74 protein-coding genes and 2 tRNA genes (1 of these 76 running past the window's edge) are annotated in these 115,343 nt (G+C 58.9%); 36 read left to right on the top strand and 40 right to left on the bottom strand.

What is annotated here, in order from left to right; translation table 11 throughout:
• Positions 1–79, bottom strand: partial view of a DUF456 domain-containing protein gene (locus tag Poly24_RS25755; RefSeq protein WP_145102340.1) — the 5' end (the start) only. The gene continues 467 nt to the left of window position 1, outside the view; only the first 79 of its 546 coding nucleotides appear in the window; the start codon lies at positions 77–79; the stop codon falls past the left edge of the window.
• Positions 80–452: 373 nt separating this feature from the next.
• On the opposite strand from Poly24_RS25755, the gene Poly24_RS25750 reads away from it, so the two are divergent.
• A complete protein-coding gene (locus Poly24_RS25750) occupies positions 453–1,061 on the top strand; it encodes an HNH endonuclease (protein ID WP_145102339.1) in 609 nt (202 codons plus the stop codon).
• A 36-nt stretch (positions 1,062–1,097) separates the two neighbouring features.
• Here the strand turns inward: Poly24_RS25750 and Poly24_RS25745 are convergent, their stop codons facing one another.
• A complete protein-coding gene (locus Poly24_RS25745) occupies positions 1,098–1,859 on the bottom strand; it encodes an undecaprenyl-diphosphate phosphatase (RefSeq protein WP_145102338.1) in 762 nt (253 codons plus the stop codon).
• A gap of 103 nt (positions 1,860–1,962) precedes the next feature.
• Between Poly24_RS25745 and Poly24_RS25740 the strand changes: the two genes are divergently transcribed.
• Together Poly24_RS25740 and lexA are read left to right on the top strand one after the other, a co-directional pair.
• Positions 1,963–2,946 carry a DUF368 domain-containing protein gene (locus tag Poly24_RS25740; RefSeq protein WP_145102337.1) on the top strand — a complete coding sequence of 328 codons (984 nt, stop codon included), beginning with the start codon at positions 1,963–1,965 and terminating at the stop codon, positions 2,944–2,946.
• 197 nt (positions 2,947–3,143) lie between these two features.
• On the top strand, positions 3,144–3,746 hold the full coding sequence (lexA, locus tag Poly24_RS25735; protein WP_145102336.1) for a transcriptional repressor LexA: 603 nt from the start codon (positions 3,144–3,146) through the stop codon (positions 3,744–3,746).
• Between the two features lie 128 nt (positions 3,747–3,874).
• On the opposite strand, the gene Poly24_RS25730 is transcribed toward lexA, so the two are convergent.
• The 5 genes from Poly24_RS25730 to Poly24_RS25710 all read right to left on the bottom strand — a co-directional run bounded on the left by Poly24_RS25730 (position 3,875) and on the right by Poly24_RS25710 (position 9,490).
• Entirely contained in the window at positions 3,875–4,087 is a 213-nt protein-coding gene (locus Poly24_RS25730; protein WP_145102335.1) for a hypothetical protein, read from the bottom strand.
• A 269-nt stretch (positions 4,088–4,356) separates the two neighbouring features.
• Positions 4,357–4,545 carry a hypothetical protein gene (locus tag Poly24_RS25725; protein WP_145102334.1) on the bottom strand — a complete coding sequence of 63 codons (189 nt, stop codon included), beginning with the start codon at positions 4,543–4,545 and terminating at the stop codon, positions 4,357–4,359.
• A gap of 383 nt (positions 4,546–4,928) precedes the next feature.
• Positions 4,929–7,496 (bottom strand): ATP-dependent Clp protease ATP-binding subunit, encoded by a 2,568-nt coding sequence (locus tag Poly24_RS25720; protein WP_145102333.1) that lies wholly within the window; start codon positions 7,494–7,496, stop codon positions 4,929–4,931.
• Between the two features lie 357 nt (positions 7,497–7,853).
• Positions 7,854–8,537, bottom strand: a complete 684-nt coding sequence (locus Poly24_RS25715) for a hypothetical protein (RefSeq protein WP_231753354.1) — start codon at positions 8,535–8,537, stop codon at positions 7,854–7,856.
• A 188-nt stretch (positions 8,538–8,725) separates the two neighbouring features.
• On the bottom strand, positions 8,726–9,490 hold the full coding sequence (locus tag Poly24_RS25710) for a 3-keto-disaccharide hydrolase (protein ID WP_145102327.1): 765 nt from the start codon (positions 9,488–9,490) through the stop codon (positions 8,726–8,728).
• A 193-nt stretch (positions 9,491–9,683) separates the two neighbouring features.
• Between Poly24_RS25710 and Poly24_RS25705 the strand changes: the two genes are divergently transcribed.
• The 3 genes from Poly24_RS25705 to Poly24_RS25695 all read left to right on the top strand — a co-directional run bounded on the left by Poly24_RS25705 (position 9,684) and on the right by Poly24_RS25695 (position 11,265).
• Complete coding sequence (locus Poly24_RS25705) at positions 9,684–10,619, top strand: bile acid:sodium symporter family protein (protein ID WP_197452171.1); 936 nt, start codon at positions 9,684–9,686, stop codon at positions 10,617–10,619.
• Between the two features lie 119 nt (positions 10,620–10,738).
• Positions 10,739–10,999 (top strand): DUF4160 domain-containing protein, encoded by a 261-nt coding sequence (locus tag Poly24_RS25700; RefSeq protein ID WP_145102320.1) that lies wholly within the window; start codon positions 10,739–10,741, stop codon positions 10,997–10,999.
• A gap of 2 nt (positions 11,000–11,001) precedes the next feature.
• On the top strand, positions 11,002–11,265 hold the full coding sequence (locus Poly24_RS25695) for a DUF2442 domain-containing protein (protein WP_145102316.1): 264 nt from the start codon (positions 11,002–11,004) through the stop codon (positions 11,263–11,265).
• Between the two features lie 63 nt (positions 11,266–11,328).
• On the opposite strand, the gene Poly24_RS25690 is transcribed toward Poly24_RS25695, so the two are convergent.
• From Poly24_RS25690 to Poly24_RS25675, 4 genes are all read right to left on the bottom strand, one after another.
• Entirely contained in the window at positions 11,329–12,768 is a 1,440-nt protein-coding gene (locus Poly24_RS25690; RefSeq protein ID WP_145102312.1) for a DUF1501 domain-containing protein, read from the bottom strand.
• 91 nt (positions 12,769–12,859) lie between these two features.
• A complete protein-coding gene (locus tag Poly24_RS25685) occupies positions 12,860–15,748 on the bottom strand; it encodes a PSD1 and planctomycete cytochrome C domain-containing protein (RefSeq protein ID WP_145102310.1) in 2,889 nt (962 codons plus the stop codon).
• Positions 15,749–16,408: 660 nt separating this feature from the next.
• On the bottom strand, positions 16,409–17,884 hold the full coding sequence (locus Poly24_RS25680; RefSeq protein WP_145102305.1) for a DUF1501 domain-containing protein: 1,476 nt from the start codon (positions 17,882–17,884) through the stop codon (positions 16,409–16,411).
• Entirely contained in the window at positions 17,881–21,435 is a 3,555-nt protein-coding gene (locus tag Poly24_RS25675) for a PSD1 and planctomycete cytochrome C domain-containing protein (protein WP_145102302.1), read from the bottom strand. Before Poly24_RS25675 ends, Poly24_RS25680 begins: the two co-directional genes overlap by 4 nt.
• 290 nt (positions 21,436–21,725) lie before the next feature.
• Between Poly24_RS25675 and Poly24_RS25670 the strand changes: the two genes are divergently transcribed.
• Entirely contained in the window at positions 21,726–23,909 is a 2,184-nt protein-coding gene (locus tag Poly24_RS25670) for an FdhF/YdeP family oxidoreductase (protein ID WP_231753677.1), read from the top strand.
• On the opposite strand, the gene Poly24_RS25665 is transcribed toward Poly24_RS25670, so the two are convergent.
• Entirely contained in the window at positions 23,906–25,264 is a 1,359-nt protein-coding gene (locus Poly24_RS25665) for a hypothetical protein (protein WP_145102300.1), read from the bottom strand. The two genes, Poly24_RS25670 and Poly24_RS25665, sit on opposite strands and share 4 nt — an antisense overlap.
• A 197-nt stretch (positions 25,265–25,461) precedes the next feature.
• On the bottom strand, positions 25,462–26,886 hold the full coding sequence (locus tag Poly24_RS25660) for an arylsulfatase (protein WP_145102297.1): 1,425 nt from the start codon (positions 26,884–26,886) through the stop codon (positions 25,462–25,464).
• A 397-nt stretch (positions 26,887–27,283) separates the two neighbouring features.
• On the opposite strand from Poly24_RS25660, the gene Poly24_RS25655 reads away from it, so the two are divergent.
• The 5 genes from Poly24_RS25655 to Poly24_RS25635 all read left to right on the top strand — a co-directional run bounded on the left by Poly24_RS25655 (position 27,284) and on the right by Poly24_RS25635 (position 37,160).
• Positions 27,284–28,063, top strand: coding sequence for an SDR family NAD(P)-dependent oxidoreductase (locus tag Poly24_RS25655; protein WP_145102295.1), 780 nt, complete (start codon positions 27,284–27,286; stop codon positions 28,061–28,063).
• Positions 28,064–28,088: 25 nt separating this feature from the next.
• The gene (locus tag Poly24_RS25650; protein ID WP_145102293.1) at positions 28,089–29,459 is read left to right on the top strand and encodes an NAD-dependent succinate-semialdehyde dehydrogenase; all 1,371 of its coding nucleotides are present in this window, start codon (positions 28,089–28,091) and stop codon (positions 29,457–29,459) included.
• A gap of 62 nt (positions 29,460–29,521) precedes the next feature.
• Positions 29,522–30,547 carry an NADP-dependent oxidoreductase gene (locus tag Poly24_RS25645; RefSeq protein ID WP_145102290.1) on the top strand — a complete coding sequence of 342 codons (1,026 nt, stop codon included), beginning with the start codon at positions 29,522–29,524 and terminating at the stop codon, positions 30,545–30,547.
• Positions 30,548–31,353: 806 nt separating this feature from the next.
• A complete protein-coding gene (locus Poly24_RS25640; RefSeq protein ID WP_145102285.1) occupies positions 31,354–32,901 on the top strand; it encodes a sulfatase in 1,548 nt (515 codons plus the stop codon).
• Positions 32,902–33,995: 1,094 nt separating this feature from the next.
• On the top strand, positions 33,996–37,160 hold the full coding sequence (locus tag Poly24_RS25635) for an error-prone DNA polymerase (protein ID WP_145102281.1): 3,165 nt from the start codon (positions 33,996–33,998) through the stop codon (positions 37,158–37,160).
• A 117-nt stretch (positions 37,161–37,277) separates the two neighbouring features.
• Here the strand turns inward: Poly24_RS25635 and Poly24_RS25630 are convergent, their stop codons facing one another.
• The gene (locus Poly24_RS25630; RefSeq protein ID WP_145102279.1) at positions 37,278–37,907 is read right to left on the bottom strand and encodes a sigma-70 family RNA polymerase sigma factor; all 630 of its coding nucleotides are present in this window, start codon (positions 37,905–37,907) and stop codon (positions 37,278–37,280) included.
• Positions 37,900–38,745, bottom strand: a complete 846-nt coding sequence (locus tag Poly24_RS25625; protein WP_145102277.1) for a biotin--[acetyl-CoA-carboxylase] ligase — start codon at positions 38,743–38,745, stop codon at positions 37,900–37,902. The genes Poly24_RS25630 and Poly24_RS25625 overlap by 8 nt, the downstream gene beginning before the upstream one ends.
• Positions 38,746–38,878: 133 nt before the next feature.
• Here Poly24_RS25625 and Poly24_RS25620 point away from each other — a divergent pair.
• Positions 38,879–38,951, top strand: a tRNA-Glu gene (locus Poly24_RS25620).
• 401 nt (positions 38,952–39,352) lie between these two features.
• On the opposite strand, the gene Poly24_RS25615 is transcribed toward Poly24_RS25620, so the two are convergent.
• Entirely contained in the window at positions 39,353–44,389 is a 5,037-nt protein-coding gene (locus Poly24_RS25615) for a neutral/alkaline non-lysosomal ceramidase N-terminal domain-containing protein (RefSeq protein ID WP_145102275.1), read from the bottom strand.
• Between the two features lie 419 nt (positions 44,390–44,808).
• On the opposite strand from Poly24_RS25615, the gene Poly24_RS25610 reads away from it, so the two are divergent.
• Together Poly24_RS25610 and Poly24_RS25605 are read left to right on the top strand one after the other, a co-directional pair.
• Entirely contained in the window at positions 44,809–45,324 is a 516-nt protein-coding gene (locus Poly24_RS25610) for a DUF2802 domain-containing protein (protein WP_145102272.1), read from the top strand.
• A gap of 84 nt (positions 45,325–45,408) precedes the next feature.
• A complete protein-coding gene (locus Poly24_RS25605) occupies positions 45,409–45,657 on the top strand; it encodes a hypothetical protein (protein ID WP_145102268.1) in 249 nt (82 codons plus the stop codon).
• Positions 45,658–45,704: 47 nt separating this feature from the next.
• On the opposite strand, the gene Poly24_RS25600 is transcribed toward Poly24_RS25605, so the two are convergent.
• Positions 45,705–48,206, bottom strand: coding sequence for a S8 family peptidase (locus tag Poly24_RS25600; protein WP_197452170.1), 2,502 nt, complete (start codon positions 48,204–48,206; stop codon positions 45,705–45,707).
• Positions 48,207–48,585: 379 nt separating this feature from the next.
• Between Poly24_RS25600 and Poly24_RS27240 the strand changes: the two genes are divergently transcribed.
• Complete coding sequence (locus tag Poly24_RS27240; protein ID WP_197452169.1) at positions 48,586–48,759, top strand: hypothetical protein; 174 nt, start codon at positions 48,586–48,588, stop codon at positions 48,757–48,759.
• 34 nt (positions 48,760–48,793) lie between these two features.
• A complete protein-coding gene (locus tag Poly24_RS25595) occupies positions 48,794–52,804 on the top strand; it encodes a PAS domain S-box protein (RefSeq protein ID WP_145102265.1) in 4,011 nt (1,336 codons plus the stop codon).
• A 53-nt stretch (positions 52,805–52,857) separates the two neighbouring features.
• Here Poly24_RS25595 and Poly24_RS25590 read toward each other — a convergent pair whose 3' ends face one another.
• Positions 52,858–53,979, bottom strand: a complete 1,122-nt coding sequence (locus tag Poly24_RS25590) for an HD domain-containing phosphohydrolase (protein WP_145102264.1) — start codon at positions 53,977–53,979, stop codon at positions 52,858–52,860.
• A 195-nt stretch (positions 53,980–54,174) separates the two neighbouring features.
• A complete protein-coding gene (locus tag Poly24_RS25585; protein ID WP_145102263.1) occupies positions 54,175–56,853 on the bottom strand; it encodes a hybrid sensor histidine kinase/response regulator in 2,679 nt (892 codons plus the stop codon).
• Between the two features lie 616 nt (positions 56,854–57,469).
• Here Poly24_RS25585 and Poly24_RS25580 point away from each other — a divergent pair.
• The 4 genes from Poly24_RS25580 (at position 57,470) to Poly24_RS25565 (ending at position 65,266) form a co-directional block, all read left to right on the top strand.
• Positions 57,470–58,837, top strand: coding sequence for a DUF1501 domain-containing protein (locus Poly24_RS25580; protein WP_145102262.1), 1,368 nt, complete (start codon positions 57,470–57,472; stop codon positions 58,835–58,837).
• Positions 58,838–58,901: 64 nt separating this feature from the next.
• Positions 58,902–59,894 (top strand): phosphotransferase enzyme family protein, encoded by a 993-nt coding sequence (locus Poly24_RS25575; protein ID WP_145102261.1) that lies wholly within the window; start codon positions 58,902–58,904, stop codon positions 59,892–59,894.
• Positions 59,895–60,106: 212 nt separating this feature from the next.
• Entirely contained in the window at positions 60,107–62,494 is a 2,388-nt protein-coding gene (locus Poly24_RS25570) for a protein-disulfide reductase DsbD family protein (protein WP_145102260.1), read from the top strand.
• A gap of 159 nt (positions 62,495–62,653) precedes the next feature.
• A complete protein-coding gene (locus Poly24_RS25565; RefSeq protein ID WP_145102259.1) occupies positions 62,654–65,266 on the top strand; it encodes a TolC family protein in 2,613 nt (870 codons plus the stop codon).
• On the opposite strand, the gene Poly24_RS25560 is transcribed toward Poly24_RS25565, so the two are convergent.
• From Poly24_RS25560 to Poly24_RS25540, 5 genes are all read right to left on the bottom strand, one after another.
• Positions 65,260–65,982, bottom strand: coding sequence for an RsmE family RNA methyltransferase (locus Poly24_RS25560; protein ID WP_145102257.1), 723 nt, complete (start codon positions 65,980–65,982; stop codon positions 65,260–65,262). The genes Poly24_RS25565 and Poly24_RS25560 overlap by 7 nt on opposite strands.
• On the bottom strand, positions 65,979–66,935 hold the full coding sequence (locus tag Poly24_RS25555) for a ThuA domain-containing protein (protein WP_145102252.1): 957 nt from the start codon (positions 66,933–66,935) through the stop codon (positions 65,979–65,981). The genes Poly24_RS25560 and Poly24_RS25555 overlap by 4 nt, the downstream gene beginning before the upstream one ends.
• A gap of 87 nt (positions 66,936–67,022) precedes the next feature.
• A complete protein-coding gene (locus Poly24_RS25550; RefSeq protein WP_145102250.1) occupies positions 67,023–68,477 on the bottom strand; it encodes a neutral/alkaline non-lysosomal ceramidase N-terminal domain-containing protein in 1,455 nt (484 codons plus the stop codon).
• 45 nt (positions 68,478–68,522) lie between these two features.
• Positions 68,523–69,311, bottom strand: a complete 789-nt coding sequence (locus Poly24_RS25545; protein WP_197452168.1) for a dienelactone hydrolase family protein — start codon at positions 69,309–69,311, stop codon at positions 68,523–68,525.
• Positions 69,312–70,213: 902 nt separating this feature from the next.
• Positions 70,214–70,287: transfer RNA gene (locus tag Poly24_RS25540), tRNA-Val, on the bottom strand.
• Positions 70,288–70,633: 346 nt separating this feature from the next.
• On the opposite strand from Poly24_RS25540, the gene infC reads away from it, so the two are divergent.
• The gene (infC, locus tag Poly24_RS25535) at positions 70,634–71,149 is read left to right on the top strand and encodes a translation initiation factor IF-3 (RefSeq protein WP_231753353.1); all 516 of its coding nucleotides are present in this window, start codon (positions 70,634–70,636) and stop codon (positions 71,147–71,149) included.
• Positions 71,150–71,277: 128 nt separating this feature from the next.
• On the opposite strand, the gene Poly24_RS25530 is transcribed toward infC, so the two are convergent.
• The 3 genes from Poly24_RS25530 to Poly24_RS25520 are packed head-to-tail and all read right to left on the bottom strand — an operon-like array spanning position 71,278 to position 73,825.
• A complete protein-coding gene (locus Poly24_RS25530; RefSeq protein WP_145102245.1) occupies positions 71,278–72,363 on the bottom strand; it encodes a serine hydrolase domain-containing protein in 1,086 nt (361 codons plus the stop codon).
• Entirely contained in the window at positions 72,363–72,629 is a 267-nt protein-coding gene (locus tag Poly24_RS25525; protein ID WP_145102241.1) for a (2Fe-2S)-binding protein, read from the bottom strand. The genes Poly24_RS25530 and Poly24_RS25525 overlap by 1 nt, the downstream gene beginning before the upstream one ends.
• A 2-nt stretch (positions 72,630–72,631) precedes the next feature.
• Positions 72,632–73,825, bottom strand: coding sequence for a M20/M25/M40 family metallo-hydrolase (locus Poly24_RS25520; RefSeq protein WP_145102238.1), 1,194 nt, complete (start codon positions 73,823–73,825; stop codon positions 72,632–72,634).
• 100 nt (positions 73,826–73,925) lie between these two features.
• On the opposite strand from Poly24_RS25520, the gene Poly24_RS25515 reads away from it, so the two are divergent.
• A complete protein-coding gene (locus Poly24_RS25515; protein WP_145102235.1) occupies positions 73,926–74,789 on the top strand; it encodes a class I SAM-dependent methyltransferase in 864 nt (287 codons plus the stop codon).
• Here Poly24_RS25515 and Poly24_RS25510 read toward each other — a convergent pair.
• Complete coding sequence (locus tag Poly24_RS25510; protein ID WP_145102232.1) at positions 74,769–75,824, bottom strand: fatty acid desaturase family protein; 1,056 nt, start codon at positions 75,822–75,824, stop codon at positions 74,769–74,771. The genes Poly24_RS25515 and Poly24_RS25510 overlap by 21 nt on opposite strands.
• A gap of 323 nt (positions 75,825–76,147) precedes the next feature.
• Here Poly24_RS25510 and Poly24_RS25505 point away from each other — a divergent pair, with 323 nt between their 5' ends.
• A complete protein-coding gene (locus Poly24_RS25505; RefSeq protein ID WP_145102229.1) occupies positions 76,148–77,110 on the top strand; it encodes a DUF3500 domain-containing protein in 963 nt (320 codons plus the stop codon).
• 57 nt (positions 77,111–77,167) lie between these two features.
• On the opposite strand, the gene phoU is transcribed toward Poly24_RS25505, so the two are convergent.
• The 9 genes from phoU to Poly24_RS25460 all read right to left on the bottom strand — a co-directional run bounded on the left by phoU (position 77,168) and on the right by Poly24_RS25460 (position 90,084).
• Positions 77,168–77,890 carry a phosphate signaling complex protein PhoU gene (phoU, locus tag Poly24_RS25500; protein ID WP_231753352.1) on the bottom strand — a complete coding sequence of 241 codons (723 nt, stop codon included), beginning with the start codon at positions 77,888–77,890 and terminating at the stop codon, positions 77,168–77,170.
• 74 nt (positions 77,891–77,964) lie between these two features.
• A complete protein-coding gene (gene pstB / locus Poly24_RS25495; protein WP_145103529.1) occupies positions 77,965–78,756 on the bottom strand; it encodes a phosphate ABC transporter ATP-binding protein PstB in 792 nt (263 codons plus the stop codon).
• A gap of 105 nt (positions 78,757–78,861) precedes the next feature.
• A complete protein-coding gene (locus tag Poly24_RS25490; RefSeq protein WP_145102227.1) occupies positions 78,862–80,079 on the bottom strand; it encodes a PstA family ABC transporter permease in 1,218 nt (405 codons plus the stop codon).
• Positions 80,076–80,981 carry a phosphate ABC transporter permease subunit PstC gene (gene pstC, locus Poly24_RS25485; RefSeq protein WP_145102225.1) on the bottom strand — a complete coding sequence of 302 codons (906 nt, stop codon included), beginning with the start codon at positions 80,979–80,981 and terminating at the stop codon, positions 80,076–80,078. The genes Poly24_RS25490 and pstC overlap by 4 nt, the downstream gene beginning before the upstream one ends.
• A 53-nt stretch (positions 80,982–81,034) precedes the next feature.
• Positions 81,035–82,120: a PstS family phosphate ABC transporter substrate-binding protein gene (locus tag Poly24_RS25480; RefSeq protein ID WP_145102223.1), complete on the bottom strand. Its 1,086-nt coding sequence runs from the start codon at positions 82,118–82,120 to the stop codon at positions 81,035–81,037.
• A gap of 259 nt (positions 82,121–82,379) precedes the next feature.
• Entirely contained in the window at positions 82,380–83,657 is a 1,278-nt protein-coding gene (locus Poly24_RS25475; RefSeq protein WP_145102221.1) for an aminotransferase class I/II-fold pyridoxal phosphate-dependent enzyme, read from the bottom strand.
• 62 nt (positions 83,658–83,719) lie between these two features.
• Positions 83,720–86,803 carry a PVC-type heme-binding CxxCH protein gene (locus tag Poly24_RS25470; RefSeq protein ID WP_145102219.1) on the bottom strand — a complete coding sequence of 1,028 codons (3,084 nt, stop codon included), beginning with the start codon at positions 86,801–86,803 and terminating at the stop codon, positions 83,720–83,722.
• A 392-nt stretch (positions 86,804–87,195) separates the two neighbouring features.
• Positions 87,196–87,900, bottom strand: coding sequence for an SDR family NAD(P)-dependent oxidoreductase (locus Poly24_RS25465; RefSeq protein ID WP_145102214.1), 705 nt, complete (start codon positions 87,898–87,900; stop codon positions 87,196–87,198).
• A gap of 117 nt (positions 87,901–88,017) precedes the next feature.
• Complete coding sequence (locus Poly24_RS25460) at positions 88,018–90,084, bottom strand: thioredoxin domain-containing protein (RefSeq protein ID WP_145102209.1); 2,067 nt, start codon at positions 90,082–90,084, stop codon at positions 88,018–88,020.
• Between the two features lie 346 nt (positions 90,085–90,430).
• Here Poly24_RS25460 and Poly24_RS25455 point away from each other — a divergent pair, with 346 nt between their 5' ends.
• Both Poly24_RS25455 and Poly24_RS25450 read left to right on the top strand, forming a co-directional pair.
• Positions 90,431–92,593: a sodium:solute symporter family protein gene (locus Poly24_RS25455; RefSeq protein WP_197452167.1), complete on the top strand. Its 2,163-nt coding sequence runs from the start codon at positions 90,431–90,433 to the stop codon at positions 92,591–92,593.
• Between the two features lie 424 nt (positions 92,594–93,017).
• Positions 93,018–94,385 (top strand): hypothetical protein, encoded by a 1,368-nt coding sequence (locus Poly24_RS25450; RefSeq protein ID WP_145102200.1) that lies wholly within the window; start codon positions 93,018–93,020, stop codon positions 94,383–94,385.
• A 115-nt stretch (positions 94,386–94,500) separates the two neighbouring features.
• Here the strand turns inward: Poly24_RS25450 and Poly24_RS25445 are convergent, their stop codons facing one another.
• Both Poly24_RS25445 and Poly24_RS25440 read right to left on the bottom strand, forming a co-directional pair.
• Entirely contained in the window at positions 94,501–95,595 is a 1,095-nt protein-coding gene (locus Poly24_RS25445; protein WP_145102194.1) for a hypothetical protein, read from the bottom strand.
• Between the two features lie 279 nt (positions 95,596–95,874).
• Positions 95,875–98,685 (bottom strand): hybrid sensor histidine kinase/response regulator, encoded by a 2,811-nt coding sequence (locus Poly24_RS25440; RefSeq protein WP_145102189.1) that lies wholly within the window; start codon positions 98,683–98,685, stop codon positions 95,875–95,877.
• A gap of 256 nt (positions 98,686–98,941) precedes the next feature.
• Here Poly24_RS25440 and Poly24_RS25435 point away from each other — a divergent pair, with 256 nt between their 5' ends.
• Positions 98,942–100,117: a pyridoxal-phosphate-dependent aminotransferase family protein gene (locus Poly24_RS25435; protein WP_145102184.1), complete on the top strand. Its 1,176-nt coding sequence runs from the start codon at positions 98,942–98,944 to the stop codon at positions 100,115–100,117.
• A gap of 869 nt (positions 100,118–100,986) precedes the next feature.
• Positions 100,987–102,498 carry a calcium-binding protein gene (locus tag Poly24_RS27235; protein ID WP_197452166.1) on the top strand — a complete coding sequence of 504 codons (1,512 nt, stop codon included), beginning with the start codon at positions 100,987–100,989 and terminating at the stop codon, positions 102,496–102,498.
• 138 nt (positions 102,499–102,636) lie between these two features.
• Here Poly24_RS27235 and Poly24_RS25420 read toward each other — a convergent pair whose 3' ends face one another.
• Entirely contained in the window at positions 102,637–104,592 is a 1,956-nt protein-coding gene (locus Poly24_RS25420) for an ABC transporter ATP-binding protein (protein ID WP_145102180.1), read from the bottom strand.
• 18 nt (positions 104,593–104,610) lie between these two features.
• Here Poly24_RS25420 and Poly24_RS25415 point away from each other — a divergent pair, with 18 nt between their 5' ends.
• From Poly24_RS25415 to Poly24_RS25380, 8 genes are all read left to right on the top strand, one after another.
• The gene (locus tag Poly24_RS25415; RefSeq protein ID WP_145102177.1) at positions 104,611–104,832 is read left to right on the top strand and encodes a hypothetical protein; all 222 of its coding nucleotides are present in this window, start codon (positions 104,611–104,613) and stop codon (positions 104,830–104,832) included.
• Positions 104,833–105,260: 428 nt separating this feature from the next.
• Complete coding sequence (gene nhaD / locus Poly24_RS25410; RefSeq protein WP_145102175.1) at positions 105,261–106,607, top strand: sodium:proton antiporter NhaD; 1,347 nt, start codon at positions 105,261–105,263, stop codon at positions 106,605–106,607.
• 80 nt (positions 106,608–106,687) lie between these two features.
• On the top strand, positions 106,688–108,058 hold the full coding sequence (locus Poly24_RS25405; protein ID WP_145102172.1) for an NAD(P)/FAD-dependent oxidoreductase: 1,371 nt from the start codon (positions 106,688–106,690) through the stop codon (positions 108,056–108,058).
• A gap of 179 nt (positions 108,059–108,237) precedes the next feature.
• The gene (locus Poly24_RS25400; RefSeq protein WP_145102168.1) at positions 108,238–108,666 is read left to right on the top strand and encodes a hypothetical protein; all 429 of its coding nucleotides are present in this window, start codon (positions 108,238–108,240) and stop codon (positions 108,664–108,666) included.
• Between the two features lie 305 nt (positions 108,667–108,971).
• Positions 108,972–110,498: an efflux RND transporter periplasmic adaptor subunit gene (locus tag Poly24_RS25395; protein WP_145102165.1), complete on the top strand. Its 1,527-nt coding sequence runs from the start codon at positions 108,972–108,974 to the stop codon at positions 110,496–110,498.
• A gap of 12 nt (positions 110,499–110,510) precedes the next feature.
• Positions 110,511–113,738: an efflux RND transporter permease subunit gene (locus tag Poly24_RS25390; protein WP_145102163.1), complete on the top strand. Its 3,228-nt coding sequence runs from the start codon at positions 110,511–110,513 to the stop codon at positions 113,736–113,738.
• Between the two features lie 169 nt (positions 113,739–113,907).
• On the top strand, positions 113,908–114,429 hold the full coding sequence (locus Poly24_RS25385) for a hypothetical protein (protein WP_231753351.1): 522 nt from the start codon (positions 113,908–113,910) through the stop codon (positions 114,427–114,429).
• Positions 114,430–114,558: 129 nt separating this feature from the next.
• Positions 114,559–115,335 carry a hypothetical protein gene (locus Poly24_RS25380; RefSeq protein WP_145102160.1) on the top strand — a complete coding sequence of 259 codons (777 nt, stop codon included), beginning with the start codon at positions 114,559–114,561 and terminating at the stop codon, positions 115,333–115,335.
• Positions 115,336–115,343 lie beyond the last annotated feature (8 nt).

Below are 115,343 nucleotides of genomic sequence, written 5' to 3'. Positions count from 1 at the left end.
TAACGAAGTTGCTGCCCCAGGCCAGCACACTCAAAAGAACTAATCCAATCGGCCAAATCAATTGCCACCAGGCTTCCATAGGTCGCTACTTTCTGCGTTTTTGCGTTGTTCGAGGCGGTTGTGTTTGCGTAGGTCCGAACCCATCGGGGGGCTGGTCGGTCCTTCTGTTCAACTTTCTTAAGATTTGTTGAAAACCGATTCGGCACCCTGTCAGAGCACTCTGAATTGGTGGTCGCACAATCGACCAAAGGTTAGAATGGGTGCGAAGACACACCCGTCATTGTTCAGCCCCTGGGCAATGATGCTTGACAATTGGCCCCGGACGTTCGGAATCGCAGCGCTGCAATAAGACATACTTAATCATACCCTGCAAGCTGACCATTCCTGACATCCACAATTTGCGGACCTTGCCTTCATCTAGGATCAGGTTTGCATGGAGGACGATACAAAGAATGTCTACTTCGTCAGTTCTTGATTCAAGTGTGCTGATTCTAAATCGCTTTTATATGGCGATCCGAGTCGTCTCGGTGCGACGGGGCTTCACGTTGTTATATCGCCAGTGTGCTGAAGTCATTACGTTGGAAGATGAACAATATACCAGCTACGACTTCACTTCATGGTGTGAGTTGAGTCAATTGACTTCGCTCGAAAAGCAGCCTGGTGAAGACTACATCAAAGCGGTTGGTTTCGATCTTCGTGTTCCACGGATTTGTCGCTTGACGCGATTCGATCGCTTGCCGGTGCAGTCGGTGCGTTTTAACCGAAAAAACCTATTTGCTCGCGATAGTCACCGTTGCCAATACTGTGGCCAAGATAAACCGTCGAACCAGTTGAGTGTTGATCATGTGGTGCCACGCAGCCATGGTGGCAAGACGACTTGGGAGAATGTCGTTTGTTGTTGTCTGCGGTGTAATTCTCGCAAGGGTGGGCGGACGCCGTCGCAGGCGAATATGAACCTACTGACAACGCCGATCAAGCCCAAGTTCAATCCGGTGCTGACTCAGCCGATCGTCGATCCGCGGTACGAATGTTGGAAGACGTTTTTACCCGCGGCGGGTTAGGCTTAGGCGGGCTCAATAGCCTGTTCGGCAGTTGTCTTAACGCAGCTGCCAGAGGATCGTTCCGATGCCCATCGGGATGCACCACCAAGCGAAGAGATGCAGTCGTCCACGGCGGCTCCATGCGATCAACCATCGCAGCGCGAAGATCCCCACCAGGAATGCGACCACGGCGCCGACGATGAGCGGTGCCAGTCGGTCCATGGTGAGATCGGATTGCGCGAGATCCTTCATCTCCAGCACCGTCGCGCCAAGAATTGCGGGGATCGCCAGGAGGAACGAAAACGTGACGGCGTCTTCATTGCCCAGCCCTAACATTCGACCGCCGACAATGGTCGACCCGCTTCGGCTGATCCCTGGCATCAAGGCGAAAGCCTGAAAGATGCCGATCTCAAACGCCTTCCGCCAGGACAGGGATTGATAGGTTGCATCGCGCGTTGGCAGATATTTCAACAGCAGCAGCAGGGCGCCAGTCACCAGCAACATGCACCCTGCGATCAGCGGACTTTCCAGCAAGTGCTTGAACTGCGTCTTGATAATCACCCCTGTGATGCCAGCGGGGATCGTGCCGATGACCAGAAGAGGAATGACTCGGCGGTCGCTGGTCAACATATCAAGGATTCGTCGCCAATAGACGACAAGAATCGAGGCAAGGGTACCGGCGTGAAGTACGATGTTCACGGTGGCGGATTCTTCAGTAATTCCCAATAATTCGCCGAAGATCACCAGATGTCCCGACGAACTGATCGGCAAAAATTCGGCGATCCCTTGGACAACCGCTAATAAGACCATTTCCCACATCGTCGACTCGTCCGTTTCGATCGTGTCTCGCGTTGTCGGCGCGGTGAAGCATGTATAACCACAGAAAAATCACAAACCACTCTGTTAGAAGGCTTATCGACCGATGATTCCGCGTAACCCAGGATCGATTGCTGGTGATCTCATAAATTTTGCCAGGGGGTTCTGCATGGGAGCCGCAGACAGCGTGCCTGGAGTCAGCGGGGGGACGGTCGCGCTGATTCTAGGGCACTACCACCGACTTGTCGCGGCAATCAGCCATTTCGACAGCCGAGCGCTCGCGTTTGCGAGGTCGGGCCAATGGCGTCGGCTCGTGACGCATATCGACTTGCGATTTTTGATTGCCCTGGGGATGGGGGTGGGAATCGCGATACTTTCGCTCGCAAGTCTGCTGCATTGGCTTCTGGAAAATAAGTTGCCAGGAACCTTGGCCGTCTTTATGGGGCTGATCATTGCCAGTATCTGGATCGTGGCTCGTCAGATTCGCTCCTGGTCTCCAGCGGCTTGGGGAGCGATGGTGCTAGGAACCAGCGTGGGGTACGTCATCAGTTCGCTTTCGCCGTTGGCAGGGGAGCCAGGCTATCTCTATCTCTTCTTTTCAGGTGTGATTGCGATCACCGCGATGATTCTGCCCGGCATCAGTGGTTCCTTTGTGCTTGTCCTGCTAGGGGTTTATCACCATGTGATCGGGTTGGTTAAAGCGTTGCCACGCGGGGACCTCGATCTCGAAGGCTTCATCGAGATGGTTGTATTCGCCACGGGGTGTGCGATTGGGTTGGCCTCCTTCTCGAGGGTGTTACGGTGGCTGCTAGAGCATTATCAGAATGTAACCTTTGCCTGCCTGCTTGGGTTGATGGTTGGAAGTTTGAAAAGAGTCTGGCCACTTCAGCAGCCGACTCCCGAAACGATCAACGAAAAATTTTCTCATCGCGTCTTCGAATTTGTGCCGGTAAGTGAATGGTCGCAGCCAATTGTGCCGTTGTTATTGTTGGGCATTGGTGCTGCCACACTTGTACTGGTCCTGGAGTGGTTGTCTGTTCATCTGTATCGATCCCAGCAAACGGCTGTCGCTTCAAATGTAGAAGATTGACATGAGTACACTTTGTTAAAATTAGCACCTCTCCATAATGGGCATCTAGCTCCTGTGACTCCTTAATTATCACCAATAAACATGTGCTTTTAGATTGCGGCTTTCTATACGGGCGTATAGGATAAGCAGCGGATTTACAAGTGTACACAAGATGCCGCCATGCTTAGCCTCTGTGCTTTGCGTATGCGAGGGGAACGATGGCTATTTCGACCCGCCTTACGACGCGACAACAAACGGTTTACGACATGATCCGCGACAAGATAGTGTTGCGAGGTTACGGTCCTACAGTGCGCGAGATTGGGGAACACTTCGACATCAAGTCGCCAAATGGTGTGATGTGTCATCTGAAGGCACTGGAACGAAAAGGCTTGATCCGTCGCAGCCCAAATAAATCAAGGGCTATCGAGCTGACAAATGACGCCGATCGCTCCGCCAAAAGCATGCCAATGGCGGGGTTGGTCGCAGCTGGGGATGGCACGCTTGCCTTCGAGAAGGCGGAGCGCAAAGATCTCAGCGACATGTTCTACAGTGAAGACCGCTTCTTGTTGGAGGTCTCTGGCGATTCCATGGTCGAAGCGCACATCACCGATGGAGACATGGTGATTGTGCAAAAGCAAGATCATGCACAACCTGGACAAATGACCGTTGTTCAGTTACCGCATGGGGATGTCACATTGAAGTATTGGTATCCCGAGGAAGGCAGGGTTCGCCTGCAACCTGCGAATCGCGAAATGGATCCGATCTACGTGCACGAAGCGACTGTAATCGGAGTGATCGTCGGCGTCGTCCGTTCGGTCTGAATCGATATTCTTCTTGCGTGCACTCCGACCTCCAGAGCTCCCGCGGCGATAGCACGCGTCGATGATTAGAGACTCTATCGGTCGGCATATCGACGACCTCAGCGGCTTCGCCAGCCTGCAAGCTGCCGCTAGCCAGCGGGTGTTGCATCCAGTTCTAGGGCTTCAAGCAACGCATCAAATCGCCTGGCGGCTTCAATATGTCGCTCGACGCGTTCCTTGGCCGTCCAAGTAGAGCGAATCGCGCTAACGCGGCCAGCAATCTCAAAATCAGACAGAGTTGTATCGTATTGAGATTCGGTGAGACGCGAAGTTCGGCTGTTTGGCAATGTAGTTGTCGTCATGGTTGATTCCTCCTGAATGGTAAACTGTTCAGACGCTATAGGCGGTTGGCAGATGCTGAAAGATCCTTGCCTGTCACTTAAGCGTCAGAGTTCGATCAATCGTTTTATCTGTTGCAACCTAAAGCAATCAGTGTGCCAATGGGCTGAGAACTGAGAGGAATTACGCGAATGACAACGCTAATTGCCTTGTTGCGTTGATTTAGGGTGTTTGTGCGCCGTGTTGTTTCGCGACAAGACTTCCGGGCGTGGTTGAAAAAGTTACCGTCCGTTTAACCAATCTTCCAATGATTGCTTTCGAAGCGTTCAAGGCCCAGTAGTTCGCCCGATTGCAGATCTTGAACGCTGAGTTCGCACGGCTGCGCATTTGCCAGGACACTAACCAGATTTTGCCAGGTGCATTGGTCGACCGTGCCCCACAATTGAACGTATTGAACCTGTCCGTTAGCGTCGTAGATCATGCCGTCGATATGGATGGGGCGTTCAGGACCTCGGTGTACGAATGATCCATCGGGTTCTAGGTGTGTTCGAGGGAGAGCGCTCAAGCGATCGCAAAGGTCTTCAAACGATCCCCCAAGCGGTTTAAGAGCAACGGATCCGACAGTCGCCGACGCGGCGGTGTTCTCGTTCTCGCGCGCGTCGGCTACGTGGCCTCCGTGCAGGTTGACACGAAACGAACGCAAGGGGGAGGGCGTTGGGTTGGTCATGATCAAGGCGGGCGATCGGCGTTCATGAAAACAAAAAAACGGCTTGGAGATCGTGATCGATCTCCAAGCCGTTTGCAATTCAAGAGGTCCAGGAAGACATCGTCAAGTTGTGTTTGCGTCGCGTGGCAACGCAAACACTATTCTTGCGATCCTTCTCCCTTGCCAGCGTCGCTGCCTGCGGCAGCGGTGACCGGTTCTTCGGGGGCGATGTCTTCGCGGCGTTTTTCACCGTGGAACTTCAACCGCAGCGTCTTGCCTTCGTCGTCTTTGACGGCGTCGACAACGATCGTGTCGGAGCCTTCGAAGGCGCCTTGCAGCAGTTCTTCGCTCAACGGATCTTCGATGCGTTGCTCCAGGGCACGACGCAGTGGTCGAGCACCGTAATCGAGGTTGGCGCCCATCTTGATCAAGAATTCCTTCGAATCGTCGCTCAAGACCAGGTCGAAACCACGATCCTGCAGACGTTCGCGAACCTTCGACATTTCGAAGTCGATAACTCGCTTGAGGTCATCTTCGGTCAAGTGGCGGAAGATGATCGTGTCGTCCAACCGGTTCAAGAACTCGGGGCGGAAGACACGTTCGATCTGATCCATCACGCGGCTCTTCATACTGTCGTACGAAGCGTCGTCGTCCGGCTTTTGGAAACCGAAGGCCGATTCGTTTTTGATTGCGTCGGCACCCGCATTGGTCGTCATGATCAAGATGCAGTTCCGGAAATCGACGTGGCGGCCGAACGAATCGGTCAACCGGCCTTCTTCCATCACCTGCAACAACATGTTGAAGACGTCGGGGTGAGCCTTTTCGATTTCGTCCAACAGAACGACGGCGTACGGACGGCGACGAATCTTCTCGGTCAATTGACCGCCTTCTTCGTAACCGACGTATCCGGGAGGGGCACCGATCAGACGGCTGACGTTGTGCTTCTCCATGTATTCGCTCATGTCGATGTGGATCAATGCATCCGAATCGCCGAACATGAATTCCGCCAGCGATTTGGCAAGCAGCGTCTTACCGACACCCGTTGGTCCGGCGAACACGAAGCAACCGGTAGGTCGTTTCGGATCCTTCAGACCACTGCGGCTGCGGCGAACCGCTTTGGCGATCGCGCTGACAGCGGCATCTTGGCTGACGACTCGCTTGTGCAGTTCGTCTTCCATTTTCATCAACCGCAGGCTGTCTTCGGTCGACAGTCGGGTCAATGGAATGCCGGTCATCTTGCTGACCACTTCGGCGATCACTTCTTCGTCGACCACACCATCGGTCTGCTGGCTCTTCTCGCGCCATTCGACGGTAATCTGTTCCTTCTTCTTGCGAAGCTTTTCAGCTTGGTCTCGCAGCGAAGCGGCCTTCTCAAAGTCTTGGTTGGCGACGGCGTCTTCCTTGCTCTTGTTCAGAGCATCGACTTCTTCGTCGATCTCTTTCAAGTCTGGTGGACGAGTCATCGTGCGCAATCGCACCCGAGCACCCGCTTCGTCGATCACGTCGATCGCCTTGTCGGGCAGGCAGCGAGCGGTGATGTAGCGTTCGCTCATCTCGACAGCGGCGACGACCGCATCGTCGGTGATCTGCACGCGATGGTGCTCTTCGTAGCGTTCGCGAAGTCCCTTGAGGATCTCGATCGTTTCCTTTTTGCCCGTCGGTTCGACGATGATCTCTTGGAAACGACGCGCCAGAGCGCTGTCCTTTTCAATGTACTTGCGGTACTCGTCCAGTGTCGTCGCTCCGATGCACTGGATCTCGCCGCGAGCCAGTGCTGGCTTCAGCACGTTAGCCGCGTCGATCGCCCCTTCGGCACCACCGGCACCGACGAGCGTGTGCAATTCGTCGATGAACAGGATCGTGTTCTTGGCACGACGAACTTCGTTCATGACCGCTTTGATGCGTTCTTCGAACTGACCGCGGTATTTCGTTCCCGCGACCATCATCGCGAGGTCCAGCACGACGATCCGCTTTTCAGCCAAGATCTCGGGGACTTCGCCTTCGATCACGCGCTGTGCAAAGCCTTCGACGATGGCGGTCTTGCCAACGCCCGCTTCGCCCAACAGGACGGGGTTGTTTTTGGTACGGCGACACAGGACTTGGATCGAGCGTTCGATCTCGCGTTCGCGGCCGATGACAGGATCCAGTTCGCCCTTCTTCGCCAATTCGGTCAGGTCGCGGCCGAAGCTGTCCAGAGCGGGAGTCTTCGATTTGCTTCCCTTACCCGACGAAGCACCTTCGCCGCCACCTTCGCGTCCGCCGCGGTCGCCGACTTCGGCGCCTTCGAGTCCGTGACCCAGCAGGTTCAGGACTTCTTCGCGAACATCTTCCAGCTTCAGTCCCAGGTTCATCAGGACCTGAGCGGCGACGCCTTCTTGCTCACGCAGCAGGCCCAGCAGGATGTGCTCGGTGCCGACGTAATTGTGGTTCAGGTTGCGAGCCTCTTCCATCGAGTACTCGATCACCTTCTTGGCGCGAGGCGTCTGAGGCAGCTTGCCCATCGTGACCATTTCAGGGCCGCTTTGGACCAGCTTTTCAACCTCCAAGCGAATCTTGCGGAGGTCGACTTCCAGGTTCTTCAGCACATTGGCCGCAACACCGCTGCCCTCTTTCACGAGGCCTAACAGGATGTGTTCGGTACCGATGTATTCGTGATTGAATCGCTGGGCCTCTTGATTGGCCAGTTGCATCACTTTGCGGGCGCGGTCAGTAAATCTTTCGTACATTCTTGGACCCTCTGGATCGTGGTCGCACTTAGTGCGATCAGCCGTTGCATGGATGCGTTTGCTGAAAGCGTTTCCTGAAACAATCGACCGCCGTACAGCGGGCGATTGATCCTAAATAAATTATGAGCCGCGTCGGGCATGCTGCCGATTTGGCGATTTCTTAGCAATACCGTGTAGCTGTGCAAAAAATACGCCGCTGCGACGGCTCGGGGGCGAGATCTCGCTCCCAAGCTGGCGACTTCAGGGGGCCCAGCCACCATCCGTTGCCGGCTAAATCGATTCTACCGTTTTCCTGACTCAGCGGGGATAGGACGTCATTCACTGATTTGCCATATCTGCCAGTTCTGTCGTGCCAACTCAGCTCGCCTCCCCTGCAGAGGTTTCCAACTGAGGCGATTCTGCCACATCGGCAGTCATTCCGTTGGATCGTTTTTCTTTCGCTGAACTGGACGCTTTGGCAGCATCCCCCTCTTCATTTCCCTCGGATTCGGCGGGTTGCTCCGATTCCTCCTCGGTTTCGGAATCCTCTTCCTCGGCTACTAAATCGTCGACCATTCGCTTCAGTCGACGCTCTTCAATGTCTCGCTCGAGCCACCACGCGTCTCCCGTCTCGAGTGCTGCCATCGCATCGAGCGTCTGGGCGGCGGCGGCAAAGCGATCCGTTTTGCGGTAAACACTTGCTAGCAAAAGCAGCGACAGCGCGTCCCGCGGGTCGACCTCCAAGCAATGCACTAACAAAGCTTCGGCTTCAAACCACCGACCCTTCAAAAATTCTGTCCGGGCGGCGTCGTATCGGTCTTCTTCGCCCGAGGCGTGCCGCGGTGCTAGCAACATCGGCAAGCCGCGAACCGCTCGCACGAACAGCACCACCCAGATCCCCACAAACGCCCAGCAGACCGAACGAACCATCAACGGTTCGAGCCACTGGGGATAAATGAACCGCGACACCAACAATGTATTGATAGCAATCGCAAAACAGATCGCCGCCGGCAGGCCGCTCATCCGTCCGCGAAACCAGATCTCCGGGAGGCCTGGCCACATACAATAGACATAGTGAGACAACGGCATCGTGCAATTATTTCGCTTGGTGAGGAAATGCTTCTGCGCGGGGTGATTCTAAGAAGAAACCGGCCGTGGGGCCTAGAGCGGATTTTGACAGCATTTCCATTTCACGCAGGTCGCTGCGGAGATTCTCTTCGCGGTGATCGCGAGCCTGCCAAACTGAACGATCACGATCCGCTGGTGTCGATAAACGCTTTGTCATCCAGCGGGCGAACCCAGACGTTGCGGAAGCGGACCGCGTTGTCGTGGTCTTGCAGGAAGACGGGCCCGGTCGAGGTTTTTAGCTGACGCTCCCAGATTGCTTTCAAATAGGGAGTCGCGCCGTAGCGATAGGGATGATAGCTCGATCGCGGTTCGCCCAGTTGCAAGTCGTGTTGCACCTGTTGGCCGTTCAGCCACGCGGTGATCGAGCCCTCTTGAGTGATCTTCCCTTGGTCGTCCCGTCGCGGGGCGCGGTAGCGGATGTCGTAAACCTGCCATTGGTCGCGAGGGCCGCAAGCATTTGCAAGCGGCTTGGAAAATCCGTAGACCGACCCGGCGTCCTGTTGGCTCAGTTCCTGTTTGCCGTGGGAGTCGATGATCTGAACTTCGTAGTTGCCGTGGATGTAGATCCCGCTGTTCCCGGTTCCTCCTTCGGGAATCAGGAATTCCACGTGCAGGTCGGCATCGCGGAAGTGCAGCGTCGAGACCAAGTGGTTCGAGCGGACAGCTTGCTCCCCTTGGGAGACCGTCGAAACCAAGCTGCCGTTTTCGATCGGCCAGTTGATCGCTGTTCCCTGCGTGCTGCGAAACTTCGGCTCCGATTCGCCATCAAACAGAACGATCGCATCGGCTGGCGGTTCGACCGGCAGTTGCGATTGGTCGGGGCGAAACTCTTCGGCCGCCAGAGGCAGAGCGAATCCGATCAGGCTGAGGGCAAGGGCACGTATCATTATTAAGAGGCTTCTGCGAAAGGTGTCTTGTTGTTCGTCCGGTCTCCGCGATCGCGGCGGTGTTGCTGGCAAAGTATATCATCCGTCGACCGGTTTGCTGTCCAATCGCCGCGGCGAACGGTAGACTCTGGCGATGTCAAATCTGCAGAATCTCCCGCCGTCCGACTCGTCCAGCCCTCAACCCAATCCTTCGATGCGACATTGGATGTTTCCGATGTTGTGTGGGTTCTCGTTCATCGCTTACTTTTGGCCTTCGGGCGGGATCGATCCATTTGTCGCTTCCAAGGCGTGGCTCTCTTGGATGATCGCGGCGACGATGTTCGCATTGGGCAGTCTGTTGCCCGAGGATGAGGTCCGTCGGCTGCGTCGGCAATTGCCACAGGTCTGTTTGGGAACCCTGACCCAGTGTCTGGTCATGCCGCTGGCGGCGCTAGCGGTCGTCCGGTTCGGCGGACTCGAAGGGGGCTACCGGTTGGGAGTGATCCTTGTCGGATGTGTTCCCGGCGCGATGGCATCCAACGTGTTGACCCTGGCCGCTGGCGGCAACGTCAGTTATTCGGTCAGCCTGACGACGATGGCCACGCTCGCTTCGCCGATCACCGTCCCTTGGTTGTTGGTCTTGATGGCGGGGATCAGCGAATCGGAAGCTCGCATCGAACCGCTGTCGATGATGCTCACGCTCGCTTCGACCGTCTTGTTGCCCGTGATCGCCGGGTTCTCGTTGGCGCGTTGGAGTCCGCGGTTCAAAGCGATCGCCGAACGGGGCGGTTCGATCTTGGCGAACCTTGTCATCCTCTGGATCATTGCCGTCGTGGTGGGACTCAACCGCGACCGCTTGGCCATGATCCCGCTAAGCCTGTTGGCGTCGCTGTTGGTCGTGAACCTCGTCGGCTACGTCGGTGGTTATACTGCGGGGGCTCTCGCGCGGATGGACGAACCGATGCGTCGAGCGTTGACGCTGGAGGTTGGGATGCAGAACGCGGGGCTTGGGACGATGCTGGCCGTCGGCAGTTTTGGCGACCAGTTTCCCGAAGCCGCCATCCCCACAGCCGCCTACACGTTTGGATGTGTCTTCACCGGCACGATCCTCGTCTCGCTGTGGCGACCACGTTCTGCAGCTGCCATGTAGTGCAATTTGTTGTGGTCGTCTGCTGCTAGGAATCTTGCGAAGCTAATAGTGGACGTGGACTGTTTCAGCGGTGCGCTCGCGAGTTAACTTTGTTGAGCCGATTGTGGTATCGTAAAGGAATGCCACGCCTGTCTGAATTCTACGGCATTGCCGTGTACATGTACTTCGCGGATCACAATCCGCCGCACTTCCATGCGATCTACGGTTCGCATGAGGCGGCGATTGCAATTGAATCAGGAGAGGTGCTTGCTGGCGATTTGCCTCGCCGGGCACTTAAGCTTCTCGTAGAATGGATTGCAATCCACCGCGATGAACTGCTCGATGACTGGCGTCGAGCTACCGATGGCGAAACTCTGATTCCGATTGCACCACTGGATTGACGATGGCTGATTTGCTGCATGTTGTCGGGATGAACGTGCCTTGTCCGTTTCATCTCGAACTTAAATTTTCCGATGGCGATTCGCGTGTGGTCGACTTGCGACCGCTGTTGAACGGCCCTGCCTTCCTGCCGCTTCACGATCCCGATGTGTTTGCATCCGCAACGATCGATCCGGTGACAAAAACAGTCTGTTGGCCATGTGGAGTCGATTTGGCTCCCGAAGCGCTGAGGTCCCTATCGCCAGCTGATATCCAGCCAGCCGGTTAGCGAGACGCGGTGGTATGGAGCGGTGCTGCGGTGGAATCGCTAGTCGTCGGGCATCGCAATCGATCAAGCCAACAGCTTCTCGATCACCTTCGCCGGTTGGCCGTCGATCAACGATTGCTCGCGTCCGTTCTGTTCGTAGGTCAGATTTTCGGCTTCGAGTCCAAACAGGTGCAGCAGGGTGGCGTGGTAGTCGAAATGGTTGACTTGGTCTTCCACCGCGTGGTGGCCGAATTCGTCGGTCGCGCCATGCATGCCCGATCGGAAGCCGCCACCGGCGACCCACATCGTGAACCCGTAGGTGTTGTGGTCGCGGCCGATATTCGCTTCGTTTTGGATCACCGGTAGCCGGCCCATCTCGCCGCCCCAGTGGACGACGGTGCTGTCGAGTAATCCTCGTTGCTTGAGGTCTTTGACGAGCGCAGCGGCCGGTTTGTCGATCTTCTTGCACGATGCTGGCAACGCTTTGACGATGCCGCCATGGTGGTCCCAGTATTGGTTTTTGGTGAACAGTTGCACGAACCGCACGCCCCGTTCGACGAGTCGTCGCGCGATCAGACAGCGTTCGCCAAACTCTCGCGTCTCCTCTTGATCCAGCCCATACATCGCGTGGGTTGCCTTCGATTCGCGGCTCAAGTCGGTCGCTTCGTCCGCCGAAAACTGCATCCGTTCGGCGAGTTCAAAATTGGCGATCCGCGCCTGCAATTCGTGTTCGCCCGTCCGCTGTTCCGCATGGCGTCGGTTCAACGATTGCAGCAGGTCGAGGTAATTGGATTGAATCTCGCCGTCGAGATGGGGCGGCGGCTGCAGGTTCAAAATCCGCGGCTTCACCGGCCGGATGACGGTTCCTTGAAACAGCGACGGCAACCAACCGTTGGACCAATTCAAGACGCCTGCGACCGGCAATCCCTTGGGGTCGGTCATCGCGATGTAGGCGGGCAAGCTTTCGCTTTGGGTTCCCAACGCATACGTCAGCCAGCTGCCCAGCGCCGGACGTCCCGCCAACGGGCGACCGCCGTTCATCGCGTAGATCGATTGGCCGTGGTTGTTCACGCCGGTGTGCATCGATCGAATCACCAACGCATCATCGACGATCGTCGAGAATTCGGGAAGCAGTTCGGAAACGTCGGTCCCATGTTCGCCGTACTTCTTGAATTTCCAAGGCGATCCGAAAACCTTCGAACTCGCTTGGGCCGCGTTGTCGTATTTGATCTTGCCGGGAAACTTCTGCATATGCAGTTCGTTTAATATCGGCTTCGGATCCAACAGGTCCATCTGGCTGGGGCCGCCTTGCATGAACATCGAAATCATGGCGGTCGCCCGCGGCTTCAGCGGTGGTTGCTTCGGCTTCAAGTCAAAGCCTTCGGTCCCCAAGTTCGGCTTCTTCGGTTCGGCACTGGCTTTTTGAGCCATCAAGCAAGCCAACGCCAGCGGCCCGCCCCGCATCGCCGAAGAGGCGAGGAAGTGTCGGCGCGAAGATTGGATGTCGGAATTGTTGTTTGTCATCGGTTTTCCGTCGTTTCGCAGGCGGGGATTTTTTGGGAGGGGAGGGGGCTGTCGCCGACGTTAGTATCAGCGGGGGAAGCTGCGGTCGCCGTTAATCCACGTAGAGGAATTCGTTGGAGCTGAACATCGCTTGGCAGGCGCTGGCCAGTGCCAGTCGGTGAGCTGCTTCGGCGGATAGTTTGGCGTCACGCGACTTAAATGCGGAGGTTTGTCGCGCGACGAAGTCGGTCAGTTCGGTCAGTACGCCATTTTCGATCTCTCGATTGAAGCACCGCTGCCAAGCGTTGGAGATCTGTTGCGGAACTTCGCTCTCGGCTCGGATCGCCTGAGCTGCCAGCTGGTCCGCTTGATCGATGACAAACGAACTGTTCATCAGCAGCAACGCTTGCGTGGCGACGTTCGAGTAATTGCGGATGGTGCAGTTAGGGGCGACGGTGGCCAAGTCGAATGTTTCCAGGACGCCCAGCGGTCGGCTGCGGCGAACTTGGACGTAGACGCTGCGGCGGCTGGCCTCTTCGCCGAGCTGCGATTTGCCCGTCGGTTTGCGTTCTCCGTCGAGCATCTCCTTGCCCAATACGACTTGCCCCACAGCGTCTTCTTTTACCGGGACCGGCGGGCCGTGCAAGCGATTCGTGATCGTACCGTTTGCGACGAGCATCGCGTCGCGGATCGCTTCGGATTCCAGTCGTCGGACCGTCATCCGTGCATACAGCCGATTGTCGGGATCGACGCGATCCAGCTGCTCGGTTCGCGTGGAAACCTGCTGGTACGTTTGCGACAGCATGATCATCCGATGCATGCGTTTCAGGTTCCAACCGCCACGCATCAGGTCGGTTGCGAGCCAGTCGAGCAGTTCGGGATGCGTCGGCTCGGAGCCCAGGAAACCGAAGTCTCCCGGCGAATCGACGATCCCACGACCGAAGTGATTTAGCCAGACGCGATTGATCAGAACGCGCGCCAGCAGCGGATGTTTGCCGTTGGTCAGTTGGCGGGCGTAGGCGAGTCGTCGCCCGGTCGTGGGGCGATCGGGGTCGTTCGCCTCGATCTCCGTGGGATCGCTGCCTTTCAGGACGGTCAGCTCGCTGGGTCCCAGTTCCTGGCCGGGCTGTTCGTGGTCGCCGCGGATGAACAGATGCGTTGGCGGCACGTGGTTCGCCGGTTCGGTTAAGACACGGATGAACTTCTCTTTCGGGGCGGTGGCGCGAATCGCATTGATCTCGTCCTGCATATTGGCGAGGTCCGTTTGCGCATTGATTTTGCGGCAGATCTGCGCCGCTTCGCGATAGCGTTGGAGCTCGGCAAAGCCGTCGGGTGAAAACGTTTCCAGCGAGGATGCGTCGACCAGCGGTCCAGGGAACTCCGCCGCCAGTTGTTTCTGCTCGCTCGTCCAAGTATCGGCCGGAATCGATACCAGCGTTGCAATGGCTTCGCGCTGCTTGGCTGGAACCTCGGCGAGCTGCTCGCTGCGAGCCTGTTCGATCAATTCCTGCTCCAACGCATCGGCGGCTCTTTCGATATCCGAAGCCCGTCGCGCACGCTGTTGTGCGTAAAGGTAGAGCGAACCGGGCGAAATGTTGCCGACGTTCGGGAACTCCTCTAGCAGGGCAACCTGTTCGGGGCTCCGCTTCGACTTCTCTGTCTTGAAAGCGGTCTCGAGCGCTTCGCGACGGTCGGCGGGGACCACTAATAGTTCTTCGTAGAGTGTCCTGTCGAGATGTTCTTGCTGGCGTTTTGTGCGGTTTTCAGTGGCTTGTTTGGCTTTCTGTTCGATCTCCTTGCGGACCAGTCGATCTTCTTCGGTATACAACGACATGCGGCGTTGCTGGGGGGCTTTCCATTTCTTTGGATCGAGTGCCGGTTCGAAAATCGCGCGGAACCGGAAGTAATCGGCTTGGCTGATCGGATCGTACCGATGGTCGTGACACTTCGCGCATCCAACCGTCAGCCCCAACAGCGATGTCGATACGATCTCGATCGTGTCGGAAATCGTTTCGTTGGCTGCCAGGGCGCGATCGATGCCTCCCGATGCAGTGCCGTCGGGAGCCATGCGAAGAAAGCCGGTGGCGGTGAGTTGAGCGATCCGCTGGGGCGTTAGCTGCGAAGCGTCCTTCCCCGTCGCCATCTCGTCTCCGGCCAATTGCTCGCAGATAAATTGGTCCAACGGTTTGTCATCGTTAAAGCTGTCGATGACGTAGTCGCGGTAGAAGTAGGCGAACTCGCGTTCGGTATCTTGATTTGTGTAGCCATCGGAATCGGCGTAGCCGGCGACGTCCAGCCAATGCCGGCCCCATCGCTCACCGTAGCGGGGCGAGGCGAGCAAGAGATCGATCAACGCCGCGTAGGCGTGGGGGCTCGGATCGTTAACGAATTCGTCGACCATCTCCGGCTCGGGGGGCAGTCCCCACAGATCGAACGTTGCTCGGCGGATTAGAGTGTGTCGATCGGCGGCGGCCGAAAAGGCGAGCCCTTCGCGATGCAGCCGATCGAGGACGAACGCGTCGATTGGATTGTCGCTGACGTTCTCTTTGACAACGGGCGGCTCAGGGGACGCGATCGGTTGGAAGGCCCAAAAGCTGCGTTCCTCCTCGGTGATGTAGTCGCCATCGTCGAGCGTCAGCGGTTCTTCTCGCGCGGTCTTGGCACCGTCGAGGATCCACTGGCGAATCGAAGCGATATCCTCGGCGGACAGATTCTTTTCGCCCGGCGGCATGTCCCCCGACTCCACCCGTTCAAGCAGCAGCGATTCGCTATCATTGCCCGGGACGATCGCTTCGCCCGAATCACCGCCAGACAGAATCCAACGTTTCAGTCGGACATCGAGCGATCCCTCGACGACGCCACTTTCGCCATGGCAATGAAAGCAGTGCGCCTTCAGGATCGGACGAACATCCTTTTCGAAAGTCAGCGGATCGGCAGCAATTGCCCCGCTGGAGAGGATCGAAACGGCAGCGAGCAGCGCAAAGGTAGGTAGGAGACGCATTTTCAGGATCGCGGTTGGAGGGCGAAAACGCAGGCGGGAGGAACGTATGCTACACGATTCAGGCGTGAGATTAAACACTTTTCGCGAAACAACCCCAGGGCAGATCACTGTTTCAACTAGGAGATATCAGCCAGCAAACGCTAGCGTCCGGTTCCGTTGCGCCTCGCTGCGCGATCGCGAACCGGCGAGTCTGATGCTGCCAATCTGCTAAGAAAGCAAGTTTTCTCACGGAGGCACCAAGGCACGGAGTCGAGCGACGCCGGGCTTTTGGGTGGGCAACGTGGAGTCGCGTCGATCGTTGGCCACGCGACGATACCCTGACCTCCGTGCCTTGGCGCCTCTGTGCGAACAAACGAGAGACGATGGCTACTGCCGGGGTGCCAAGAAAGCAGGTTTTCTCACGGAGACACCGAGGCACGGAGCTTAGCGACGCCGGGCTTTTGTGGTTTCAACGTGGAGTCGCGTCGATCGTTGGCCACGCGACGATACCCTGACCTTCGTGCCTTGGCGCCTCTGTGAGAACAAACGGGAACTATCAATTCGCTTCATCGATCGCGGTCCGTGATCCTGCGGCTCGCGCCGCAGTCTTTATGCGATCGCCGCCACTGCGGCTTGAAACAACTTGACACCGAGGGGCGATGTGCCGACCTGTGGCTTGTTTTAAGCCAGGATCGGACGGATCACCTTGGCTTCGGTGACGCCGGTGAGGCGTTGGTCGAGGCCTTGGAACGGGTAGGTGAATCGGCTGTGGTCGATTCCCAATTGGTTCAGGATCGTGGCGTTGAGATCGCGGATGTGAACCGGATCGGCTGTCACGTTGTAACTGAACTCGTCCGTCTCGCCGTGGACGACGCCTTGCTTGATGCCCGCTCCGGCCATCCAGACGGTGAAGCACTTGGGATGGTGATCGCGGCCGTAGGTCTTCTTCGTCAGCTTGCCCTGGCAGTAGATCGTGCGTCCAAATTCGCCACCCCAGACGACAAGCGTGTCGTCCAGCAGGCCGCGCTGCTTCAGGTCGGTCAGCAGCCCTGCGTTGGGTTGGTCGGTGTCCTTGCATTGTTTCGGCAGGTCGCCCGGCAGGTTGCCGTGCTGATCCCAGCCGCGATGGAAGATCTGCGTGAACCGCACGCCGCGCTCGGCCATTCGCCGCGCCAGGATGCAGCAGTTGGCATAGGTTCCCGGTCGCATGACATCGGGGCCGTACAGGTCCAAGACGTGTTGCGGTTCGTCGCTCAGATCGGCCAGTTCAGGGATCGACGTCTGCATCCGAAACGCCATCTCGTACTGAGCGATCCGGGCGTTGGTCTCCGGATCGCCGATCGCTTCGTAGGTCTGTTGGTTCAGCCGCGAGAGGCTGTCGAGCATCCGGCGGCGGACGCCCGCATCCAAGCCGCTGGGATTCGACAGGTACAGCACCGGGTCGCCGGCGCTGCGGAGCGATACGCCTTGGAATTTGCTTGGCAAAAAGCCGCTCCCCCACAGTCGGTTGTAGAGGGCTTGGGCTTGTTGGCGGCCGGACCATGAAGCTGTCATGACTAGGAACGACGGCAGGTTTTCGTTTTCGTTCCCTAGCCCGTAACTGAGCCATGATCCGAGGCTCGGTTTGCCCGGCAATTGGTCGCCGGTGCAGATGTAGGTGATCGCCGGATCGTGGTTGATCGCTTCGGTCCACATCGACCGGATCATCGAAATTTCGTCGACCTTCTTGGCCATGTGCGGGACCAATTCACTGGCCCACGTCCCCGCCTTGCCATGCTGAGCGAACTTGTAGATCGAAGGAGCGATCGGGAACCGCGATTGACCGCTGGTCATCGTCGTCAAACGCTGGCCTTGGCGGATCGTTTCGGGGAGGTCTTTATCGAACCAGTCCGCCATCTTCGGCTTGTAGTCCCACATGTCCATCTGGCTCGGCGCGCCTGACATGAACAGATAGATCGCCCGTTTGGCTTTCGGTTGGTGATGCGGCAGGTTTGCCAGTCCCGGCGTGCCTTGGAGCTGAGCATCCGCGGTGGCGGCGTGCAGCGGGCTGCCGGGCATCGACGCTAGCGCGGCGGTCCCGAGGCCCAGCGAGGCATTGCGAAAGAAGTGGCGACGCGTGAGTAATCGTTTGTATTGGTCAAATGCATCGATGGTCATTTTGTCACCACTTCATCCAGGTTGATTAACGTGCTCGCCACGGCGGTCCAAGCTGCAAGTTCGATCGGATCGATCGAATCGGGCGTGGGCGATTGCCCCAGCTTGATCAAGCGGTTTGCATTTTCGGGGTCTTTGCCAAACGCGGCGCGGGCGTCGTTTAACAGGCCCATCAGTTCAGCCGTTTCGGTTTCCGAAGGAACGCGCGAGGTCAGCGTTTCAAAAGCCCAAGCGATCTTTTGGGCGTCGTCGCTGCCTCCTTCGGCGATCACACGTTGGCCGAGGTTTCGCGAGCATTCGACGAACTGCAATTCGTTCAGCATCATCAACGCTTGCAGCGGCGTGTTGGTTCGCTCCCGCCGTGCCGTGCACGATTCGCGGCTCGGAGCGTCCAGCATCGTCATCGTCGGCGGGGCGCTTGTCCGTTTCCAGAACGTGTAGAGGCTGCGGCGGTAGATCTTCTCACCTGTGTCGGGTTTGAAATTGACGGTGTCCGAACCCGAATATCCAACCGCTTCCCAAAGTCCTTCGGGTTGCGGCGGCTTGACGCTCGGGCCACCTTGTTTCTCGACCAGCAGGCCGCTGGCCATCAACGCTTGGTCGCGCAACATCTCCGCATCCAAACGGAAGCGTGCTCCGCGGGCCAGCAGTCGATTGCTCGGATCGATCTCACGTTGCTTGGGCGATACGTGTTGGTCGCGGCGGTAGGTCTGCGACATCATGATCTGTTTGATCATCCGCTTCACGTCCCAGCCCGAATCACGGAAATCGATCGCCAGCCAATCGAGCAGTTGCGGATGGCTCGGCGGTTCGCCTTGAGCTCCAAAATCTTCGCTCGTCTTGACGATGCCCGTTCCAAACAACTGCTGCCAGTAACGGTTCACCGCAACGCGGGCTGTCAGGGGATGGCTGGGATCGGTCAGCCATTTCGCGAGGCCCATGCGATCATTTGGAACGCCTTCGGGCAGCGGTGGCAGCGCGGCCGGAACCGCTCGCGGCACCTCTTCTCCCTTTTGGTCGTATTCGCCACGCAGCAGGATATGGGCGGGCCGCGGCTCCGTGAGTTCCTTCCAAACCAACGTCGTCGGGAACGACTTTTCAACGGCATCGATCTGATTCAGGATGCCATCTTTTTGAGCTCGCAAAACCAGCCAATCGGGATCGATGCTGGCGACGCGGCGATAGTAGGCGCGGATCGCATCGGCTTGGTCGGCGGTTCGCGCGGCGGCATCCAGTTTGGCAATCTCCACAATCGATGCGGGGACCGGAGCCGAGGGGGATCGGACGGCAAACGCAAACCGGCTCGGTCGCCCACCGTGGCTGACGACCTTAAGATCGATGTGATTCACGCCCTTCTTCAGGTCGACTTCGTATTCGTCTCGCAGCGACGCAAAGTCGCGCTGCTGCCTTACCTCGCCTTGCTTCTTCTGATTGACATACAAAACGAACCCATCTTGAGTGCCTAAGAGCAGCGTCACCTTTTGAGGCGTCTTGGCCTCGATCGTGCGATGCAACAGGACGACCGAGGGCTCATCGCCAACGGTCGGCAGGTCGTGCGCCGCGGCATTGGCGTAAGTCGGTTGTTTGGTCCAAGGCAGTTCGTGATTACCGAACTTTTCATCGGCTTTAAATTCTCGGCCCTCGGAGGCAAATGTTCGGAAGTAGCCCGCGGTAGCGTATTCCACCGGGAACGGTCCCGTTTGATCCCAGTCGCCGAGGACCAATTGCTGGTCGGCAGCCGGTTGCGGAACGGCATCGCTGACGCTCAGACGGACCTGGCCGAATTGATGTCCCGCCCATTGCGATTTGAAGTGCAGCTTGATTCGCAACCGCGAATCGGCACCGTCGGACAGGAAGCTCGACGCGACAAACCACGCCGATCGCGTGCCGGGATTCAAATGGCCGCCGATCGCCCAGCCGGCGTCTTTGTCCTGTTTGCCATCGAACGCATATCCGATCGCAAACTTGCCATCGGGCTGTTCGTAGTCGGCTTCGCCATAGATCAACTTCACTGGCAACCAGCGATTGCCCGACATCGGCGATGCGATCTCGACCTCCATCTCCGTCAGGACCGCGTTGCCATTGCTGCTGATTCCGCCCGGCTTGTTCTCGTCGGCCAGGACTTCCAATTGCAGCAGTTGCCAGTTGTCGCCGGCCGGCACGGCAGCTTCGATCACCAACGTGTCGGTCGCCGCCGGTGTGCCGGTCGCTTTGACCGAACCATCTTCCAATTGCTCCAGCTTCAATTCGCTGTCGGTTGTCACTTTATCGGGGATCAACGGCACCCAGTTGATCGCTTGACCGCCGCTCAGTCGCTGTTCCCAGCGTTGCTGCGATTCGTCGACCCCCGTCAGGTCGCCCTCCATTTCGACGTCCAGCATCTGCAGTTCTTCCCGCAGTTGTGCCAGCTGACTCTCGTGCTCTGCCGTCGGCACTTGAACCGTCGGCGGGTGATCCTTCTTGTTTCCGTCCAACGCCCGGCCATCGAGGCTGTTGAAATACGCAAACAGCGAATAGAAGTCGCGAGCCGAGATCGGGTCGAACTTGTGATCGTGGCAGACCGCGCAACCGGTAGTCATGCCCAGGAAGACGGTGCCAAACGCGGAGACGCGATCGACGCAGTTCCGCACGTAGACCTCGTCGTAGATCGATCCCCCTTCGCTGGTCGTGACGTTCAAGCGATTGAAGCCGCTGGCGATCTGTTGCTGCAGCGTGGCGTTGGGGATCAAGTCGCCGGCGAGTTGTTCGGTGATGAATTCGTCCAGCGGTTTGTTGTCGTTGATCGCTGCGATCACCCAATCGCGGTAGGGCCACATCTCGCGGTAGTTGTCCAAGTGCAGGCCGTGCGTGTCGCCATAGCGGACCAGGTCCAACCAGTAGCGGGCTTGGTGTTCGCCGAACCGCTTCGACTCCAACAATCGGTCGATCAATTTTTCGTAAGCGTTGGGCGACTGGTCGTCGACAAAATCGCGAACCTCTTGCAGCGTCGGCGGCAGGCCGGTCAGGTCGAAGGTGGCGCGGCGGATCAGCGACCGCCGATCGGCTGGCGGATTGATCGACAGTCCCGCCTCTAGGGCCTTGTTGGCGATGAACTGATCGATCGGACCGTCGACGGGGATCGCGGGATCAGAGATCGCCGGCGGGGCTGCTTTCACGGGCGGTAGCAGCGACCAGTGGGCGCTAAAGGGAGCCCCTTGAGCGATCCAGTCGGTCAGCAGTTGCTTCTGCTTGGCCGTGAGCGGTTTGTGGAAGTCGACCGGCGGCATGACATCGCCTTCGTCGTCGCTGGCGATCCGCGCGACCAAGGTGCTGGCGTCGACGTCGCCAGGGACGATCGCCCGATCGCCGCTGTCGAGTTTCGCCAGCGCCGGTTCGGCTTCATCCAATCGCAGCCCCGCCTGACGGTGTTCCGCATCGGGACCGTGGCAGGAAAAGCAATGGTTGGAGAGGATCGGACGAATGTCGCGATTGAAATCGACCTGCGATTGTTCGGCAAAACAACAAAGATGCCAAACCAGGCACAGACCCATCGACGATAGAATGCGTAGCAACATGGGCGACTGCAAAGTGGATGGAAGGTAATAGGTGGGAGCCGGCGGGACGCGTTCCAGCGTTCCTTCTTATTCTATACGTCCGTGAAACCGGATATCAACGAATTGAACGGTTCGTTCGGGATTTCACGTCGATGACTGCCTGGGGGCGGCGGTGGATTGTGTCGGTCGCGCGGCATATTCGACTTGTGGCGGGGACTGCGATAATAATGGCTAAGGGCCCGGCGCCCAGGCGTTCCCCTCGCAATGACTGGGTTTCTGCACAACGATCACAATGGCTGAGTGAAATGAAGATGAAAGTTCGCAGCGGCGGCGGTTTCCGAGCGATCCTCTATACGCTCAAGAAAGGACGCGAGGTCGGCGGCGTCTTTAAGATGTATCACGCCATGCGAACGCGGAACGCTTGCAAGACCTGCGCCTTGGGGATGGGCGGCCAGAAGGGTGGGATGGTCAATGAGCGAGGGGCCTTTCCCGAGGTCTGCAAGAAGAGTTTGCAGGCGATGGCTGCGGATTTGCAGCCGGCGGTTTTGCCTACCTTCTGGGATCAGCATCCCGTCGAACAGTTGTCGCGGATGACGCCGCGCGAACTGGAGCATTGCGGGCGGTTGGTCCAGCCGGTGATCTACCGCCGCGGGGCTTCGCATTTCCAAACGATCTCGTGGGAGGAATCGTTATCGCGGATCGGCGCCAAGCTCCGCTCGCTGACTCCCGACGAAACGTTTTGGTATTTCAGTGGCCGCAGCAGCAACGAAGCGGGCTTTCTGTTGCAGTTGCTGGCTCGGCTCTACGGAACCAATAACGTCAATAACTGCAGCTACTACTGTCACCAGGCCAGTGGCGTCGGGCTGCAGTCGTCGATCGGCAGTGGAACGGCGACGATTGTGTTGGAGGATCTGGAGCAGGCCGATCTGGTTTTTGTGATCGGTGGCAACCCGGCCAGCAATCATCCGCGGATGATGACCAGCCTGATGCACGTTCGCCGTCGCGGCGGTCATGTGATCGTGATCAATCCCGTTCGCGAAACCGGGATGGTCAACTTTCGGATTCCCAGCGATCCGATCAGCCTACTGTTTGGAACCAAGATCGCTTCGCATTATGTGCAACCTCATATCGGCGGCGACCTCGCGTTGTTGTGGGGCATCGCCAAGCAGTGCTGCGAAGACGAGACGATCGACCGCGCGTTCCTCGATGCCCATTGCACCGATTCGGCTGCTTGGCTCGACGCTGTTGCCGCGATGTCGTGGGACGAGATCGTGGCAAAATCGGGGATCGATCGCGATCAGATCCGCACCATTGCTGGCGTTTATGCAAAGTCGCAGCGGACCGTTTTCGCGTGGACGATGGGGATCACGCATCACGCTCATGGAGTGCAAAACGTTCAAGCGATCGCCAACCTCGCGATGGCTCGCGGAATGCTTGGCCGTCCCGGATGTGGCCTGCTGCCGATCCGCGGGCACAGCAACGTGCAGGGGATCGGTTCGGTTGGCGTGACGCCCAAACTGAAGGACGCGATTTTTGAGAACCTGCAATCCAAGTTCCACCTGGAGCTGCCGACCAGCACCGGATTGGACACGCTCGCCTGCATGGAAGCCGCTCACGACCGGCGGATGAAGTTTGGGCTCTGTCTGGGCGGCAACCTCTACGGTTCCAATCCCGATTCGCGTTTCGCGGCCGAAGCGCTCTCGCGACTGGAGATGTCGGTGATGCTCAGCACGACGCTGAACACAGGGCACGTCAACGGTCTGGCCGATGAAACGATCATCCTGCCGGTGCTGCCTCGCGATGAAGAGCCCGAAGCGACGACGCAGGAGTCGATGTTTAACTTCATTCGGATGAGCGACGGCGGGCCGCGACGCGTGCCGGGGCCGCGCAGCGAAGTCCGCGTGATCGCCGATCTGGGACGCCGCGCGATCGGCGATAGCGATCTGATTTGCTGGGACCAGTTGCAGCAGACCTCGACGATTCGCAACTGGATCAGCGAAGTGGTGCCGGGATATGCAAAGCTCGACAAAATCGAAGCGACAAAGCAAGAGTTCCAACTCGATGGCCGAACGTTTCATGAACCAAAATTTCCGACTGCCGATGGGAAAGCGGTCATGCACACGCATGCCTTGCCCGATCTGAAGGGGACCGATTCCAACGAGTTGCGGTTGATGACCGTTCGCAGCGAAGGGCAATTCAACACGGTCGTCTACGAAGAAGAAGACCTTTACCGGAACCAAGATCGCCGCGACATCATTCTTATGCATCCCGAGGATCTGCAGCGGTTGGGGCTGCAGCACGATCAACCGGTTTCGATTCGCAGCGACACCGGCCAGATCGATGGCTACCTGGCCCGCGGTTTCGATTCGATCCGCCCCGGCAATTCGCTGATGTATTACCCCGAATCGAACTGTCTGGTCTCACGCTATGCCGACCCGCAAAGCAAGACGCCTGCGTTCAAGGGGATCGTGGTGACAGTTTTGCCGCTGGCCTAATTGGCTGCGGTCTGGATCAAGCGGACCAGCGTCGCCGCGATCGGGAGCGTTTGATTCGGTTGGCCTTCGAATCGGAAGGCTTGCAGTGTGGCGACTGCATCGGCGTCGGGACCGATCGACGATAACATCGCATCCCATTGCTCCGTTTCATCGGGGCTGAGTCCTCGGTACCAGATCACATAACTGAACAGTTCGCCGCCGCGCACGATGACGCTTCCGAATCGCAAGGTCTGCTGTTCGGGCTCGGGGACGCACCAGGTGGCGAAAGCGAATCCGGGCGTTGAGGAATCGCCGATCGCCTGCGACCAGCGAACCGATTTTGTGTCGTCGTCCCAGGTGCCGTTGGTCGAGTCGGGGGGCTGCCGAAGGTGCAACGAAACCTCTACGAGATCGTGGCGGCTGAACATGTCAGGAGCCAACGCCACCATCACTTTGTTGCCGATGACGTGCGCCTCATCGACATGTCTTGGTGTGGTAGCCCCCGCGGCTTGTTCCTGCTGAACAACGAGTTGCTTGTATTCATCGGTCTCCTTCAGGTAGGTTCGAATCGACTTTTCGAGCCTCGGCCAGTCTTTCAAAATGTCCAGGCAGCGCGTGTCCGCGTCGGGGTTTTGGAGCGTGAGTTTCCGTGACAGTACGTCGTGGGCGAAATGGATGAACTGTTTGGGATTCTGTTGTTGTACAAGCCTGGCGATAGCTGGAATCTGTTGCAGTGAAAAATAGTTGCGTTCGGCGAGATATTGTGCCAAGCGGAAGATCGGGCTGTGGTTGTTGGGGGCGCTCTCGGCTTGCCCGTACATCCACAGCTGCAGGCTCGCGTTTTTGAGGTCTTGGCGGAGTTCGCCATCGAGCAGCGATCGAATCGATGTCGTGTCGATCGGTGGATCGGCGTCGCCTGTTGCACTGGGAGGGAATTCGAAATCGAGCCATCCCAGGGCGAGGTCGATCAGTTCGTCTGCCGCCTGTTGGCTGGTCGCCAACGAACCGGCCAAGTCATCGTTTCCGCGGAACCGTTCGCTGTAGATCGAGACCGAACCCAACGGGCTGTCGAAGCGGGTGAAGGTGCCCACGCCGCCAACATCGACTGGCATTGGGCCCGCGAATCGACCGATGAACGTCGGCAATCCCTCGCGATCCTCGGCGCGTCCCTCGGGATAGAGCGTTGCGATGCGTCGCAGTTCCTCGTTCTGTTGCGTCCGTTGCTCCGCGGAGGGGTTTTGCGACGACTCCTTCACCGAAAGTGTCCGCGTGATCTCGTTCCCCTCCGGCTTCAGATCGATTTTGTAAACCGTCTGGATGCAGCCGGTGCAGGCGGCCAATAGAGTCATCGACGCAACAAAGAGTGGCTTCTGCATGACGAGTCCTTCAGATTGGAGAGACTTTGGTCAACGGGAACCACCGGTGCTGTGAGGTTCGCCGTGAGAACGGGGCCGGAGGGGGAGGCCCGGTCCGTTCACATCAGCATATCACGCTGGGGTGTTGCGTTGGGGTAGGAGTTGCGCGTTGTCGGCTGAAGCCTCGACTCCAGCGCGCGCGTCGTCGGCTAAAGCCTTTACTCCAGCGCTGCGGCGATCGCTTGCTTCATCTTTTGGACGACGTCGGGGTGTTGGTCGGCGATGTTCTTCGTTTCGCCGATGTCGTTGGCGAGGTCGTAGAGTTCCAGCGGTTTGTTTTTCCCGGGGATGACAGCTTTCCAGTTGCCGATGCGGGCTGCCTTTTTGTCGCCGTAGCTCCAGAACAGGTATTCGTGTGGTCGCTGGGATTGGCCCAACAGCGTCGCGGCAAACGAGATCCCATCGACTCCCGCCGGCGGATCGATGCCGGCAAGTTCGCATGCGGTCGGCAGCCAATCGTAATGCGCCAACAATTGGTCGCTGGTCGAACCGGCGGCGATCTTGCCGGGCCATCGCGCGATCGTTGGCATTCGGATGCCCCCTTCGTAGAGATCGCGTTTGTAACCTCGCAGCGGTCCGTTGGAGTCGAAGGTCTCGTGTTTGTGATTCCCTTCGCTGTGCGGGCCGTTGTCCGAAGTGAATACGACCAACGTGTTGTCGTCGATTTGTTTCTCTTTCAGCAAAGCCATCAAGCGGCCCACGTCGCCATCCATCCGCGTGATCATCGCCGCAAAACCCTTCTCCGGATTCGGCCAATCGCGATCGGCGTAGATTCCGTAATCGGGGACCTCCATCCCGTCCTTGTTGACGCGGCCCCCTTCGTTATTGGCGTGCGGGATCGTCCAGTGGATGTGCATCAGGAACGGCTTGTCACCCTGCCCGCGAACGAAGTCCAGCATCTCTTCGGTCATCACGTCGTGGGAGTAGGTGGTCCGTTTGCTCGACACGCGGCCGCGAGCCAATGGTGCGTCGCTGATCACATTGCCTGGCAGAGGAACCTTTTGATCGTTCCGCCACAGCTTGGCGGGGTAGTAGTTGTGAGCTTCGCCTTGGTCCAGATATCCCATCCAGAAATCGAATCCCTGGCGGTTCGGATGTCCCGAGTTCTCGGTGTTTCCCAACGCCCACTTTCCGATACCAACGGTGGTGTAGCCGGCTTGTTGCAGCAGTTCGGCGACGGTGACGTCCGATTCCTTGAGCACGTAGGGTGCATTGGAATCGATCGCCGTATGTCCGGCGTGCATCCCGGTCCAGAGGCTCAGCCGCGAGGGGCGGCAGACTGTGTTGCCCGAGTAGTGGCTGGTCAGCTTCATCCCCTCGGCGGCCAAGTGATCGATGTTTGGCGTCTTGATCGTTTGTTGCCCAAAGCAACCGAGGTCTCCGTAACCGAGATCGTCGACCATGATATAGATCAGATTTGGGCGGTCCGATTGCTGAGCGTGGATCGTCGTAGCATGGCCGATCAGAGCCAGTGCGATCACGTAAGCGAACGATGAAAGACGCAAATTGCACGGGCGGATGCTGGTCCGTCGGCCCGCTTTTAGTGCCGCGCTATGGATGGATTGAATAAGTCGTTGACGCATGGAGAGTCTCGTGGGTGCAGTCGGAGGGGGCAAACAACAGAGCCGCTAGTATACGTCCGCGAAGCGATTTTTGCTCCCTCTTTCAAGGACGACTCGAATGACGCTGGGGATTATGGACGTGCCCAACGACTCGAGGTTTACGTTGCGACCCGGTGGAAGTGTCCAGGATTTGCGCGGCAGGGCCTCACACTGAACGCCGAGTGGCCAGTGCGGTTCATGAACTTCCGTCCTGAAGCGGCGTGGGATCAAAATCGTTGCATTCGGAATCGGTGAGGAATCGTTGGCACAGCAATCGCACAGAGAATGGAAGCCTTGTGTCCACGAACCTGGCCGTATACTGCAAGTGGAATGACATCATGTCATCGCACACAAACAAACCTCCCTGACTGGATATAAAATGACGACATTGATCACGGGCGCTTCATCGGGTATCGGCTGGGAGCTCGCCAAGCAGTTTGCTGCTGGGGGTGACGACGTCGTGCTGGTCGCTCGCAGCGAAGAGAAGCTGCAGAAGTTGGCGGTCGAGATTCGTGAGACGCATCGCGTTTCCGCGACCGTCATCCGCAGCGACTTCGCAGAAACCGATGGAGTCGACCGGTTGTGTGAGCGACTGCGATCCGATGAGATCCAGATCGACACTCTGGTCAACAATGCTGGTTTTGGTGCGTTGGGGCGGTTTGCCGAACTGCCTGTCGACCGACAGACCGATATGTTGATGGTCAATGTCGTCGCGTTGACTCGTCTGACGCGGCTGTTGCTTCCCGCGATGTTGGCTACCGGCAAGGGAGGCATCTTGAACGTAGGTTCGATCGCCGCGTATCAAGCCGGTCCGAACATGTCGGTCTACTACGCCAGCAAAGCGTATGTGCTGTCGTTCACCGAAGGGCTTCGCGAGGAGCTTTCGGGGACGGGGCTGCATGTCACATGTCTCGAACCGGGGCCCACCGAGACAGGTTTCGGTGACGATTCGGGCATGGGCAAGCTGGATATGTTTAGTTCGGCGGCGATGTCGGCAGCGGATGTTGCCGCGGCGGGCTATCGGGGCTATCGAAAGAACGACGACATCGTGATCCCCGGTTGGAAGAATCGGCTGATGGTGACATCTGCTGGCTTTCTTCCCCGCATCGCGACACGCAAACTTGTAGCGAAGATGCAGAGCGTCTCCCACGCTTCTTAATCCCAACAACCCCAAGGTGAATACCATGTCGATCGCCAGTATCAATCCCGCGACGAACCAGACGATCCGCGAATTCGAACCGCTGAATAAAGATGCCGTCATCGATGCGATCGAGGCTGCCGACAAGGCCTACCAATCGTGGCGAGAGACGACGTTTGCGGAGCGGCAGAGGTGCCTGTTGAAGTTCGCCGATCTGCTGCGAGCCGATGCCGACGAATATGCCCGGATGATCACCTTGGACATGGGGAAGCGGATCTCCGAGAGTCAGTACGAGATCGAATACTGTGCGAAGATCGCGGAGTTTTATGCCAACGGAGCCGAGCGTTTTCTGGCCGACCAACCGATGGAGGTCTCCGACGCCGATGCCTACATCCACTACGAACCGCTTGGCGTTTTGATGGGCGTGATGCCGTGGAACTTCCCGTTCTACCAAGTCGTCCGTTTCGCCACGCCGAACATCATGGCGGGCAATACCGTGTTGGTGAAACACGCCAGCAACGTGCCGCAGTGCGCCGCGGCGATCGAAGAACTCTACTCTCGCTGCGGATTGCCCGAGGGCGTCTACACGAATCTGTTTATCCCGTCGGAGTTTGTGGAGATGATCGTCGCGGATCGGCGGGTTCAAGGCGTCTCGTTGACCGGCAGTGAACCGGCCGGTGCCGCGGTCGCCGCGCTGGCGGGCAAGAACCTGAAGCGGAGCGTCTTGGAACTCGGTGGCAATGATCCGTTCATCGTCTTGGAGGACGCCGACCTTGAGAAAACGGTCGAACTGGCGGTCAAAGGACGGATGGTCAACGCGGGGCAGTCGTGCGTCGCGTCGAAGCGATTTATCGTCGTCGAAGCGGTTGCCGAGCGATTTCTGGAGGGCTTCAAAAAACAGCTCTCCGCGCTGCAGATGGGCGATCCGATGGACGAGCAGACGACGCTTTCGCCGCTGTCGACCGAATCGGCTGCGGTCAAGCTGCAAGAACAGGTGCAATCGTCGATCGACGCCGGAGCGACGGTGGTGATCGGAGGCGATCGGCCGGACCGCGAAGGAGCCTACTTCAACCCCACGATCCTGACCGATGTCACCCCCGACATGCCAACGTTCGATCAGGAATTGTTTGGTCCGGTTGCGACGGTCTATATCGTCAAAGACGAAGCGGAAGCGATCGAGCTGGCGAATCGTTCGTCGTACGGTCTCGGTGGCAGCGTCTTCACCGCCGACGTGCAACGCGGCCGACGCGTCGCTGAAAAGATCGAAACTGGAATGGTCTTCATCAATCAACCGACGAAGTCGCAGGCGGAACTTCCTTTCGGCGGAATCAAGAACTCCGGCTACGGTCGCGAACTGTCGCACTTGGGGATCCTGGAGTTTGTGAACAAGAAATTGATTCACCTCGGCAAAAAATAATCGCCTCGCCGACATCTGCCGCCCCCACACCTCGCCTCACCTTTTGCATTACGGATACCACGATGACAACCAGCACCACTCAGGCCACGCGATCGCGACAGATCGAACTCGCGTCGCGTCCCGACGGGATGCCGACGACCAGCAACTTTCAACTGAAGACAGCTGAACTGTCGCCGATCGGCGAAGGGGAGTTCCTGGTCAAGAACCATTGGATGTCGGTCGATCCCTACATGCGAGGTCGGATGAAGGAGGGCAAGAGTTACGTGCCACCGTTCCAAATCGGCGAACCGTTGGAAGGTGGATGTGTTGGCGAAGTCGTAGAATCGCGGCATCCAAAATTTGAAGCCGGGACGATGGTCTTGGGGAACCTTGGTTGGCGGGAGTACTGGAAGTCCGACGGCGCGGGCGTCGTGATGATCGATGCTCAGCGAGCTCCGGCGCAGGCTTATCTTGGCGTCTTGGGAATGACGGGGATGACCGCTTGGGTCGGGCTGAACAAGATCGCCAAGCTGAAACCTGGCAGCACGGTGTTTGTCTCCGCCGCTTCGGGAGCTGTCGGTTCGATCGTCTGCCAGTTGGCTAAAGCGAAAGATTGCCGGGTGATCGGCAGCGCCGGATCGCCCGACAAGATCGACTGGCTGCGCGAGCAGACCGGCGTCGATGCTGTCATCAATTACAAACAGACCGATGATCTCGCCGGAGCGTTGGCACAGCACGCTCCCGATGGCGTCGACGTCTACTTCGACAACGTCGGCGGCGATCATCTGGAAGCGGCGATTGAGGTGATGAACGACTTTGGTTGCTGTGTCGAATGCGGAATGATCTCCACGTACAACGCGACCGAGCCGCCCGCCGCACCGCGGAACCTATTTAAAGTGATCGCCAAGCGATTGCGGATGCAAGGCTTTATCGTCCGAGATCACATGGACGCGCAGGACGAATTCGTGCAAGAGATGGCGTCGTTGATCGAGGCCAAAAAAGTCGTTTGGGAAGAGACGGTCAGCGAGGGGATCGAGCAAGCACCGCAGGCGTTCATCGGCCTGTTCGAAGGAGAGAACCTGGGCAAACAACTGGTTCACATTGTTTGATCCCCCGGGTGCAATTCACCGTGTACCGTTGGCTTCACCAGTGGCTCTTAACTCTTAAGCAGCACGGGCCGAGCCCGTGGCACCCCCAAGCATCCGTGATTCTCAACCGGCGACTGTATTTGCAATCATCCGTCCGGGTGCCACTGGCTCGGCCAGTGCCTTTTAACTTTTAAGCAGCACGGGCCGAGCCCGTGCCACCCCGAAGCATCTGTGATTCTCAACCGACGACTGTTCCTGCAACCATCCGCCCAGGTGCCACTGGCTCGGCCAGTGACTTCTAACTTTCAAGCAGCACGGGCCGAGCCCGTGCCACCCAGAAGCATCTGTGATTCTCGACCAGCTGGCTGTTCTTGCAACCAGCCGTCCGGGTGCCACTGGCTCAGCCAGTGACTTCTAACTTTTACACAGCACGGGCTGAGCCCGTGCCACCCCGAAGCATCTGTGATTCTCGACCGGCGACTGTCTTTGCAACCATCCGCCCGGGTGCCACTGGCCCGGCGAGTGCCTTTTAACTTTCAAGCAGCACAGGCTGAGCCCGTGCCACCCCGAAGCATCTGTGATGCTCGACCGGCTGGCTGTTCTTGCAACCAACCGTCCGGGTGCCACTGGCTCGGCCAGTGCTCTTACCCCTTACACAGCACGGGCCGAGTCCGTGGCACCCCGAAGCATCTGTGATTCTCATCCGGCAGGTGTTTTGCAACCATCCGCCTCGCGATTCAGCTAAACTGGGCGGACCGATGCGACTTCCCCTGGGAATCGATCGGGTCCCGATTGGTTGAAACGAATTTTGCAGAGGCGTGACTGTAATGAGACTGCTTGCGATTGGAATCCTGCTGGGCTTGGCTGCCCCTGCAGTTGCAGAAAACGAACGGCCCAACTTCGTCTTCATCCTCGCCGACGATCTCGGCTGCCAAGACCTCAGTGGCGAAGGGAGCACGTTCTACGAGACGCCACGGATTGACAGCATCGCCAACGACGGGATGCGATTCACGCAGGGCTACGCCGCTTGCCAAGTCTGCAGTCCCTCGCGAGCGAGCATCATGTTGGGAACCTATCCGGCACGGCATGGGATCACCGATTGGATTGGTGCGGCCAGCGGGATGAAGTGGAAGCGCAACGATCGCGTCTTGCCAGCCGAATACGAACACAACCTTCCACTGGACCAAACAACGGTCGCCGAAGCACTACGCGACGCGGGATACGCGACGTTTTTTGCCGGCAAGTGGCATCTTGGTGGCGAGGGATCGATGCCCGAAGATCATGGATTCGACATCAATCGCGGCGGCCATCATCGCGGCAGCCCTCCCGGCGGATTCTTCTCGCCGTACAAGAACCCAAAATTGACCGACGGCTCGGCCGGAGAATCGCTGCCGATCCGCTTGGCCGACGAAACGGCTGGCTTCATCCGCGATTCGGCCGACCGTCCCTTCTTCGCTTTCCTATCGTTCTACAGCGTCCACGGCCCGATCCAAACGACGCCGGAACTTTGGAAAAAATACCGCGACAAAGCGATGGCTGGCGAGCAGCCCGAAGAACGATTCTTAGTCGATCGCACGCTCCCCGTACGGCAGGTGCAAGATTGCCCGATCTATGCTGGAATGATGGAATCGATGGACAACGCGGTCGGCATCTTGCTGGATACGCTGAAGCAGACCGGACTCGACAAAAACACCGTCGTGATCTTCACCAGCGACAACGGCGGCGTCTCCTCGGGCGACGCCTTTGCCACGTCGAACCTCCCGTTCCGCGGCGGCAAGGGCCGGCAGTGGGAAGGTGGGATCCGAGAGCCCTTCTACATCAAAGCCCCCGGGATCGTCTCCCCCGGCAGTCGCTGTGACACGCCGGTGATCGGAACCGATTTCTATCCGACCCTCTTGCAACTGGCGGGGCTCGCGACACCGAAAGCGATCGATGGCGTCAGCCTTGTGCCGCTGTTGCACGGCAAATCGATTCCCGATCGACCGCTGTTCTGGCACTACCCGCACTACGGCAACCAAGGTGGCGAACCGTCGTCGATCATCCGCGATGGAGACTGGAAACTGATCCATTATTACGAAGATGGCCGCGACGAACTCTACCACCTGCCCAACGACATCGGAGAGCAGAACGATTTGGTGGCCGAGCAGCCCGAACGGGCCAGGCAATTGCGAGGCCAATTGGATGCATGGCTGAAAGCGACAGGAGCTCGGATCCCACAACCCGATCCACGCTTCGACGCGGCGAAGAAAGAACAGCAACAGGAGCAGATGCGAAACAAACGCAAACCGGCGTTGGAACAGCAGCACGCCCGGTTCCTCGAAGAAGACTTTCAGCCCAACAAAGATTGGTGGGGCTCGAAAGTGACCCGCGATTGAGAGGCCAAAATTGTGGTCGCCGGAGCGTTGGGGGTTCGCGGGGCGAAGCTCAAGCAATTTGCATAGCCAACGGCCAGACAACAACGGCCCATATACAAAACACGATCTCCCCCAGGGCCGAAGGCTCGTCAATTTGCATAGCCCAGGCCAGCGGCCTGGGAACGACGGGCGAATAGCATAAACACGCCTCTCTAGGGCCAACGGCCCGGCGATTTGCCGACAAATTACCGGGCCTTCAGCCCTCCCGATGATCACACGGGATGTGGTCCCAGGCCGTTGGCCTGGGCGATGCAATTCGCTGAGCCTTCGGCCCGAAATCTCGAAGGGAGATAAGAAGGGTAGCCGGAGGTCGTCGCGCAGCGGCGCACCTCCGGAATGCGTCCCCTCGACGCGTGGTGCTCCCGGAGGGATCGCAGATCGATCTGCGACCGCGTTGCGGGCGACGTGATGTTGGGCGACCGGTATCCGGTGGTGTTCGCTTCGCTCAAACCACCGGCTACCATCTGTGATCCCCGTCGGGATCGTTTGCCGATGTTTCGGTTTTTTGAAACGTTGTGTCGTTGTCTTGCTAGTCGAGGCTCCAGCAATGTGCATGGAAAAGCCTAAGAGCAAAGTCCAATTGGAAAACACGATCTCCCCCAGGGCCGAAGGCTCGACAATTTGCATAGCCCAGGCCAGCGGCCTGGGAACGACGGGCGAATAGCATAAACACGCATCTCTAGGGCCAACGGCCCGGCGATTTGCCGACAAATTACCGGGCCTTCAGCCATCGTGATGATCACGTGGGATGTGGTCCCAGGCCGTTGGCCTGGGCTATGCAATTCGCTGAGCCTTCGGCCCGAAATCTCGAAGGGATAAAAGAAGGTAGCCGGAGGTCGTCGCGCAGCGGCGCACCTCCGGAATGCGTCCCCTCGACGCGTGGTGCTCTCGGAGGGATCGATGCCGGAGTCCGCGGCAAGGCAATCGAACCGCGCGGCGTTGGCAGGGCGAGAGGGTTGCCGTACGCTGGAACTTGGGATTCGGAAGCTCGGGCAGAGCCTTAGGCCACCGAATTCCCACCGTTGCCCTTGTGTTACTCCGCCGCGACTGGATCGATGCGTTACGCCGAACTTCACTGCAAATCGAACTTCTCGTTCCTCGAAGGGGCTTCGCATCCGGCTGAACTGGCCGAGCAGGCGCATCGACTGGGCTACCGTGCGCTGGCGGTGACCGACCGCAATTCGTTGGCCGGAGTGGTCCGAGCGCACACTGCGGCCAAAGATGTCGGCCTGAAGCTGTTGATCGGTGCTGAATTGCATTTCATCGATGCGACGCCGGTTGTCGTCTGGGCCACCGATCGAGCGAGCTATGGGCGGCTGTGCCAGCTGTTGAGCGCCGGCCGCTTGCGGGCTGAAAAAGGTCAGTGCGAATTACATTGGCAAGACCTTGTCGATCATCACCAGGGGCTGTTGGCTGGAGCGACCGTTCCGTCGCCGCTGGATCGCGCGACGGCAGAGGCCGGGCCGCCGCAAGAGTCCGACCTGCGACAAACGCTGGGCCAATTTGCCGATCTGTTTGGCGACCGCGGGTATTTGTTGTGCTCGCTGCAGCGAGGCGTCGACGATCGCGAGCAGCTCGCCCGGACGATGCAACTGGCGCGGCAAGTGTCGCTGCCGCTGGTCGCCGCCGGCGACGTTCACTATCACTCGACCCAGCGGATGTTGATTCACGATCTCGTCACCGCGATCCGGCTGGGGACGACGATCGATTCGATTCAAGAGGCGCGGTTTGCCAACAGCCAACGCCATCTGCGATCGCTCGATGAAATCGCCGAGGTCTTCGGCGACCATGCGGAACTGTTCGAGCGAAGTTGCGAAATCGCCGACCGCTGCAACTTTCGGCTCGACGAACTGCGTTATGAATATCCCAAAGAAGATCTCGCCCCCGACGGCGTCCCGGCGATCGACTACCTGAAACGCCTAGTCTGGCACGGAGCCAAACAACGTTACCCCAACGGCGTTCCGCAGCGGTTGATCGAGATGCTGCGACACGAGACGCAATTGATCGAAGAGCTCCACTACGAAGCGTACTTCTTAACCGTCTGGGATGCGGTCCGGTTCGCTCGCAGCCGCGGGATCCTCTGCCAAGGCCGAGGTTCGGCGGCCAACTCCGCTGTCTGTTATTGTCTTGGTGTGACGTCGATCAACCCGGCGGAAATGGATCTGTTGTTCGAGCGATTCATCAGCCGCGAGCGTGCCGAAGCTCCCGATATCGATATCGATTTCGAGCACCAGCGCCGCGAGGAGGTGCTGCAGTATCTGTACGAAAAGTACGGCCGCGATCGCTGCGGGATGACCGCGACGGTGACGTCGTATCGTACGAAGAGTGCGATTCGCGAAGTCGGCAAAGCGTTGGGCGTGTCGCTGGATTGCATCGATGCGTTGGCCAAAGTGGCCGAACGCTACGGACAAGACGACTTCCCCGACCTGGCGGAAAAAGCTGGCTTGCCGCTGAGCAGCGACGTCGGCCAACGGTTCCTGCATCTTGTCGAATCGCTGCGTGGTTTCCCGCGGCATCTGTCGCAGCACGTCGGCGGAATGGTGATGACGCAGGGATTGTTGTCGGAGCTTTGCCCGATCGAAAACGCGGCGATGGAAGGCCGTACGGTGATCCAGTGGGACAAAGATGACCTGGACGAATTGGGGATCTTGAAAGTCGATTGCCTGTCGCTGGGGATGCTTTCGGCGATCCATCGCTGCTTCGACATGGTTGAAAATCACTCTGGCCGCGCGCTCACTTTGGCAACGATCCCACCGGACGATCGCGCGACGTATGACATGATCTGCGCCGCCGATACGGTCGGCGTTTTCCAGATCGAAAGTCGAGCTCAGATGAGCATGCTGCCGCGACTGCGTCCGCGGTGTTATTACGATCTGGTGATCGAAGTCGCGATCGTCCGTCCCGGTCCGATCCAGGGGAACATGGTCCATCCCTACCTGCAAGCTAGGCAGGATCCGTCGCAGGTAAAATATCCGAGCGAAGCGATCCGGGGTGTATTGGAGAAGACGCTGGGAGTGCCCATTTTTCAAGAGCAAGCGATGAAGCTGGCCGTTGTCGCGGCTGGGTTCACGCCGGGAGAAGCCGATCAATTGCGGCGTGCCATGGCAGCTTGGCGGCGTCCGGGAGTGATCGATCAATTCCGCAAAAAGCTGCTCGAAGGGATGCAGGCCAACGGTTTCGGCGGCGAGTTTGCCGAACACGTCTTCACGCAGATCCGCGGCTTCGGCGAATACGGCTTTCCCGAATCGCACGCCGCCAGTTTTGCGCTGCTCGTCTACGCGTCGGCTTATCTGAAGTGTCACTACCCAGCCGCCTATTGTGCTTCGCTATTGAACAGCCAGCCGATGGGATTCTATTCCGCGGCGCAATTGGTCCGCGACGCACAACAGCACGGCGTGCAGGTGCTTCCGCCCGATGTAAACGACAGCGACTGGGACTGCACGTTGCAGCCGATCGATCCGGCGGCCAGCGGCAGCGGCAACTCGGCGCGTTCGCTCGCCGTGCGGCTTGGCCTGCGATTGGTTCGCGGGCTGGCGGAGTCGACGGCGCAGCAGGTCGTCGACGCTCGCAACGCATCGGGGCGATTCACCGGCTTGGCCGACCTAACGCGACGCGCGGGGCTCAGCAGTGCGCAGACATCGCAACTGGCCGACGCCGACGCGCTGCGGTCGATGTCTCCCAACCGGCGGGCTGCGATCTGGGAATCGTTGGCGCAAGACGACCATCCCGAACGGACGCCACTGTTTGCCGAAAACGAATCGGGAGCCGACGACGAGGTCCCGACAAGCTTGGGAACACTGTCGTCGATGCAAGAGGTGCATGCCGATTACAGCACGCTGGGGCTGAGTCTGCGAGCTCATCCGATCTCGTTTTACCGCGAGCATCTGAACGAACTGCAAGTCTCTCGAGCCGACCAGTTGCCAACGATGCGCGATGGCCAACATGTCCGCGTCGCTGGGCTGGTCGTGCTGCGACAGCGGCCGGGGACCGCGAAAGGAATCACCTTCGTTACGCTGGAGGATGAAACCGGAGCGATGAACCTGGTCCTGTTCCCGAAGGTTTGGCAGCAGTTCTTTACGATCGCACGGACCAGCAACTTCTGGCTGGTCCACGGCAAACTGGAGAATCGCAAAGGCGTCATCCACGTGATCGTCGGCCGACTGGAAGATCTGTCGGAACAATTCGACAGCGTCGACATCCAGTCCCGCGATTTTCACTGAGTCGGCAAGCGATCAACCGTTACTTGCTGTGCGACGCTGAAATCCATGAAGTCACCTTGCAGGCAATCTTCTCTGTGGCTCGGGGCATTCGCGTCATCGGCGCTGATTCGCTGACGTTTAAAGGTCACCCAACAATTCCCGCAGGCGGCGGACGGCGCGGAGGTACCGCATGCTGGCGGCTGCGGGTTGTAGTCCCAGGACCTCGGCGACTTCCTGATTCGACAAATATTCAAAGTGACGCATCAGGATGATCTCCCGTTCGTTGGCGTCCAACTGGTCGATCGTCGCTTCGACGCGACGGGACAGTTCGGATTGGATCGCCGCGGCTGCGGGAGTTAATTCGGCATCTTGCAGTTGGACGATCATCTCCATCGTCGAGCGATCGTCGGCGACGGGGCCTATGATCGATTGCTCGCGATCCATGCTCCGTTTGGCGCTGCCGCGATGGCGACGGTAGGTGTCGATCATGTGATCCCAGGCGATCTGTCGCAACCACAGATGGAACGACATCGAGGGATTCGCCAGGTAGTCGGTCAGTCGCGTGCTCGCTTCGGTCAAGACATCCTGCACGACGTCGCTGACGTCGACTCGCTGCTGGACGCGGCGGTCCAATCGCATCTGGACCAATCGCCGTAACGCACTGCGGTGGCGGTCAAATAAGTCGTTGGTGGCCTGTGCGTTCCCGTCGCGAACACCTTGCAGGAGTTCGCCTGTCGGATCGCTCGCCGGCCAAATCGATTTACCCATCGTGCACCTCCACCTCGTCGCTCCACTGTACCACTTCGCCCGACCTCACCTCGACCACTTCGCCCTCGTCGCGGCGGACACGCAGCGCTCCGTCGCCATCGATCCCCAAGCAGACTCCTTGCAGCGTTTGTCCCGCGGTGTTGATTTCGATGCGGCGACCGCGCAGCAGGCAGACTTTGGAAAAATCGTCGGCGATCGCTGCCGAATCGGTTCGCCAGTCTGCGATCCGCACGGCGATCCGATCGATGATCTCGGGGAGGACCGCAAAGGTTTCGACGCGATGATCGGCGTAATCGCGGATCGAACGCGCCCGCTGTTGGACCTCTGGCGGTGCCTTGCTCAAATCGGTTGCCACATTCAATCCAATTCCGATCACCACGTGGTCGTTGTCGCGCCCCGCGGTTTCGATCAACACGCCCGCCACCTTGCCGCCGGCCAGATAGACATCGTTGGGCCACTTCAGCTGCACCGCGACCGGGTCGACGACTTCGCCAACCACGTCGCACACGGCCAGTCCGGCCACCAGTGCCAGTTGCGGCCAACGGGTGCGGTCGACGGCCAGTTGCGGGGCGGCGAGCATCAGCGAGAAGGTGAGCGTTCCGGAATCAGAGAACCAGCTGCGCCCCAACCGGCCGCGGCCTTGGGTTTGCGATTTGGCAACGATCAGCATCGGCGTGGGCTGGTCGGCTTGGTCGGCTAGCGATTTGGCGAGCCGATTGGTCGAATCGACTTCCGGCACCCAGCGGATCGAACGCAACCATCCGCTCCGCGACAACAGTTGCAACACCGCATCGGGGCCCTGCCAATCCACCTGCATCGATTCGCGATCGTGCGACAAAACTCTCTACCCCGAAAAAGCGAAGAACTGGAAAACGGGACAACCACTTTAGGGATCATACCAAAACGAACGGCGCAGCAGCACTTGAAGGATTTTGCGACATCGATAAGATAGAGCCCTGCCTAAGTGCCACGCCCCGTTCGTCTAGTGGCCCAGGACGCCGCCCTCTCACGGCGGTAACAGGGGTTCGACTCCCCTACGGGGTACTTTTCTTAGCAAATAACCAGTGTTTTGGCGACGTATGTCGACCGAAACGCTGGTTTTTTTGTGCCTCGACCGCGATTCCGTTCGGTGTCTGGCGTCGCGATCATGCCTTCAAACATGCGAGAGGAATCGTTTCGGATCACGTTGGGGGTGGCGTCGTTCGCGTTCAATGGGGGCCCGGGCCGTTGGCATGGGTTAAGCAAATCGCCTGGCATTCGGCCCTGGATCGGTGCGGGTGCGACCGCGTTGCGGTCGATTGGAAACGTTGCGGCGATCGTTTCTCTTGGTTTTTGCTGTGCTCAAACCATCGGCTACCGTCTGCGATCCCTGTCCGGATCGTTAGCCAGATAAATCGCCCGTCCTTTTGACCGTACGGCCTTCGGACCGTAACGGGAACGAAGGGCTACGGTTGGGCGAGCTGCTTGGCTTCTTCGGCTGACAATAGCTTTGCGTTTATCGCAAAGTCTGCCCCAAGGGCCTCGCGGCGAGTGGGCGTTCGCAGCAGGCCTTCGATCGCGAGCTGGCGATTTCGTGGTGTCAGTCCGGGGAGGCTTTCGATCAGCAGAGCCGCGATCTGCGGGGCGTCGATGTCGGCCAAGCCGCTCACCGCTCCCATCTGCAGTTCTCCGTTGATGTCGGCCCCCAGGTAACGCTTCAGATGTGGAATCGCTTCTTCTGGATCGTCCAACGCCACGATCCGCAGCGCGTCGTACCGGGTGCCGTTTTTCACCGCGTCATCGTCAGCCATCGCTGCTGACATCGCCAACGTCTGCTGCCAGCGTGGCGTCAGCGCCGGATCGGCGTCCAAAATTGCTGCGATCCGATCTCCCGGCCACTGGCCGATTTGCGTCAGTCCATTGATCAGGCCGCCGCCGATCACCACCGCTTGCCAATCTAATAACGGATCGCCCGAGCGAGGCAAGCTCGATTCCAAGGCGTCGTGAAGTTCGCCATCGTCGCTACGGCGACCGACTGCCAACGCGACTCGCCAGATCCACGGGATCCGCTTGTACTGAGTCGTCAGATCGTCGGCTCGCAGATCGACCGCCAACAGATTCAAGATCGCTGGCCCCATTCCCGGCCGCTGGTCGATCGCCTGTTGACGTCGCTCGATCGATTGGGATTCGTCCAACAGAAACGGAGCGATTGCATGAGCTTGTCGCGGCAGCGGCTGATCCGCAGCCATCGGTGCCGGGGTGCCAATCGAATGGATCACGTAGGCGATCAGATCGCTGACCTCCTGCGTCGTCATATCCTTTTCAAGCCCTTCGGGCATCAGCGAACGATCGCTTGCACGAAGCTGTTCGATCGATTCGCGGAGCAGTTCGTGCTCCTTGCCTCCCGATTCACGCAGCCGAATCATCGCGGCGTTCTCTTCGACGACCAAGCCCGACAGGACGCGGCCATCCTCGGAAAGCGCCGACCAAGAAACATAACGCGCATCGACTTCGCGGTTGGGATCCAGGATCGCCGAGAGCATCCACTGCGGGTCTCGGTTGGTGAGTGCCGTCAGGTCGGGCCCCACAACAAACCCATGATCCTCGACGCGATGACAGGCCGAACATTGTTTGCGGAACACGGCGCGGCCGCGGTCGACGTCGCCGGCAAGCTTCAGAGAAGCTTGAAACGTGTCGAGGATGGCAGCTCGGCTGGGCGAACCAGCCATCTCCAAGGCGCTCTTGGCTCGCTGGCGGATCGTTTCATCGGCGTGCGACAACAGCTTGCCGCGGCGGTCCGCGTCGAGAATGTTGGCTCGCAAATCTCCCTCGGCGATCGTGTCCAAGAGCGTCAAGGACCAGTCGTTGCGGGCGATCAAGTGGTCGAGGATCGCCGTTTGCGCCGACGCGCTGACTTCGCGATATCGCTCCAACAGCAACTCCGCCGCCTCGGGATGCCGCGTTTTGGCCAACGCGTTGATGGCGGCGACTTGCAGCGGTGCAGCATGTCGCGCGCTGACGCGTTGGCTGATCGCGTCGAGGACGTTTGCCATCGACAATTCATCGGCTACCGATGGCGGGTCTCCGGACGTTAATAGTTGAGTCGTCGCGGCGCCGCGGTATCGGCCCAACAATGCCAACGCAGTGGGATCGAGCGTCTCAATCGCGCGGCGATGAGCTTCCTGAACCGCTTGTTTCAGCTCGGGCGTCCAGGCGATCGTGGCGTCGCCGATGCGAGCGTCTGCCGAATCGAGCAGTTCGATCAGCAAGCGGTTTGCCGCGGCCTCATCGCTGGCGATCGCGGGCAGGACTTGCGATGCGGAGGCGTCGATTCCCTCGGCGTTTCCCAATCGGATCGCCGTTCGCAAGATCTGCTGAAGCGATTCGGGCTGTTGCTGTGCAGGCGGCAACGCGACGTAGGCGGCCAGCATCGCCGAGACGTTCGTCGGATTGAGCGACGAGATGGCGGCGGCGCGGACGAAGCGATCGGTTTCCGTTTTGGATGCCAACGCTGTCAGAGCGGGAATCGCCGATGCGTGCTTCAGTTCGCCCAACGACCAGGCGACTTGACGCCGCACGCGCGGGCTGGCGTGGGCCGCGTGTCGGATCACCGCGTCGCGGAGCACCGCGTCGTCGTCGAGCATCGGTTCGGCGAAGCGGATCCCGTGGCGGACGACTTCATCGTGTGAGTTGGCGAGTGCCACGAGCAGCGTCGGTGCGTCCAAGGTCTGCCAAGCCGAGAGGATAGCGATGGCGTGAATCCGCGACGCCGCCAACGGGGCTTCGGCAACGATCGCTCGCAATTGATCGGCGACCGAATCGGAGGGGGAATTCCAGAGGAGCATCTGATGCGCCAGATCGCGGACCGTTCCATTGCTCGACTTCAGCAGCGTCGCCAACTGCAGATCCGACTTGCCCGTCAGATCGAACGCGGGCGAAGGGGCTTCCGATGCCGGGGCTGCGGGCTGATCCGACTTGGGACGAACGCGATAGATCCGCCCCATCGACTGCCCCGCGTAAACGTCCAGTTCCGCCAACGTCGCTTGCGGGATCCAACGGGAGTGTTCGATCACGTAGCGGTACATGTCGACGACCCACAGGCTGCCGTCGGGGCCGGTCCGCGCTTGGACCGGACGAAACCAGCGGTCGGTCGATGTCAGGAACTCCGATTCGGTTTCGTTCTCGCCACGCGAAACTTGATAATCGATGCCGGTCGGTTGCAGGACGCTGCGGTGAACCAGTTGATTTACCGGTTCGCAGGTGAAAGCGTTGTTCAGGTATTCTTCGCCCAGTTGATTGTCGCGGTAGATGTCCAAGCCGCAGGCGGCGGTCGCGTTTCCAGACGCTCCGCTGAGTGCAAATTGAACAAGGTCCTCGGGGGGGAACAGGCGTCGGGTTTCCGCCCCGCCGGCGAGCCCCGAAGGAGTCGGCAGCGAGACCAAGGCATTGCGACTGTCGTAGCGTGCGTCGCTTGCATAGTGCAGCAGCAGCGAACTGTTGGTGCAGCCAAACCAATCGCCCCAGTCGTTTTGGCTGCGGCCTTGCTGCGTGCGACCGGCGACCGCTTGGATCTCGCCGGTATCGGGATTCATGCGGAAATCGCGGCCGACGATGTTGTGCGTCTGCCCCGTCTTGTGGCTGAGGATTTTTCCGCCGAAGAGTCCACACGAACCGTAGATCCAGTTATCGATGCCCCACCGCAAACTGTTGACTCGCGCCTGAGCGTTGACGATCTCGAAACCCGAGAAGAGCTTGTCGACCGAATCGGCGACGCCATCGCCGTCGGTGTCGCGAGCCAGCAGGATATCGGGAGCATCGCAGATCAACAGTCCGTCGCGCCAGACCTTGACATCGGTCGGAAAACGCAGCCCATCGACAAAGGTGACCGCTTTATCGAATTGGCCGTCGCCGGTCGTGTCGCTCAGGCGGCGGACTTGGCCGTGATGTTCAAATTTCTCGTAGACGCCGCGGCCGTAGTCGCTCATCTGAGCAACCCAAACGCTGCCGTCGACGCCAAAATCGATAGCGACCGGATCGCGGACCAACGGCTCGGCGGCCACGAGTTCGATCTCCAGATCGTCGTGCGTCTGCATGCTTTGCAGCGCATCTTGAGGCGACTTCGGCGCCACGCCTTGGACACCTTCGGGGATCACAAATTCGTCTGGAACCTGGCGATGGACCTCATCGACGATCCGCTGTTCCAAGCCGGCAGCCAATGTGGTTGGCAGAGCGAAGTAAGGGACTTCCGCTCCGCCGCCGTAGCCCCCTTCACCGACGAGGCGTTCCGACGGGATGTAGCTGCAAAAATCGTTGCTGTAGGTGTTCAACCAATAACGCTTGCGATCGATTTCGTTTTTCAAACGGATCGAATAGTCGACACAGACCTCGCCAGCTAAGAAGCTCATGCACAAGCTGTTCCCGAACACAAAGGTCTGGATCGGGTAATCGATCTCGGTCAGCAGCGGTTCGCCGCGATCGAGCTTTGCCAGCTGAGTCGTCGCGTTGTAGCGAACCGCAACATTGGAACTCTTTTCGGCCAGTTCGGTCAGTTCCTCTCGCGACGGCAGCGGATTGAGCGGCAGCGAGATACGTTGCAGTTGAGCACTCAACGGGCCGCTGATCGGCAGGGCTTTGGTTTCGGCAAGGCGTTTGACTTCGCTGGCGATCTCCGCCCCCTGTCGCTGCGCGATCGAGACGTCGTCGACCGACATATCGATCGGGTTTTGATCCGATCCGGCTCCGATCGACACCAGGGCGATGCTGTCGGGAAACTGGCGTTCGATCCCTTCGGCGGCGTATCCCGCCCAATCGCCGCTGATCTGATTGAAACGCAGCGTCACGCAGTGGCAGGCGTAAGAAACGTAGACGCCGCGGACGGCTTGCGTGTTGGGATCGCGAGCGATCAACGTCGGCAGATCGTGATCGGTCGGTCCGCCCATCGGCCGCCGATTTTTTGCAAACCCAACGGTTCCTGTCGATCGATGCAAGGTCGCCGGTTGACGCGAATCGATCGCTTCGGTGGCAGCCTGGACGATCATGCCGATGATCTCTTCGCTGTAGCGGTCGAGATGTTCCTGGTGCTCCGGCGGGATCGCTTGGCTGAAGATGTTGTCGCTGGCGCCATTAACTTTGGGGGCGCAGTGCGAATGGCTGAAGGTGAGGGCAAAGTTCTCGCGCGGCAGCCCGTGGGACTGCTTCAGTTGTTCCGCGATCCGGTCGACTTGAGGCAACCGCAAACCGAGATTGTCGACGGCGATGATCACCAGCGGCGGCGCGTCGGTCTGCGAGATCGCCATCGCGCGGGCAAAGACCGACTGCGAAACGCCTTCGGATTCCTCGCGGCGAAAACCAAAACCGTTCAGCCTCACCGGATAGTCGGGGGTGATGTCGACTTTGGCAAAACCAACTTGGTAAATCGCGTCGGATTGACCGAACGTGACCGTGGAGAGCAACACAATGAATAGGCACGTCAACGATTTGACGTAGGGCGCAGTGTTAGACATAAGGTGTCGAGTAGGCGGGAGGGAATGGCGGGGAAGGTCTTTGAGAGAAGGACCGTTGTTACCGCGAGTTTACCCGAACCCCACTGTCGATTGTTGGTTTTGGCAGCGCATTTTTTGTGCGGCCCCTCACGTGGCTGATCCGTTGCATTGGCTTGGGCTGGAAACGTGGTGAGGGCACTCCAGCGGCTACGACCGGAATGTCCCTCATCTCTCCGTTGGGAGGGGTGTTGCGGCGAGTGAGGCTCTCTTGTGACGGGGAGTTTGCGTTGGCAGAGCGACGTCACCGCATCGCATCACCACTGTCGTAATCGCTGCGATCGGAAATCTTTGCCAGAGAGGTCACGCGGTTGCTAGCTGACCGTCGATGACTAGGGATGTGCGCGTGTTGAGTTTTCGATCTCCGTTCCGATGGTGCTTTGATGTTGTTGCTGGCAGCCGGATCGTTCCTGTCTCAAATGATGCTGCTTGTGGGGATGATCCTGCTGGCATGGATCTTGGTGCGGCGGAACATCAAGATGCGGGGCCGTAGTCGGGCTGTCGATCGGGAGCTGAAAGCACAGCAAGCCGAAGTCCACAAGCCGGTGCGTGGAGCGCCGCTTGCAGACGCCCCCAAGGAAGTCCTGCGTTGGCAGGCATCGATGTTCGATCTGCAGCGCGAACTGAAAGCCGAACTCGATTCGCGGGTCCTGGTTGTCGAATCGCTGCTTCGACGCGTCGACCAGCGGGTCGAAGAGCTGCGGTCGTTGCAGCTGGAAAATTCTGCGCAAAGCGGCAAACCGGCGGCGTCGGGGCCAAGTTACAGCAAGGTCCGACGGCTGGCTGCAATCGGCTTTTCGGCCGAAGAAATCTCGCAAAAGCTCGATATTCCCCAGGCGGAAATCGAATTATCGCTAGGGCTACAGGCGGAAATTCCTCAGCCTTCCAGTTCGGCGTGACCTGACGTGTCACGGCGGTCGCCAATGATTGTGGACATAAGACATTTGCTTTGTTGTCATGTGCCACGAACTGGAGACCATCCGATGACTCAATTGATGCTGTTCGACGCTCCTGTCCCCACCAACGTTCCCGTCGCTTCGGTTCCCAGTCGCTCGGCCGTCGATTCTCGCTACACTGGCCAGCCTACGTTCGCTGTAACGAGCTCGCGCGACGAACCTCAACGGATGGGCAACCTCGCTCACTTGGTTCTGGCCCGCTACGACATGGTGCATCGCCGTCGCGAAGCCCAACGCCGCGCCGCCATGGCTCGCGTTCAAGCTCAATCGGCCTAAGTTCTCCCCATCGTCGACGCGCGCAAATCCGAAGCTTCGCTAGCGTGTTAGAGTTCGGCGAACAATTGGTCCAGCAGATCGCGCTCTTCATCGTCGCTAGGTCCTTGGACCCGAGATTGGGCGAGACCCATGATTTCGTTGGCCCGTTGGGAGACCGATCGTTCGGTCGGGTCTTCGTCGAGCGTCACGACGCCGCGGTATTCCGGTTCTTCGATCGGGTCGCTGTCGATCTCGACAGCTAACGCTTGGGGCGCGACAATGATCGGTGATCCGTTCAGGAAGGTCTCGGCAATTTCAAAGCCTTGAGCCGCGCGCACCGCGCCTCCGCCAGCATCCAGTTGAACCAAGCCACCGATGTTGTGCAGCGTCTGATCGGCCGAATCGGCGTAGATCGTCGCGTGGTCGATACCACCCGCAGTCGCGTGTCCCACGACCGATTCAAAGTGTCGCGCTTGACTGTAATAGCCCGGACCGCTGATGTAAGCGTTCGTCGCGTTGGCACTCATCCGATCGTCCCCCGCCGAATCATAGAGATCGGCCGTGTCGTTGCCCCCCGCGGTGCCGTAGGCGTTAACGCGATCGAAGCCGTAGACTAGGCTCAAGAAATCGTCGCCTCGGAGGCTTGTGAATTCGGGGCGAATCGCCAAGCGGTCATCGCCCGTCGAATCGTATAGGTATGCGGTGTCGTTTCCACCCGCGGTGGCGTGGACGTAGATGCTGCGGATCCCGGTCACGGTGTGCTCGAATCCGACGCCCGAAAGTTTTGTATCGCCAGGGCTGGCCGAGAGCGTGTCGTTGCCGGAGGAATCGTAGAGGTAGGCTCGGTCGGAGCCTCCACCCCCCTCGATGGAAACCTTTTCTACGGCCGACATCTGAACCAATAGGGAGGCGTTTTCAATCTCGCCGCTGCCGACGCGAAGGGTTACCTTTTCGACAGCCTCCGATCCGATCACGTTGACCGTGTCATTGCCGCCACCGCCAAGGATCTGCAGATTGGAGATCTCGCCGTGGCTAAAGTGGTATTCGAAATTTCCAAACCTCAGCATCGCATCGTTCCGCAAATCGATCTCGACCTGGTCCGAAGCATCGGTTCCGGTGAATCGCGCCTGCCCATCGGAAACGCTGACAAGGTTGGCGATTTCGACAGCCAGCGTCGATCCGACGCTGGAATCGATTCGGAAGCGGATCGTTTCGCCAGCCTGCACGTTGACGTCGAATTGACGTTGTGTGGCGCTCCCCGATTCGACGATCGTATCTCCCACGACACGTTCGATCACGATCGGTAACGCTGCTTCCGATTCATCGCCGCGAACGATCGACAGCAGGCCGTCGCGCTCTGCGTCGACGGTATACCACTGGCCGGTTTCCAATTCGGTCTGCGTCCATTGGATCGAACCGAGATCCTCCACCGGGGCGTCGATCGGTTCGGGTTCGATCACGGGAGGGTCGGTTGGCGCAGGCGGTTCGGTGGGTTCTTCACCGCCGCCGTCGACGATCAATTGTTCGATCGCGCGGGTTAGATTGATTTGATAATACGTAAGCCCCGTCGCGTCGTCGGTCGATCGATCGGCGGTGTCGTAAAGGTGATCGAGGACCGCGCCACCGTCGGCGTCGAGTCCCGCCGATAACATCGCTTCGCGGACCAAGACCGCCGCGCCAGCGATCTGTGGCGAGGCCATGCTGGTACCGGTGGCGTTGACGAAGTCGTCGATGCGGCCATCGCGGCCGAGGACGTGATCGGGGACCGAACTGTTGACCAGTTCGCCGGGGGCGACCAGGATCCCGTCGGTTCGCTGGGAGAAGGAACTGAGCGAACCGTCCCCCGCGATGCTGCCGACCGGCGTCACGCTGGGGCTCGCAGCGGGATAGGCCAGCTGCGACGGAGCGTCGGCGTCGAAGGCGTTTCCGGCGGCGGCAAAGACCATGATTCCGTCAGCCTTTAACAGGCTCAGTTCGTCTTCGAGCTGGGCTTGGATCTGCGAAGCCATCTCCGCTGGCAAGACCGACCCGAGCGACAGATTGACTGCCGTGATTGGGTTTTCGAAAGCGAACCGATTTTCGTGTACCCAGGCCAACGCATCTTCGATCCAGTCGAGGTTGCCGCCACCGTAATCGTCGAACACGCGGAGAGCGACGAGGTCCGCCCCGGGAGCGATTCCCGAAAACGAATCGCTCGATCCAGCCAACGTTCCGGCGACATGGGTTCCATGAAAACCCGACGGTCCATCGTCGTAGGGATTGGCGTCGTTTTCGGCAAAGTCCCAGCCTCCAACAACGCGATATCCGGGGCCAAAACCTCCGCCCAATGCGACGTGATCGTAAGCGATTCCGCTGTCGATCACGGCGACAGTTTGCCCCGATCCATCGAGGCCATAGTTTTGGAAAATGTCCTGTGCCTGGTCCATCAACGTTTGCGACGATGAGGCATCGTCTGCCTGTCCTCCCGACAGCGGATCGATGTCCCATAGGTCCATCAGAACATCGGCGGTGGCACTTGCCGATAGCGCCAGACGCGTCTCAAAACGCAGTAGGCGGGACGTGCCCTGCATGAGGGGATCGCGGCGGTCTGGGATGGGCATGTGGTTTGGTTTGTCGAGGGATGGACTTGAGAGGAACCTCACCGCAACCATACGTTTTTCTTCTCAACATGCTTTGTTTCCACGGGCAAAACCAATTGGGCGGTTTGACGATTGGGGCGACTGTGTCGGTCGCGAGGCTGGTTTCGCTCAATGAGGCCGATAGCAATTTAATCTCAAACCGAATCGCGCCTGATTTACAGGCACCCGACCGAAGCAGAGACGATAAATCGGAAGGGCTCCGAACTATGGCGGGATTCGGCTTGCTCGAGATACACGTGCGTTCAGGAACCGAAAGCGGTGCGAGGGAACACCACGGATAGGTGGCGTTTAAGTCGTCCTGCAAGGCCCCGTGATCGCATCCGCCCGAAGGATCACGCGATGGATTGTCGCTCGCGCACCGACCGGTGCCATCGCATTCCACCCCGCGGCGCAGCAGATCAGCGAGCCACTGGGGATCGAATCCGGTGGTACGGTCGGTCGCGCGGTGTCTGCGGCGGGCTGCAAACCGGATCGCGATCGCTAGGGTTCCATCACGCTTTTTGTTTCGCATCGAAGTCATGAATTTTCCAACAAGCCCCACCGAAGCAAGCGAGTTGCGTGGCACGCGATGGATGCAGTGGATTCTGCCCGCGTTGATCCTTGTCTCGGGAGCACTCGCCAGTTGGTCGTTGTGGCAGACGATGCGCTCGATCGAACACCACGCCATCGGCAAAGAGTTTCATGCGTCGTCGCTCGAACGGATTGCGGTTTTTAACGCGGGCGTGGCGCGTTCGATCGACCTGATCGAGTCGGTCGAGGGAATGTACAACAGTTCCACCGTGGTCGATCAGACGGAATTCGAAGCGTTTCTGGAGACTGTCGATCCGGCTGCCATCGGCATCGACCGCGTCCGATGGGTTCGCAACGTGGCGGGATATACTCGCCGTCCATTTGAAGAAGACCCGATCGTTCCGGCTAACGAAATTTTTGAGCGGCAGGCCGACGGAACCTATCGGATTGCGGAAGCACGCGATCGGTATCTGCCCGTGACGTTTGTCTATCCGCCGGGCGATCCGACCGATGTGTTGGGGGAGGACTTGTTGGCGCGTCCCCACATTCGCGCGGCGCTGAACGACGCCGATGCCATGCCGCGGATCACGGCAACGGCGGCGGAACTGCCTGCCGATGGTCGACCGGGGTTGCGAGTTCAATTGTTCTATCCGATCTTCTTTGAGTCGACCGACGACGAGCCCGTGTTGCGAGGTTACGTGGTCGCGCAGCTACGGATCGATCAGGTGCTTGAAGAGGCGATCGGTTCGCTGGTTCCGGTTGGGATCCAAATCACGCTGTTTGAGACCGAAGCAAAGCCCGAGGACCGCGTCACGTATGTCCGCGCGCCGCGTTTAGTCGATGGCATGGGGCGTCCCAATTGCGGACCCTACGGCCTGCAATCGGCAAATTCGTTGGTGCACGCTGGCGATTTTGAATTGGCCGGACGGCAGTGGACGATGCACTGCACCGCGAACAAAGACTACATCAGCAAACGTCGCAGCAGCACTCCGACGATGGCGCTGGCGTCGGGGATTTTGGTCTCGTTGTTGGCTAGCGGATTTGTTTGCTATCTGTCTCGTCGAACCCGACATGTTCAACGTTTGGTCGCGGTCCGCACGTCGGAGCTGCGCTCAGCCAAACGCGTTGCCGAGGAACAGGTGGCGCGGCAGTTGGCGTTGGAGGACGAATTGCAGCTGAGTCGCGAGCAATTGAACTTGGCGGTTCGCGGCAGCAACGACGGGATCTGGGATTGGAATCTCGAATCGGACGAAATCTTCTACTCGCCCCGTTTCTTGGAAATGCTAGGGTTTGCTAGAGACGAGATCGAGAACAATCGTGAGTGGGCGTTTTCGCGGATTCATCCCGATGAACAACCTCGAGTCCATGAAGCGATCGAGCGTTGCATCAGTGGTCAGGTAGATACGTTTGAAATCGAATGTCGGATAGGACATAAAGACGGCCGGTACCTGCACGTGCTGTCGCGTGCGGTCGCCGTGATTCGCGCGGGCATGGAGCGTCCCTACCGGATGGTCGGCACACAGGTCGATCTGACGAAGTGGAAGCAACACGAATTGGAGCTGAATCAATTTAAGACGACGCTCGACCAGACCCATGACTGCGTCTTCATGTTCCGGCCGGATCATTATCGCTTCTATTACGTCAACCGCGGCGCGACCGAACACCTCGGCTACACCGCCGAGGAACTGAAGCAGATGTCGATCTATGACATCGACGTCTCGATTGCCTCCACCCAGCTGAGCGATTTTTTCGATGATTTGATTTCCGATTCGCAATCCTCCCGACGTTTCGAAACGCTGCACCGTCGCAAGGATGGTGTGGAGGTTCCCGTCGACGTTGTGATCCAGTACGTCGCGCCCCACGACGAACCACCACGATTTGTTGCGCTCGTCCGCGACATCTCGCAGCGGAAGCAAGTCGAAGCCCGGCTTGCCGAACGGACCCAAGTTGCCAACTTGATGGCTGACGTTGGGCTTGCGCTCTCGCGCGCGGATGATTTGCGTACCGGGTTGCAACAGTGTTGCGAAGCGGTGGTGAATCGATTGGGGGCCAGTTTCGCCCGGATCTGGAAAGTCGATCACACCGAAATGATGCTCGATCTGCAAGCCAGTGCGGGGATCTATACTCACATCGATGGCGGGCACGCTCGCGTTCCGGTGGGCAGTCTGAAAATTGGCCGGATCGCATCGACACGACAACCTCATCTGACCAACGATGTCTCCAACGACCCCGAGATTGGTCAGCCCGAGTGGGCCGGACGCGAGGGGATGGTTGCGTTTGCTGGTTACCCATTGATTGTGGGGGACCGTGTTGTTGGTGTCTTGGCGCTGTTTGCGACGAGTGCCCTAAAAGCGAAGACGCTCGAGGGCCTCGCAGCGATCGCCGATACGATTGCGTTGTTTGTTGAACGCAAACGGGCCGAAGACAAACTGCACGATTCCCATCGCGAGATTTCCAAGTTGTCGTTGGTTGCCAGCAAGACCCAACACTCCGTCTTCATCACCGATGCGTTTCGCCGGATCGAATGGGTGAACCAAGCGTTTACCCTGTTGACCGGTTACACTTCGGCGGAAGTGGTCGGCAAGCGGCCGGAAATGGTTTTACATGGTCCCGCCACCGATCCGGATACCATTGCTCACATTATTGAAACGCTGGGCAAACGCCAGAGTGTGGCGACGGAAATCTATCACTACGCTAAAGACGGTCGTGGATATTGGACCGATTCGAAAATTGATCCCGTCTTTGACGATGAGGGGGAGCTTTGTAATTTTGTCGTCACTCAGCTCGACATCACGCAACGCAAGGAGAGCGAACGGTCGCTGCTTGCAGCGAAAGAAGAGGCCGAGCGAGCCAGTAATGCCAAAAGTGAATTCCTTGCGACGATGAGTCACGAGCTGCGTACACCACTCAACGGCGTGATTGGGATGACGGAGTTGTTAGCCGATTCGCCCTTGGATGCGCGCCAGCGACGGTTTGTTAGTGCATGCCAAAGCAGCGGCAACGCCTTGTTGACTTTGATCAGTGACATCTTGGATCTGTCGCGGATCGAAGCAGGGGGTATGGAACTGGATGACCATCCGTTTGAACTGCTGCAATTGTTCGACGACCTGATGGAAGCGATGCCCGCTCGCGTGGTGAAAAAAGATATCGAACTGCTGCACCATCTCGACCATCCGACCACGTTGCATCTGACGGGAGATAGCCATCGGTTGCGACAAGTGCTTGTGAATCTGATGGCCAACGCGATCAAATTCACCGAGCGCGGCGAAATCACGCTCCGCGCCAAGGTGCAACATTTAAGCGATGACAACGCGCGGCTGCTGTTCTCGGTCGAAGATACCGGAATCGGGATTCCGGCCGATCGCCTGGATGGCGTTTTTCAATCGTTCTCTCAGGTCGACAGTTCGATCAGCCGCCGCTACGGAGGATCGGGATTGGGACTGTCGATCAGCCAAGCGATCGTCGAAGCGATGGGAGGCCAGATCGGTGTGCAGAGCGCTGTCGGAGTCGGTTCGCGGTTCTGGTTCACGGTCGACTTGCGTCGAACCAACACCGTCGACGACGCGGTGGCCGAACACGTTTTGCGCGGCTTCGAATCGCGTCGCGTATTGGTGATTCAGTCGCATGCTGCAGTGCGAAGCATGCTGGTCGATTCGATCCGCGACTGGGGGATCGAGGTCGATGCGGCAGCCGATCTCCAGATCGGATTGGATCGGCTGCGGCAAGCGTCGGATGCGGGGCGGAAGTACGATCTTGTGATCACCGACGAAGCGTTTTACGATCTGGATGAGCAACCATTGAACGCCGTGATTCAGCAACAGCTGGCGGCGCAGCAGGCTGCGATTCTGTTGGTCGTGTCAGCGGTTAGCCCCTTGCTGTCCGAAGAGACGTTGGAAGTTCGCCCGCTGCCCAAACCGATCGGGCAAACGCAACTGCACGCGGCATTGGTCGACCTGTTTTGCCGTGTCGAGGATCAAACAAGTCTGCGATCGGTCGCGATCGAGTCGCCAACGACGTGATCGTGCTCAACACTTCGTTCGATGAGTTCCATGACGGCAGTGCCGCGATCAGCTCAGGCGGGTTCTAGGCTGGGTGGAGTGGAGGCAATCGGAGCGATCGTCGCATTTTCGATCGTACCACTTGTTGGAGTCGGCACGGGAGACAGGTCCGTTTGCGGTGTCACGTTCGGTGAAAGGGGTTCAGCAAACCGCGATGCGATCGTGACGAATTCTTCTTCCATCGCCACAAATGCATCGACCATATCGGGATCAAAATGTGTTCCCGAATCGCCGACGATGATCGATTTGGCGCGTTCGTGGCTGAACGCTTCTTTATAAACACGCTTGGAGGTCAGGGCGTCGTATACATCAGCAATCGCCATGATTCGTCCACACAAAGGGATCTGCTGGCCGACTAATCCGTGTGGGTATCCACTGCCATCCCATTTTTCATGATGTGAAATGATGATGTTCAACGCCATCTTCAGGAAGCAGGTGTTGGGAAACTCGTGCAGCAACGATTCGATCGTTTCGGCGCCGCGCACGGTGTGGGTCTTCATGACATCGAATTCTTCTTTGGTCAAGCGTCCCGGCTTCAGCAAAATATTGTCGGGGATGGAGACCTTGCCGATATCGTGCAACGGACTGGTGCGGCAGATCAGATCGACATAGTCGTCGTTGACCTTGTCGGCAAACCGGGGATTCCTTTGCAGGTGTTCGGCGAGAATTCGGCAATAGCGTTGGACTCGCTCGAGATGCGCACCGGTTTCTGGATCGCGCGATTCGGCCAGTTTGGCCAACGCGAAGATCGTCATGTTGGCCGATTCCAATTGAACGATCCGGCGGCCTACGCCTACACGCATCAGCAGTTCATGGGGATTGAACGGTTTGGTGATGTAATCGTCGGTGCCTCCCGCGAAGCCCGCTGCGGTATCGGCCGCGCGGTCGCGTGCTGTGACGATAATACAATAGATGTAGCGACGCGGACTCAGCTTGCGAATCGCTTTGCACAATTCGATGCCACTGATCCGAGGCATCTCCCAGTCGGTAACAACCATCTGGAAGTGATGCTGATGAAAGAGGTCGAGCGCCATCTGCCCGTCGTTCGCTGTGGTGACTTGATAGCCCCCTTTTTCCAGCGTTCGAGCAACAGCAGTTCGCGAAATGTAATCGTCGTCAACAACCAAAACGTTCATGTGGTTCTGCTCCCTTGGGTCTTTCGAAGACTAGGTCACATTCACCCCATGCAATTTTTTTGCGATCCGATTCCATCGCGCGATTTCAAACTTTGTAACACCTTTGCGAAATGTGGGGACGAGCAACGTGGCCAAATGTGCTCGCCTTGGAAACGGAGGCCTCGGTAAGCTTTCTGTTTGCTTGCCCCGCAAAACTCAGATCGTAAACCGCGTCAGCATGTCTCGTAATTTGTCCAGCTTGATCGGTTTGCTTAGGTATTCGTCCATGCCTGCATCGATGCAGCGTTCGCGATCCCCCTTCATCGCGTTGGCCGTCAATGCAATGATCGGTAGGTGACCGACCCGTTTGCCCGTCGCCTCGCGCCGACGGATTTCTCGGCTGGCGGTAAAGCCATCCATTTCGGGCATCTGGCAATCCATCAACACCATGTCGTAGTGGCGAGTCTCGAGCGCTGTCAACGCTTCGTCGCCGTTGTAGGCGATGTCACAGGAGCAGCCCATCCGATGCAGCAGTTCTTGAATGTACATCTGATTGATGTCGTTGTCTTCGGCCACCAGAATGTGTGCCGACAACGATTTTTGTGGCGTCTGGGCGTGAGGTTGCGACGCGGTGGACTGCGCGGTGGGTTCCGCGGGAACGGCGATTGCGACGGCCAGTACATCGAACAGCGTGCTGGGTCGGATCGGATCCAGCAGAATATTTTCCACTCCGAGTTCCGCCAAGCGGTTCCGCGCGTCGTCGTCGAGATCGGTCCCCAGTCCGATGATCGGCAAGCGGCAGCTTTGGGCGAAACGCTGTAATTCTCCAAACCCTTCTTCGGTCACCGTTTGGCAATCGACCAACACGCGCGAGAAGGGACGCCCCTGCTGTTCGGCCCGCTCGATCGCATGCTGGGCCTTGGCCAGCGACGTGAAGCGTTCGAAAGGGCACTCCCAGGTCCGCAGGCTTTCATAAAGTTGTTGCCGCGAATCGATCGATTCATTGACCGATACGACACAGATCCCAGCCAGTGCGCGCCGCCGTTGAGCGATCACTTCGGTTTCGACGTTCGCTTCCACTTCGATCTCAAACCAGAAGGTCGAACCGACACCCACTTCGCTATCGACACCGATCGTTCCACCGATGAAATCGACGAGTTGTTTGCAGATCGAAAGTCCAAGCCCGGTCCCGCCAAACTCACGTGACGCGGAGCGGTCGACTTGCGAAAAAGGCTTGAACAGCCGATCGAGTCGATCGCTGGGGATCCCGATTCCGGTATCGATCACCGAAAACCGCAGCCGCATTTCGTTGCCTTGCCGGCGAACGCACTGCGTCCGCAACGTGACGCTACCCGATTTGGTGAACTTAACGGCATTGCTGACTAGGTTGACCAGGATCTGCCGCAACCGATTTCCATCGCATCGGACCTTGACGCAGGCCAAGGAATCGATCTGGCAATCTAGTGAATAACCCTTTTTCTGGGCCATGTGGGAGAAGACCTCTGCGACCGAGAAGACCAACGATTCGAGATCGCAGGTCTGGATATCCAATTCCAGTTTGCCCGCTTCGATCTTCGAGAGGTCGAGGATGTCATTGATTTGCTGCATCAACGCCTTGCCACAGGTGTCGCCTGCTTGCACAAATTGGCGTTGTCGATCGGTCAACGAGGTGTTCAACAACAGTTCGTTCATCCCCAAGATGCCGTTGAGCGGAGTCCGTAGTTCATGGCTCATCGACGCGAGGAATTCGCTCTTCGCTTGATTGGCCGCTTCTGCCGCCTCGCGTGCCTGCAGGGCATCGTCCATCGAGTCGAGTGTTTGTTCTAGATCCTGCTGGCTGCTGTGCATCGCATCGGTCGCCTGTTGCTTGGACCGATACATCGTATAGGCAACCGTGGTCAGTCCCAGCAGCACAAGCGTGATCAGGCCCGCGAGGGTCCGCGGGTGAGCTAACAGTTCGGCATACTCTTGATCGGTGAGCTCCGATGCAAAGATCAAGTACTGTTCTTCCGCGATCACCGAATCGGAAGGGGAGGCGATCGTTTTCTGTAGGTCGACTTTTTGCCACGTCAATGTTCCGGTGGACCCTCGGACCTGGCCCCGCGGTTCGGATTCAATCCGTCTCCACAGCGTTGGATCGGTTTTCGCCAAGGGCAGGATCTTGCGGTCGGGGAACAGGAATCCCCATTCCAGTTCGGGGCCCGAAGCTTTCAGCCAATAGCCGCGTTGATTCAGCAAACGCAACCGATGGGCGACGTCCGGTCGCACTTCTTCAACGCAGTGAAACACGCCACCGGCAAAGTAGTTGATCACGCACACACCGCGACGTGTTCCCGCGTCGTCGAAGATCGGCATCGCAAGTCGCAGCATCGGACGGAACGGTTGTTCGACGCGGCCGTGTTCGACGTTCAGATCGATCGCCGACAAATACATTTGCCCGCGCGCTAACGTCGATGCCTTGAGAAAGTAATCGCGCGCCGACTTGTCTTGCAGTTCCTCCCCGGGCACGACCTGACCGTGTCGGTTGACCCGCAGGACCTCGTGCCCTTGCAGGTCCAAATAGCGGATCTGGTCGTATTCGGGCTTCAGACGACTGAAGACCACTGCCTGTTGCGTCGCCCGCTGTAGATCGTCGGGAATCCCCTCGGTCACGAAGTCGAACAAGCTGGGGTCGTTGGCCCATTGGCGTAGATCGTCGGCGACCGGACGCAGATTGGATTGCACGTGCTGGGCCCAAGCATCGATCCCCGTTCGCTCGTTGGCTAACAATGCCTTCTTCAGATGGCCCGCTTCGCGAAGGTAGAAACCGCCGCAACATAGGACGACGATTCCGCTGAGCAATGCGTAAGGTACGATGGCGGGGAAGCGGCGGTTGGGAGGGGGAGCGTACTGCATTTTTCGAGAGTCTTTCTCTGTGGAAGGCAAATCCGAATGCGATCGAGGAAACCTGTCGACCTGAAAAACTCCCGAATAGGGTCATTTCAAATCCACCGCTTCGGCAGTTGGACTTCCGCCAGATTGCCCACTCTTGCGATCTTTTATTGAGTGTCGGTTGGAAGGGACGTGGATCTGCAATCGCAACCAAAGCGTTTACCGAACATTCGCGTCCCCGATGGGGCTTAAAATCGGTCCGCTCCGAAGCCCTGCATTCGGACGAATGCGCGGACGCTTCGTCCCCCATGCGTAAGTTGTGCACGCACGCGACACCGCGTCAATTATCGAGCCTGGCTAGTGATCCATGGATACCTGGACTGGTGTTTACGTGTCGCTTGGTGGGGGGCGTGGGCGTGTTCCTGGATGCCCTGTTGTTTCGCTACGAACCGGGGGATCGATGCTAGCACTCGTAAAATACCGTACGAATCTACAAGTTTCGTTTGTTGTACGGCGGGCAAGTGGCCGTTACGATATGCGTTAGGTTGCCCGCCCCCCAACGTGCGGTCAGCGCAAACGACCCTCAACCACGCGCGAACGACATCGATGTTGTTCGTTCCTACCTGTGGAGCCTTCTGCGATGTTAACGATTCTCGGCCGATCCGGCGGTGCTGGTCAGTATTGTGATGGTGTCTCGCGTCGTAACTTCATCAAGGTCGGCGGGATGACGCTCGGGACGCTTTCGTTGCCCCAGTTGTTGCAGGCCGAAGCGGCAAAAGGCGAAGGGCATCGTTCGCACAAAGCGGTCATCAATATCTTCCTTCCCGGCGGGCCGCCCCATCAAGACATGTGGGATCTCAAGCAGGATGCCCCCAGCGAAATCCGCGGCGAGTTCCGGCCGATCGGGACCAGCGTGCCGGGGATCGAAATCTGCGAACTGTTTCCCAAGCTGGCCAAGCAGATGGAGCATTGCGCGATCATCCGTTCGGTCGTTGGTGCTAAGGGACCACACTACAGCGACCAGTGCGTCACCGGTTGGGACGCTCGGAACAATGAACCAGCCGGCGGATGGCCTTCGATGGGCGCATGGGTCAGCAAACTGCAAGGCCCAGCGGGCAACGCGATGCCGCCACACGTGAGCCTGATGTACAAGACGCGTCACACCCCATGGGGCGAACCGGGCGCCGGCGGCTTCTTGGGCTTGGCTCATGCCCCCTTTCGATTGATGGGTGGCAAAGGCGAAACCTCCAAGATCGACAACATGGTTCTCAAAGACATCACGCTCGAACGACTGCAGGATCGCGCGGGCCTGCTGAAATCGATCGATTCTCTGCAGCGGGAACTCGACAGCAGTGGCGCGATGGACGGAATGGATGCCTTCACCAACCAAGCGTTGGGAATCCTGACCAGCAGCAAATTGGCCGACGCGATGGATCTGTCGAAAGAGGATCCCGCGATCGTCGAGCGGTATGGCACCGGGGATTCAGAGTTCCGTGCCGACGGGGCGCCGAAGATGGTCGAGAATCTGTTGATCGCGCGGCGGTTGGTCGAAGCGGGAGCCCGCGTCGTCTCGTTGAATTTCAGTCGTTGGGATTGGCACGGCGGCAATTTCAAACGGGCTCGCCAGGACATGCCGATGCTGGACCAAGCTCTCGCCGCCCTGATCCAGGATCTCGTTGAACGCAATCTCGACAAAGATGTCTCGGTCGTCTGTTGGGGTGAATTTGGTCGCACGCCCAAGATCAACGCCAACGCGGGACGCGACCACTGGCCTCGCGTTTCGACAGCCCTTTTGGCCTGCGGTGGAATGCGAACCGGCCAAGTGATCGGTTCGACCAATCGTTTGGGCGAATACGCGGTCGATCGGCCAATTCAATTCCAAGAGATACTGGCGACGCTGTACCACAACCTCGGCATCGACCTGAACACGGTCCGCGAGTTCGATCTCCGCGGGCGACCTCAGTACCCTGTCGCTCAGGGAATCGAACCGATCCGCGAACTGGTCTAAGCGACGGCGGTTGCGATCGATAGAATCAAGGCTTTGTCCTGGCTCTGCAACCGACCTGACTCGCATGAACGAAATCCCCGCATCGATTCTCCACCAGTTGCTCGCGCCGCGAGGGGCGACGCAGATCGAACCGGCTGCCAGCGGCTGGGGACTCAGCGGCGCGAGAGTCTATCGCGTCGAGGTCGATGGGACGAGCTATTGTCTGCGACGGTGGCCGCTGGGAACTGAGATCGCGCGCGTCGATCAGGTGCATCGCTTTATGACCGCCGCTCGATCCGGCGGATGCGTGCTGGTCCCCGAGGTCGGCTGCCAACCGGGAGCTCCCGCGCGAATCGTCAGCGACAACGGTGTCTGGGATCTGACGCGTTGGATGCCTGGGCGATGCCTTTCACGCGACGAACTATCGGTCGAGCGGATCGAGCAGGCGGCCGCAGCGATCGCCTCGATCCATCGATCCCTTGCCGCGGTCGATTGCCAAGACCAGGTCGCTCCGGCGGTCTTGGCTCGGATCACGCGGATCGACCAACTGCTGCAAGACAATCCATTTGCCCGGGCTCTCGCTTCGCCACCGCCACTGCAATCGCTGGCCCATCGCGCGACGGCACTCTGGAATGCGAACCATCTTTCGATCCGCTATCGCTTACACGAAGCGACGGCGGTCGGCGTGAAAACCCAATGGGTGCTGCGCGATGTCCACCTGGAACATCTGTTGTTTGACAACCTAGGCAGCGCGACGGAATCGGTTTCCGCGATCGTCGACTACGACGCCGTCCGAATCGACACGCCGGCGACCGACCTGGCCAGATTTCTGGGAAGCTGTGGGGGAATACCTCTGCAGTGGTATAATGCAGCTATCGCTGCGTACCGCCGGATCCAACCGTTGGATGCCACTTCCGAACGCCTAATCCCCTTATTGGATGCTGCCACCTGTTTGATAGCGTCGGCAAATTGGACCCAATGGCTATGCGTAGAGAACCGCAGGTTTGATGCGGGAGCGGAAAAAGCGGCCGATCGCTTCCGAGAAGCGGTCGATCGGGCGGAAATGCTGTTCCCGTAGCCCCCGCAGCGCAGATATATGTCAGTTGATGCAGTTCTATGGATTTTTTGGGGCCGCGAACGAAACGTAATGTGTGCTAACGCACACTAAAAACGTTCGATCGCGCCGACTAAGCTGTTGACCCTGTTTTTGTCGGCACCGTAAAATTTTCTGTCTCTGTAGGGGCAGCGTCGAACACCCAGACTATCCAGTCGTCTCGGGGAAAACCCAATATGAAGTGTCAAACTATGGTAAACCACGGATCTCGATTGGCAACGCTGATCTGCCTGCTCGCGCTGGCTGTCCCTGCCCTGGCTCAAACCGATCGACGATTTAACCTCGCCCCTCAATTGCCATCGGGCCTGAAGTTGGGGGCTGTCGAGAAAGAAGTTCAACTGACAGCGACCTACGAACAGGCCGAGGGAACCGATCGCGGCCGCGTTCATGTCAAAGCGGTTGTGGCGAAGGACTGGCATCTCTATTCGGTCACTCAGCCCGCCGGCGGCCCCAAACGAACGCGACTGGAACTGGGCGAAGGCAGCCCGGTCAAACTGCTCGGACCGTTCACCCCCAACACCGCTCCACAGAAATCGACCCCCGAGATCTTCCAAGGCGTGACAGTGGAAGACCATGTCGATGAGGTCATCTGGACGGCGCCGATCCAGTTCGCCGATCCGGCCAACCCGTCGTCCAGCGAGTTGCAGATCATCGTCGACGCCCAAGCTTGCAAAGACGCCACCTGCCTGCCGGTCGAAGAGACGCTGACGGCAAAGTTCACCGGCAGCTACGCCCCGCCGATGGCCGGCGGTGAGTTCCGCGACGAAAACTCGGTTGTCTCCTGGAGTGCCGAATTGTTGCCGGGCAAGGTTCGCCCCGGCGATGATGCTCAATTGATCGTCCGCGCGACCGTCGATGATGGCTATCATTTGTACAAGTCTTCGACCGTCGATGCCAACTTCTCGACGGTCATCCTCGTGACCAAGAAAAATGCGTTGCGGGTTGGCTCGCCGACGGCATCGACCGAACCGGTACTCAGCGATCAACAGATTCCCGGCTTGGCCGAGATCGCGTATCACGAAGGAGATGTGACCTGGACGCTGCCGATTCAAGTCGACAAGGCTGCCGAAGCGGGTGAGTATCCGTTGGAAGCGATGGTCGGCTACCAAGCGTGTACCGACAGCAGTTGCTTGGAACGGCGTGGCATTCGCTTGACGGCGACGATCACGCTGGGCAAAGAAACATCCGATGCGGCGGTTCCCGTCGCGATCACCTCGCTCGAATATCGCGAGATCGCCGAAGCTGCCGCGGTTGGCGACTGGGTCGACGACCTGTCGGCCAGCGTTGGGTCCGAGGGGGGAAGCGGATTCAGCATCCCGCTGGCGCTCGCCTTTGGCTTGTTGGGGGGCGTGATCTTGAACCTGATGCCTTGCGTGCTGCCGGTGATCGGGCTGAAGGTGATGTCGTTTGTCGAACAAGCGGGCCAGGATCGCGGCAAAATCCTCTCGCTGAACCTTTGGTATACCCTCGGGTTGCTGTCGGTCTTTTGGTGCCTGGCAGCCGTCGCCATCGGCTTTCGCACCTTTTACGGCGAATCGTTTTCGTGGGGTGAACAATACACTTACATCCAGTTTCGGCTGGGGCTAATGGTCTTCGTCTTTGCGATGGCCCTCAGTTTCCTGGGAACGTGGGAGATCCCACTGCCCGGTTTTGCGACCAACAGTTCGGCCGGCGCGCTACAGCGTAAAGAAGGCCCCGCGGGTGCGTTTTCCAAGGGCGTCTTTTCGACGGTCCTGGCCACGCCCTGCAGCGGTCCGTTTCTGGGCCCTGTCTTCGGGTTCATGTTGACGCAGTCGAACGTCGTTGTCGTCGCCGTCTTCACGGCGATCGGACTGGGGATGGCGTTGCCCTATCTGCTGATCGGATTGTTCCCCAGCACGATCGCTTGGCTGCCCAAGCCGGGCGAATGGATGGAGACCCTGAAGCAAGGGCTCTCGTTCTTCCTGCTGGGAACGGTTGTCTATCTGTTCGCTGGTGTCCCCGATGAATACCGGGCCGCTGTGTTTGGGATGCTGATCGCGGTCTGGTTCGGTTGCTGGATCATCGGCCGCGTGCCGAACTGGGAATCGATGCAGAAGCGGTTTACCGCCTGGTGCACCGGTGCGAGCGCAGCGATCGCGCTGACCCTGTTGATGTTCCACCTGTTGGTTCCCGCCGCGGAGATCATGAAGTGGGAATCGTACAGCGAAGCGAAGTTGATAGCATTGCAAAAGCAGGGCAAAACCGTGATGGTCGACTTTACGGCCAACTGGTGCCCGACCTGCATCTACAATTTCAACAGCGTGCTGAACACCGAATCGATGGCCGAAGCGTTGCAACAGCACGACGTCGTTCCGATGAAAGCCGATTGGAGCCAACCGAGCGACGAGATCAAAGCGAAGCTCAGCGAGCTGAAGAGCGCGTCGATTCCATTGCTGGCAATCTATCCGGCCGGCGATCCCAAGAATCCGATCGTTCTGCCCGATATCTTGACCGACAGCCAGGTCAAAGCGGCGCTCAAGGCGGCGACCGGTTCGGATTCGGTTCCTCAATCTGCCTCGCGCGACAATGGCTTGATGCGATAACCGGCAAACTTGCCGCAGACCGGACACGCCTCAGTTCCCGGGCAAGCTCTTCGATCTGCCCGGTAGAATTGATGCAATCGGTTCGCGTGGTAATCGATAACAGAATGGACACGATTGTCGGACACCAAGTTCCGCTGGGTCTATTCTGCCAGGTTATCGATGCAGGTTATTCATAAGATCATCGCGACGCTCTCGATCGCTCTGCCGCTGGGTTTTGCAGCGGCTGGCGATCCAGTTTATCCGTTGGCTCCGGTGATCGGTTCGGACCAGAGCATGCAGCTTTGGAATCGTGCCGCCCCCGTCAACGGGCCCGCTGCGGCACGAGCCGCTCTGGGACGTCCCGCCCCCACGCCGCCGCGCCACGCGGCAACCGCCCTTGGCAGACCGTTGCCCAAGATCGTTCAACGGGTTCGCGAACCGGAGGCGCCCCAACCGTCTGCCACCATCACTCCAGCAGCGGTCCGGCTATCGATGGCTCTCAATGGACCAACGCCTCCCGAAGACGAAACGCCTTCTCCCAGCGATCGGTCCCCCGATTCGGTGCTCACGCAAGACATCGCAGATGCACCGCAGGAAGCCGCTCCGTCGCAGCCTGTAGAAACCGAAGCATTGCCTTCGGAAGAAGTTCCCGCAACCGATTCGCTCGAACCGCCACCGCTTGTCGACCTGCCGGCGATCCAGCTGCAGCCAGCGGAAAACGCCGACGCTTCGCAGCAACCGCTGCCCGATGTGCCAGCAACCTCGCCCGACGCGGTCGACGAGGCTCCAGGCGTCATCCATACCCAGCGGCTTCCGAAGGTAGAGAAGCCACAGCCCACGCGACTGCCGCACATCATCGGTGAATCGCAAGGAGCGGGCCCAAGTCTCTACGACGCGTTCCGGCTGCCCAATTTGGACAACCAGCCTCACGAACCGTTGCAGGTCGCGCCGCTGCCCCCTCGCTCCGATCCGCGGCTCGGCAGCGAGATCACCGGAATCGCGATCCCCGACGTACCGCCAATGCGACGCGAGACGATCGCTCCCCCCCGGACCGATGCGGTTGCCGAAGATCTCCCTCGACCCGCAACGTCCCCATCGCAACCGTTGCCCCAGTTCGAAGCGCTTTTGGAAAGCGTCTCCAAGACACCGGCAGCGGACCAGCCGTCGACCGCTCCGATCGAAGCGATCGCTCCGCCGCGCAATGCGTCGCCACCATCGGAAGAATCCAGCGTCGTCGTCGATCGCGTGGATCCCCAGCCGTCGCTGCAACGCGATGGCAAGTGGTGGGATGATGAAGTTCGCAAACCACTGTTGCGGTTCGATCGCTCTCAAGCGATGACGCTGGAAGATGCGTACCGCGCGGCGCTGCGGTTCTCGCCCGAACTGCTGTCGTTGACGGCGGAGGTCGACAGTCGCGGTTACGAGGTCGCTCGGCTAGATGCCGGATTCGACTGGACGGTGTTTGTCGAATCGATCTGGGCTCACGATGACGACCCCGTAGGCGACGCGCTGGCCGGTGCCGCCAGCCGTTTGGAAGTCAACGATTACGGCACCCGCTTCGGCGGCCGTCAGCGAAATCGACTCGGCGGCGATCTCGAGATCGCGCATCGCACAGGTTTCCGCGACTCCAACTCCAGCTTTTTCACCCCGCCGGATCAAGCCAACCAACGCCTGTCGATCGATTACACCCAACCGTTGTTGCGCGGTGCTGGTTACCAAGTGAACACCAGTCCGGTCGAACTGTCGAAGTTCGCCCATCAGGTTTCCGTCGAAGATCTGCAGGCCGGGATCGAGCAGCAGTTGCAAGTGGTCGCCGTGGCGTATTGGAACCTGGTTGGCGTCCGCGGCCGGTTTGTCCAAACCCGTGCGTCGTGGCACCGCGCCGACAAGCTGTTGAAGATCGTCGAGAAGCGTCAGCAGATCGATGCCGGTAAGGACAACATGAACCGCATCCGCAGCGCTGTCGCATCGCGTTACGCGGCGACGGTGTCGGCGGAATACGATGTCGTTCGGGCTCAAGAAGCTTTGCTCCGCGAGATCTTTGGTTCCAACTACGCTCAACAGCAAGGCTTTGAATTCGTCACCACGACGCTGCCGCCCGAAACGGGTGAAGCGAGCGACGTGCAGCAGGATGTCGAAGTCGGGCTGGCCTATCGCCCCGAGGTGCGGCGGGCACTGAAGCAGATTCAATCGGCGGCGATCGAAAACAACGTCGCCGACAACGAATTGCTGCCTGTCCTGAACCTCGTGCTGTCGACCTATTCGGCATCGCTTCGCGGCGACAAGAATTTTGGCGACGCCTTCCGCGATCAGTTCGTCGATTCCAATCCAGGATTCAGCGGCGGGTTGACGTTTGAAGTCCCCGTTTACAACCGCGCCGCAAACGCGCGCCAACGCCAAACGATCGCCAATCTAAAACGCTTCGAAGCCGATCTGCAGGGCGTCGCGGCCGATATCGCTTTGGAGGTTCGCGACCGCTGGCTGGCGACAGCCCAGGCCGCCACCGATCTCGATCTCAAAGGCCGCGCCCTCGTCTCGGCGCACGAAGACCTCAACTACGTCAACGCTCGGATGCGGTACCTCGCCGACGGAACCAGCTTTACCGATCTCTATCTGGACAACATCCTCCGCGCTCAGGATCGCCTGCAAGCGTCGGAGAATTCGCTTCTGCAGTCGCAGATCAATTACGGCGTTGCCCAGATCGATCTCGGCCGCGCGACCGGAACGCTACGTCAATCGTTGATGGGACCGCCGAATGTTGCGTCGTTCAACGAACCGCAACTGGTTCACTGAGCGATCGCCAGCAGGGCGCCGACCGCCGTTTCGACTCGCAAGATCCGCGGCCCCAGCGAAATCGTCGACCATCCCGCCTCCAGCGCCGATTCGATCTCTTCGGGATCAAAGCCTCCTTCGGGACCGACGGCAAACAACACCGGGTGCTGGCCGCTCGGGTCGGCTGAAACGCCTGTCGGGTCGGCCACGATCCGCTGCACATCGGCCAGCGGATCGATCGTCGTACCGTCGAACAACGCGCTCGTGTCGGCGGTGACAAACTCGGACCAAGCGATCGCCGGGGCGATCTGCATCAATCGATTCCGCCCGCACTGTTTGCTGGCGTCGATCACGTAACGTTCGAGCCGTTTCCGTTGGCCATCGCTGGGGCGAGCGACCGAACGGCGGCAGACGATCGGCACGAAGCCGTGCGCTCCCAGCTCGACAGCTTTTTCGATCACGCTGCGAGCGCGATCCCCCTTGGGAAGCGCCACAGCGATCAACAGCATCCGGGGCGATTCGCGATCGACCTCGCCGATCTCATCGATCCGGCATTCCACGCGCTTGCGAGATACCGATTCGACGGTCGCTTGGGCTTCGTTGTTCTGGCCGTCGAACAAGGTCAGCGTCGCCCCCGGCTTGACCCGCATCACGCCGGCGGCATGATGCGCTTCATCGTCGGTCAGGGCAACGCTTGGGTGGCCGATCAGATCGGGAACAAAATACCGTTGACTCATTCGAACGACCGCTTGCTCGCCTTGTCGAAGCTCGGGAAGTCCTTGGGGACTTCGGTCAGGGTGACGTCACCGGTCGCGGCCCATTCGGTTCCGCGGATCAGTGTCGTGATGAACCCGACGCATTCCATCGAATAATCGGCGTGTCCCATCGGCGTGTGGTAGACGCGTCCCTTGCCGTAATCGATCGTCATCATCATCGGTTCGTGGCGTCCGGTCCCTTTGAAGTCTTCCGCGGCAAAGGCGGTTGCCAGGATCGTCATCTTGTCGGCTGGGCCACGCAATTGTTGATACAGTTCATCTTTGGTGTGCATCCACGAACGGGGCAAGCCGCGGGTGATCGGATGGTCCGGATTGCGGACGACGATCTGGTATTCGTGCTGCGGGCCGTGATTTCCACCTCGCCCAGGCGACGTATCGCGAACGGTTTTGCCATCGGCGTCGATAAACACGTAAGGCCCCGATTTCTCGTTGCGGCCGCCCCAGCCGCCCAGCCCAATCATCTGGTTGTACTGTGGCCACTCGGAGAACGCGTTGTCCGCCGCATGCACCACAACCAGCCCGCCGCCGGAATGGACAAATTTGTCCAACGCCACCTGCGTCTCCTTGGGCCAAGCCGCAGCGCTGTGGCCGAAGTTGTTGACCACGACGTCGTAATCGGAAAAGGTTGGCTTGAAGTCGGGGTCGGACTTCGGCTTGCTGAGGCTTTGGTACTTGCGTCCGTCGTTCAACGGATATTCGTCCAACAGTTTGCCGCCGTTCCAGGTGTATTGGGTCCGTTGCACGTCGACGGTGAAACGTTCGGTCTCTTCGAGATACCGCTTCATCATGACCGTTGTCTTGGGCCAAGCCCCGTGGTTGTTTTGACCATCGACGATCAGGGCCTTCAGTTTTTCGGCCGCTCCGGCCGACAGAGGTATCGATGCCAACAGCAGCAGGAAAAGGGTACGCAACATGGGAATGACTCTTGGGGTTGTTGGGGGTGAGCACAATCGTCCGGCGGACGATCACGCAAATTATAGCCGTGTCGCGGCAAGGGGTCGCTATTGGGCTGGCGTCGCCAATTGTCGCAACTGGGTCAGTGCCGATTCGATCAACATCTCTCCGCTGCCCGCGGCGACCGAAGAGTTGATGACTTCGTATCCGCCCCCCGCGTAAGCGCCGCGCGTGGGGATGTACATCGTTTCGATACAATTGGACAGCTCGACGACCAGCGTCGTTGGGTAAGGCGAGCCACGTTTGATCGCCAGACCGATATCGACGAAGACCTCGCCGGGCAAAAAGACGATCGCCGCTTGATCTCCCAACGCGATTGTGGTCACATCGACCGGCAGCGACGCGCCGACACCACGTAGGCTGTGTAGCTGGCGGCGAGGCGTGACATCGGAGACGGGGTTCGGGTGCCGCAGTTGATCCAACTGCAACGCTTTGTAAGCGGCGACGAGATCCAACATCGCGATCTTTTCACCCGCTTCAGCGGCGGGGACCAATTGCCGGGCTCGTTCGATTTCTTGTGGCGAAACCTCTTGTAGCGGCAGCTGGACCACGGCATGCGAAACCTGCAGACGCGGCGATTCGATTTTGGTGAGTGTCGGCAAGGCGTCGACGATCGTTGTCGCCAGCGAACCGCCGATCATATCGCACTTGTTCCGTTCCTTTTGGTTGGGGTTGGAGTGATTGATGTCGCCGCAGGTTCCCGTTCCAAACAGCGAGATGGTTTGTTCGCCCAATTGCTTGCGTAGCGCTTGTTCGATGTAAAACGGGAAATCGGCACTCCACTGGGTTCCGCCGACAGTATCCAAGTGCAACGCAAAGTTGCTCATGACGCCCAGCGGTTGATCGTCGGCGGCCGAGCGAAACATCAGCAACCCGATCTCCGGATCGATCGGACCGGCAGCGCGGACCACTTTGGGATTGCGGTAGTTCTGCCATGTGGCGACGCTGCCGTCGCGCATCACAAACCGTCGATTGAACGCGACGGGAGTCTCCTGATTGGTTTGCCCACAGGCGATGCTGACCGGAACTGCGGCGGCGTTGGCCTGCACGATCGCCGCGACGATCTGGTTGCTCAAGTGTTTTGCATAGCTCTTTTTGGCAGCTTCGGAATCGGGCTGCTGTTGAACCCGATACAGTTCGGCAAAGTAGTCGGGCGCGGTGTGCGAATGGGTTGCCGAAACAACGATCTGGCTCGGATCGATCCCCGTCGCTTTAGCCGCCTGACCGCGGACCTCTTCGTACAGGTCGCGTGCGACGCCGACCATGTCGCAGAACGCGACAGCACAAGCGGTATCGCCGTCACGCATCACGATCGCCTTGGCTCGCAACGGATCCCGCTGGCCGGTCGACAACCGCTCGTGAAAATATCCCGCCATCGGATACGACTCCAATGGCGTGATATCGACGTCGGCCACTCCGACCCGCAGATCGTCCGCGACGCAGGTTGTGGTGACAAGAATCAGAAACGCTGCAACGCGGAGCAACTTGGTAGGCAGAGGCATGGGCGGGATCTCGTGCGGGGATGTAGGTGGGAGGAACAGTGGCTGCTATTTGCCGGCGAATAGTTCCGTGAAGAAGACTCGCATTGCATTCCATGATCGTTTGTCGGCGCGCGGATTGTAAGCCGCACCGGCCGAATTGTCGTTGCCCGCCATGGGCTGAGTGAACGAATGGACGGCGCCGGAGTAATAAACCATCTGCCAATCGACGTCGGCGGCGTTTAATTCCGCTTTAAAGGCTTCGATATCGGCAGCCGGAACAAACGGATCGTCCGCTCCGTGGCAGATCAGCAATTTGGCTCCGATGTTTTTTCCGTCCGCTGGCGTCGGGGAATCCAACCCGCCGTGGAAGCTGACGACGCCACCGATCTTTGCGCCGCTGCGAGCCAGTTCCAAAGCGCCGGTGCCGCCGAAGCAGTACCCGATCGCGGCGACTTTGTCGGCCGAAACGCTCTCGATTTTCAGCAGTTGATCGAGCCCCAGGTTCAAGCGGCGGCGATACAGATCGCGGTCATTTTTGTAGATCCCCGCCTGCTTTGCGGCGTCCTGCCGGTTGTCGGGACGGATCCCTTTGCCGTAGATATCTGCCGCGAACGCGACGTAGCCCAGTTCGGCCAATTGTTTGCAGCGTCCCTTTTCGTAATCGGTCAGCCCCATCCACTGATGCACGACCAGCACGCCGGGAGCATTTGCCTCCGCTTTTTCGGGATCCCAAGCGACAAAACCTTCCAGCGTAACATCGCCATCGGTGTACTGGACGGTCTTGGTTTGGACTTCAGCAGTCGCCGAGTGCAAGCTGATCAGGGAGGCGAACAGAACGACAAACACGTATCGCATGGGGAGAGATCCTGAGGGGGTCGTGAGCTGAGGTAATCGGGGCGCAAAACGCCCGCCCAAGTTTAACGGAAGTCGCGTGCACGATCGATAACGCCTCCACCGAACCAACAGGCGTGTTGAATCCAACGATCCCGCACGGTTCGCAGAAGCGAGCCAACGGCTGGGAGCGTGGCGAATACCACCTGAATCAATTCGCTACCAGATTCCACGGACCGCGAAGCGGATGCAGAAGGTAGCCGGTGGTTTGAGCGTAGCGAATACCACCGGACTCGATCGCGCAATCGACCGCCGTCCCCAGCGGGGACGCATCTCGATCAAAGCAATTCGGCGACAGAGCTTCTTTTCAAGTGGTACAAAACTCGCTCGCTGGACGGGGTGGCGCTCACCCCAAAAAGATAGACGGTCCCTGCCTCTCGCCCAGGTTTGCGGCGCCGTTGCCAGGTGCTACAGCAGTTCGGCGGAGAACCGAAACCCGTTTCGACGCCTGATCGAGCACAACGAATTAGAGGTGCGGGTTTGGCCGACAGCAACAGACGATACCTGAGCGCGCACAAAAAAAAACGTCGCCTATTCCTTACGGAAACGCACACACTAGGTGACTGTTCGGCATACGGGTCAATTCCAATAGAATTATCCCCCGCTGCAGAGAAATCATCAACCAGAAAATCGAATCGTGCGGTCCTTCTGGCCCGCCGAGCGAAGCAAGTTGCTGGACAGTTTGATCGCGGCGTAAGCAAAGTCTCCTGCTGGCAGCGTTTCCTTCCTGAAACAGAAAAGTCTCGAAACGCACCGAGTCCAATCTGCCGCAGATGCTGAAACGAAAAAAGCCCTAACTTGCAACAAGCCAGGGCTTTTTCTTTTGAGTGTTTTGGGCCGCAGTTCGACGACTGCTGCGAAGAAAGTGGGCGATATTGGATTCGAACCAACGACCTCTACGATGTCAACGTAGCGCTCTAACCAACTGAGCTAATCGCCCTCAAGGGGATCCGTTAGGGGTTTCGACGGTGCCCGGAGGCAGTGATCGGTCAAAACAACTATCGGCCGGACCGGTAGTCTTGCTTCAGGATCGTTCGCCGTCAAGGGCTGGGAAGGGGATCTGGCGGGGTGTTATGCCGTTAAATCTGATGAAATCGTTAAAAATGCTGTTGACTGAGCCCTTCCCGAGGGCAGATACTTTTGAAATGCCCTTGCAGCGACTGTTGGTACAATTGGAATGCTAAGGGTTTTATGTCGGCTGTCGCGATGACAGCGAGGATGTTTGTTTCCCCATGGGCTGAATAAGGTTTGGCCGAGGTTTGTGAATGGCACTAGCAAGAAGAGGTATGCAACCGCAGGTCGAGCGTGATTCGACCCGGATCAATACCCAAATTCGTATTTCTCCAATTCGCGTTGTCGGTCCTGAAGGGGACCAGTTGGGCGTCATTTCTACTGAAGATGCGCTAACGCGAGCGCGAGACGCCGGTCTCGATTTGGTTGAGGTCGCTCCCAACGAACGGCCGCCGGTTTGCCGAATCATGGATTACGGCAAATACAAATACGACAAGAACAAAAAGAAAAACTCACACACTTCGCACCAGACGAAGACCAAAGAGATTCGTCTGCGGCCAAAAACCGGCCAAAACGACATCGACACCAAGATTCGTCAGGCCGAAAAATTCTTGGGGCATAAAGATAAGGTCCAAGTCTCGGTCCTCTTCCGTGGTCGTGAAAACGCTCACATCGATGAGGGCGAAAAGGTGATGGAGCTGGTTCTGGAGCAGTTGGCTGAAGTCGGCAAGGTCGAATCCGCTCCCCAGCGTAACGGTCGCCGTATTATCTGCATGCTGGCTCCCCGCTAAACGGATGCCGCTATTTCGAAGCCGGTGGTTGACCCCATCGGCAGTCGATTGCAGGTTCGAGACAACTTCTAACACGTTTCTAACATGACACCCGCTACCGGGGTGTCATGATTTGCGTCGTCTTTCGCTTAATGTTGAGCCATTGCTTGCAGCAATTCTACGGCCAACGTGTCGATCTTTTTGCTGGCGGTGTTCGATAAGACGACGACCGCGATGCCGGCTTGCCGGTGGATCATCAGCATGCTGTGGTAGCCACCGGTCTGGCCGTTGTGCCAACGTGTTGAACCGTCCCCAGCGATGTGCCAGCCGAGTCCCATCGCCGGTTCTTGGCCTACGCCCTTGCGGTGGACGCGCCATGCGATTTCGATCGCCGGCCCGAGCTTGCTCGATTCAGGATTCAGGTTTGCCGCTGCAAATCGCATCATGTCGGCAAGACTGCTGCGGATTCCGCCTGCTCCGGGCATGTCGGCAAAGTCCCAGTTGGCGGTCACGGTGCCGTCGGCGGTGTGGGGTGTTGCCAGACGCTTGCGCATCGAAGCCGTCATTTCCACTCGCGTGTCCGTCATCTGTAACGGCTCGGCGATCCGTTGCTGCAACAGTTGGTCGTAGGAGAGCTGGGCTCGATCGGCGACAACACTTCCCAGCAGGGCAAAGCCGAGGTTGGAGTATTCGTGCGCCGCGTCGGGTTCGCGTCGCAGATCGTGGGAGCTCAAAAATTCGTAAGCCAACGCTGTCGTGTAGTCGGCGTAGGGGTTGTCGGTCTGCAGGCTGGGCATGTTGTTAGGTAATCGTGGCAGCCCCGAGCGGTGCGTGGCGAGATCGTCCAATTGAATCGGCCGTGTTTCGCCCGCGGGCATCGCAACCCCCTTGGGCAACAGTTCTTGTGCGGCTTGGTCGAGTTGCAACTGCTTGCGAGCGACGGCATCGGCTAACAGCAAGCCGGTGAAGACTTTGGAGATCGATGCGATCTCGTAGATCGTGTTGTCATCGGGCGCAGGGCCGCCGGTTCGATTTTGCCCAAAGTGCTGCGTCGTCGCCTGGTCGCCTTTCAAGACGCCAATCGAAAGCCCAACGGCTTGTTTGGATTCGATGTATGGCGTGGCCAGTCGCTGAATGCTCGCGGCGACATCGTCGTCGGCTTGCGACGGAGCCGCAAAGACGGCTGACGCCAAGACCAACAACATCCCAATGCGAATCAGGTTTTGACCGATCATCAAGTGAGTCCTTTGTTCTTGCGATGCTGTTGACGCCCCGATGCGTAAGACGTGGTGTCGGGGAGGCCGTCGTCGGGGTGCTCGATCTGTTGGGTCGATTGTTCCAGTAACCGCTGCAGGAACGGACGGCACCAGCCGCAACCGGTCCCCGCGCCAAAACACTCGCTCAACTGGCTCGCTTTGACCGGTTTGTGGATCCGGATGTGGTTGACGACTTTCCGTTTCGTGACGTGAAAGCAGAGGCACAATTCGTCGTCGAGTTCCATCGCTACACGCCACTCGTCGTGCCGCAGGCCAAAGCGATCGCGACGCGGCAGGCGTCCAAATAGTCGTCGATTTCCAACGTTTCGTTTGCGGTGTGGATGTTCTTTTGGCCACAGCCCAGCGTGACCGCCGGGATGCCGTGTTTGTAGAGCCAGTTGGCATCGAGTCCGCCACCGGCCAGTTCGGTGTAGGGTTTGCGGCCCAGTTGTTCGACGGCTGCCGCAGCCATCCGGACGCTTGGGGACTTGTCGTCGATGCGGAACGAGTCGTATTCCAGGTGGGAATGGAATTCGATCTGGCCGACAGTGCCATCGGCGGCGGTGACCTGCGTGGCCGCCCATTCAAAGGCCGATCGAATTTCGTCGACGATCCGCGTTCGCATCGCCGAATCGTGGCTGCGGGCTTCGACGCGCACATTGACTTCCGGAGTGACGACGTTTGTCGCCTGGCCGCCTTGCATCACGCCGACGTTGCTGGTGCCGCGTCCCTCGGGTTTCTCGACGCGGCCGTGCCAGCCGTCGTTGTGCAGGCGAGCGATCGCGAGGCTTGCGATGGCGATCGCGCTGATCCCTTGTTCGGGAGCGACGCCCGCGTGACTGGGCCGGCCGAGGATCTTGATCTCCATCCGCTCGCCGCCGGTCGCGCCGATGGTTAGTTTGTCGACGGTGCCGCCATCAAAGTTGAAAGCGAGGTCGACGTGGCCGATCTTGCCAATGTCGAGATGCCGTGCGCCCTGCAGGCCAACTTCTTCTTGAATCAACCACGCGAAGACCAGGGGCGGATGTTCGCCTTGCAATTGAATCGCTTCGAGTGCGGCGGTCAGGATCGCCGCGCAGCCGGCGCGATCGTCGGCCCCCAGTCCGGTCGTCGGGTCGGTCGAGACGACTTGGTTGCCTTGCCGTGCCGGTTGAGCTCCTTCGCAGATCGGCACGGTGTCCATGTGTGCGGTCAGTAGGCGTGTCGGCAGTTCCGGCTTGCCAGGCAGATGAAAGATCAGGTTGCCGACGGCACCGGCCAATCGAGTTCGCGTGTTGGCATCGTCGTAGCTGAACTGAGCGATCGCGGCGCCGGCGTCGGTCAGTTCGGCGATGATCGCTTCAGAGACCGCGGTCTCGTGGCCGCTGATGCCAGGGATTGCCATCAATCGGATCACGCGGTCGACGGCTTGTTGGGTGTCCAATGGAATCGATGTCGGCATGGCAGTCGTTTCTCGTAGGGGGCGAGGGTGTCGTCTTCAAGTATTATCGATACACTAGGTCCGGTCGGTACGCCATCCCTTGCCCTTGAATTCTCCTATCGTGAACGCATCCGAATCTCCCAATCCGCCCTACTTCGATGTTCTGTTCGATCGGATCGCATCGGGCGATCACGAAGCGGTGACTGCGTTTGGCAGGCATGTTCATTGGGGGCTGTGGGAATCGAATGCCGCCGACGGAACGGCCGCCGACTATTTGCAAGCCGCCGAACGGATGTGCCAGCGGATCTGCGACGCGGCCAAGATCCAACCGCCCGCCCGAATCGCGGACGTCGGCTGTGGTTTCGGCGGCACGATCGCAAGCCTGAACGAGCGTTATCAATCGCTGGCGATGACCGGAATCAATATCGATTCGCGTCAATTGCAACGGGCCGAGGAGCTGGTGGTCCCGGCGGCGGGCAACCAAATCCAGTGGATCTGTGCCGACGCGGCATCGTTGCCGTTGGACGACGCGGGATTTGATGCCGTCCTAGCGGTGGAATGTATCTTTCACTTTGACCGGCCGCGATTCTTCGCCGAAGCGTCGCGGGTTTTGCGTCCCGGTGGCGTGCTGAGCCTCTCCGATTTTGTCCCCCAGCCACGAATGGCTGCCTTTATGGATGGCGGAGCGGGCCCGATGAGCGAAGCGATTCAGTGGACCTACGGCGACGTGGACATGTCGTGTAGCCTGGAAGGCTATGAGCAGTTAGCCGCCGAGCATGGGATGCGGTTGCTGGTCTGCGACGATGTGACGGAGCAGACGCTGCCGACGTACGACTTCTTGTGTGAAGGGGCGCGGCGCTGGCACGACCAGAAGCACGCCGAGCTGTTCCTGCAGGCGACCGGTTGGCTGCAGAAAGCGTCACGCAAAAAGATGATCCGATACCTGATCTTGAGCTTCGAGAAGCTAGCCAGTCGGGCTGGGTGATTCATCGTTCTGTCGCGGTGTCATCAGTTCGCGGATCACGCCCGCGTAGGACTTCGTCACGTGGGCGTGCTCGCGGAATTCTTCGTCCTGCATCAATTCGTTGTGCAATTTGGCGAGGTTGCAACCGGGAACCGATGGGAACAGATGGTGTTCCAGGTGGTAGTTGACGCCATGGGGGGCGATCATGATCCGTTCGCACAGATTTGGAATCACCGTTCGCGTAGCGTTCAGTTCGTGCGTTTGCTCTGTTCCCAGATGTTCCGCGGTGGCGCGTACGCGATTGATCAGGTTCAGTAGCGTGATGCCCGAGAGAACGTAAAGTGCCATCAGGGAGAAGGTGATCTGTGGCGAAATCTTGATCGCGATGGCGAAGAAGGAATAGACGAAGATCATTGACAGCACGTACAGCACGCGAGCGCGCATCGGGAACGCGGCATCAACGGGCTTCATTAAATGGTACCACGGGGCCCAGTGCTTGAAGAGGATCCAGCTGCGGTGGGCATTGATTCCCAGCAAGCTGCGAAGCATCGTGACGAAGCAGCCCCAGCGGGTTTTGGGCCATTCAAACCATTCGTGTTCTTCACGCTGTGCGGCGAGGTCTTGGTCCTCTTCGGTGTTGGCAAATCGGTGGTGGCGGAAGTGGGTGCGGCGATACAACGTGGTGCTCATCCCGATCGGAAAGGCGATGAACAGATCGCTGACGACATCGTTGACGCTGCGGTTTTTGTACAGCAGGTAATGGGCTCCGTCGTGAAGCATGACGCCGAAGGCCTGCATCCGGCTGGCGACAACAAACGCGGCGACCAGATAAACCGCCCAATGGCCGCTATAGCCGGCGGCGAGCATCGCCGCGATGATCAGCGCCCAATGGAAGACAAGGAAGCCTGTCGTTCGCCAACCGTTGATCTGCGACAGCGCACGCACGCTTTCGATATGTCGGGTTCGCGAGAATCGGGGTAACGGCAGTTCGCTCTCTGCGGTCGCTGGCCGATTTCCATCGGCCGCATCGCTCAGGATTTGATCAACGGTTCTCATCGGTCTTGGCCTAAAACGCGCTCTCTCCAAAAACAAACGCGCTTTGAGTCACGCGTAGGGTTTGGAGGCTCAGCGCCTCCCCACCCGTTTAGCTTGTTCGATTGATCCTCAATTGCAAGCAACAAACCGTTGGGGCGTGCGATTTATTCAACGTCGACGGCCTTGTTTGCGGGAACCGAGGAAGGATGGGGGCCGGCACCGATGAATTTGTGTCGGTTGCGCTCTCGATGGACCGAAAAAAGATGCAAGGCGTGAGGAGCAGCCGTAAAATAGATTCTCTCGCTTTCCCGCCTCCATCCATCCAGTTAGGAGTTCACCGTCGTATGACCAGGCAACCCAACGCCCTCGATCGTCGCTCATTCGTTCGGATCGCCAGCGCTGCCACCGTGGCAGCTCCTTTGGCCGGTTCGATCGCTCGGTTTGCTCACGGCGCCCCGGCGGCGCGGCAGCCCGCCGAGAGTGCCGTTGGTGAATTGTACGCTTCGTTGTCGGATGCTCAGCGAGGCGAGATCTGCTTCGATTTCAATCACTCCAAGCGAACCGAGATCAGCGCCAACTGGCACGTCACCAAACACAAGATCGGCGACACCTTCTACAGCGACAAGCAACGCGACCTGATCGACCGCGTGATCCGCGGCGTGACCACCGAGGATGGCTACGAAAGGTTCCAGCGTCAGATGACCTCCGACCACCAAGGGGTTCACAATTATGCGATCGCGATCTTTGGCGATCCATCGACCGACCAGTTCCAGTGGGAACTGACGGGGCGCCACCTGACGCTGCGTGCCGATGGGAACAGCGTTCCCGGCGCTGCCTTTGGCGGTCCGTTGGTTTACGGCCATGGTGTCGGAAACCCGAAACGGAGCCTGTTCGGATACCAGACAGCGGTTGCCAACGAGGTCTTCAAGTCGTTGGACGCCGAGCAATCGAAGTCGGCACTTGTGGAAGGCTTTCCCGGGGAGTGGGAGGTTGAGCTGCAGGGGAGCGAAGGGACGTTCGAAGGGGTTGCGGTCGCCGATCTCTCTGGCGAGCAGAAGCAGCTGGTCGAACAGACGCTGCGGACGATCATCGCACCCTACCGCGAGACCGATGTCGAGGAAGCGATGTCGATCTTAAATGCCAACGGTGGCGTCGATCAATTGCGAATGGCGTTCTATCAAGATGAGGACTTGTTGAACGATAAAGTTTGGGACCTGTGGCGGATCGAAGGCCCGAACCTCGTTTGCCATTTCCGCGGTGCCCCTCACGTTCACGCCTACATCAACATCGGTGTGAAGCAGGCGTAGCGGTGAATGGAAGTCGGCGGAGCCGCTCGAGGGAGTGGCTCGTCGGCCGCGTCGGGGCTACTTTCCGTTGGCTCGCGGTGTGGTGCGGCCGTGTTCTTCGGGCTTGTGGCGAATGATTTCGCCGTCGACCAAGAAAACCACATCTTCGGCGATGTTTTCGGCGAGATCCGCGATCCGTTCCAAGTGGCGGGCGGCGCTGAAGCAGTGCAGCGCCGGTTCGACCGATTCGGGATCGCGTTTCATGATCTCGCGCAGTTCGAAGATCAGTTTGCGGTTCAATTCGTCGACACGTTCGTCGGTCCGCATCACGCTGAGGGCAAGTGCGGTGTTGCTTTCGACGAACGAATCGAGCGCTCGGCTGACCATGGTCGTCGCTTCGCTGACCATCATTTCGAAGTCGTCGGGGATCGGGAACATCGGGAAATGGGTCAGCGCCTTGGCCCGTTCGGCAATGTTGCAGGCGAGGTCGGCAATCCGTTCCAGGTCGCTGTTCACTTTCAGGACCGTCGTGGTCCAGCGCAAGTCGCTGGCGACCGGTTGATGAAGGGCCAACAATTTCAGGCAATCGTCTTCGATCGCCACCTCGCGTTGGTCGACGATTTCATCCGATGTGATAACTTCGTCGGCAAGCCCGATGTCACGCTGGTATAGCGAACGGACCGATTTGTTGATCATTTGTTCGACGATGCCGAACAGCGACAGCAGATCGGATTGCAGGCGATCGAGGCTGCGCTGCAGGTGCCGGGTGCGGCGGAGTTTGTTCTTCAGTTCGTCCGACACGTTATTAACCTTCGTTGACAAGAGGATCGGTGGGGGGAGGGCTCGCGTGCGCCAGGGGCGATGTGGCGTCGAGCTTAACCGAATTTACCGCTGACATAGTCTTCGGTTTGTTTGTGTGTTGGCTTGGTGAAGACCTGCAGGGTCGATCCGAGTTCGATCAGTTTGCCCTCGAAGAAGAAGGCCGTTTTGTCGCTGCAACGCGACGCCTGTTGCATGTTGTGGGTCACGATCACGATCGAATATTGTTCCCGCAATTCGTAGATCAGGTCTTCGATCGCCAACGTGCTGGCCGGGTCCAATGCCGAACAGGGTTCATCCATCAGCAGCACTTCGGGTCCAGTTGCGATCGCGCGGGCGATGCACAGTCGTTGCTGTTGGCCCCCCGACAAACCGAAAGCAGGTCCATTCAGCCGGTCCTTCACCTCGTTCCAAACAGCGGCTTTGCGAAGTGCCCATTCGACGAGTTCTTCCAGTTCGCGACGGGAGATCCGCATGTGCAAGCGAGGGCCGAAGGCGACGTTTTCAAAAATCGTCTTGGGGAACGGATTGGGTTTTTGGAAGACGATTCCAATCTTCCGGCGCAGGTCGACGACATCGGTGCGGGCCGCTAACAGGTCGGTGTCGCCCATGTGCAGGGTGCCGCTGGCGTGGGCGATTGCAACGGTGTCGTTCATGCGATTGATCCACCGCAGGAAGGTGCTTTTGCCGCAACCGCTCGGGCCGATAAACGCCGTCACGCGGTTTTTAGGGATCTCCAGCGTGATGTCGTGCAACGCTTGGAAATCGCCATACCACGCACTGAAGTTCTTGGCGGTGATGGCGGTTTCCGTACTTTCGCCCTTCGGTTCGCTGGAGCCTTTGATCATGGCGGGGGTGGCGTCGTGTTGGGGCTTGATTGCGGCGTCAGACATTGAAAATGCAGTGTAATTTTAGGCTAGGTTCGTCGATGCACGCGACGCCACCGATCGGGATCAGCGGGACGCAAACTTCTTTTCCGCCCAGTAGCGAAGTAAGATGGCGATCGAATTCATCGTCAACAACAGGCACAGCAGGACGATGATCGCCGTTGCCGAAAGTTCCCAAAAACCGGGGTTGTCGTCGCGGGCCCAGTTGTAAATTGTGATCGGCATCGCAGCGGCATTGTCCATCAAATTTTCGGGTGCATGTCGCTTTCCGACAACGCCCCCCATCACCGCCAGCAACGGCGCCGCCTCTCCAACGGCGCGGCTCATCGCCAATATCGCCCCGGTCATAATTCCCGGAATCGATGCGGGCAACACGATCGTGCGGACCATCTGCCAGCGGGTGCATCCCAGTCCCAGTCCGGCATCGCGCATCGTGTCGGGAACCGCGCGGATCGATTCTTGCGACGAGATGATGACGATCGGAAGCACAACCAGTGCCAGGGTGAGGCCCGCCGAAAGCACGCTCTTATGGAACGGCAAACGCAGGTAATGCCAAGGGTGCTTGGCAAAGATGCTGGCTTTCGATCCGCGATAGACCGTCTGCCCCAGCACCGTGGGATCGCTCGGTTTAGTCGCCCCGCGATCGATCAGGTTGAGTTTGAAGTCACCGCCATCGGGATAACGCGCTGTGATCGGTTCTTCGATTCGCAACACGCGAACCGTCTTGTCGGTCGCGGGAATCCAGACGAAGGTTTTGGCCAACGTTCGCACTTGATAGTAACGCTGGGCGCCAAATTCCAGTTCGGCCGCCTTGTTGGCTTCGTAGGTGCCAAATAGTCCAAACATGTAGACGAATGCGGTGAGCCCCAAGATCCCGTAGACGATCGAAGGGACGCCAGCGAGGTTCGTAATGTTCAATTGAACCAAGTTGTGCAGGATGCGGAGCGTCTTGTTTCGGGGCTTGAACTCTTCCAAGAAAATTGCCGTGCCGATGCCGATGGGGAGCGCCGCAGCACCGCAGATCAGACAGATTACGATCGATCCAATGATCGCTGGCCAAAGCCCCGAGCCGTCGGGGTTGTCGTCGCGATGGACGCCGGTCAGGAAGTCCCAAGAGAGTTGGTCGACACCGCGGACAAAAACGGTCGTCAGCAGAACGATCAAGATCACGACGGCTTGAACGGCGACCAACATGCAGGCGACGCGGAAGATCTTGCTGATCGCTTGGCGGTTTTTTGCGCGTCGCGGATCGCTGGCGGGGACTTGGAATTCAGGCTGGTTCATTCGTAAGCCTCACGATATCGGCGGCGCACGAATTGTCCGATCAAGGTTGTAATGAAGGTCAGTAAGAAGAGCGTCAGGGCGACGGCATAGATCGAATAATACGCGATCGTGCCGGGGATCACGTCTTCGCTTTGGAAGACCTCAACGATAAATCCAGTCATCGTTTGCGAGGGGCCTCGTGGATCCATCGTAAATGTCGGGATCGAACCGGCGGCCAACGCGACGATCATCGTTTCGCCGATTGCGCGGGCGAATGCCAATAAGAAGGCCGACACAATTCCCGACATCGCTGCCGGTATCACCACCTTGACCACGCTGTCGAATCGCGTTCCGCCGAGCCCGTAGACCGCTTCACGCAGGCTGCGGGGGACGGCTTGCAATGCGTCTTCGGCCAGCGAACTGACCAATGGCAGGCATAAGATGCCGACCGCGATTCCCGCTGCCATCGCGTTGTAGGGTTTGAAGCCGAGCGGTTCGAGCAGCGTTGGCGTGATCACGACAACGGCAAAATAGCCCAACACGACCGTCGGCATGCCTGCCAGGATTTCAAGCACCGGTTTGAGGATCGCTCGGATCCATCGCGGTGCATATTCGCTCAAATAGACCGCGGTGGTCAGCCCCAGCGGAATCGAGATCGCCATCGCGATCAGCGTGATCCGCAGCGTTCCCAAGATCAGCGGCCAGATTCCGTATTTGTAATCGGCTTCGTTTTTCGAGCGACCGATTGTCCACTCAGTCCCCAGCAGAAAGTCGCTGAGATCGATCCGGGAGAAAAAGCCATACGATTCGGTCAACAAGATCGTGACGATGCCAACCGTGGTTGCGATCGAGAGCGTCGCGCATAGGACTAATAAAGAGACGACAAACGTTTGGTTTCGCTTGCTCGTTGCACTGGGCCGCATGCGTCGCTCACGCAACGCACTGGGCAACTCGATTGGTGTTCCACTCGACACAATTACTTTTTCAAATTTTCAGGCTTAAAGACGTTGAGGATCGATCCCTCGCGTTTTTCACCTTCAGCCGTCAGGTAATGGGTTCCGACAACGCGGTTTTCGATGTTTTGCGTCGCGGCAGTATAGACGCTTTCGGGAAGTGGTACATAGTTCGCCGCGGCGACAATTTCACGAATGTTCGTCATGTACGATTCGATGAATGTTTCGACCTCGACCTTGTCCAAAGATTCGACGTTCAGGTAGATCAACAGCGGACGGCTGAAGGGGGCGTACTCTCCCGATTCGATCGATTCGGCAGTCGGCAAAACGGCATCCCCAGCTGGGTTGATGATCGGAACCGCTTGCAGGTCCTTCTTGTTGCGTTCGTAGTACGAGTACCCGAAGTATCCAATGGCAAATTCATCCCCTGCGACGCCACGAACCAGGATGTTGTCATCTTCGTTCAGATTGATTTGCCCGTCGTCGCGCAGCGATCCTTCTTTGCCGATTACAACTTCGCTGAAGTAATCGTAGGTGCCCGATCCGGTTCCTGGCGAGAAGATCGAGATCTTCTTGTCGGGCCACGATGCATCGACATCTTTCCAAGTCTTGGCCGAATCGCCCGAGCGGAAGATCTTCTGCAGTTGGTCGACGGTCAGCGATTTGACGAAGCTGTTTTTGGGATGGACGGCGATCGTCAAACCGTCGTAAGCGACGGGGACTTCGATGAACTCCAGCCCACTTTCCTTGCAGCTATCGAGTTCCTTCTGTTTGATCGGACGCGATGCGTCTTGAATGTCGGTCTCTTTCTTGACGAACGATTTAAAACCGTTGCTGGTTCCTTCGCCGATGACCGAGATCGTGACGTCGGGATGCTGTTCGTTGAAGCGTTCTTTCGCCTGAGTGGTGATCGGTGCAACGGTGCTCGAACCCTCGACGGCGATCTTGCCGGTTAGTTGCGAGACAGCGGCGGTAGGATCGCCATCGGTAGCCACTGGAGCATCCGCGTCGGATTTTGCGGCCGGTTTGCTCGAATCGCATCCCGTCAGCGCCAGGAATCCAATGCACAACATTGCCTGGATGGTTGTTCTGCCACTTGCGTACTTCATCGTTCGTTCTTTCCGGTTTCTGGGACGTTATGGGGGACGTTTTTGGGGTTTTCGTCGATGCAAAGAGAACTGAACTTTACACCGTTGTCCCGTCAGAATGCACCCGTCGCTGCGCTAATTTTGCGTGAAGCATGCCGCGTCAGCGATGCCGGAAAACGCCGGATTGCGAGCAATTCGGTCGCCGATTTGCAATCGGCTGTGTTTCACCGAGGAGTTGTCGAACGAGGTGCTCTCCCCGGATCAAAGTTTGCCTTCAACGCTAAGTTGAAGAACTGGAGCTCAGGGCGCTCTGCTTGTCCAAGCATCGCGAGATCTGGCGAACCGCCTGACGCAATCGCTGTTCGTTTTCGACCAGCGACATCCGCAGATACCCTTCCCCAGCGGGACCAAAACCGCTGCCCGGGCTGACAGCAACGTCCCCCTTCTCCAGCAGCATCATGGCGAAATCCATCGTGCTCATATGACGCCACTGCTCGGGAACCTTCGCCCAAACGAACATCCCCGCCTTGGGTGGGTCGATCTCCCATCCGATCCGGCGCAGGCCATCGACCAACGCGTCGCGGCGACTTTGGTAGACGAGCGCCTGCTCAGCGACCGCATCTTCGGTATCGCGCATCGCCACGATCGCGGCGATCTGCACCGCCTGGAACATGCCGTAATCGTAGTAGCCTTTGATCGTTCCCAGGGCGCGGATCATGTCGGCGTTGCCAGCACAGAAGCCGACGCGCCAGCCAGCCATGTTGTAGCCCTTGCTCATCGTCGTGAACTCGACGCCAACATCCTTGGCCCCGGGAGCCGACAGGAAGCTGGGCGGTTGGTAGCCGTCGAAGCCGATGTCGGCGTAGGCGAAGTCGTGGATCACCATGAACCCATACTTCTTGGCCAGACGCACCACCTCAACGAAGAAATCGGGCTCGATCGTCGCCGCCGACGGATTGTGCGGGTAGTTGATGATCAACAACTTCGGCCGCGGCGTGAAGGTCTGGCAGGTGTATTCGACGTTGCGAAGAAATTTCTCGGGGTCGAAGACGTCCAGCGTGACGACGTTTCCCGACGCCAAGATGACCGCGTACATGTGGATCGGGAAATAGGGAGATGGGATGATTGCGGTGTCACCAGGCCCCATTAGAGCCAGGCACATGTGCGAAAATCCCTCCTTGCTTCCCAAGCAAGCGATGACTTCGTGGTCGGCTTCCAGCTCCACGTCGTACTTGCGCTGGTACTTATTGCAGACCTCGCGGCGAAGATTCAGCAAACCGTTCGATTTGCTGTAGCCGTGGTTGCGTTCGTCCTGAGCCGCTTCGGTCAGTTTCTCGACGACGTCGGTCTGCGGCGGATCCGAAGGATTGCCCATCCCCATATCGATCACGTCGCTACCGTCGCGACGCTTTTGATAAAGCATCGCGTTGATCCGCCCAAACATGTACGGCGGCAACCGATCGACCCGATTGGCAACACGAATTTGAAACGGCTCGGGTTGCGGATCTTCGGTCGATTGGTCGATTGCAGGTCCGTCGAGATTGATCTGATCGCTCATGGGCGTGGGTTCCAAATGTAGAGGAAAGTCGCGCCCATTCTCTCAAGATGTTTCCCGTTTCGCTAGGGCTGGCTCGTCTTTACAAACGAAATCACATCGGCCAAGTCCTGGCGTTTGAGATCGGTTTCCAGTCCCTCGGGCATCAACGACACACCCGTCGCTTGCATCAGGTCGATGTTGCTGCGAAGGATCACGTCTTCCTTCCCTTCAGCCCGCTTGAGCGTGATGCTGCTGGACGATTCCGCCCCGATCATCCCGGTCAGCACGCGACCGTCGATCGTTTGCACGATGTAGGTGTTGAAGTTCGGTTGGGCCTCGCGGTTGGGATCCAAAATCGCGATCAGCAGATCGGCTGTCGATTTGTTTTTCACCGATTCAAGGCTCGGAGCAACCTGGTGCCCCAGCTTGCCAACCTGGTGGCAGACCGCACATTTCTGCTTGAAGATCGCCAGCCCACGGGTCGCATCCCCTTCGAGATTCAGCACATCTTGATACTGGTCGACAACCTTGGCTCGGTCGCTGTTGACCGCTCCGGCGAACAATGCTTTGCCGCGAGCTTGCAGCTGCTTGTTCGGATGCGCCATCACCAATTGCTTCGTCTCCGCAGGCAGTTCGCCCGGCTTGATTGCCTTGGCTTCCACACTGTCCAGCAATTTTCCGAGCCACGCTGGCTTGTCTGACAGCGCGACCAGAACCGCTTGGCGGATCTGTGGGCTGTGTCCGCGCCAGCCTTCCAGCATCTCGCTGGCCAACATGTCGGAATTCAATTGAGCCATCGATTGAACAGCCGCCAGTTGCAGGCTCTGCGGGTACTGCGGATCGAGCATCGCCGGCAGAGTTTCCGTCGCGGTTTCCAAGTCGGCAAAGGCGAGCAACTGGACCGCGGCGGTGCGATCGGCCATCGATTCGTCTTCATCGGTTGCGCGATCGTTTGCTTGTTGCATCATCGCGGCAAACGCTTGAACACGAGCATCGTCGGCTGCGGCGGTAGGGATCAGCTTGGCGAACGAGCTGCCACGTCGCTTCAGCCCTTCGCCCAGCGAAGCCATCACGGTCCGTTGAACCGATGCGGGAACACCTGGCTTGGAGCATTCGCCGATCAGGTTCAGCGTGCCATCGGCTTCGGGAGTGGCACCGACGATCAGGGCTAGTTGCGAGATGATCGAAGTGGCCTGCTTCTGTTTCGCAAAGTCGGCGTCGCGGATCAGCGAGCCGGCCAATTGGTCGGCGGTGCCACCGACCGACGACATTAACGCCGCGACGACCTCAGCCGAATTGTTTGGGTTGCGAGCCAAGCGGGCCAAGCCGTCGATCGCTTTGGGATCTTTCGATTCGCCCAGCGAGAAGGCCAGTTGGAAACGGACGTGATCGTTGGTGTCGTCGCACAGCGACAGCAGGTCGTCCAAAACCGCAGGCGATGTCGCCAGCATCGGTTCGGACAATCGAATCGCATGCGCTCGCACGCGTCCTTCGGAATCTTTCAGCCCGCCGCGAACGTCGGCTTCGGTCAACCAATCGAGTCCGGCCAAGCAGTACATTGCGTGCAGCCGAGCCAGTGGCTTGTCCGATGTTTTCAGCAGTTCTCGCAATTGCGGAACGAGTGTTTTGTCCTGGCGTTCCCAGATCAAACGCTGCGCCGTTTCGCGGTTCCAGCTGTTGTCGGACGCCAATTGTTGAACCAGTTCGGCTGGCGGCAGGTCGCCGATTTTGACAACCGGATTGCGCTTCATGTCGGGGCTGACCAAGCGATAGATCCGGCCGCGATCGTTGCCGCTGGTCAGATGCAAAAACTGCTTGATCTCCTGGGGGATCGAATAGGGATGCTCGATCGTTTCGCGGTACATGTCCAGCACGTACAGGCTGCCGTCGGGAGCGTTGACGAAGTTGACGGGACGGAACCAGTTGTCCGACGACGCCACGATCTCAATCCCCTCGTCGGCACGCTTGGCGCGATAGACGACCGACGACGTGTCGACCGTCTTGCGGTGAACCAGGTTGCCGCCGACATCGCCGACAAAGGCGTTGCCGCGATAGCGTTCGGGGTAGGCGTTGCCGCGATAGATGGTGATGCCGGTTGCCGAGGTGAAATATCCGATCGGGTGTTCGGTGGGAACGGCATTCTTTGGCTTCGACGGATCCAGCGGAATGAACTCCCACTCGCCGTCTTCTTTGACAATCAGCTTGTAGCCCTTGTCGGCCGCTCGCCATTTCTGGCGAATGATTCGCCACGGTTCGGGCGGACTGCGGCGGAACACGCGGGCGCTCGCTCCATCTTGGGCGATGCTGCGGATCATCCCCGAGGCGACAAAATAAGGATTCCGTTCCAGGTAATCGCGTGGATAGACAACCTGTTGGATGTGGTCGCTGTTGCTGCAGACGAACCGCGTCCCCCAGTCGTCGATGCTGTGGCCAAACTGCGAACCGCCGGTGACCGGTTCAAATTTTTCGGTCTTCGGATTCAGCCGCAGATCGGCACCGCTGATCGGAAACAAGGGTTCGCCGCGATGCGTCAACGACATCGGATTGCGACCGGCCGCAAAATAGATTTGATTGTCCAGGTCCCACTTCAGACCGTTGGTGACCGCTTGCACGTTGCCGCGGCCAAACCCGGCCAAGATCTCTTCGCGTACATCGGCTTTGCCATCACCGTCGGTGTCTTTTAGATACAGCAGGTATTTTGGGGCCAGAACGAAGATGCCGCCGTTGTAGCAGCACAGCGATGTCGGCCAGCTGAGCCCATCGGCAAAGACGACACTCTTGTCCATCACGCCGTCGCCATCGGTATCCTCCAACATCCGGATGATCCCGGCGTCGACCAGTCCGCCCCCTTCGGGGTTCAGTTTGGTCGGCTCTTGGGAAAACGGATAACCGTGCATTTCGGCGACAAACATCCGCCCGTATTCATCGAAGCAGGCATCGACGGGGTCGCCCACCATCGGTTCGGACGCAACCATCTCCAGCTTGAAGTCGTCGGCAAGTCGGAATCCCGCCAACGCGTCAGCCGGTTCGGTGTGCGGGATCCGCGGCATGTCGGCCTTCGTAACCTTGCGTGTTTCCACGATATCGTCGGCACAGGCGAGCGGAGAGAAGGGGAGCAGCAAACTTGCCAGACAAGCAGAGCGCAGGGCGCGGCGTGAAAAACGCATTCCGGAGACATCCAAAAGGTGGGAGAGTGTCGAATGAACTTTAGGCGAGGAGCACCGCTGTCAGGGTGCTGCAGTCATTGTAGCAACGGGGGCAGCGAGGGGTAACTTTTTGTAGCCCCCGATCGACAAAAAACACCCGCACGACTCCATCGAGCCGCTCAGCCAGCTAGGCCACCAGCAGTTCATTCTTCCATAACTAAGCGACTTAATCGCGAACTCCCTTCCCGTATCATTGGCCTTGCGGACGATACGGTCACGTAATCGAATCCCCTCCCGACTTCCACCGACCGGCAATTTTGCCACGGCACAAAATTTCAGCCGCCCGCCCCCATCGAGTGCCGGGTGCCACTGGCTCGCCAGTGCTTTTTCAAGCCTAAGCTCCGAGGGGCGTACTATTTACGTAGCGACGATAGCCCGCCGTCGACTCCTAGAACTTGGCCGGTGATCCAGCTGCTGGCGTCGGAGAGCAAGAATTCGGCTGCCGCAGCGATGTCGTCGACTTCGCCGTGGCGGCCTAGAGGATACATGGCCGCCATCGCCTGACGTTTCTCGTCGGTGGCCAGCAGACGTTCGCTCAGTTGCGTTGCGGTCAGGGCCGGGGCGATGCAGTTGACGCGAACCTTGGGGGCGAGTTCGGCAGCCCAAGTGCGAGTTAAACCTTCGATCGCTCCTTTGGCTGCCGCCACGGAGGTGTGCATGGCGAGCCCCTGTTGGACGGCGACGGTGCTGAACAGGACGACGCTGGCGGAAGCTCCCGATTTCAGTCCGGCCAAGCAGGCTTGCATGCATCTAACGGCACCGACGACGTTGAGCTCAAAATCATCTCGCAGCGTCTGCTCGGTGACCGATCGCAGCGGTCCCAGGTTGATCGATCCCGGGCAGTAGGCCAAAGCGTCGATGGAATCGGGCAGCTCATCCGCCGTCGGCCCCCGCTGCGTCACGTCGAGCGGAACGTGCCGAACGCCGGGCAGATCGGCCAGCTCGCCGATGCCACGCGAAAGCACCGTCACCTTGGCCCCTCTTTCCACGCAGCGGCGGACGATCCCTGCACCGATCCCATGACTGCCACCAACGATGACGAAATTTTTGTCTTGCATCTTTCGACCAGTCCAAGAAGGGTGCCGCGTCTGTGCCTTGCGAAAGCGATGGTATCTCGCACCGCCAACAATTGACTGTAGGCAGCGGGTTGGGACTGGCAAGTCGTTTCGCTCTTATTAGTTCTTGGAGCCCAATGCGTCGAGAATCGCTGCGGTGCCGGTGGCCGGTTCCTTGCAGGTAAAACTTTCGCATTGGTAGAGCGTCGGATCTCCATCGACTGCGGTTTTGCCACGGAACAGATTTCCGATGGTCAGGTCGCGGCTCGGTTCGCTTCCGGTAGCGACTTCCGCAGCCAAGACGGCTCGCGGGCGATAGGCCTGGAAGTAGGCCGATTTCAGCTTCGTCAGCGATTCCGCCGACGGGTCGACTAACACAAACTGCTGCGTCGGGTTCAGACAGATATCCAGCGCGATCAACAATCGGCTGGCGGCCATCGCTTGTTCGGTCATCACGGTCACGGCCGATCGCAGCGTCAGGTTCGCCGCCGCTTCAAAACGTTCGTTGCCGGTCAGACGCGCCAAGCGGATCAACGCATACGCCGCTTCGCCATTGCCGCTGGGAACGCTGCTGTCGTGATAGTCTTTGGTACGCAGGATCAGCGATTCGTGATCGTCCGCGGTGTAGAAGAAACCGCCGGCGGTGGTGTCGCTGAAATGGTCGAGCATCTGGTCGGCCAATTCGCTGGCGCGGGCGAGCCACTTGCTGTCGCCATCGGCTTCGAACAGCGAAACCAACGCCGTGATCAGCGTCGCGTAATCATCGACGTATGCATCGAGATGCGACGTGCCTTGCCGGTAGGCGTGCAGCAGTCGTCCTTGATCGGTTCGCATCTGAGTCCAGATGAATTCGGCCGCTCCTTGAGCGACCTCCAGCATCCGCGCATCGCCCAGCACGCCGCTAGCCAGCGCCAACGCGTCGATCGCCAGCGCGTTCCAGCTGACAAGCACCTTATCGTCGCGGCCTGGTCGGACGCGCGACTCGCGAACCTCCAGCAGCCGCCCGCGATCTTCGGCCAGTTCGTTGCGGAGTGTTTCGTAATCGAGCCCCTGGCTGCTGGCGATCAATTCCAGCGGACGCCGCAGGTTGAGGATGCTCTTGCCTTCAAAGTTTCCCTCTTGAGTGATGTCGTAGATTTGGCAGAACCGCTCGCCCCTCGCTTCGCCCAAAAACTTGACGACCTCGTCGGGTGTCCAGACATAATATTTGCCTTCCTCGCCCTCGCTGTCGGCATCTTCGGTGCAGTGGATCGCGCCGCAGGGATCCAGCATGTCGCGGATCAGATATTCGAGCGACTCGCGTGCGACTTGAGCAAACCGCTGGTTGCCGGTCGCTTGATAGCCGCGTAGATAGATGCCGGCCAGCAGCGCGTTGTCGTAGAGCATCTTTTCGAAGTGCGGGACCAACCATCGCTCATCGACGCTGTACCGCGCGAATCCGCCGCCCAGGTGATCGTAGATCCCGCCATCGGCCATCTTCGAAAGCGTGACGGTGACGATGTTCAGCCAGCGGTCCTCGCCGGTCGCATGCCAGTGACGCAGCATCAGTTCCAGATCCATCGGATGCGGGAATTTGGGGCGCGATCCGAAGCCGCCGTTTTGAGCGTCGAAGGTTTCCGCTTTGGCTTTGCAAGCCGCCGCGATCCAGCGCGAGAACAGTTCGGGCTTGCCATCGGGCTGCGGCTGCAGCGACTCTTGCAGGTGATTCGTCATCTGATCGGCTTGGCACAAAACATCGGACTGCTTGTTTTCCCAAGCGTCGGCGACTGCGTTGACGATCGTATCGAAGCCCGGCATGCCCGATCGACTGGTCGGCGGGAAATAGGTTCCGCCGTAGAACGGTTTCCCCTCGGGAGTCAGGAACATGCTCATCGGCCAGCCTCCTTGGCCGGTCATCGCTTGGACCGCGTGCATGTAGATCTGATCGATGTCGGGCCGCTCCTCGCGATCGACTTTGATGCAGACGAAGCGATCGTTCAACAGCTCCGCGATCCGCGGCTGTTCAAAGCTCTCGTGCTCCATCACGTGGCACCAATGGCACGCCGCATATCCGATCGACAGAAAGATCGGCTTGTGTTCGTCTTTGGCTCGCTGTAACGCTTCCTCACCCCACGGATACCAATCGACGGGATTGTCTTGATGCTGCAACAGATAAGGACTGTTGGATTGAGCGAGTCGATTGGTCATGGCGGCAGCTTTCTTGAGAGGGCAGAGTTCAGCGATGGGGAGTGTGGCGGATCGGACCCCGTCCATTAACTCAAGTCTTCAGCAAGTCGGCTCGACTGGCAAGTCCCCGCGAAAAGGAGACGCAACGTTTGGGCTGCGGCGAACCGGCGGCAGCGCGATCGCGCCGAATCGGCTCGGTCAACGGGACACTAAAGCCAACCGGCGGGTACCCTAAAACGAATCTCCGCTTCGCCACGGTTCCCAAAAAATGAACGACTGCACTTGCACGATCGGTACGCTATACTCGTCCCCAAGTGTCCCGCCTCTCCTCACAGCAAACCCCCTCCCGCCTGCACGAGTTCGCCGCATGACTGTTATCGATATCATTGTTTTGATCGTCTACTTTGGCACCATGATCGGCATCGGCTTGTGGGCCATGCGACGTGTCAAAGGGCAAGAAGATTATTTCATGGGCGGCCGCGGGTTTGGCAAATTGCTGCAAACCTTCGCCGCCTTTGGTGCCGGCACCGGAGCTCATGAACCGGTGCAAGTCGGCCGGACCGGTTGGACCAGCGGGCTGTCGGGCGTTTGGTCGGCGCTGATGTGGTTGTTCGTGACGCCGATCTATTGGTTCACCGCCGTTTGGTATCGCCGGATGCGGCACCTGACCCTCGGCGATTGGTTTGTCGAACGCTATAACTCCAAAGCCCTCGGCGCCGCGTACACGCTGTTCGCGATCGTCTTCTATATGTTCTACCTGTCGACGATGCTCTCGGCGATCGCCAAGTTTTCGGTGCCGTTGATGGGTGTCGAGACGCTGTGGGGATACGAACTGAAGTACATTCTGATCCCGACGATCGCGGCGATCGTGATCGTCTACGGCGTGCTGGGCGGATTGACCGCCGCCTATTGGACCGATCTGATCCAAGGCATCTTCATCATCCTATTGTCGATCCTGTTGATCCCCTTTGGCCTGCTGGCACTAGTGAAACAGTTCGGCGATCCGGCGACGATGGGGATCATGGACGGTTTTACGATCCTGCATCAACGCGTTGCAGCCGACAATTTCAGTCTGTTCGCCGGCCCGAGTGCTGGTGAGTTCCCGCCGCAATACATCTTCGCGTTGACGTTGCTCGCCCTGGTCGGGATCGTTGTTCAGCCGCACTTCATCGCGACCGGTGGCGGTTCGGCGAAGAGCGAAGATGAGGCTCGGATCGGTCTGGTCGTCGGTAACTTACTGAAACGCTTGTGCACCGCCGGTTGGGCGTTGACGGCGCTGATCGCCCTGGCGCTGCTCGCAGGCAATGCGGAGATCGCCGCCGATCCGGATCGTGTCTGGGGCGTCGCGGCTCGCGAGATCCTGGGGCCGTTGAACCTCGGTCTGGTCGGATTGATGCTGGCCTGCTTGTTGGCAGCGATGATGAGTTCCGCGGACGCTTATATGATCGTCACCTCGGGCTTGGTCGTCCGCAACGTTTACGCAGCGTACATCGAACCCGACGCAACCGAAGCGAAATGTGTCGGCGTCGCGCGGATGACCGGCCTGATCATCATCGTAGGCGCGTCGATCGTGGCGATCTATTTCTCGAACGTCTTCGGTCAGTTCAAGATGGCGATCGAGTTGCCGCTGCTGTTTGCCGCTCCGTTCTGGATCGGAATGGTTTGGCGAAGAGCGAACCGAACGGCGGTCTGGTTGACGATCAGTTTTGTCGCTGTCGTCTTCTTCATCCTGCCGATCGCCCTGCCGATCGTGAACCCTGCGATGCGCGAAGATCCTTCGCTGACAACGACCACTCAGATCGTGACCACAACCCGCGTTAGGGAAGCCACGCCGGTCGACGTCGCCAAACATGAAGCTTGGGAGACGGCGGTCGCTCAAGCCGAAGAACGCCACGCGGACGATCCCGAGCGATTGGCCGACGTGCTGAAATCGATCGGCGCCGCGCCTCCCAAAGCGGAGATCGGGCAACCGATCACGCTAGTCAATAAGACCGGCGGCGCATCGATCTTCTGGAGCGAAGGAGTCGCGCCCGTCGGCGATGCGGAACTGGAAACCGTTTCCGAAACCGAAGCGGATGGCGTGAAGACGCTGGTGCAAAAACAGACCGGACCGATGGAGGGGAAAGGCAACTTCAACATCGATTTTATGGTCTACCATCTGCTGGGGATCGATCTTGGCAGCGTCTCCAAAGCGACCCTCGCCTCGCTGCGTCTTCCGCCGCGGGTACTGATGCCGTTTGTGTTCTTGATCGTCGTCAGCTACCTGACCCCACGCGATGACAAAGAGAAGTTGGACCGCTATTACGCCAAGATGAAAACCGAGGTCGATCCCGATCCGGAGAAGGATCGGGCGAAGCTGGAAGCATCGTACGCCGATCCGACTCGGTTCGACGATCGTCGGTTGGTGCCTGGCGGCGACATCGAGATCATGCGTCCCGGCCGCAAAGACATCGGCGGATTCGTGCTCTCGATCGCGGTTTGCGCCGCGATCATCGGCCTGTTGGTCTGGGTAGCCCAAATCGGCGCCTAAGCCCAAATACGAGCACGAAACGCGAGCGAGTGGTTCTGCATTCGATTACGCTGGAAACACGAGTACGAAACGCGACCACGGGGTTTTTGACCACTCGCTTGCGTTTCGTGCTGGTGTGTCATGAACCTACGATCCCCCCTCGTTTAACCGCAATACCGTTCAACGAAGGAGCCGCGGACGGTCGAAAGAATGAGCGGCGGGATGGAGTGGACGAGGTTACGAGTCCCTGCGATTTGGTCTGATGCAAAAGGACTCGTAACCTTGTCCACTACGCTTCGTGAACGGCATTGCGTCTAGCCGCGTGCCCGGCGGTCCGCGCGTCGTACTGCATGGCGCGCGGGGCGTTGCCACCGCGGTTAAACAACCTGCCTTTTCCTTCCTTCCTCCCTTCCCTTTCCCTTCCCTGCCTGGAGTGTGTGCTGCGATGAAACGGATCCCTAGCCCTGCGTGGCTGATGTTGCTGAGTCTCTTTTTGTGTGGCCCTGTTTCGGCGGATGAGTCATCGCTGCGCGTCGGCCGGTTCAGCGTCGATGCCTCGCCGCCGGTCGGCAGCCCGTTGGCCTACGATCCGACCATTGGCGTGCAGACGCCTCTTTCGTGCAGCGGCATCGTGCTGCTGGGATCGGGGGAACCGATCGTGTTGTGCGCGATCGACTGGATCGGAGTGGGGAACGATGGGAATCGCGAATTTAGACGCGCTCTGGCCAAAGCGGCCGGGACGACTCCCAATCGCGTGGCGGTACATTCCTTGCACCAACACGACGCCCCCGCCTGCGATTTCACCGCGGCTCAATTACTCGCCCAGCACGGCGTCACCAAGGTTCGGTACGATTCGCATTTCGCACAGCAGGTGATCGAGCGCGCCGCCAAGGCGGTCGCCGAAGCGACAGCTGACACCACGCCGGTCACGCACCTTGGCGTGGGCGAGGGAGAGATCGAAAAGGTTGCTTCGAACCGCCGCGTCCTCGGGGAGGATGGCAAAGTCAAATACGTTCGCTATTCCGCCACACGCAACCCCGTGATCCGAGACGCCCCGGTCGGGACGATCGATCCGATGTTGAAAATGATCAGTTTCTGGAACGGTGAATCGGCCGTGGCAGTGCTGACCTACTACGCCACGCACCCGCAAAGCTACTATCGCACCGGGCTGGCGAATCCCGACTTCCCCGGCATGGCACGAAACGCTCGCCAGGCCGAGACCGGTGTGCCGCACATCCACTTCAACGGCGCCGGCGGTAACATCGGTGCGGGGAAATGGAACGATGGCTCGAAGGAAAACCGGCAGGTGCTAGCCGACCGCGTTGCAGCCGGAATGAAGAAGGCTTGGGAAGCGACCAAGCGAACGCCGATCGCTGCCGCCGACATCGGATGGGAGACCGAATCGGTGCAACTGCCCGTCGGCAAACACCTGCAAGCCGAACCGTTGCAGAAGATCTTGGAGGACACAACGGCCGCAGGCCCGGTACGGCAAGCGGCCGCTAGGAACCTGGTTTGGCTGCGTCGCTGCGAAGCGGGAGATTGGCCGATCGAGATCGCTTGCTTGCGGATCGGCAAGGCGCGCGTGCTACACATGCCGGGCGAACTGTTCGTCGAATACCAACTGGCAGCTCAGAAGCAACGCCCCGACCTGTTCGTGGCGATGGCGGCCTACGGCGATTACGCTCCCGGCTATATCGGCACCGAGATCGCTTATGGCCAAGGAGGCTACGAGACGAGCGAACGCGCCTCGCGAGTCGCTCCACAAGTCGAAGGCGTCCTGACCGGCGCCGTCAACCGCTTGTTAGCCGATTAGGCCGATTGTCGCCTTTCGCTCCGCGAAAGTGCGTACACAGCAAGAACTGGTTTAAGAAGAACGCCTATCGCTCGCCGCACTTTCGCGGAGCGAAAGGCGATCAACGTGGCGCCCGTTATCGCCAGACGGTTCCTTGCTCGGGGCCCCATGGGACGCCTTGAGGTGCGATCGTCTGCATCGGTTGCGGACGAGCGAGGCCGTGATCGCGGATCGATTTCTTGTTGAAGCTTTGCGGCGGTTCGGGCTCGGCGACTTCGCCAGCGGCGACCTCTTGGCGACGTCGCATGTACCATCCGCTTGCGTCAGCCGATGCCAGGGTCGCTTGGATTCCTTGGCGTTGCGGGCTTGGTGTGGCGGCGGCGATCTGCGTGACGCCGTTCGATTGCGACATGTCGCCAGTCGGCGCGACGGCGGCGACTTGTGCCACGTCGGCTGCGGCGGGGCCACGGTTCTTCACGTACGCGTCGACGGGGCCGCTGCCACTGGCGACCCAGGCGAGCCAGGTGTCTTGCAGTTCGGACAGGCTCTCGTATCCGTAGTGGCGGCGGACTGCATGAGTCCATTGGCTCCCTTGCAGCGTCTCGCCGACAAAGTCGACAAACTTGCGGCGGCCGCCTTGTTCGATCAGGAATCGCGAAACCGAAAAGCCTTGAGCGTACAGCGGCAGGATATCGCTGGGGTATTCCCGCATCATGAACATTCGGTTCATCGGAATCCCACGGTTGTTGCTCAAAAACTCGCGAAGCATCTCTTCGTGTCGCTGCCGTTCGCTGTGGTGTTCCACGGTTGTGCTGGCCCCTTCATCGGCCCAGCGTGGCAGCGGTTGGCCGAAGTGCGTCGCCAGGACGGTGTGGGTGACTTCGTGCGGCAACACGCTGTCCATGATTCGGACTTGCGATCCTTGGATCGACATCCGGAAATCGCGGACGCCGCGGCGTGTGGGGGTGTATTCGGTCGCTCCGCCAGCGCCCAGATGCGGTGCGTCTTGCACCCGGATCGGACAGGGAGCGGGCCATGGTGGCAGTTCGCTGCCTAGCCAATCGATCGCCAATTGAGATCGAAACTGCTCCGCCGCGTCGCCAACCTGCTTGGCAAACTGCGGGGTGCTGGCCTGTACGATGAAGTTCTGCGTTCGGTAGCCGGCGCCAAAAGCGGGCACGGCTAGGAGGGTTGCGACAACGAAGAGACTGCGTAGAAAGCGAGCTTCCATGCTCAAAGACCTCGATCCATCGGGGTTCGGTTTTGAAGAGCGGGGAGTCTACGCGGAGACGCGACCGCGTCCAACGTCATTGTCGCCGAGAAACGTGGCGGTGACGGTCGTAGTTACCGCAACAAGATCGCTCAAACCGTGAAGTTTTCAAGACTTGCGAGTCGGCAAAAAAGATTCAGATTCCCGCCAAGAAACCTTAAAGTTCCCCGTGCAAGCATTGATATCAATTTGCTAGCACGTCACCTATTTGGTGTGTTCGCAGGCATGCAAAGCACCGCTTCAGCTGCTGGAAGGCTGCGTTTGCCGGCGGATCGTTTCAAACAGTTCCGCCGAAACGATCGGCTTGGTTACGTAATCGTCCATGCCAGCGGCGAGGCATCGCTCCCGATCCCCCTTCATCGCGCTAGCCGTCATCGCGATGATCGGGATGTGGCCGCCGCTTCCCTGTTCCTTCTCGCGAATCATTTCGGCAGCCTGCAGCCCATCGATCTCGGGCATCTGCACATCCATCAGGATCAAATCAAAGTCCTCCCGCTCCCAGGCTTGGATCGCTTCAAGGCCGTCGGCGGCGACGATCACCTGATGCCCTTGGCGTTTCAGCAGTCCAACCGCCACCCGTTGGTTGACCAGCCCGTCTTCGGCCAGCAGGATTTTTAGTGGAACGCCACTGGTTTCCTCGTCGGTCGTTTCATCGGACTCGGGCGTCACCGCCCCCGCACCGCTCCTGCATTGTTCGGCGAAGATGTCGATCAGGGTCTGCAGCAGTTCGGACTGGATCACCGGCTTGGTCATGTAGCGGATCACGCCCAACTGTTCGCATCGCTTGGCGTGTCCCGCTTGCGAAGCGGACGAGATCATCAGAATCTTTGTGTCGCGGATCGCGCTGTCGCTGCGGCAGCGCTCGACGAAAGCAAACCCATCCAATTCGGGCATCATGTAATCGAGCAGCACCAAGTCGAACGGCGGCCCCGTCCGAACCGATTCTTGCAATGCGTCGAGCCCGGCCAGCGGCGAATCCAACGCAACCGATTCGATCCCCCAGCTCTTGAGCATCTCGACAAAGACGCGGCGGTTGGTTGCATTGTCGTCGACGACAAGAACCCGCAGCGGGCGATCGGGCAGCGCGTCGAAGCGTGCAACCGGCTGCCGATCTTCCAGCACTTCGAACTCGGCCGTGAAATGGAACGTCGTTCCGGTCCCCACTTCGCTTTCGACCCAGATCTTGCCTCCGGCCAGTTCGACCAATTGAGACGAGATCGTCAGGCCGAGCCCGGTCCCGCCAAACCTCCGCGTCGTCGACGTATCGGCTTGGCTGAACGCTTCGAAGATGTGCGCCAGCTTGTCCTCGGGGATGCCAACGCCCGAATCGATCACGCGGGCGTGGATCCGCACATGGTCGTCGCATCGCGATTCCAAGCCGACGTCGATGATCACTTCCCCGGCACTCGTGAACTTGATCGCATTGCCGACTAGGTTCACGAGGATCTGCCGCAATCGTCCGGGATCCCCTCGCAACGTATCGGGAATCTCCGGCTCGACCCGGCAAGCAAGCTCCAGGTCCTTTTCAGCCGCTCGGATCGCCAGCGCCTGGCCGGTCAGACCGACGCAATCGCGCAGACTGAATTCGATCTCCTCCAGTTCCAAACGACCGGCTTCGATCTTTGAAAAATCGAGAATGTCGTTCAGCAAGCGCAGCAGGGCATCGGCCGAATGCTGGATCATCTTCAAATATTCCCGCTGCTCGCCGCTGAGCTTCGATCCCGCCATCAGATCGCTCATCCCAATGATCCCATTCATCGGAGTGCGAATCTCGTGACTCATGTTTGCCAAGAACGAACTCTTGGCTTTGTTGGCGTCACGGGCTTCGTCGCGGGCGACAACCAGTTCGCGGTTCGCCTGCGCCAACTCGCCACTCATCGCATTAAACTGAGCCGCCAGTCCAGCAACTTCGTCCTTGCCGGTGATCGCGACCGTCGTCTGCAACTCGCCCCGACCGATCGCCTCGGCCGCATCGGACAACCGATGCAATCGCCGCGACATCGAAATCGCGGTCAGGGTGCCAATCAGCATCGCAACGAAGGTTGCCATCAGCGACAACCAAACGATCCGTTGCCGCAACGTGTCGACCGGGGCGAAGACAATCGATTCGGCCCGTTCGTCGAGCACGATCCAGCCGAGCCCTGCATAGTCGGCGAAGCCGCGGGAAATCGCAAAGGCGGAAAGGTAACGTTCATCGCTGATCGGGTCGCGTCGGTAGAAGACGCTGCTGTTCGATTTGTCCGCGACGACAAGATGCTCCAAAAATGCGGTGCCATCGGCCAGCGGTTCCAGATCCATATCGCTGGCGCGAATGATCTTTCCCTTGGCGGTGAATAACACCAAGCGCTCGTCGGGGCTATGCCGCTGAACGCGTGCGTCGAAGACATCCAACACCGTTTGGATATTCATCACGATCTTGATCACGCCCAACAATTCGCCCTGTTCATCGTCGATCCGTTGGCAGATGTCGACCGAATAGATCCCCGCGCTCTCGTCGAACCGCACGTCGTCGATAAAGACACCTTTGCGAACCGCATGTTTCCACCAGTCTTCATCGTTTTGGCGGTAGTCGGAGGTTCGATTGGTTAGCGCTGCGTTGACGCCCCAGCGATTGGTGACGAAGACCTCGCCAAAGATCAGATACCCGCTCCCCTCGTTCAGCTTCTGCAGTCGCAGGCGGAGATCTCGCGACAGGGCGTTGAGCATCAGCGTCTGCATCAACTCGGTTTCGACGTTTGGCGGGGCGTCGGTCCATTGGCGATCGCGCTGGGCGATCGTTTGCTCAGGCTCGTCGAGTTCGGAAAACTCGCGATTGGAAGCCTGCAACGTCTGCTGAACCAAGCCGCTTTGCGAATAAGCTTTCCAGTCGGCCGACCGCGATTGAACGACTCGATCGATCTCATCGATCACCGCGCTGGCTCGCATCAACGAAGTGGTTTCGATCGCATGCCGCAGACTTCGTTCGCTGACATTGGTTGCGTAGCTGCCGACGATCCAAATCAGCATGGCTGGGATCAACGACGCGAGCAGCAGCTTATGAACGATTCGCATGTTCGTGCACGAGGAGTTAGCCGAAGAGCAGGCGGGCCTCGCGTTTCCGATAACCGCGAACCCGCCAGAATCCGTAGGCAATCACTGCTTCCAGTGTAACCATTCGGTGGGGTGCGGTGCGAATCGAATGCCAAAACGGCGTGGAGACGACCGGCAGGTGAACCTTTGTTACGATACGGCGTGGAGTGCGAAATGCGGAATCGCCGCGTGACGCACCGCTCGACACTCCCCTTGCGACCACAGGACCGCCCTGACCATGTCCGATCTACTCAGCAAACTCGATCCCCCGCAACGCGTCTTGATGGGCCCCGGCCCCAGCGATGTTCCCGCCCGTATTTTGAACGCCCTGGCCGCGCCGACGATCGGACATTTGGATCCCGCTTATCTGCAGTTGATGGATCAAACGCGGCAGTTGATGCGTCAGGTGTTTCAGACCGAAAACGAAATGACGCTGGCGATCTCCGGCACCGGATCGGCTGGGATGGAGGCGTGTGTCACGAATCTAATCGAGCGGGGCGATCGGATGATCGCCTGCGTGTCGGGCGTCTTTGGGGGTCGGATGGCCGATGTCGCAGGCCGCTACGGGGCGTCGGTTGATCTTGTCGAGGTGCCGTGGGGAGAAGCGATCCGGCCGGAGCAGGTTGAAGCGGCGCTGAAGGCCGCGCCGCAGACCAAAGCGGTTGGGATCGTGCAAGCTGAAACGAGCACCGGCCTGTTGCAACCGCTGGATGAAATCGCCGAGATCGTCCACGCGCACGATGCGCTGCTGGTCGTCGACGCGGTGACCAGTTTAGGCGGCATGGAAGTGCCGGTTGACCGACTGGGGATCGACGCTTGTTTCTCGGGGACGCAGAAGAACCTCTCCTGCCCGCCCGGCCTGGCTCCCGTGACGTTCAGCCAACGCGCTGTCGAGATCATGGACCGCCGCAAATCGAAAGTCGGCAGCTGGTATTTGGATCTATCGATGATCCGCAACTACTGGGGCAGCGACCGCAGCTACCACCACACCGCACCGATCAACATGACCTACGCTTTGCGAGAAGCCTTGCAGATCATCGTCGAAGAGGGCCTGGTCGCTCGTTTCGAGCGGCATCAAGCGATGCATCGACGCTTGCGCGCCGGACTCGAAGCGCTCGGCCTGACCTACATTCCACAGCACAGTCTGCCCAACTTGAACTGTGTCCGCGTCCCCGATGGCGTCGACGATGCGGCGGTCCGTCGTCAGTTGCTGACCGAATATGGGATCGAGATCGGCGCAGGACTGGGGCCATTTAAAGGGACCGCATGGCGAATCGGCCTAATGGGCCACAGTTGCACGGCGCGGAACGTAACCCTGATCCTGGCCGCACTAGAAACGATCCTGCGCCAATCGGGCAGCCTGATCGAACCCGGCTCCGCCCTAGCCGCCGCAGCCCAAGCCAGCGACGCCTAACCCACAACCGTAACACAGCGTCATCTTTCACCCTCCCCCAAACGAAGTTTGAAGGGGAGGGGCGAACGAGCGAAGCGATGTTCGGGGAGGGGAGTTGCACGCATTGCTGCGTCTTGAACCGCGTGTGGAGCCCTCCCCGAAAAACTTGCTAAACGCACGTTTTTCGAACCTCTCAGCTTCGCCGGGCGGGTGCAGCGCCGGTCGCTGCCGGGCGACAGACTTCACCCTCCCTCAAACGAAGTTTGAAGGGGAGGGTCGAACAAGCGAAGCGAAGTTTGGGGAGGGAAGTTCGCGCATCGCTGCGTCTTGAACCGATGCTCGCGCCCTCCCCGAAAAACTTGCTAAACGCACGTTTTTCGACCCTCCCAGCTTCGCCGGGCGGGTGCAGTGCCGGTCGCTGCCGGGCGACAGACTTCACCCTCCCTCAAACGAAGTTTGAAGGGGAGGGTCGAACGAGCGCAGCGATGTTCGGGGAGGGGTGTTCGCGCATCGCTTGGGTTTGAACCGATGCTGAGCCCTCCCCTAGTTTGTCCGGGCAGATCTGCAACGGTTCGGTCGATCGCAGCGCTGTGCAATTATTTTCTCAAGCCGAACCGATTCCTCGCATGGCTCCCGGCTGCGGAACGAGACCTAGCGTTCACCGTAGCGGGTTCATTTGATGCGAGGTGCGTCCAGGCGGGCGCTCGATCGGATGCCGCGATGCCTAATCCAATCAATGTCTATTCAATCGAGTTCAAGGGCAAAACAATATGAAGCGGTTCGTTCAGTCCATCAAGAATCTGTATCTCGGAAATATCTCCAACGAAACCGAAGCTCCCGAGCTACCGAAACCGCGCGCACTCGGCGACGGCACCGAAACAACTGAGCCCATGTTGCTGATGTCAGCGTCCTGCGGCAGCGCTGGCGATATCGTCGACAGCGACATGCCCGAACCCAACGATGAGATGCCATCTTGTGGCAGCGATGGGGGCCACGGTTGTGGTGCCAGCGGCCACGATCTGTTCGGCAAAGAGGGCGACGACGCATGCGACATCTTCGATGACGCTGGACAGGACGATGCTGGACAGGATGATGCTGGTCAGGACGATGCTGGTCAGGACGATGCTGGTCAGGACGATGTCATTAACGCGATCGAAGGTACCGATGGGCACGACTTGTTGGTTGGCGGTGAAGGTGCTGACACGATTAACGGCAACGCGGGTTCGGATTTGCTCAAGGGTGGCGCCGGCAATGACACGATCGACGGCGGCAGTGGCGACGATCTGATCAAGGGCGGAGCTGGCGATGATAAGCTCGAAGGTGGCGAAGGTGCCGACCTGCTCAAGGGGGAAGAGGGTGACGACCTAGTGAAGGGAGGTGCCGGAAACGATGTCCTCCAGGGCGGCCTTGGCGATGACTTGATCGACGGCGGCGAAGGCAACGACCTAGCCGACTTCAGCGGCAACCGCGACGATTATTCGATCGTCGACCTCGGCAACGGAACGCTGCAGATCAGCGGTCCCGATGGCGATGACCTGATCCGATCTGTCGAAACGCTACGATTCAGCGATCAAACCGTACTCGTTTCCGATATCCTCAACCCGACACCACCAGTCGTTGAAGAACCACCGGTAGCTGAAGAGCCGCCAGTGGTCGTTGATCCTCCGATGGTTGATCACCCTCCCGTCGTCGAACCTCCAGTAGCTGAAGAGCCGCCAGTGGTCGTCGATCCCCCGATGGTTGATCACCCTCCCGTCGTCGAACCTCCAGTAGCTGAAGAGCCACCCGTTGTCGTCGATCCCCCCGTGGTTGATCACCCACCCATCGTCGAACCTCCGGTAGCTGAAGAGCCGCCAGTGGTCGTCGATCCCCCCGTAGTTGATCACCCTCCCGTCGTCGATCCACCGGTAGCTGAAGAGCCACCCGTGGTCGTCGATCCTCCCGTGGTTGCTTACCCACCTGTCGTCGAACCTCCGGTAGCTCAAGAGCCACCTGTGGTCGTCGATCCCCCCGTGGTTAATCATCCACCTGTCGTCGAGCCGCCGGTAGCTGAAGAGCCACCCGTGGTCGTCGATCCTCCTATGGTTGGCCAACCACCTGTCGAAGAGCCACCGGTAGCTGAAGAGCCGCCAGTGGTCGTCGATCCCCCCGTGGTTGACCACCCACCGGTCGCCGAACCACCGGTGGCTGAAGAGCCACCGGTGGTCGTCGATCCCCCCATGGATGGATATACAACCAATGGCGGAATGGATGACGGATCCGATGACGAGGACGAGGACGAATATTGGCGAAACGGAAGCGAGCGGGCGAACGAATATCGCCGCAACGTTTTCGAATACCTGAAAGCCAACAAGCGTGGCGGATCGGGCGGCGATAAAGACAATCCGTTCGGCGGCTACTAAACCTTCGCTCGCCAGAGCGAGCTAATTCACCTAGGCACGTCGCGTTTTGCACACAGCAAACCGCGGCGGTGCAGCGGAATCGATGAACGAATAGGAGCGGTCACGGAACGACTGCTCTATAGCGGATCAGGGACTCGATCAAAGAGGGGTGCTCGTCGCAGAGCCATTGGCGTGCGGCATCGGTTGCATCTGTAGATGGACCATTTCTTGGTAGCGACCGTTTTGCGACATCAGTTCTTGGTGCGTGCCGACTTGCACCACGCGTCCCTCTTCCATCACGACGATCTTGTCGGCGTGAATGATCGTACTCAAGCGGTGAGCGATCACGATCGAGGTCCGGTTCTGCAGCAGATAGCCGAGACTGTCCTGAATCAGTCGTTCGCTTTCGCTGTCCAGATTGCTGGTCGCTTCGTCCAGGATCAAGATCTTCGGATCGGCGAGGATCGCTCGAGCGATCGCCAGCCGTTGTCGCTGCCCTCCGCTCAGCTTGACGCCCCGTTCGCCGATCCAGCTCTCGTAGCCTTCGGGCAGCTTTTCGATAAACTCCGCCGCCGCAGCCGCCTGCGCCGCCGCTTGCACTTCGGCCAGCGAGGCATCGCGTCGGGCGTAACCGATGTTGTCGCGAATCGTCCCGTCGAACAGAAAGACATCTTGTTCGACGATCCCCAACAGCTTGCGGAAGCTCTCCAAGCGAATGTCGCGCAGATCGCGGCCATCCAAACGGATCGCACCGGAAACGGGATCGTAAAACCGGGCGATCAGATTCGTCAGCGTCGTCTTCCCGGCGCCACTGCGTCCGACCAATGCGACCGTTTGCCCAGGTTGGATCTCCAGGCAAACGTCCTGCAAGACCATCGATTCGGTATCGGGATAGCGGAAGCCGACGTTTTCGAGCGTGATCGCACCTGCAACCTCCTCTTTTCGCAGACTGACCGCCGTCGGATTGGTCGGCAGTTCGCGAGGGCTTTCCAGAACATCCAGCACGCGATCCAGCCCCGCCAGGTTGTTCTGGAACGTAACCGCGCTGCCGGCTAGCGCGGCGATCGGGTCCAACAGCATCGTCAGATAGACCAGGAACATCATCAGGTCGCCGAGCGTTAGTTCGCCGTTGATGATCTGCGAACCGCCGTACAGCAGCAGCCCCGTCGACGCCAGCGGAATGACGACCTCCCAAATGATCTCGATCGCGCGGCTCCACCACCATGTGAACAATTGTTGCCGAACCAGCATCGTCCCCTCGCGGACGAAGCGGTTCGATTCGCTGCGGGCGCGAGCGAAGGTGCGGACGATGCGGATCCCGCCAAACGTTTCGGTCGCCCCGGCGTCGATGTGCTGTCGCTGCTTGCGGATGTCTTTGAACATCGGCCGGATCCGGTTGATCCATGTGCGATGGGTGATGTAGACGCCGGGCAACAGCAGCAGCCCGCCGAGCATCAGTTTCCAGTCGACCAACATCAAGATGATCAAGCTGCCCACGAACTGGATGATCGCACGCCACGGGTTGTACAGCATGCTGAAGATCAGATCGGCGATCCCGCCAGCATCCTCGCGGATCAGGCTCGCCGCCCCGCCGCTCTTCAGTTTGTAGACTCGGGTCAACGGCAATCGGATCGCGTGATCGAAGACCTTGCGACGGATCGAGATTTGAACCTGATTGACGGTCTTCGTCGCCAGCCAGCGGCCCCACAATTGGATCACCGTGGCGCACGCTGTAAAAAATGCGGCTCCTAACGCGATCGCTACCAGCAGCGACATCTTCTCCTCGGGCCAGGCGAACCCTTGTAGGAAACCGGGCAATGGTTTGGCCGGATCGGTCAGCACGCAATCGATCGCCAGTTTGGTCGCCGCGGGCGGAACCAGACGCAGCAGCGTGGCCACCGATAACGTCGCCAGCCCCAGGATCACCCGCCCACGATATTGCCCCAGCAGTCCCCAGAATTCGGTGAACAGCTGGTAAAAGGAACGCTGGCGGTTGGTGCCGCGACCGCCGTGAGGGCTTGGACTCGCCGAGTGAGGGTTGCCACCGGAGCTTCGTTTTTCTCGAAATTCTTGGCGGTACTGGTCGAAACGCTGACGGGAAGATTCTGGATGCATAAACCATTGGTATGCGTTTTGACTCAAAATGACAAGTCCGCCCTGGGCAAGTTGCCGTCCGAGGCCGTCCACTTCGATACTTCGCGATTGCAAATCCTATGCGCCGAAGAGAGACACGACACCGAGGATGCCTTCCAACGACGCTTCGTATCGATTCTCTCTCCGCGCTCGGGGCGCGCATTTGCTGATCGCGGCGGCCAGATTGTTTTCAGCAGCGATGCGAGCTTCCACTGGAATTGACAATCTCGCGGGACCTGCTCATATCAAAAGCACTTGGCACGTTTCGTGCTTTATAGACGGCGTCGTCACTGACGCGACGTAACGCTCGAACGGCTGCGAACCAATTCATTGCTGCGTGTCACGCCCCCTCGATATTGCTCCGTTGGAGCGTGAGGTCGGCGTCGGTGTCGGCGAGATTCTCCCATTCGGGGAGTGCTTGTTGGAGGAGCTGTCGGAGATTTACGCGTCAGTCCGAGTTATCGCGATGGCGTCCTGTTCGCAGCCGATTTCTTCCCGTGGAAGCATTCCGTTGCGTTTGGCATCGGGGCTTGCGCAAAGCGGAAAAGAAAAGAGGTTTCCAGTGTGATGCCTCGAAACCCATGGTCATTTGATTGCCGTAGGTTCTACAGGCTCGAATGTCGATCGATATCCACCCACAACCACCACCTATGCTTACCCTCATTCTTTGCATTTTTGTCCTTGGCTATTTAGCGATCGCGTTCGAGCACAAATTGAAGATCAACAAAGCCGCCACCGCGCTGTTCATCGGCGTTGCTTGCTGGTCGATCTATACGGTTGAGGTCAACGACTTGTTGCCTCGCGATGCGATTCCCGATTGGTTTCGCCAGGAAGCGATCGCCGAACAGGTGGAGAATGTGCGGCTGCACTATGCGATCGATGCCCAGCACCTGATCCAGACCGGCGAGATCGCCAGCATCCTCTTCTTTCTGATGGGAGCGATGACGATCGTCGAGCTTGTCGATTCGCACGAAGGGTTTGCGTTGATCACCGATCGCATCCGAACTCGCGACAAGCGGACGCTGCTGTGGACGGTTGGTCTGCTGACGTTTGTCCTCTCGGCGATCCTCGACAATCTGACGACCACGATCGTGATGGTCTCGCTGTTGCGGAAACTGATCGGCGACCGGGAGGACCGGTTGCGGTTCGTCGGCTTGGTTGTGATCGCCGCCAATGCGGGCGGTGCTTGGACGGTGATCGGCGACGTGACGACGACGATGTTGTGGATCAAGCACAAGCTGGGGACCGTCGAAGTGATGCGCGAACTGTTCGTCGGATCGCTGGTCTGTTTGATCGTTCCCCTGATCGGGTTGACGCGTTCGATGCCTGGCAAGTTTCAACCGCCGGAGGTCGACGAATCACACGTCGATAAAGACATTCGCCCCTGGCACCAGTGGCTGTTTCTAATCCTGGGCGTGATGGGGCTGATCGGCGTTCCGATCTTCAAAACGATCACGCATCTGCCTCCTTACATGGGCATGATGTTGAGTCTGTCGGTGTTGTGGGTTGTCTCGGAATTGGTCGGGCATACGTTGGATGAACAGACGCGATCGAGTACGGGGGTGCTGCCCGCGCTGCGAAGAGTCGACATGTCGAGCATCTTGTTCTTTCTCGGGATTTTGTTGGCCGTTGGTGCCTTGGGAGCCACCGGTACGCTGGCGTCGGCCGCAGCGTGGCTCGATTCGGTCCTCCCCAATCGCGACGTGGTGGCGGTTGTGATCGGGCTCGTCTCTTCGGTCGTCGACAACGTTCCGTTGGTCGCGGCGGGAATTGAGATGTACGACCTGCCGATGAATCATCCGTTTTGGATGTTGCTGGCCTATTGTGCGGGAACCGGCGGCAGCTGTTTGATCATCGGATCGGCTGCGGGGGTGGCGGCGATGGGAATCGAGCACGTCGATTTTATGTGGTACTTGAAACGGATCGCCCCTTGGGCGGTTGCCGGTTACTTGGCCGGCGCGGCAGTGGTTATCGCGATGCAAACGTTTATCAGCTAACCTATGGGCGATTGTGTTTCGGATAATCAACGTCTTTGGCGTTGCCGTTGTTGAACCATCGACCCAGCAGTTTTCAAGCGATGAACACCCAACCTCATGTCGTCATCGTCGGCGGCGGTTTCGGCGGCCTGCAAGCGGCCAAGCAGCTTCGTAAGTCAAACGTTCGTGTGACGCTTGTCGACCGCCATAATTACCACCTGTTTCAACCGCTGTTGTACCAAGTGGCGACGGGCGGTTTGTCGCCGGCGAACATCGCCACGCCGCTGCGTGCGATTCTGCGGAAGCAAGCGAATTGCCAGGTGCTGCTGGCGGAGGTGACTGATTTTGATGTCGCCAACAACCGCTTGGTCTTGGCCGATGGTGAACTCACGTACGACACGCTGGTGTTGGCCGCCGGAGCGACGCACAGCTACTTCGGGAACGACCAATGGGCCGAATTCGCGCCGGGACTGAAGACGCTTGGCGATGCGACTGAAATTCGCCGCCGCATCTACCTGGCGTTTGAAGCTGCCGAGCGGGAGCCCGATCCGGAGGCTCGAAAAGCGTTGATGACGTTCGTTGTTGTCGGTGGCGGCCCGACGGGAGTCGAATTGGCGGGGACGCTTTCGGAAATCGCCGAACACACGCTCGCCCGCGACTTTCGCAACATCCGTCCTCAAGACGCGCGGATCATGATCATCGAAGGGGCACCGCATGTGTTGAATCATTACGACGAGGCGTTGAGCCAGCGAGCGGCTGATAAAATCCGCCAGTTCCATATCGAAGTCCATACGCATACGCGAGTCAACGAGATCACTGCCGATCATGTCCGCATGAGCTCCGAGGGCTGTGAAACCATCGTGCCGACGCGGACGGTGTTGTGGGGAGCGGGCGTGCAAGCGAACCCGCTGGGCAAGCGACTAGCCGCCGCTTGTGGCTTAGAGACCGATCGCGCGGGGCACATCCCCGTCGATGGGTTTCTGAACGTGACGGGGCACAAAAACATCTTTGCCGTCGGGGATATCGCCACGTGTTTGGATGAAGAAGGGAAGCCGCTGCCGGGGCTCGCCGCCGTGGCGATGCAGCAGGGCGGTTATGTCGCCGACGCGATCGCGGCACGAGTCGCTGTGACAGGCCAGTCGGAACCATTTAAGTACCACAACAAAGGGACGATGGCGACGATCGGTCGCGCTGCCGCGGTGGTACAGATCGGCAAGCGTCAGTTTTGCGGATTTTTTGCTTGGCTATTGTGGCTGTTCGTCCACTTGTTGTTGATCGTGCAATTTCAAAACCGGGTGCTGATCCTGTTTCAGTGGGCTTGGAATTACGCCACGTTCAATCGAAGTGCGCGACTGATCACCGGCGACGAGCACGTGGTGATCGTGCGACAACCAAAACTGATCGAAGCGACGCAAGAGGATTCACTGGCGGCCGCTTCGGACAATCTGCCTGCCGATTCAGCGAAAGGATAGATCGCACACCAGATCGGTCGCAAATGCTGGCAATTTGTTGTCGCGACGTTGTTTACGCCGTTTAGATACTTCTTGTTTTAACGAGAAGTAATGTAGACCAATCGCCTGATAACCGATACAAATTAACGTGTGTCGGCGACCCGACTTCAGTGCCGAATCGACTTCAGATGAAGCTAGCCATGATTCAGAACATCCTCACCCTATCGACCACGGTCGCCATTGTGCTTCACGCACTGTTGGGGTGTTGTGTGCATCACGAACATGCTTGCGCGTCGCAGGAGGTTTCGGCGGTTTCTCAGTCGATGGATCATTGCCATGGGCATCACCACGATGCTGGCAATCGATGCAACGATGGCCAAAGCGATCAACAGAGCCAAGACGCTCCTCATCCTCCTTGCGATGAAATCGATTGCAGTCTGATCTCGGTCGTTCGCAATCTCGATGTCAGCCTGTTGTTCTCGGTAACCACTTGGGTTCCCGCGCTCGATTACACCGCTGCCCATTCGGCTCAAGCGTCGTTGATCAACCGCTACGATAACAACGATCCGCCGGATCTCTTCTTCGGCAATCTGCCACTGCGTACGCTGACGCAGGTCTGGCGACTATAACGCGGACCTCGTCGATCGTGAACCGATCGATGGGATTTCCTTCCGCTCGCTTTTGTTGTGTGCCGCTGTCGATCATGCCAATGACCTTCCACTAAGGTTGATGTGTGGTATCGCTTGCGCGTGCAAAAACGGTCGGATCGCAATCTCACTTCTCGTTCATCAATCGCCACGCTTGCGTGTTGTCTCTCTACCAATCCTTGGACTGTTACTTCGACGAACCGCGGCGCATGTCGCGGCCAACGCGACGAGTCGGTCTCGGGATAAGTAAATGCTCTTCGGCTGGATGTTTCGTTGGAATCATTGCGATGAAGTTCCGTATTCCCCAATCAAAAAAACTCGCCCAGTGGGCCTGGCTCGGCGGCCTGTTGCTAGTGGTCCTGGTCGCAGGTTTCACCTGGCAGCGATGGTTCCCCGCGACGCAGTCGTGGGTCGGTCGAACCGTGGCGGTCTTCCGGTCGGGCGGTCCCGAATCGGAGCATGGAGGCGAATCTGCCGTCGCCGATCCGCACGCCGGGCACGATCACTCGGGGCATGCGCACGCCGGTCACGACGAAGCCTCCTCCTTGGAGCTCTCGGCGCAAGCGATCCGCAACATCGGACTATCGGATGAAACGATCCAACCCATCCGATTGGAGACGTATCGCAAATCGATCACCGTTCCGGCCGTGGTCGTCGAGCGACCGGGGCGATCGCGCGTCCAAGTCGCCACGCCGATGACCGGCGTGATCACTCATGTCCACGCGGTTCAAGGCGAAGCGATCGAGCCGGGAGCTCTACTGTTTCAGGTCCGCTTGACCCATGAAGACCTTGTGCAAGCTCAGACCGAATTCGTCCAGACGCTTGGCGAATGGGATGTCGAGAAGCGTGAGATCGCTCGGCTGCAAGACGTCACCCGCAGCGGCGCCGTGGCGGGCAAGGTGTTGCTGGAACGGGAGTATGCGAAAGACAAATTGGAAGCCGCGCTCAGCGCCCAACGGGAATCGCTGCGACTGCACGGACTGTCGGATAAACAAGTCGAACAGATCGCTAGCGAACGTCGTTTGTTGCGAGAGCTGCAGATCTACGCTCCCTCGGTCGACAACCATCCCGAAGAGGAATTGCGGCTGTCGATGAATCCAATCCAAGCTGCCGCGTACACGCACAATCGCCAAGCCGCGCAACCGGCCGACGGGTTGCCCGCGGTGGCTGGACCTTTGATCCTGCAAGAACTGGCGGTCCACAAGGGCCAGTCGGTCAGTGCTGGCGAGACGCTGTGCATCCTGGCCGAATACGACGAACTGTTTATCGAAGGTCTGGCCTTCGAACAGGACATCGATCAACTGCGTCGCGCGTCGCAGAACGATTGGACTGTCGACGCCGTCTTCGACCAACCCAATGACAAAAAGCAGATCGTGGCGGGACTGCGGATCGTCTATTTAGACAATCGCGTCGATCCCGATTCGCGAACGTTGAACTTCTACGTCCGGTTGACCAATCAGGTGACGAAGGATCAACGCGCCGACGGCAACCGCTATATCGAGTGGCGATATCTTCCTGGTCAGCGTCTGCAGTTGCGGGTGCCGGTCGAAGAATGGCCACAACAGATCGTCTTGCCGGTCGAAGCGGTCGCTCGCGAAGGAGCGGAGTTTTTCGTCTTCCAGCAGAACGGAAACCACTTCGATCGGATCCCCGTCCACGTCAAATACCGCGATCAATATTCAGCGGTGATCGACAACGATGGCTCACTGTTCCCCGGCGACGTGGTCGCGATGCGTGGTGCACATCAGATGCAAATGGCCCTGAAGAACAAAGCTGGCGGCGGAGTTGATCCGCACGCAGGCCACAACCACTAAAGGGCATCGCACATGTTAAACGCAATCATCCGATTCGCGCTCCACCAGCGGTTGCTGGTGATCGCCGCTGCATTGTTTCTTGTCGGTTATGGAACCTGGCAAGCGATGCATTCACAGATCGATGTGTTTCCGGATCTGAACCGACCGCGAGTCGTGATCATGACCGAAGCACCGGGGCTTGCCCCCGAAGAGGTCGAGACGCTGATCACGTTTCCGATCGAAACGACGATGAACGGTGCCAACGGCGTGCAAGCGGTTCGCAGCGCGTCGGGCGTCGGGATCTCGGTGATCTATGTCGAATTCGACTGGGGTACCGATATCTACAACGACCGCCAGATCGTCAACGAACGGCTGCAATTGGTTCAAGAGCGGATGCCCGAAGGCGTCAAACCAACGCTGGCACCGATCTCATCGATCATGGGGCAGATCCTGATGCTGGGGATGTGGAGCGAAGATGCCAGCACGCCGCCGTTGGAGCTGCGCACGCTGGGCGACTGGGTCGTGCGGCAGCGGTTGCTGACGATCCCCGGCGTCTCGCAAGTCTTCACGATGGGGGGCGGCCGCAAGCAGTTCCAAGTGTTGGTCGATCCCGATGCGATGCTGCGATTTGGCGTGGCGCTACACGAAGTGAAACAAGCGGTCCAGAACAGCAACGAAAACGCGACCGGCGGCTACTTGGATGAACAGGGGCCCAACGAATTGCTGGTCCGTGCGTTGGGACGCGTTCAATCGATCGAGGATCTGCAAAAAGTTGTCGTCACGATGCGGGAAGGCCGACCGATCGCGTTGGGCCAGATTGCCACTGTCGTCGCTGGGCCGCAGGTTCGCCGCGGCGACAGCGCAGCCTATCTGCGCGATGGCGAGGGAGAGTTTTCCGGCGGCCCTGCAGTCATCCTGACGATCAACAAGCAGCCCGGAGCCGACACGCGCCGCGTGACCGATGACGTCCTGGCGGCGATCGACGATCTACGTCCTTCGTTGCCCGAGGGGCTGCGAATCGAACCGTTGTACACGCAGAAGTCGTTTATCGATCGGGCGATCGCCAACGTTGTCGAAGCGCTTCGCGACGGCGGATTCCTGGTCGTGATCATCCTGTTTTTGTTCTTGATGAACGTTCGCACGACCTTCATCACGCTGACCGCAATCCCGTTGTCGTTGGTGATGACAGCGATCGTCTTTTCGTTCTTCGGGATCTCGATCAACACGATGACCCTCGGCGGGCTGGCGGTGGCGATCGGCGAATTAGTCGACGACGCGATCGTCGACGTTGAAAACATTTTCCGGCGGCTGAAAGAAAACCGAGCCCTTGCGAATCCGAAGCCGCCGCTGTTGGTCGTGTTCCGCGCCAGCGTCGAGATCCGCAACTCGATCGTCTTCGGCACGATGATCGTGATCCTGGTCTTCATTCCGTTGTTTGCACTCTCGGGCATGGAGGGGCGGCTGTTCGCGCCACTGGGGATCGCCTACATCGTCTCGATCTTGTCGTCGCTACTGGTCTCGTTAACCGTCACGCCGGTGCTCTCCTATTGGTTGCTGGGCAAGCAAAAGTTGACCGAACAAGAGCGGGACGGCTTGCTGCTGCGAGGGATCAAATGGATCGGCGACCGCGTGATTCGGTTCAGCCTGCGACTGCCGCGATTGAACCTAACGGTCACCGCGGTGCTGGTCGCGTTGGCGGGGCTGTTTGCGTACAGCCTGGAACGCGATTTTCTGCCGCCCTTTAATGAGGGAGCGGTTCAGTTGAACGTCGTGCTTCCGCCGGGGACTTCGTTGGAGACATCGAATCAGATCGCCCAACGCGTCGAACAGCGGCTGCAACAGATCGACGATGTCCAACAGTTCGTGCGCCGGACCGGTCGAGCCGAACTGGACGAGCATGCTGAAGGAGTGAACATGAGCGAGTTCATCCTGGAACTGGATCCCGAATCGCCTCGGCCGCGCGAGTCGCAACTGGAAGAGATCCGCGAAGCGATGGCCGATATCCCCGGCATCGTGACCGCCGTCGAACAACCGATCGCCCACCTGATCTCCCACATGCTCTCGGGCGTCAAAGCTCAGATCGGGATCAAAATCTATGGCGACGATCTCGATACGCTGCGTCGCAAGGCGGAGGAGATGCAGTCGGCGATCGGGACGGTTGCGGGAGTCAAAGACCTGATGGTCGAACCTCAGGTGACGATCCCACAATTGCGGATCGAACTGGACCGCGACAAACTGCTGGTCCATGGTCTGACGCCCGCGGAGGTGAACGAATTTATCGAGACCGCGATGAATGGACAGGTCGTTTCCGAAGTCCTGATCGGCCAGCGGACCTTCGATCTGCTGATCCGATTGGACGAAGACTACCGCGAAAATCTGCAGTCATTGCGACGCTTGACGATCAACTTGAAGGATGGCGGCATGCTGCCGTTGGAAGCTGTCGCGAAGATCTACGAATCGGGGGGGCCCAACACGATTAACCGCGAGAACGTTCGTCGACGGATCGTACTGCAATGCAACGTCGCCGATCGCGGCGTGGTCGATGTGGTGCAAGACATTCAGCAACGGGTCGCGCCGGTCGTCGCTTCGCTGCCGCCGGGCTATTTCGTCCAGTACAGCGGCCAGTTTGAAAGCCAGCAATCGGCATCGCGCGTGATCGGAGCCCTGTTTGCCGTCTCATTGGTCGGCGTCTTCTTGGTCCTGTTCACGATGTTCCGCAGCGTCAACCTTTCGCTGCAAGTGATGGCCGCCCTGCCGATGGCTTTCATCGGGTCGGTGCTTGCGTTGGTGGTGACCGGTCAAACGCTGACCGTCGCCGCGATGGTCGGCTTCATTTCGCTAGCCGGAATCGCGTCGCGAAACGGAATCCTGCTGCTCAACCACTACCTGCACCTGGTCCGCCACGAAGGCGAAGACTGGACGCAAGAGATGATCGTCCGCGCCGGCTTGGAACGTTTGGCTCCCGTCTTGATGACCGCGCTGACCTCGGGGATCGGACTGGTTCCGCTGGTCATGGCGGCTGGCGAACCGGGCAAAGAGATCCTCTACCCGGTGGCGACAGTCATCCTGGGCGGATTGATCAGTTCGACCATGCTCGACTTTTTTGTTCACCCCGCTCTGTTCTGGCTGTTCGGAATCGATGAAGCCCGCCGCGTCGTCGAGGAATCGGGCAACGAATTGGAGCTGACGGAAGAGTCGGATGATTTGAACCACGAATCAACAACGAACCATCCACCGCTCACGACACCGGTGGCCACCTAACCCAACACTTGTTTATTTCCGCTACGAATTTTCACCCCTTGCCGATGCGGTCGCTCAATACGAGCAACGCGTTGGTTGAACCAATCGCTAGCAACCTATTGGCTAGCAAATCCTGTTGCGTTTTGCTCTCACCCCCAACTGAAAAATAGCGTATTCACTGGAGCACACTATGAAGAAACTGACGACCACGTTCGCCATCGGCTTCGCATGTCTTGCCATCAGCCTGACCGGCTGCAAACCCGCACCAACCGCCGATTCCGAGGCGGCCGACGCACATCAAGGAGAGGCAGCTCATGCTCATCCCACCGAGGGCCCGCATCACGGTTCATTGATCGAACTGGGGAACGAGGAATATCACGCCGAACTGGTTCACGACGACGCTGCAGGGACGGTCACGATCTACGTGCTCGATTCGGCAGCCACGGCGCAGGTGCCGATCGCGGCGACGGAGATCACGATCAACGCGACGCACGATGGAACGCCTGAACAGTTTCCGCTAGCAGCATCCCCCGATGAGAACGATCCAGAAGGCCAATCCTCGCGGTTCGTTTCGACCGATAAAGAATTAGCGGCACACTTGGATGAAGAGGGAGCCGAGCCGCGATTGGTGTTGAGCATCAATGGCAAATCGTATCGCGGGACGATCCATCACGACCACGATGGAGAGGGCCACCACGATCACGGTCACTAGAAGTTAGAGAGCCTTAGCCACTTGGGAATCGCTAGCGTCGATTCTCAGCACACTATTTTGACCAGAATCCGATTGCCGAGCGGATTCTGGTCGGATCGACACCTCGGCAGCTAATGAAGGATGCTAACCATGACACGGAATGTCACCAAGTTCGCACTGACGTTGACTCTGATCGCCACTTGCCTTGTCCAGAGTTCAACCGCTCGTGGTGCCAGCCCTGTCGAGCAGATGCTTGACACCGTCGCCAATAATCAACAGTTCGCCTACATCCTGTTCTATCGCAACAACGATGCCGCCACGCAAAGCATGCACGGCGTGTTGCAATCGACCTTTGCCGAGCGACGCGATGCGGCGATCCTGCCCGTGCAGATCACCGATGTCGCCGAACGCGATCTCGTGAAACGATTTGATGCCACGCGTTTGCCGATGCCCGCCGTCGCCGTGTTGGCGCCCAACGGCGCGGTCTGCAGCGTCTTCCCGCAGCGCGTCACCGGGCACCAATTAACCTCGGCGATCGTCTCCCCTGGACAAGCCAAGTGCCTCAAGGCGTTGCAGGATAAGAAGATCGTCCTGCTGTGTGCTCAGCCCACGGCCGGCGCCGCGATCCCGATGGGAGTTCGCCAGTTTATGGCCGATTCGCTCTATCAAGATCGCTCGACCGTTGTCACCGTGGAAGCCAACGATCCGGGCGAAGCAAAGTTTCTGAATCAATTAAAGGTTCGCACCGATCAACCGACCTCGGTAGTCGCCTTCATGGCACCTCCGGGCGTGATGATTGGGATCTTCAATGGCAGCGTCACGCACAGCACGCTAGCTGAAAAGCTAGCGGCGGCTGGCAAATGCTGTGACGACGAAAATTGCAAGCATCACAAATCGGCTGGCGCTTCCCAACCCGCTCGCCGCTAGTGGTTTGT

Source organism: Rosistilla carotiformis, from assembly GCF_007753095.1.
In the GTDB taxonomy this organism is placed as follows: Bacteria; Planctomycetota; Planctomycetia; order Pirellulales; family Pirellulaceae; genus Rosistilla; species Rosistilla carotiformis.
Note: the sequence above shows the minus strand (reverse complement) of the source record. Positions and strands in the feature narration are given on the sequence as shown.

Excerpts from the sequence above, each read along its gene's own strand:
- Poly24_RS25745 (WP_145102338.1), bottom strand. The coding sequence starts at position 1,859 with ATGTGGGAAATGGTCTTATTAGCGGTTGTCCAAGGGATCGCCGAATTT.
- Poly24_RS25510 (WP_145102232.1), bottom strand. The coding sequence starts at position 75,824 with ATGAGAACCGTTGATCAAATCCTGAGCGATGCGGCCGATGGAAATCGG.
- Poly24_RS25645 (WP_145102290.1), top strand. The coding sequence starts at position 29,522 with ATGACAACCAGCACCACTCAGGCCACGCGATCGCGACAGATCGAACTC.
- Poly24_RS25675 (WP_145102302.1), bottom strand. The coding sequence starts at position 21,435 with ATGTTGCTACGCATTCTATCGTCGATGGGTCTGTGCCTGGTTTGGCAT.
- Poly24_RS25445 (WP_145102194.1), bottom strand. The coding sequence starts at position 95,595 with ATGGAAGCTCGCTTTCTACGCAGTCTCTTCGTTGTCGCAACCCTCCTA.
- Poly24_RS25575 (WP_145102261.1), top strand. The coding sequence starts at position 58,902 with ATGAACGAAATCCCCGCATCGATTCTCCACCAGTTGCTCGCGCCGCGA.
- Poly24_RS25395 (WP_145102165.1), top strand. The coding sequence starts at position 108,972 with ATGAAGTTCCGTATTCCCCAATCAAAAAAACTCGCCCAGTGGGCCTGG.
- Poly24_RS25520 (WP_145102238.1), bottom strand. The coding sequence starts at position 73,825 with ATGCCGACATCGATTCCATTGGACACCCAACAAGCCGTCGACCGCGTG.
- Poly24_RS25480 (WP_145102223.1), bottom strand. The coding sequence starts at position 82,120 with ATGAAGTACGCAAGTGGCAGAACAACCATCCAGGCAATGTTGTGCATT.
- Poly24_RS25435 (WP_145102184.1), top strand. The coding sequence starts at position 98,942 with ATGTCCGATCTACTCAGCAAACTCGATCCCCCGCAACGCGTCTTGATG.
- Poly24_RS25710 (WP_145102327.1), bottom strand. The coding sequence starts at position 9,490 with ATGATACGTGCCCTTGCCCTCAGCCTGATCGGATTCGCTCTGCCTCTG.
- Poly24_RS25725 (WP_145102334.1), bottom strand. The coding sequence starts at position 4,545 with ATGATCTACGACGCTAACGGACAGGTTCAATACGTTCAATTGTGGGGC.
- Poly24_RS25385 (WP_231753351.1), top strand. The coding sequence starts at position 113,908 with ATGAAGAAACTGACGACCACGTTCGCCATCGGCTTCGCATGTCTTGCC.
- Poly24_RS25750 (WP_145102339.1), top strand. The coding sequence starts at position 453 with ATGTCTACTTCGTCAGTTCTTGATTCAAGTGTGCTGATTCTAAATCGC.
- pstC (WP_145102225.1), bottom strand. The coding sequence starts at position 80,981 with ATGCGGCCCAGTGCAACGAGCAAGCGAAACCAAACGTTTGTCGTCTCT.
- Poly24_RS25460 (WP_145102209.1), bottom strand. The coding sequence starts at position 90,084 with ATGACCAATCGACTCGCTCAATCCAACAGTCCTTATCTGTTGCAGCAT.
- Poly24_RS25490 (WP_145102227.1), bottom strand. The coding sequence starts at position 80,079 with ATGAACCAGCCTGAATTCCAAGTCCCCGCCAGCGATCCGCGACGCGCA.
- Poly24_RS25610 (WP_145102272.1), top strand. The coding sequence starts at position 44,809 with ATGTTGTTGCTGGCAGCCGGATCGTTCCTGTCTCAAATGATGCTGCTT.
- Poly24_RS25695 (WP_145102316.1), top strand. The coding sequence starts at position 11,002 with ATGGCTGATTTGCTGCATGTTGTCGGGATGAACGTGCCTTGTCCGTTT.
- pstB (WP_145103529.1), bottom strand. The coding sequence starts at position 78,756 with ATGATCAAAGGCTCCAGCGAACCGAAGGGCGAAAGTACGGAAACCGCC.
- Poly24_RS25700 (WP_145102320.1), top strand. The coding sequence starts at position 10,739 with ATGCCACGCCTGTCTGAATTCTACGGCATTGCCGTGTACATGTACTTC.
- Poly24_RS25640 (WP_145102285.1), top strand. The coding sequence starts at position 31,354 with ATGAGACTGCTTGCGATTGGAATCCTGCTGGGCTTGGCTGCCCCTGCA.
- lexA (WP_145102336.1), top strand. The coding sequence starts at position 3,144 with ATGGCTATTTCGACCCGCCTTACGACGCGACAACAAACGGTTTACGAC.
- Poly24_RS25470 (WP_145102219.1), bottom strand. The coding sequence starts at position 86,803 with ATGCGTTTTTCACGCCGCGCCCTGCGCTCTGCTTGTCTGGCAAGTTTG.
- Poly24_RS25605 (WP_145102268.1), top strand. The coding sequence starts at position 45,409 with ATGACTCAATTGATGCTGTTCGACGCTCCTGTCCCCACCAACGTTCCC.
- Poly24_RS25405 (WP_145102172.1), top strand. The coding sequence starts at position 106,688 with ATGAACACCCAACCTCATGTCGTCATCGTCGGCGGCGGTTTCGGCGGC.
- Poly24_RS25530 (WP_145102245.1), bottom strand. The coding sequence starts at position 72,363 with ATGATCGGTCAAAACCTGATTCGCATTGGGATGTTGTTGGTCTTGGCG.
- Poly24_RS25685 (WP_145102310.1), bottom strand. The coding sequence starts at position 15,748 with ATGCGTCTCCTACCTACCTTTGCGCTGCTCGCTGCCGTTTCGATCCTC.
- Poly24_RS25615 (WP_145102275.1), bottom strand. The coding sequence starts at position 44,389 with ATGTCTAACACTGCGCCCTACGTCAAATCGTTGACGTGCCTATTCATT.
- Poly24_RS25730 (WP_145102335.1), bottom strand. The coding sequence starts at position 4,087 with ATGACGACAACTACATTGCCAAACAGCCGAACTTCGCGTCTCACCGAA.
- Poly24_RS25690 (WP_145102312.1), bottom strand. The coding sequence starts at position 12,768 with ATGACAAACAACAATTCCGACATCCAATCTTCGCGCCGACACTTCCTC.
- Poly24_RS25525 (WP_145102241.1), bottom strand. The coding sequence starts at position 72,629 with ATGGAACTCGACGACGAATTGTGCCTCTGCTTTCACGTCACGAAACGG.
- Poly24_RS25550 (WP_145102250.1), bottom strand. The coding sequence starts at position 68,477 with ATGCCTCTGCCTACCAAGTTGCTCCGCGTTGCAGCGTTTCTGATTCTT.
- Poly24_RS25670 (WP_231753677.1), top strand. The coding sequence starts at position 21,726 with ATGAAAGTTCGCAGCGGCGGCGGTTTCCGAGCGATCCTCTATACGCTC.
- Poly24_RS25705 (WP_197452171.1), top strand. The coding sequence starts at position 9,684 with ATGCGACATTGGATGTTTCCGATGTTGTGTGGGTTCTCGTTCATCGCT.
- Poly24_RS25715 (WP_231753354.1), bottom strand. The coding sequence starts at position 8,537 with ATGTGGCCAGGCCTCCCGGAGATCTGGTTTCGCGGACGGATGAGCGGC.
- Poly24_RS25570 (WP_145102260.1), top strand. The coding sequence starts at position 60,107 with ATGAAGTGTCAAACTATGGTAAACCACGGATCTCGATTGGCAACGCTG.
- Poly24_RS25635 (WP_145102281.1), top strand. The coding sequence starts at position 33,996 with ATGCGTTACGCCGAACTTCACTGCAAATCGAACTTCTCGTTCCTCGAA.
- Poly24_RS25560 (WP_145102257.1), bottom strand. The coding sequence starts at position 65,982 with ATGAGTCAACGGTATTTTGTTCCCGATCTGATCGGCCACCCAAGCGTT.
- infC (WP_231753353.1), top strand. The coding sequence starts at position 70,634 with ATGCAACCGCAGGTCGAGCGTGATTCGACCCGGATCAATACCCAAATT.
- Poly24_RS27235 (WP_197452166.1), top strand. The coding sequence starts at position 100,987 with ATGTTGCTGATGTCAGCGTCCTGCGGCAGCGCTGGCGATATCGTCGAC.
- Poly24_RS25740 (WP_145102337.1), top strand. The coding sequence starts at position 1,963 with ATGATTCCGCGTAACCCAGGATCGATTGCTGGTGATCTCATAAATTTT.
- nhaD (WP_145102175.1), top strand. The coding sequence starts at position 105,261 with ATGCTTACCCTCATTCTTTGCATTTTTGTCCTTGGCTATTTAGCGATC.
- Poly24_RS25720 (WP_145102333.1), bottom strand. The coding sequence starts at position 7,496 with ATGTACGAAAGATTTACTGACCGCGCCCGCAAAGTGATGCAACTGGCC.
- Poly24_RS25595 (WP_145102265.1), top strand. The coding sequence starts at position 48,794 with ATGAATTTTCCAACAAGCCCCACCGAAGCAAGCGAGTTGCGTGGCACG.
- Poly24_RS25380 (WP_145102160.1), top strand. The coding sequence starts at position 114,559 with ATGACACGGAATGTCACCAAGTTCGCACTGACGTTGACTCTGATCGCC.
- Poly24_RS25450 (WP_145102200.1), top strand. The coding sequence starts at position 93,018 with ATGAAACGGATCCCTAGCCCTGCGTGGCTGATGTTGCTGAGTCTCTTT.
- Poly24_RS25660 (WP_145102297.1), bottom strand. The coding sequence starts at position 26,886 with ATGCGTCAACGACTTATTCAATCCATCCATAGCGCGGCACTAAAAGCG.
- Poly24_RS25545 (WP_197452168.1), bottom strand. The coding sequence starts at position 69,311 with ATGCGATACGTGTTTGTCGTTCTGTTCGCCTCCCTGATCAGCTTGCAC.
- Poly24_RS25580 (WP_145102262.1), top strand. The coding sequence starts at position 57,470 with ATGTTAACGATTCTCGGCCGATCCGGCGGTGCTGGTCAGTATTGTGAT.
- Poly24_RS25590 (WP_145102264.1), bottom strand. The coding sequence starts at position 53,979 with ATGAACGTTTTGGTTGTTGACGACGATTACATTTCGCGAACTGCTGTT.
- Poly24_RS25440 (WP_145102189.1), bottom strand. The coding sequence starts at position 98,685 with ATGCGAATCGTTCATAAGCTGCTGCTCGCGTCGTTGATCCCAGCCATG.
- Poly24_RS25400 (WP_145102168.1), top strand. The coding sequence starts at position 108,238 with ATGATTCAGAACATCCTCACCCTATCGACCACGGTCGCCATTGTGCTT.
- Poly24_RS25630 (WP_145102279.1), bottom strand. The coding sequence starts at position 37,907 with ATGGGTAAATCGATTTGGCCGGCGAGCGATCCGACAGGCGAACTCCTG.
- Poly24_RS25665 (WP_145102300.1), bottom strand. The coding sequence starts at position 25,264 with ATGCAGAAGCCACTCTTTGTTGCGTCGATGACTCTATTGGCCGCCTGC.
- Poly24_RS25655 (WP_145102295.1), top strand. The coding sequence starts at position 27,284 with ATGACGACATTGATCACGGGCGCTTCATCGGGTATCGGCTGGGAGCTC.
- Poly24_RS25585 (WP_145102263.1), bottom strand. The coding sequence starts at position 56,853 with ATGCAGTACGCTCCCCCTCCCAACCGCCGCTTCCCCGCCATCGTACCT.
- Poly24_RS25475 (WP_145102221.1), bottom strand. The coding sequence starts at position 83,657 with ATGAGCGATCAGATCAATCTCGACGGACCTGCAATCGACCAATCGACC.
- Poly24_RS25650 (WP_145102293.1), top strand. The coding sequence starts at position 28,089 with ATGTCGATCGCCAGTATCAATCCCGCGACGAACCAGACGATCCGCGAA.
- Poly24_RS25600 (WP_197452170.1), bottom strand. The coding sequence starts at position 48,206 with ATGCAGGGCACGTCCCGCCTACTGCGTTTTGAGACGCGTCTGGCGCTA.
- Poly24_RS25680 (WP_145102305.1), bottom strand. The coding sequence starts at position 17,884 with ATGACCATCGATGCATTTGACCAATACAAACGATTACTCACGCGTCGC.
- Poly24_RS25505 (WP_145102229.1), top strand. The coding sequence starts at position 76,148 with ATGACCAGGCAACCCAACGCCCTCGATCGTCGCTCATTCGTTCGGATC.
- Poly24_RS25555 (WP_145102252.1), bottom strand. The coding sequence starts at position 66,935 with ATGTTGCGTACCCTTTTCCTGCTGCTGTTGGCATCGATACCTCTGTCG.
- Poly24_RS25455 (WP_197452167.1), top strand. The coding sequence starts at position 90,431 with ATGACTGTTATCGATATCATTGTTTTGATCGTCTACTTTGGCACCATG.
- Poly24_RS25420 (WP_145102180.1), bottom strand. The coding sequence starts at position 104,592 with ATGCATCCAGAATCTTCCCGTCAGCGTTTCGACCAGTACCGCCAAGAA.
- Poly24_RS25390 (WP_145102163.1), top strand. The coding sequence starts at position 110,511 with ATGTTAAACGCAATCATCCGATTCGCGCTCCACCAGCGGTTGCTGGTG.
- Poly24_RS25465 (WP_145102214.1), bottom strand. The coding sequence starts at position 87,900 with ATGCAAGACAAAAATTTCGTCATCGTTGGTGGCAGTCATGGGATCGGT.
- Poly24_RS25565 (WP_145102259.1), top strand. The coding sequence starts at position 62,654 with ATGCAGGTTATTCATAAGATCATCGCGACGCTCTCGATCGCTCTGCCG.